Genomic DNA, 115,343 nt, shown 5'->3' on the forward strand with positions numbered 1-115,343 from the left:
TTGCTGACGGCGGCCGAAGCGGGCAAGTATCCGACGGATGCTCGCGTTTTTCATGCAACCGCCTCGCGAAACCCTGAGGTGTGCCGCTTCAGTTACGAAGGAATCAACACGGCGCTGACAAACGCCTCGCGAATGTCGAATCGTGTCCGCTCGCTGCTCGGCGACATCATGGACGAGGTCGAATGCTCGTTGTGCTACGGAAGTCGCCTGCGGGCGGATGCGGCCGCCGTACGCTTCCGCGGTCGCACGATCGACGGTTGGTGTCGCCTGCCGCTGCGGCGGCTGTTGGAAGAGGTTGAAAGCTGGCAACTCGACTCCCGCGAACAATCGATTGCCGGAGACGTCGTTCGCGAAATCCTCGATCGCACGCGGTTCTTGGTCGACGTGGGTCTCGATTATCTGACGCTCAATCGTCCGGCGCCGACGCTTTCCGGCGGCGAATCGCAGCGTATCCGGCTGGCGGCGCAAGTGGGCAGCGGGCTGTGCGGCGTGCTGTACGTTTTGGACGAACCGACGATCGGACTCCATCCCCGCGACAACCGCCGGTTGCTCAACGCCTTGAAGAAATTGCGGGACCTGGGCAATACCTTACTCCTGGTAGAACACGACCGAGAGGTCATCGCCGCGGCCGATCATGTGCTCGACTTCGGCCCCAAGGCCGGACATGCCGGAGGCGAAATCGTCGCGCACGGCACGCCTGAAGCGATCGCGAAGAAACGCAAGTCGGTCACCGGCCCCTACTTGGTCGGCAAGAAAGCAATTCCTATCCCCGAAAATCGCCGTATGCCGCACCTGACCGAAGCGGCCGCAACGGCGTCGAGTCAAAAGAAAAAGAAGACCACCTTCGGGCCCTTCGTGCACCGGGCCGACCGTTCGAAGATCGTGCCTCCCGGCGGCGGTTGGCTCGAGATTCGCGGCGCCGCCCATCACAATTTGAAGGGCATCGACACGGCTATCCCGCTGGGTACCCTTACCGCCGTCACCGGCGTCAGCGGCAGTGGAAAAAGCTCGCTGGTCGAAGACATCCTCTACCAGGCACTCGCCCGACAACTTCATCGGGCGGGAACGACGCCGGGAGCACACGATGCCGTCTTGGGAATCGAGCTGATCAACAAGGTGATTCGTGTCGACCAACAACCGCTCGGCCAAACACCGACGTCGAACCCGGCCACCTTCACCGGCGTGTTCGACTTGATCCGGCAACTTTTCGCCCAATTACCCGAAGCGAAGATGCGGGGTTTTTCGGCCCGGCGATTCAGCTTCAACGTTCCCGGCGGACGTTGCGAGAAGTGCGAAGGCGCCGGCTATCGTAAGATCGAAATGCACTTCTTGCCCGACGTGTGGGTCGAATGTGACGCCTGCAAGGGCAAACGGTACGATGCTGAAACCTTGGCCGTCAAATACCACGGCCAAAGTATCGCCGACGTACTGGAAATGCCGTGTGCCCAAGCGTTGCGGCTGTTTGAAAACATTCCCAAGATCCGCCGCATCCTCCAACTCTTGTGCGACGTCGGGTTGGGCTACGTCCGCCTCGGTCAACCGTCGAATACTCTTTCCGGCGGCGAGGCACAACGCGTCAAACTGGCCGCCGAGTTGGCGCGTCCCGACACCGGCAAGACGCTGTACCTTCTCGACGAACCCACCACCGGGCTGCACTTTGAAGACCTCTCACGGTTGCTCGAGGTGTTGGCACGCCTGGTCGACCTGGGCAACACAGTCGTCGTAATCGAGCACAACTTGGACGTCATCAAAACCGCCGATTGGGTCATCGACCTGGGACCTGAAGCGGGCACCGAGGGCGGATACGTCGTCGCCTGCGGCACCCCCGAGGACATCCGTCGCCATGCCGACCGCTTCCGCGAAATGCGAAACGCATTCGACGGGAAACAGCGACGGAAAGCATCATCCGTCCGTTTCTTGAACGATGCCGAAACGATCGCCGAAGTCCCCGAAGTCGGCACCGTCTTCTATTCGTACACCGGTGAAGCTCTCGCTCCGGTTCTCGACGCCGGACCTTACGTGGAACGCAAGAAATACGATCCCGAGACCGAAGCGAAACGCCGCGAAGGCGACCTCGACATCGAGGAAGTCGGTGCCGAAATTCCCATGCCTTGGGAAACGGACGGCCGCCGATGGCACACCGAGTTGCGAACGAGTCGCTCGGGCGAAGAAGTCCGCTGGGACGGTCGCGCGCTTGCTGCGGTCGTCGATTACATCGACGCCACCGACCGTTTCAGTCCCGTCGATTGGAATTCGCAGACGATCGTCGAGATTCGCGCCAAGAAAAAATCGGCCGGTTGGTTCTTCCACGCCATCACCGGCGAGCGCTGGCTGCTGAAGATGAAGTTCCGTACGGCGCGGAACACCTTCGACGCCAAAGAGTTGATCGAACAGCTCGACCTGAAACCGCTCAACGAAATGCCCGACTTGCCGTTGTACGGCCGCGAACCGCGCACGCACGTGACGAATCGGTCGCCGTGGCAAGAAATCGAATTGCGAGTCCACTCGTTCGCCGAAATCGATCGCCCCGAATTCTGGTCGTTCTTGGATCGCGCGATGGACGGATTCTTGCGCGTCGTCGAAAAGGCCGAAACGAATCCGCAAGACCTGCTCCCCTGGAAAGCACTCGGCAAGAAATGGCACACTCTCGATCGAGGGTTTCCCGCGGGCACGTCGCGGCGTTGGAAACCCGAACTCTTGGACCGGCTCTGCGAGTTGCTGTTGGAAGTCGTACCGAACAGCCGCGTTGGTTGGAAAAACAAAGTCACCGTACCGTTCATCCATCCCGAAACGGGGACCGCTTGGGCGATCTTGCACACGAAACGACCGAACGCCCTGCGGCTGGTCTTACCGGTCCCCAAGAATCGCATCACGCAAGGTCGCATCTTGTCGATCGGCCGATCGCCGTCGATCGACGGTTCACGAGCCGACCTCGATCACGTCCGTCTGCGATTCAAAACCCTTGCCGACGTGAACCCGACCGAACTGTCGGCATTGCTCAAGGAATGCGCCGAAGCCCAATTCGATCGTCCTGACCGGAAGAAGTGACCTCGCTTTGTGTTCGTATGAAATCCCACGCACGCGATGAGATTCCCGGAGAATGGTTCCGATGCTCGACGATTTGATTCCCGGCCGGTTGTTGTTTCGTTGGACGTTTCCCGTCCGCCGACACGACACCCTTTGGACCGAAACGGGAACACCTCTGCGCGACGAGGACATCTTGCCGAACACGTCGGCAATCGACGGTCGCCGCTCGTTTGCCGACGTTGCGGTCGGCTGGAACCCTTCGGGATTGGCCGTTCGATTGACGGTGACCGGCAAGAAACAGTCGCCTTGGTGTCGGCGCAGCCGTATCGAAGACAGCGACGGCTTACACCTTTGGATCGACACGCGCGGCGTGCGCGACGTCCACCGGGCCTCACGGTTTTGCCATCGGTTCGTCATCCTGCCGTTCGGCGGCGGTGCCGACGAAAAATCGCCTGTGCGGGCGGCCGTGCCGATCCCGCGTGCGCAGGGCACCCCGCATCCCCGACGTCCCGATGCCGTGCACTGTCGTTCCCGACTCCTGGATAAGGGGTATCGGCTCGACATCTACTTCGAAGCCGACGCACTCACCGGTTACGATCCCGAAGAGCATCCCCGGCTGGGATTCAACTACCTGGTCGTCGATCGTGAACTCGGTCACCAAACGCTATCGGTCGACTCGCCGTCATTACCGTTTGCTTCCGATCCCAGTTTATGGGCGGGACTCGAATTGGTCTCCTGAGCTGGACACGCATTCGGCAACACCCCTGTTGCATCGGGCCGCCTGAGCTCGGGCGAGATTCCCAGCAATTCCCATACGGGGCGTACCATCCGCCGAAATTCACGACGCGGCACGGCAACCGTTTGCCAACTGGGCGAAATCTCGACGGCTTTTTGCCGATAGACGGCCAGCTCGACCCCCACGAAGGCATACAACCGCTGCTGATGCTCGAACAATTGTTCGGCAGGCAAGGGGGAGCGATCTTTCACCAGGTGATACGCGAAGACGAACAACCCGGCAAAGCCGGGACCGAACAGCTTTTCCCAACGGTCGAGCGAAACGAGGTCCTCCTCGAACGCCCAATTTCGCCAATAGTCGGAACCGCGAGGCCCCGAAGGAAAACGGCGTCCTTTGACGTCGACCAGCCAGTTGACGCCTTTAGCCGTGACGACGAAATCGAGACTCTTGATCGACTGATCCGCTTCGCACAGGCTGCGTTTGGCCTCGTCGACGGCGATATAAGGCACGCGGTAGTGCCGTAAGAACGCCTCGAATGCCGCCTCGTAGTGATTGGCTCGATCCGCCATTGACATTGCCCCCGATCGGGCGATCCGCATCGCGCCGCTTGCGAATCGGCACCCATTCTTGCCGACCGTCCCGCCGCTTCCAAGGTGCAAGACGTCGGCCGCTCGCGCATCGCCGTCAACGAAATCGTCGCAAGCGCAGGCTGTTCGTCACCACGCTGACGCTGCTGGCCGCCATGGCGCCCGCCGCTGCGGCCGGCGGAATTCCGACGCCCCACAGCGGAATCAATACCCCGGCGGCACACGGAATCAAAATCACGTTGTACACCAGCGCCCAGGCAAGATTTTGCCGGATGATCCGCAACGTTCGCCTGCCCAAGCGCACGAACCGAACGACCGCTCGCAAATCGTTTTCGGCCAGCACCACGTCGGCCGATTCGACGGCCACGTCGGCGCCTGTGCCGATCGCAATGCCGACGCTCGCCTCGGCCAGTGCCGCGGCATCGTTGATTCCATCGCCGACCATCGCGACCGGTGTACCGGCTTCTTGCAGTTTTCGTACTACGGCGTGTTTTTGCTCGGGCGTGCGTTCAGCATCCCATTCGAGAATGCCCAATTCCTCGGCCACGCGTTCGGCGACGGGGCGTCTATCGCCGGTAACCATACGGACACGCAGCCCCTCTGCCCGCAATTGCGAGACGGCCTCGCGACTCGTTTCCGAAACGACATCTTCGAGAACGATCCGCCCCAAACGCCGCTCACCCAACGCCACGTGAACGACCAAACGGCCTTCGATCTCGGCGGTCGCCGTCTCGAACTCGCCGATTTCGCCGACGAGCAACTCGCGGGTACCGACCAGAAGTCGCTTTCCGCGCCACGTTCCGCAGACCCCCTTTCCCGGCTCGATGCGAAGGTCGCGGGCCGGCTCGACGGCAACGTTTTGCTCGCGGGCCGCCGCCAGAATTGCTGCGGCCGTCGGATGGCCGGAGCCCGCTTCGGCTGCGGCCGCCGCTGCCAACAATTCGGCTTCGGTCACTCCCGTCGCCAGCGACACTTCACAAACGACCGGTTTGCCCAACGTGAGCGTGCCGGTCTTGTCGAGCACGACGACTTCGACGCGGGTGATCGCCTCGAGCGCAGCCCCGTCTTTGACCAAGATCCCGAAACGGGCTGCCGTCCCGCTTGCCGCGACCACGGCCGTCGGCGTCGCCAATCCCAAGGCACACGGACACGCGATCACCAGCACGGCCACCAAGCTGCGCAGCGCCGTGGGCCAATCACCGGCAATTCCCCATGTCGCGAATGCCCCGAATGCAATCAACAAAACGACCGGCACGAACCATGCCGTCACCCGATCGGCGAGCCGAGCGATCGGCGGTTTCGAGGCCTGCGCCTGCTCGACCAGTTGCACGACGCGGGCCAGCATCGTCTCGTCGCTACGCCGCAACACACGACAAGTCAGCGCGGCATTGCCGTTGACCGTGCCCGCCAACACCAAGTCGCCGGGGCCTTTCGCCACGGGCATCGACTCGCCGGTAAGCCACGATTCATCGACTTCCGAGGTACCGTCGAGAACCACGGCATCCAACGGAATGCGCTCGCCCTGGCGGACGATTATCGTCTCGTCGATCCCGACCTCAACAAGCGGCACTTCCGCCGCTTGGCCGGCACGAACGACGACGGCCGTTTCCGGCGCGAGCTCGACCAGGGCTCGAATGGCATCCGTCGTTTTTCCGCGGGCGTAATGTTCGAGAAACTTGCCCAGCGTGACAAACGTGATAATCATCGACGCGTCGAGAAAATACATCCGACCGTGCCATTCGACGTGAAACGCCGGATCGATGATCGATCGGACGAGCACGACCACACCTGCCGAAAACGCCGTCAGGGTTCCCAACGCGATCAGCGTGTCCATGTTCAGGCCGCCGCGCACGAGCGATCGTGCCGCTCCGCGCAAGTACGGGTACCCGATGACGAACTGAATGATGCCGGCGAGTATGCATTGCGCCCCGAGCAGCCAGCGACCGTGCAAGATGCCGATGTAACTGCCTGCAATCAACAGGATCAAGAGCAACGCCGAAAGATAGAAACGCTGCTTCCAGGCGAGCGTCTCTTCTTCTTGACGGACGAACAACTCGTCGGGTGAATCACCGCCCGTTTCGATAATCGAAGCCTTGTACCCCGCCGACGCGATCGCGTCGATCAACGGTTGCGGATCGTCGATCTCGCCTTCCACGACCGCCTCGGAGGTAACCAGGTTCACCGAAGCCGCGCGCACGCCGGGCACGTGTTCGAGCGCTCGTTGCGCCCGGGCGACGCACCCCGCACAGTGCATTCCTTCGATGCGCAAACGGATCGATGCGCGGGCATCCGAAGCTACGGTCATCGGCAGGCATCCTCGCAGAAAGCAAACGGACCATCCGCGTCCATTCTATGCCGCGCCGAAGACGAGAGAAACCGCCGGTGCCTTCCCGCCGGTCGATTACCGCCCAAAGATCATGATCACCGATACGCAACAGGCCGATTGTTTGCGCAGGCGTTTCATCTCGCGGGCGAGTTCCCGCCGGCCGCAACAACCGCTTTCGCACCACGGAAAGACAAGGTCGGCCTGCGCTGCCAGCCGTGCCGCAATTCCGTCGGAAGGCGGCGGCAAGGTGATAAGCGTTACGTGAAATTTGTCGCGCCAACGGGCGTAGAGTTCCTCGGCGTCGACCCACTGCGGAAGCGAGAGATCGGCTCCGGGCAACGGTCCGCCGGGCAAAAAGGTAACGCCTTCGATCCCGCTGAACATCGCCGGATCGGACCACGGCATCGCGCCCAGCACGACATCGCCGAAGGCGTGCCACGACAGACAATCCAACCGCCGTGTGAGCGCGTTCTCCCGGTAATCACCGTCGACGAGCAGGACTTCGCCGTTCAGCCGGGCCTGCAATTCGACCGCAACGGCCGGAAGAATCTCCCTGCCGTCGCTCTGCCCCATTCGCGGCAACGCGACCACCGCCGGCCCGATCGACGCTGCGGCTCCGCAAACGGCGTCGGCGACGGAAATCGCCTCGTGACGATATCGCCGCGCCATCGTGTGGAATCGCATGCGAAAGAGACGTACTTCGTGCGCCACCGCCGGAGTGAACGTATCGGCCGCCAGTTGCAATCGAGCTTGCGGCTTGCGAGTCGATCGCTCTGTGATCGCAACCGACTCGGGTGCAGCGTCCGATTCCTCTTCCTCCGACGATTCAAAGGCGTTTTCGACGTGGAAAGGGGAATGGATCGGTTGCGGCCCGACATCGTCGCTACCCATTACCGCATCGGCCGCGGAAACGGCGGCAGCCAGATCGAACGGGCCGTTCGGAACGACTTCTTCCGCTTCATCAGTTCTGAGAGAAGAAACGTCTTGTTCCGCTTCCTCTTGCGAGTCGGAAGCCACGGTGCCGGTTCGTTCGGCATCTTGCTCGACGGAGCTGTTCTCTTGCGAAGCCGGCGACGCAACCTCGCCCGCCTCGGACGTCTGCCGCGTCTTCTTCTCCAATCGTTGCAGGGCATCGAGCATCTTGCTCATCGTGTTCACCTACACTACTTCCAGCGCGGCGCGGCTTGCGGTGCAAACGTCCTCACCGCACGTCAACTGATTCGCCTGAGCCTCGAAAACAAGCGACCGAACTCGCGACGTCGCACCGCACGCTTCCCGGCGGGAAAGCGATCATCGTCTTCGACATTCGCAACGATACGCAACACGCGGGCACGCTCCTCGGCGGCGTCCTCCGACCGCCGTTCCGATGCCTCTTTTTCGGAAGCGGCGTTCCGGTCCGATTCCTTTGTGTCGGCTCGTGCGACCGGAGCAACCTCTTGCGACACTTGGCCGATCTCCGGCACGTCCAACGACGTGAATTCGGCCAACGGTTCGACCGGCGCCAACGTGTCGAGCGACTCGCCGCCGACGGTGTCATCGCCATCGCCGAGCGTCGGTGTCGATGCCGACACGCACACAGCGTCCAACGGCAAATCGCCCGCTACCGGACCGACCGTCATCTCGACCGGCGCGAAGTCCGAAACCTCACTTGCCACGATCGACGGCTCAGCAGGCGTCTTTACAGTGGGCGGCGCCGGCGCGTGCTCTGCAAGCGGCATCGACTGTCCGTCGACCGCTTCAGACGGTGCCTTCGCACGCGTCTTCACGACAGGATTCGGCACATGTGAAACGGCGCCGGAATCTTCGGGCGTTCCTGCTGCGGTCCGATCCGTGCCGCGAACGGCGACGGGCACTTCTTCCTCGAACTGTTCCTCGAACGGGTTTCCCCAATCTTCGAAGATGACCTCCAACTCGCTGTGGCGTTCGTGGGATTCCGGCTCGTAATCCTCTTGGAGCGATTCGATCGCCGCTTCGGCCATCTCGAGCCGTTCAGTAGGTGTCGCCGCGACGAACTCCTCGTGGGCCGTGCGCGTCGGCGACACCGGCGGATCGACCTCCGCAAGATCGGTAGACGGCTCATCGGCGGACGCATGGGAGGCGTCGTCCTCGTCGTCGAGGCTCCCGAATTCGACGACCGCGGCCGATTCTTCTTCGATCACCTGTTCAACGCGTTCCGAGGCGGTCTCCAGCGTCTCGTCGAAGTCGTCCTGCAAGCTGCCGAACTCGATCGTCGAAGCGCTTCCGCCGGTCGATGCCGAAGAAGACGGCGCCGCTTCGTGAAACGGCGTAGGAAGCTGCTGGAGATCGGCCCATGCCCACTCGACCGCGTGGCGAGAAACGGATTCCATTCCTTCGGCGAACGCCGTCACCAGGGCGTGATCGGCAAGTTGATTGATAAGCCGCGGAACGCCGCCGGTCGCCTGATAGATCGCTTCGACAGCCTCGCCGGGAAACACACGTGCACCGTCGCCGCCGGCTGCGTCGACCTGGCCGCGAACGTACGCTTTCGTCTCGGCAAAACTCAGCGCGTCGAGGTAGCAGCGAGCGGTGATCCGCTGACTGAAGGCTTCCAAACGGGGCGACGCAAGCCTTTCTTCCAAGGCCGATCCCCCGGCCAACACCATGCGCACGCGAGGCTGGTCGTCGACCGTCAAGTTCAGCAACAAACGCAATTCTTCCAGCACACGTTGCGGGAGCGTGTGTGCCTCGTCGACGATCACCAGCACGGCCTCGTACTCGAACGGTCGGCGCGTCAAATACGCATCGAGCGCCAATCGCAACTCGCCGTCGTCCATCCCGCGATAAGGCTGCCCCAGTGCGAACAACAAGGCCTGTAACAGAAGCCGCGGTCGGCCCAAGCGTCCGCCTGCCAGATGACAAATTTCCATCCGATCGCGAAATTGCTCGATCAACAGGCGACACAACAGGCTTTTTCCGGTCCCCGTCGGGCCGACCACCAATCCGACGCCTTCGGCGCGGGCGATCGTCCGCGTCAATCGCTCGAGCGCCTCGTCGAACGGTTCGACCAGCACGTACAAATCGCAATCGCACGCCGCCGGAAAAGGTCGACGTTGAAAACCGAAATGTTCTTCGTACATCGGTACTCCGTTACCCCTGTCGGTTCCTTCCTTGGTTTCGTCGACGGGGAGGCATTCCCCCGGTCTCGACGCTTTCGGCTATCGGACGATTCGGATCGTCGTCCGCCGGTCGGCATCCTCGTCGCCTTGCGGCACGACATCGACGACCGGCAATCCGGAAGCCTGCTCGGCCTCACGCACGCTCGCTACCACGCGGTCCCGGGTAAGCAGCAGCCACATCATGGCCGCCCCGGCAGCACAGATGATCCCGATCAACAAGGCGGTCGTAATCCGGTGGACGGGTACGTCGGCGTCGGCGGTGGACTCGAAAACGACATGTGCCGTAGAAACCGGCACTAGTCGCAAGCCTTCGACGGCCCGCAACCGCAACCATGCTTCCGATTCGGCCAGTTTTGCTTCTCGCCATCGGGCTTCTTGCCCGGCTGATAGCTCACGAAATTGATCATAACGGCATGTGGCCGTCCAGAGCGAACGACCGTGTTCCCGCAGATCGTCGAAATTTGGGGCCTCGGCCTGGGAAACGATCTGTGATCGCATTTCGTCGGTTTGCGTACCGGGAGCCGGCGTCATGATGCGCGGCTTGTCGGACGACGCGTTCGCTTCGCCGATTTGTCGGAGGATCGCCGCACGTCGGACCTCCAATCCGGCGATGTCGTGGTCCAATCGGATGATATCCGGATGTTGCTCGGTAAAAGTCGCCGATTTTGCCGCACGTTCTTCGCGCAGGGCCATCAACCGGTTTTCGATTTCGTGAAGCTCACGTCTTGCGAGATCGCTTTGCGGATCGATTGTTCGCCGCGCGCGACCGAACAACGACGATCCCCACTGGGCCCCTACCGGCGGCGCCGGCTGTTGAGCGGTCAAATCGGAAGGATTCAGCAAGGCGAGACGCCGCCCCGATTCGCGAATCTCCTGGAAAAAGCCGTTCAAGAACCGATCGCACAAGGCCCGCGTCTGATACAATTGCCGTTCCGCCGCCAAGGCGTCCTCGTGGCGATTTGCGTAATCGTGATAACGATCCGACTGCATGCGTTGCAATTGGTCGCGGACGACCTGTTCGATTGCAAGAATCCGACCGGGCGCAAGCGATTGCCGCGCTCGGACGGTCAGGCATCCGTCGCTCGGCCCCAGCGAAAGCGTCACATCGGCGTCCAACCCCTGTTCGGCCAAAGCCGTCTCCAAGTCTACCGCGAGCTGCCGAAGAGCCTCGTGTGCCCGCTCGCGCAGTGCTTCATGAAGACGTGCCCCCTCGTCAGAAACCGCAACCGCCGGGTTGGCCGCCCGGTCGTCACCGCGCCATTCGATCCTCATCGCAGGAGACGTTTCCGCCCGCATCACCTCGCGAGTCGACGGCGCGGCGTCGTTCGCCGTCGGTCGGAGCAGCCACCCGCCGCAAGAGATCGCAAAGACGACGAGGGCGCTCACCAAGGCCCCCGGCCAATGGAGTCGATCAAGATTCCCTCGGATGCGCGACATAGTCGTCAATCTCTTATCGGCGGCTCACGGCTCGGCAGCTCCAGTGCCCCGCACGTCTGGGGGATCGACGCCCGGTTGGGCAGGAGTACAATAATGTTTCTCCGAACTTCGATTCGGAACCGTTCGTCCGTCGAACGCCCCATCGAAAGGTCGGGATTACCAAAACTTTGCGGGCTGTCGACACCCTACGATCGTGCAGTTCGACGCAAAAAATGAATTCGTGACGACCTCCACGAAAACACGCAACGTAAAATTAGTTAGGTAAGTGGAACTACAAACTGAGAGCTTTTTCTCCCGTCGATGAGGACCACCGCACAACGGTTTGACTCGCCCCCTTAATATGGGTGGTCCATCATGAGCTTCCGCAATGGTGCATCCTTAACTCTCGCGCCGTCGGCGCACGCGCGATCGCCCGGAAGCCAACACTCCGGAAGTCGACATCGGTTCGGGGAGATCGGAACCTTTAAACGGATCCCACAGGAAAAACGGATTTTGCAGCCGGGAAGCGCCTCTCGCGCCGGCGAGGGTACTCCGCCGCGCCATTCCGAGTCGTCCCCTAAACCGGAAATCATTCCACCCAACACCGATCGATTTCCAAACGAACAGTATCGACACTCAACGAGCCAACATAGGCAATCTAGACAAGATCCAAGGCAAAAATGTTTCAGATCAAGGTCTGCGGGATTACCTCAGTTCGTGACGCGATCGACGCGGTCGAGGCCGGAGTGGACGCCATCGGCCTGAACTTCTATCCCCCCAGCCCGCGCTACGTGTCGCCCGAAACGGCGAAAGCAATCGTCGATTCCATCCCGCGGGACGTGATCACCGTCGGCATCTTCGTAAACGAACATCCCCCGACGATTCGGAAGATCGTGGCCGAGGTCGGTCTCGACGCCGTCCAACTGCACGGGGACGAATCCCCGGAAGCGATCACGCTGCTTCCCAACGTTCCGTATATCAAGGCGTTTCGAGTCGACGGGCGGGGATTACTGCCGATCGAAGAACAGCTTGCCAAACTGCACGAACAGGCCCGGCGACCACAGATGGTCTTGTTCGACGCGCGGACTCCGAAGAACTACGGCGGCACGGGCCAAACCTTCGATTGGCGAATCGCCGTCGAATTCACGAAGTTGCCCGCGATGCCTCCGTTGATCCTTGCCGGTGGGTTGAGCCCCGACAACGTGGCTGAAGCGATCCGCCTGGTCCATCCGAGGGCCGTCGACGTGGCCAGCGGCGTCGAAGAATCTCCCGGCCGCAAGTCTCGCGAAAAACTGTTCCAGTTTGTCGAGAATGCCCGCTCGGCGTGGATGGAGCCCTAGCTGCCTGCGTTCAGCACCCATTCGAGGGCCGAGCGGCACGGCACGACACCCCACGCGAGGATGTCTCGTGCGAACACCGAGGGGTTGCCAAAGGGGGATCGGTCCCTCTATCATGAGCCGGATAGTAGATCCGTCGATTAGTCGATTCACAAGAAGGGCGACCAGGTTTCGGCTCCCTTACCGACCGATCGCACAGGAAAGATTTCATCGCCGCACGACGGCAAACGAACGGGCAAGCGTCCAAAGGTTTCTCCTCATTTATCGGTAGCCCGCATCCTTGGCATATCACCCGAAGATCGTAAAGCACCCAATCGCAAGCTAACGTAGAGTCTTTTTCACAAGGCGAGGTAAAACGCCCATGGCGAACGTCGAAACGAAATTGCCGTACAAGGTGGCCGACATTTCATTGGCGGACTGGGGCCGCAAAGAAATCGAACTGGCCGAAAAAGAAATGCCGGGGTTGATGGCCCTGCGGCGCAAGTACGGCCCGCAAAAGCCGCTCAAGGGCGCCCGCATCGCGGGATGTCTGCACATGACGATCCAAACGGCGGTTCTCATCGAGACCCTGACCGAGCTCGGGGCCGAGGTCCAGTGGAGCAGTTGCAACAAGTTCTCGACGCAGGACCACGCGGCCGCCGCTATTGCGGCGACGGGCGTTCCCGTCTACGCCTGGAAAGGCGAAACCGACGAAGAATACGACTGGTGCATCGAACAAACGTTGATCTTCCCCGATGGTGAACCGTTGAACCTGATCGTCGACGACGGCGGCGATTTGACCGCGATGGTCCATAGCGAAAAGTATGCCCACCTGTTGCCGGGCATCCGCGGCCTGTCGGAAGAAACCACCACCGGCGTGCATCGCCTGTACCAAATGCATGCCCGCGGCGAGCTGAAGGTTCCCGCGATCAACGTCAACGACTCGGTCACCAAGAGCAAATTCGACAATCTCTACGGCTGCCGGGAATCGCTGGCCGACGGCATCAAACGCGCGACCGACATCATGGTGGCCGGTAAAATCGTCGTCGTGGCCGGTTACGGCGACGTGGGCAAAGGTTGTGCCCAGTCGATGCGATCGTACGGTGCGCGGGTGCTGATCACCGAGATCGACCCGATCTGCGCTCTGCAAGCCGCCATGGAAGGCTACGAGGTGACGACCATGGAAGAGGCCGCCCCGATCGGCGACATCTTCGTCACCGCGACCGGTTGCTGCGACGTCATCCGCGGCGAGCACATGCAGCAAATGAAAGACGGCGCCATCGTGTGCAACATCGGTCACTTCGACACCGAGATCGACGTGGCCTGGCTGGAAAACCAATCGGGCGCCAAGCGTGTCAACATCAAACCGCTGGTCGATCGGTACGTGTTCCCCGACGGGCACTCGGTCATCCTCTTGGCCGAAGGGCGCCTGGTGAATCTGGGGTGTGCCACCGGCCATCCCTCGTTCGTGATGTCGAACTCGTTCACGAACCAGGTGCTGGCGCAGATCGCCCTGTGGACGGAACCCGAAAAGTATCCGGTCGGCGTCCATTGCCTGCCCAAGAAGCTCGACGAAGAAGTCGCCCGCTTGCACCTGGAACAGCTTGGTGTGAAGCTCACCAAACTGACCCCCAAGCAGGCCGAGTACCTGGGTGTGCCGGTCGAAGGTCCGTTCAAACCTGATTTCTACCGGTACTGATTCCGCCTCGATCGACCGGCGTTTTCGATCGTCGATGCGTTCGGTCGCTTGAATCCGCCGCCGTGCGGTACCGCACAACGCCGACACGGCCGGACAGGTGCGTCTGTCCGGTCGTGCCGGTTTTTGAATTGGGTCTCGTCATTCGAAAACGAATCGTTCCCGCTTTAGAAAGTCCACCGACGCTTCCATGCCCGAGATTCAAGCCTTTCGTGGGATTCGTTACAACCTGGGTCAAGTCGGCGCGTTGAGCGACGTGATCGCACCGCCTTACGACGTGATCGACGAACACCTTCAGGACGAACTGTACAAAAAGCATCCCTGCAACGTGGTGCGATTGATTCTCAACCGGCAGGAGCCGGCCGACGACGAGGCCGACAACCGCTACATTCGGGCGAAAAAGTTTCTCGACACTTGGCTCAAACAGGGCGTGCTGGTCACCGAAGCCGATCCGGCCATCTACGTCTATCACCAAGAATTCGAAGTCGAAGGCCGCCGATTCGTGCGGCGAGGCTTCATGGCCCGTTCGAAACTGGAGCCCTTCGGGACGGGTACCGTCTTCCCGCACGAAGAAACCCTTCCCGGTCCCAAGATGGACCGCCTGATGCTGATGACCGTCTGCAAGGCGAATCTCAGCCAAATCTTCGGTTTGTATCCCGATCCCCAAACCGAAGTACAAGCCGCGCTCGACGCCGCCGTCGCCGACAAGACACCGTTGGTCGCCCGTGATCACCTGGGGGTCGAGCACCGACTGTGGCCGGCTACCGATGTCGACGTCATCGCCGCCGTGACCTCGGCAATGAGCAATCGCCCCGTTTTCATCGCCGACGGTCATCACCGCTACGAAACGGCCCTTGAATACATGCGCCACGTCGCCGAGATGGGACTTTTGCACCCCGAACACCCGGCTCGCTACGTGCTGATGATGTGCGTGGCGATGGAGGATCCCGGCCTGACCGTACTCCCCACGCACCGGCTGTTCACGGGCGTGCCGGAACTCGACGCCGGGGAACTGGCGGCCAAGCTCGGCGACGCGTTCGAGACCGAGACGGTTGCGCAAGGTCCGCAGGCGGCCCATCAACTTTGGGAGCGAATCGAACAAGACGGCAACCAAGGCTCGCTTGCACTGTACACCCGCAAAGACGACACCTGGACCTTGGCCCGCATCACGCCCGCCGGGCAGGAACGCATGGAACAGGTGGCCGCCGATCATACCGAAGCATGGCGATCGCTCGGTGTAGCCATTCTCCACCGCCTGGTGATCGAGAATCTGTTGGGCGTCACCGAATTGCCCAAGCCCGCTTACGTCCACCTGGTACGTGAAGTCGTCGAAGGACTCGAATCGGGCGAATACCCGATGGCGGCGCTGGTGTTGCCCGCTTCGGTGGACGACATCCGCAACGTCAGCCTGTCGGGCGAACGAATGCCTGCCAAGAGCACGTACTTCTACCCCAAACTCGCCTCGGGATTGGTCATCAATCCGCTCGAATAAGCGCGCAAGTGCACGTGAGCAAGCGACGAATCGCGACCTCGCAAGAATGCCAAACGGGTCTCGGCCCCAAACAACCGAGACCCGTTTCTAGTTCTACTGGGCCACACAACACCACTCCACAGAGGCACGCCGTTCAATCTTCGTCTTTGGCGACTGCAGGCGAAGGAAGCGGAGGCAGGCCGACGGCGGCTTCGATCTGTTCGCCGATCATGGCCAGTCGCGCGTAGCATCGCCGCAGCAACTCGCCGGTACGATCCAACAGGGCGTTCCCGACCTTGTACGATTGAATCAGCGGTTCATTCTGCGATTCGGAATCGGGCGCGTACACGTAGGCCCCGAGCGTCATTCCCGCTTGCACGTGTTCCAGGGGAAAGGGAATGGCATTCCAACTGTCGAGCAACGATCGGGTCAACGATGCAATCTCGTTCCCCGTTCGACTCCACACGTTTTCCAACCGCGACATCACGGCTCGATTCGGTTTGACGTTTGTAGCAACCTCAGCGATGAACTGAAAGCGGTTGCACAGCATTCCCAACTGCTCCAAGGTGCCGAGGGCGTCGCCGATCGCCCGCGTCGCCGGCATCAGTCTCTCGGCCTCGCGGTAAAGAGCCTGCCCGTCGGGAATCCGCTTGAGGACTTCCGGCGATCCCAGCAATCGCAGCGAGTCAAACAATCGCCGAGCGAGCAGGTTTTCCCATTCGGTCAGCGATCGGCCGATCTGCGCAAGTTCGCCTCGAATTTCGGCTTCGACCGCGGCGGCTTGGGCCGACGTTCCGAATCCACGCGGCATTTTCGACGGATCCACCGACAACCCCACGTCGACCACGATCCGAAGCGTTTCGACGATTTTCAGTTCTTCATATCGTTCGTCCCACTTTTCGAGTAGGGCGCGGGTGGTATCCCCGCGTGCAAGAATCTCGCGCCGTCGCTCTTCCAACGCCGCCTTCAGTTGCGATACGGTGAGTTCTTCCTGCCCCCACAGCGGCTCGAATCTCAAGGGACGCGTCACGCGAATCGCCGCTTGGAAGAATCGCCGATAGGCCAATTCGGCCGCGCTCTCTTTCTTCAGCGCGTCCGCCAGCTCATTTACCGGGCGAATCAAGTCGGGCCGAAAACGATCGCCCAACACGTGCCGGTAGTGGTCGAGCGTGACCTGCCGGCACAATCCGTCGAAATCGCGAAACAAGGCGGCCGCCGGCAGATCGCAGTGAAGCACGCCGGGGGCCTCCAACGACAACGCCCTTCGAATCCGATCGGGCGTCGACGGATGTGTATCGCTCCAGCGGGTCTTCTGACGCCCCAGCGTGTGATACACGACCGACCGCAAGTCCTCCGGCGTCGTCTCCCACTCGCTCACCAAAAAATGCGGAAAGCTGTCGGGCAGCCTCCCACTGCGGTAGAACTCTTCCAGCCGATCCGAGATGCGGGATTCGGCAAAAGTCAACTCCATCAGGCGTGTTTGCGTGTGGCCGAACTTGCGGGAACCGTTCAGCCAAATCTCGAACTGGTCGGCGTCGTACTCCTGCTCCCGCATCATGAATCCCGCGACCGCCACCGCCGCATGGAATAAGCCCCAAAAGATCAATCGCACGCCCCGCATGACCAGGCCGGTAACAATGCCGAAGAACTCGAAACCCCCGCCTGCTCGCTTGCACCAACCAACGATGCGGTCATGCCATTCGCTTTCAAATACGACGTACCCCAGCCACGATATGATGCGGCCGTTCAACCGCAGTAAAGTCGACGCCCAACCTTGGGTAAAGTGGCCCAGTTCGTGCGCGATGACACCGGCAAGTTGATCGGTTTTCAACCCGGCAACGAGCGGAAGGCCGACGTGCAGTTCCAGTCCTCCAAGACCGTGCCGGATTGCCGTGGCATTGTTTTCCAAGTTGACCGACACCCGGCGAGGAGACGGCGAGCCGACCTCTTCGACGAGCTTGTCGATCAAGGCGAACAACGCCGGTTCGGCCTCGCGGGTCAATCGATAGAAGTTCGTGGCGTTCTTCCTCCGGATGAACAGCGGGACGATCAACGCAGCCACCACCGTGACGCCGGCGATCAGGCCGATCAAATACGCAAGGAATCCCCAGCCTCGGCCCGCCGCCATCCAGAAGGTGTCATTCACGGCGTGCCGATACGTGAAATAGGCGGCCCCGACGATCAATCCCAGATAGATCGCCGCCAGTAACAACAAGACGATCGTGCACACCAAAACGCCGAGTTGATAGCGGAACGAAATCCCGATCGGTGGCAACGTGCCGCGAAAACATCCCAACACGTGCCGGGCGACGGCACCCAGTTCGGCGTCCGACTTCGGCCCGGCTCGCCCCTCTCTCGGTTTCGTTGCGTCGAATGCCTGCCGGGGATCGCTACCTGCGGTAAACGACGTCTTGCAGCGTGCACACGCTACCTGCTTGCCCTGCATGTGCGGCTGGATCGCGTATCCCTGCCCGCATCGAGGACACCGGATTCGAATCGTCGACATGAGATTGCCCCGCATGTGCGGAAAAGAATGGATGGCGACGAAGCCGCATCATCATGGACGACACGCGAGTCAGCGATCGTCGTCGGCGCATCGCACCTCCGAGGGTTCCCGCAGTATATCCCCTTGCAACTTCGATCTCTACGTTGCGACTCAGGTTTCCCGACACCGGATCGGAAAAATCAGGCCGGTCAAACGCGGCAAGGTTTCACGTGAAACACGCCTCGGCTACTTACAGAAGTTTCGCAAAGTTTGCGTTCCACGTGAAACAACCCGCCTCGCACGCAGGAACCTCTCCGCCTCGAGGGCCGCCCGGCAGCGGCAGGCGCGGGCTCTCCCGCGGCAAACTGGCATTTTTCACCCCGCGGGCGTTTGCTAGAATCGCCGATGACGTTTGACGCGAAGACCACGCGTCTTCCGCGCGCAGCAGGATCCGACCGACATCGCGACCGGCACCATCGGGCAAGGAGGCTCTTCGTGCCGAAAGTCATTTGCGTGGCCAATCAGAAAGGCGGCGTGGGCAAGACGACCACCGCCGTAAATCTGGCCGCGTGTCTGGCCAAGGCCTCTTCGCGTGTCTTGCTGATCGACCTCGATCCGCAGTGCAATGCCACCTCAGGTTTGGGAGAAATGCCGACCACGGACCATCCGTTGGTCGCCGGTCGGCCGTTAAGGGAGGACATCCGCCGCACCCGGATCGACGGCCTGCACCTGCTGCCCGGCAGCCGCAGTTTCCGCGACGTCGACGCCCTGGCCCGCGACGACGGCACCTACTCGGCCCGCTTGCGCCGCCAATTACTGGCCGGACCGGCCGGATACGATTACGTATTGCTCGATTGTCCGCCGTCGCTGGGAAGCCTGACCCGAACCGCCTTGGCCGGGTCGCAAGAGATCCTGATGCCCATCCAGTGCGAATACTTCGCCATGGAGGGGCTTGCCCAAATGATCGAGGTCATCCGCCTCGTAATGACCGAATACCCCAACCAGCTCCAGTTCGGCGGCATCTTGCTGACGATGTACGATCCCGCCTTGGAGCTGACCCTCGAAGTCGAACAGGAAGTCCGCGAGTTCTTCGGAGAAATCGTCTTTCACACGGTGATCCCTCGCGACGTCGCCGTCAGCGAGGCGCCCAGTCACGGATTGCCCGTCATCGAGTATGCTCCCCGCAGTCGCGGCGCCCGAGCATACGTCGAATTGTGCATGGAGGTGCTCGAAAGTGAGTAAAGACAAACGATTGGGTCGTGGTTTAGAGGCCCTTCTGGGACGCGTGCCGGAAGCTCCCGGCGAATCGCCCGACGGTGTGCCCAAGCCGCATGTACCCGCCGCAGGCGAAGGCGAAGCCCCTTACGGGAACTCGGTCGAACAACTCTATGAGATCCCCGACCGGCCGGCCGGTACGAAGCCGGTGACGCGCAAGCTCCACGGCCCGGTCCATTCGACGGGCATTCCCGTCGCCGACCTGCCGAGGCCGGGCGATGAACTCGACGTCGACCGCATCGATCCGAACCCTTTCCAACCCCGGGAACAGTTCGACGACGATGAAATCCGCGCCCTGGCCGACAGCCTCAAATCACACGGCCTGCTGCAACCGTTGATCGTCCGAAAGGCCGGCGACCGCTACCAGTTGGTGGCCGGAGAACGGCGACTACGGGCCGCAAAGGAGGCCGGATGGAAACGGGTTCCCGTCCGCATCATCGAGGCCGACGAACGAGAAATGGCCGAACTGGCCATCGTCGAAAACTTGCAGCGCAAAGACTTGAACCCGCTCGAAAAGGCCGCTTCGTTCCGGCGATACCTCCAAGAATACGACGCAACCCAAGACGAGCTCGCCTCGCGACTGAACATCGACCGCTCTACCGTGGCCAACCTGATTCGTCTGCTCGATCTGCCCGAGCCGCTGCAAGAAGCCCTCCGGCAAAACCGGCTGACGCAAGGCCACGCCCGCGCTCTGCTGGGGCTGCCCACCGCCGAGGATCAAATCGAGGCGGGCAAGTACGTCGAGCAAGAAGGGCTCAGCGTTCGAAAGACCGAGGCCCTCGTCCAAGCGTGGCTACGAGGCGAACGCCCCGGGACGTCGCCGTCGAAATCGGCAGGCAAGAAATCCTCCGCCGTGGCCACCGTGCCCGGGGACCACCTAGCCGCACTCGAACAGGAATTCCGTCGGGCACTCGGTTCGAAGGTGAAACTGGTCCACAACGGAAACGGCCGCGGCAAAATCGTCATCTCCTTCCGATCGCATGAAGAGTTCGAGCGATTGCGCGACTACATCTGCGGGCCGCTCGATGAAGAAACGTGAGCGGACTCGGTCGCCGGGCGATCGGCCTGCCGATGCGAATTTTCGCCCGGCAACGTGCAGCGTCCTCCCATTGCCGCGGCAACGCGGCCGAGTTAGGATGCAAGGATCGCAATCGGCACACGCCGAGCCGCAAGGCTCGGTTGTCGACAATATGCAATTCATGGCCGGGTGCTCGCCCGTCTGATGCAGCTTGTGCGACGGATCGAACCGACCCGACAGCTCGGCGTCACCCGCAACACGATTCACAACCGCTTCGGGGCGTAGCGCAGCCTGGTTAGCGCGTCTGCTTTGGGAGCAGAAAGTCGCCGGTTCGAATCCGGCCGCCCCGATTCCTGACGGGTACACTTGGCACCCAATCGCAAAGCCCGGAAATCCCGGGCTTTCTCCGTTTCTTGGCAGGGAATCTTCCGTGTAAGGTAGGCCGTCCCGGCATCCCATCGATGCCCCGCTGCTTGCGCGCGCCGCTACCCGTATTTAGACGCCCAAACAGATGACCCCGCCTATTATGTGACTGTATCCCCCCCAGAAATCGGCCGCACCAGCCTCGCATTATGCTCGGGGTGCCGCAAGAAACAAAAAAACGCGACGCAATGCGCCGCGTGGAAAGCGAGGGTGACGGGACTCGAACCCGCAACCACTGGATCGACAGTCCAGTACTCTAACCAATTGAGCTACACCCCCGACCGGTCGATTCGACCGTCGCATGAGAGAGAACAATCCCTCACGCGGGAGATTTTCGATTATATAGGTCGCCGAAGACGACTTGCAAGGGGGATCGGGCCAAATTCATCTGCCGCTTGCCGCTCGTTCCGTCCGGATCGAATCGGCTCTTCCGATCCCGCCGATGAGTTCTATTTTGCCGACCCGCCCGCGTCTTCGACAAGGCCCCCTCCAGTGCGTTTTCCAATCCCGGCAGCGCTTCCGACAAGCCCCCATCCCGCTCGTTCCTGCCGTCGGATCACCGCAAAATAACCTAGACTTATGATGGGCAGAACACGATTTCCGTTCGCACAACCTTCGGCTGGGACGACCGATTCGGATTCGGTCGCGTAACGTGGAATGACAACCATGTTGTTAGCGTACCTGTACAAATACGGCAACAAGACGCTCCTCCAAATCGTCCTCTATTGGGCCGATCGCGGACTGAACAAGCTGTGCCATTTGAACGTGCGAGAATGGATGGTCCTGTTCGTGGTCGTCATTCTGATCGGGGCCGTCTGCATGCGCGGCTTCGGTTCGCGGAAGGAATACTAACGCCCGCCCGAAATCGCCTCGTCTCTTGTTTTCCTGCTCTACGCAAACATCCCCTTTTGTCATGCCGCTCGGAATGTCGGCGACGTCGAATTGTGCACGGCGGGACACGCTTGCGCGCTTTGGCGGCACGTTGACATGTCGCCGTAAGGCATTTAGAGTAGGGAAGTTGGTGCAAATTGGGAAGATTCCGGTTTCTGCCCACGGAAAGGATCGGCGGTGGCGGACAAACCTTGGTCTGGCGTATTTCAAGAGGCAACGGATCGCCGTGTCGAACGGTTCAGCGAAAGCATCAGCTTCGACCGCCGACTCTACGCCCATGACATCACCGGATCGATCGCACATGCCGAGATGCTCGCCCGCGTAGGCCTGTTGACCGAGCAAGAGTGCCGCGAAATCAAGCAGGGCCTGCTCGAGATCCGCGACGAAATCGAATCGGGGCGATTCACGTACCGGATCGAACTGGAAGACATCCACATGCATATCGAGCGGGCGCTGATCGAAAAGATCGGCGACACGGGGCGCAAGCTCCACACCGCCCGCAGCCGAAACGACCAAATCGCTACCGACACCCGTCTTTGGATACGCGACGCGATCGACCGGATCGACGGCTTGCTGTCGGAACTGCAAAAGGCGTTCGTCTCGCGTTGTGAGCGTGATTTCAACGTCATCTTGCCCGGCTACACACACTTGCAGAGGGCGCAACCCGTCTTGGCACCGCACTATTGGCTGGCCTACTGCGAGAAGTTCGCCCGCGACCGCGAACGACTGGCCGACTGCCGCAAGCGGGTAAACGTGTGTCCGCTGGGTTCGGCCGCCCTTGCCGGAACCACGCTGCCGATCGATCGGCACGCCACGGCCGAGGCGCTCGGGTTCGACCGCCCCAGCGACAACAGCCTCGACTCGGTAAGCGACCGCGACTACATCCTCGAGTTCGTGTTCGCCCTGACCCAAACGGCATTGCACCTGAGCACGCTGGCCGAAGAGTGGATCTTGTGGTCGACGGTCGAATACGGCTTTTTGAAGCTACCGCAGTCGTTTTGCACCGGCTCGTCGATCATGCCGCAAAAAGTGAACCCCGATGTACTCGAGCTGATTCGAGGAAAGACGGGGCGCGTCGTCGGCGACCTCCAGCAGTTGATCGTGTTGGTCAAAGGGCTGCCGACGGCCTACAACCGGGATTTGCAAGAAGACAAACCGTCGTTGTTCGATGCCTTCGATACCGTCGAGATTTGCCTCGAACTGGCGGCACCGCTGGTGGCGGGCGCCGAGCTGAATCGAGAAGCGATTGCCGCTCGACTCGAGCACGGTTATCTCGACGCAACGACGCTCATGGAGTACCTCATCCGCCGCGGCATTCCGCAGCGAACGGCACACGGGCTGGTGGGAAGACTCGTCCGCAAGGCCATGGAAAAAGGCTGTCCGCTGCGAGAACTGTCGCTCGACGAATTGCGGGAGGCGGAACCGAGCCTGGACGAAAGCGTTTACAACGTGCTGGGCGTCGAAAACACCGTAAAAGCCATGCAAAGCTACGGTTCGACGGCCCCGGACCAGGTTCGGCAGCAAATCCTCCGCTGGAAGGAGAGGTTGAATCTCGTCTCGGAAGACGACTGATCGCAGCCGCGGTGCGGAACACCGCTGTTGCTCGTCGGGGTCGCGGGACCGACCGGTTCGGCCCGTCCGGCCCGTCGAATCGACATAACCGGCATATGCCTCCTGATCCAGGCGTGCCGTTCCCGTCATTGGTTCGGCATGACAATGGGATAGTGGTGCGCCGGTGAAGCGACGTCCTAGATTATAGTGTGTTTCCCGACGTGAACGGTCGTACCGCACCATTGCCGCCTGCGACCGATGCCCTATTTTGTCGGAAACACCAACGACGTAGTGCGAGAAAGTCGCCGCCGTCGCGGCGGCCGGCAGAAACGAGCAACCGGATCGAACGAGAACGATATCATGCGTCGAGCGATACACATCCTGGTCGTCGTGTCGGTCGTTGCGACCGTTTCTCGCATGGGGCTTGCCCAAGAGAATCCGTTCGGGGTTCCGCAAGGCGAGCCCGCCGGCCCGAGGACCGAGGCAAGAGAAGAAGTCGAGCTTCCACCGCCGCCGGAACCGGAAGATCCTGCCGTAGCGGCCCTGCTGGCGACCAATCCGAGTACGCCTTTGGAGAAGCTCCGCGCGGCGATCGTGCTGGTCGATCTCGGCGCCGTCGACAAGGCCAAAACGTTCGTCGACGATCTGCTGGGAGCCGACCTGGACGACGCCACGTTGGTCTCGCTGGCCGACCAGATCGGCGCTTCGAAGTTGTACGCGTTGGCGGCCGATCGTGACTTGGCGCCGTCGGGGCGAGAATTGAGCTTGGCCATTTTCGCCGCCGTCGAGCGTCGTAATCGGGATCCGCAACGCATCGCCCGACTGATCGACGAGTTGAAAACCGCTGAAGGGGACGCACTTTGGTTCGCCGTCGACGGCTTGCGGCAGGCCGGTCAGGCGGCCGTCGGTCCGCTCGTCGAACAGCTCGTCGATCCGACCCAAGCAGCTCACACGGCCCGCATCCGCCAGGCGTTGGCCGCACTGGGCAGCAACGCCGCCGGTCCGCTGGGGGCCTTGTTGGACGCCGACGATCCGGAGATCCGCCGGCACGCGATTCTCGCCTTGGCCGCCCTCGGAGAACGCGAAACGATCTACGATCTGCTGTCGGTTCGGATGGATCCCGAGACCTCCCAAGAGATCCGCGAGTTGGCCGAGGCTGCCGTGCTCAAGCTGATGGGGCGTCTGCCCTCGCCGAACGAGTCGATACGCCTGTTGGCCGCTAAAGCAACAGCCGCGTTGCAACCGCCTACGGCCTTCGGCCCGGACGATCCGACGGAGGTCGACTACGCCCTCTGGAATGACCAGGCGAACAAACTTGAGATTTTGAAGATCGACCGGGAAGAGGCCCGACGCCGTCGAGCCGCTCGCTTTGCCGCGGCGGCACTTCGCGGGCAAGAGGACGATCCCGCGCTACGCTGCTTGTACGCCCAAGCCGCACTGGAAGACGAGGCGTTTCGATTCGGCATCGATCGGTTGATGTGGGAATGGGATCCGCAGCTTGCGGCCGTGGTAGAAGACTTCACGACAGGCGAGTTGTCGCTGGTCTTGGAGAGGTGTCTCGACGAAGAACTGGTCGCCGCATCGATGGGAGCGGTCCGCGTGCTGGAACACCGGGGCGACCTGTCGGTCCTCTACGAGCGGAAAGAAAGCGTCTCACCACTGGTCGACGCGATGCGGTTCGGCGACCGTCGCGTGCGCTTCGCGGCGATGCAGGCCGCATTGAAGCTCAACGCAGGTAGCCCCTTCCCCGGTGCGGGATACGTGTCGGACAGCCTCGTGTACTTCGCCTCGACGACGGGCAAACGACGCGCCATCGTCGCCGGCCCCTCCGTCGCCGACTCGATGCGGATCGCCGGACACTTGGAACGTGAAGGTTTCGACGTGGTTACCGTCGCCGCCGGTCGTGAGGTGTTACGGGCGGTTTCTTCTTCGCCCGACTTCGAGTTGATTTTCCTTTCGGCCTCGATCCAAGGGCCTTCGCTTTCGTTGATGCTGGATCCGCTACGACAAATCCAAGGGACGGCGCGGATACCCGTGGGGATCTTCGCTACCGCCGATCAACTCGATCGCGCCCGCAAGTTGGCCGAGCGGGATCGTTGGGTCTTGGCCTTCGCGCGACCGCACGACCAGGAAAGCGTCCAGGAACAGACATCGCGTCTCTTGGCACTGCCCGATCGGGATTATCTATCGCGAGACGAACGCATCCGCCAGGCCCAAACGGCTTTGGACTGGATTCGCGCGTTGTACGAGCGTCCGAGTCCGGCGTATCCGTCGCTGGACGTCGAGGGCGTCGGCCTGCACGCTCTGACGGTCGCCGAGCTTCAAGATCGCGGTACGGCGATTCTGGCGCTGGTCGGCACACATCGGGCGCAAAAGGCGCTGGTCGATTTCGCGGGCCGCGTCAGCCTTCCCTTACCGCTGCGGGTGGCGGCCGTCGACGCCTTCCGGCGGAACGTCGAGCAGCACGGCGTGATGCTCACCACCGACGAAATCATGCTCCAGTACGATCGCTACAACGCCAGCGAAACGATGGACCCCGGTACGCAGAAGGTGTTCAGTTTGATCCTCGACATCATCGAAGCGCCGATGAAGATTCGGCAAATGCAAACCGCCACCGGTCGCCCCGAGACGTGAGCCTACCCTGGTCGGTTCGGCGGTCGACTCGCACCGCCCTCCGACCGCGAACTTCCCCCTAATTGCGTTGCGAGAACAGGAACGGAAACGGACGAGGCCCGGTAATGCGTACCGACGACAAGGCGGCGAGCCCTCCGATTCCCGAGTTGATCGGTTCGTCGCGGGCGATGCGCGAAGTCTATCACCTGACGCGTCGCGTCGCGGACTCCGACGCGTCCGTCCTATTGCTCGGGGAAACCGGTACCGGCAAAGAACTGATTGCCAAGGCGATCCACCGTCTTTCGCATCGCGGCAGCGGTCCGTTCGTGCGGGTCAATTGCGGAGCATTGGTCGAAAGTCTGCTGGAAAGCGAATTGTTCGGCCATGTCCGCGGCGCTTTCACCGGGGCCGTCGACAACCGTACCGGGCGATTCGAGGCCGCTCACACCGGTACGATCTTCCTCGACGAAATCAATTCGACCAGCCCCACATTGCAAGTCAAACTTCTGCGGGTGTTGCAGGAACACGAATTCGAACGCGTCGGCGATACGAAAACGATTCGGGTCGATGTCCGCGTCGTGGCCGCCAGCAACCGGGACCTGGTCCAAGAAGTCGAAGAAGAACGGTTTCGCGAAGACCTTTACTACCGGCTGAACGTGGTGACGATCTACGTTCCGCCGCTTCGAGAACGGCGGGAAGACATTCCCGAACTGGTCGGCCATTTCCTTCGCATCTACAATGAGCGAAACAACCGTCACGTGCCCCACGTCGATCGCAAGGCGATGCAGGCGTTACAAGACTACGACTGGCCGGGCAACGTGCGCGAACTACAGAACTACATCGAGCGGGCGGTGGTGTTGGCCCCGGGCGATGAAATCACCTGCGACCTGCTGCCCGACGTCGTCCTCGGTCGGCAAACGCCGCGGATCGGAAAACGGCGCACCGCCGACCTCGATTCGCTCGTCGGCGAACTGGTTCGTGTCGGCCTGGCGACCGCCGGTCCGGACGAAGACGCCCTGCACGCCAAGATCGTCAGCCGCGTCGAGCGAGAGTTGTTGGCCCAAGTGCTCGCCGCTTGCGACAACGTGCAAATCAAGGCAGCGGCCAAGTTGGGTATCAATCGCAATACGTTGCACAAGAAGATCAAGGAATACGGACTCCAAGAAACCGACGATCATGACGATTGACGCGCGGCCGCCGCGTTTTATCTTCCGGCGGCCGGTCGACCGGCCGCTCGCTCGGAAGCCATCGGAAGGGGAGCCTCGATCATGACCACGGCGATCATTGTTTGTCTGGCGATCGCCTACGCCGCGGCGCTGGTCATCGAATTTGCCGGTCTGCGACACAACTGGTCGTTCCGACGGCCGTTCAGCTTGGGATGCGTCACCGCCGGTTGGCTCGTCCACACCATCTACCTGATGTACCGACTAGCGGTCGTCTATCAAACTTCACCCGGTCTTTCCCTGTTCGGGATCAAGCAAGATTGGTATTTCGGAGCAGCTTGGGGGCTGGTGTTGATCTACCTGCTGTGGAGCCGATTCGACACGCGGCGGGCTTTTGCCGTTTGTCTCTTGCCGTTGGCTCTGGCGTTGCTGGCGGTAGGCTATTTTTTGGCCGACGCGCAACCGTTCGCCCGCGGTCCGGCATCCCAGGTTCTCGGTGCCGTTCACGGCATCTCGCTGTTGGTTGCCAGCTTGTCGGTGCTGGTGGCTTTCTCGGCGGGCGTGATGTACTTGGGGCAAAGCTTTCGCCTGAAGCACAAACGCTTCGGGCGATTGCCGCTGCCGAGTCTGGAATGGCTTCGGCGGACGAACATCCGCGCGATCGGCGTGGCCATCGCGGCGCTGGCCGTCGGCATTTTTTCGGGGGTCGTGTTGAACGTGATTTCGGTGGAAGCCGGTGAGCCTCGTTTGCCCTGGTACGATCCGGTCGTGCTGGCGACCGCCGGAATGTTCGGATGGCTCGTGCTGATGGTCGGACTGGGCACGTTCTATCGTCCGGCTCGCGAAGGCCGCAAGGTCGCCTATTTGACGCTGGTCAGTTTCGTGTTCCTCGTGCTGGCGTTGGGCACGGTCCTTTCGCGCGTGACGCAACACGGCGGACGTCGCGACGACACCGCACCACCGGCAAGCAACCCCCAAAACGTATCCGCTGCAAAATCCTCCACGGCCGCGGTCTCGGCCATGATTCCGTCGCCCGATCACCTCTGCCGACGAGGTGATGCGTAATGAACGTGCAAGTCATCGGCTGCAATCACCGCACCGCTTCCGTCGAGATGCGCCAACGGCTGGCATTGGCGGCCGATGAGCTTCCGCGCGTACTCGAGGCTTTCGTCGATCGTTTTCCGGGCACCGAGGTCGTCATCGTCTCGACTTGCAACCGCGTCGAAATCTATACGGCCGCCGAAGAACGGTTGCCCTCGTTCGACGACGTCGTTCGCTTTCTCGTCTCGCATCGTCCCGCAGCAGATCAGGTGCCGTCCGATGCGTTCTACCACTACCGACACGCCGAGGCCGTGCGACATCTCTTCCGCGTGGCCGCCAGCCTCGACAGCATGGTCGTCGGTGAGGCCCAAATCCTGTCCCAAGTGAAAGAGGCTTATCGCATCGCCGTCGAAACCGAAACCACCGGCCCGATCACGCATGCGTGGTTCCAATCGGCGTTGAAAACCGCTCGTCGGGTCGCGTCGGAAACGGCCTTACAACAGCGACGGGTGAGCATTCCCAGCGTCGCCGTCGGCGACTTCGGACGCCGTATTTTCGAACGGTTCGACGACAAGATGGTACTCGTCATCGGGGCGGGCGAAATGGCCGACGAAACACTTCGCTACCTCCGCGAAGAAGGGGCCGTAATGGTCTCGGTCGTCAATCGCAGCCCCGACAAGGCCAAGGAACTCGCCGGCAAATGGAAGGGGACCGCTCTTCCCTGGGACCAGCGATTCGCCGCCCTGGATGCCGCCGACATCGTCGTAAGCACGACCGGCGCCGGCGAACCGATCGTGCGGGCGGACGACTTTCGCAAGACCGTTTCCCCTCGCTACGAACGTCCGTTGTTCATCCTCGATTTGGCCGTGCCGATGGACTTCGAGCGGGCGGTCGGTGATCTGCCCGGCGTCTACCTCTACTGCATCGACGACCTCGAAGAAGCCTGCGCCCGCAACCGCCGAGAACGCGATCGCGAGATCCCCATCGCCGAAAAGATCGTCGATCAAGAAACGCAAAACTTTCTCACGACGCTGCAACAACGGGTCAGCGGCCCGCTCATTCGCCGCCTGCGGGAAGATTGGCACGAAGTCAAAGAAGCCGAGCTGGCGCGCCTGTTCAACAAGCTTCCCGACCTGGACGACAGATCGAAACGCGAAATCCGGATCGCCTTCGATCGGCTGGTCAACAAGCTGTTGCATCCGCCCTTGGAATCGCTACGGGAACCGACCGCCGGAACCCTGTTGGAAGCGGTCAAGAAACTCTTCCGCTTGAGCGATCCGAACGAGTGATCCGAGGGCGGTTCAGGCCACAACGGGCAATCGCCTGCGCGCATACGAACAGGCCGCCGGGATCATCCAGGCGGCCTTGCTATATGCCGCGAAATTTTCGTCGTGCGGGCACTGGTCGGAGGACATTCAACACGACGGCAAGACGTGGGCGACGCCCTCACTCATCATCTTCGTCGTCCCATTCGTCATCCCAGTCTTCGTCTTCTTCGTCGTCGTCCCAGTCTTCGTCTTCTTCCCACTCGTCTTCGTCGTCTTCCCAATCCTCCTCGTCTTCTTCGTCAAGATCTTCGTCTTCAACTTCCTCCCATTCTTCTTCCCATTCGTCTTCTTCGTCCTCCTCCCAGTCCTCGTCCTCGTCGTCCCATTCCTCGTCGTCCCAATCGTCGTCGTCATCCATGCCATAGGCCAGGGGCAGCGACTCTCGCTCGTCTTGCTCCCACCACGCCCGTTCTTCTACACCCCACGACCGATTGCCGACGAATTCCACAGTGCCTGCAATCTTCACGGCTCAATCCCCTTGTTTCCAAAAAGGATGTTGGGTGGCAAACAACCGTTCATCGTCCGAGGAACCGGGGACCTCCCCTTCCCGGAAACGACACGTGTATCCGATTATCGGCAGTCCGTGCGCCGAATCCACGCTATTTTGCGAATAGATCGACGCGCCGTCGCAGCTGACGATTCGTCCTCGGCAACGCCAACCCATCCTATGCCTCTCCGAGTCGTGAGGGAAGTGTTTAGGCGCCTTCGGATGCCGATGGGTCACCGAGACCGGAATCTTCGTTCTCCTCCGCCTCCTCTACGGAAGCAGCGGTCGACACGTTTGCTTCGATCGGCTTACGGTACTCGGGAAATGGAAGTTCGTCCAGATCCCGTAACCCAAAAACTTCCAGAAAATACGAAGTCGTCCCGTATAGATACGGCCGTCCCAACTCGTCGCTTCGGCCGACGACCTTGACCAACCCTCGCTCGATCAATTGTCGTAGGATTTCCCCGCATTGAACGCCGCGGATCGCTTCGATTTCCGTCCGCAAAATGGGCTGTCGGTAGGCGACCACGGCAAGCGTTTCCAGTGCGGGTGACGAAAGACGCACTTCCAAGGGAAGGCGTCGTAATCGCCGCAGCCAAGACGCGAATTCCGGTCGCGTCCTCAATTGATATCCTTTTGCCACGGAAACCACGCGAAAAGCGCACCCACGTCGATCGTACAGTTCATTCAACCGTCGAACGAGGACATCGGTACGTGTGCGGGGCGGCAAGTCGGCCAACTGCGACAATTTTCCACCCGAAAGGGGGGCTTTAGCAAGAAAGAGGGCCGCTTCCAGCCTCGCCAATTCCGGCTCCCGTACAGCGGCATCTTCCTCGGTTTCGGGGCGCGAGCCGCCCGCCGGTTGCGGCGCGATCCCGCTGGTCGCTTGCCGGCCTCGACGAAACGGCATGCCCCATCGGACCTGCTCCGCCGCGCGTCCGCGCAAACCTTCCGCATGCTTTTTCTTCATGCGGCCAAGCCACGGAACGGCATACGGATTGCCAAATCTCATTGGGTCTCCCGACGGCATGAGACACGAGTAGCTTTGCGGCGACGCCCACCACCGTGTGAGCCTAGCGACTCCTTCACACCGAGAAAAGTCGGGTCAGCGCTGCCACGTGCCGGCGCGCCGCACTTGGGCCGTCCACGATTCCACGCGCGAAAGGACGTCCTGCATGGCCCGCACGGGATCCCGATCGATCGATTCCCAGTGCTGCAAACGCTCGGCTGAACCGTCGATCGAAACGTCGCAGGTAAACCGATAGAACTGCCCTGCATTTCCCCATGGTTCCAATCGGTACCGCATGGCCCCCAGCGACTGCAATCGCTGTTGAATGGCGGCCACGGCAGCTTGGGCCTGTTCGGGAGAAAGCGGCGGTCGTTCGATGGCCGGCAAACCGCCCGTCGGCGCGGGTCCGACCGAGCCGCTCATGCCGGGCGACGCCGGAAACGGCATGCCCGGGCTCAGTGACGGCGTGCCGCCGGCAAGTGTACCGGTCGGCTCGTTCATAGCCGTGTTCGGCGCGGCCGATGGTCGAATCGTGTTCGAAGGCTGAACCGAATTCGAAGGCATCTCGCCGAAAGCAGGCACCGCGACCGGCTGCGAATCGACGGCGGCCGTTTCGATCGGACGGGGATTTCCTGAATCGGCGGGCCATTGCGCGTAAGGGGCATACTGCGGCGGCGAACTGCCTGTGTTCTCCGCTGGAAGGGAACCCGCCGGGAAAACGTCGGACGTCGACTGCGCGACGACTCGCGAAGGTTCGGCAAGTTCGGAGGCGAACGGGTTTCCTGTTGCCTCATCCTTCGGAGCGGACGGCGATTCGATCGCCAAGAGCGGCTCGTTCGGCAAGGTTGCCACGGGCGATTCGTCGTGACCGGCCACGGGCGCAAAGACGAATTGCCGGACGGTCGGCCAGGTAGCCGCCAGCACGGGCAACACGACAAAGATGCCCAGCATCAAGATTGCCCGCAGTTTCTCGGAAGCTTGCCGCGGATCATCCAAGGTCGCACTCCTTGCGTCGAGTTTCGCCGACTCGGTACGATCGGCATCCATGCCGTATCCTTGCCGACAGGCCGTCGGAAACTTCGGCGCGCAATCGCAACCGGCGGCCTCGCCGTTCGGAGCGTATGATAGTCGCAAATCGTGCAAAACCGCAACGGCAAATCGCCCCACTCCGGCGGGGACGGCCCAAACCAAGGCGAATCTTCCAGCTACCGCGGCTAAAATAACAAGGGGGCAATACGTCCCCCGGTTGCGGCTCTTATCCGGAAACCGCAATCTGTACCGTCGACTCCGGACTTTCAAACAGGAAAAGCCATGTCCCGCATCATCGCAACGGCGCTCTTCCGCATTCGCTGTTTGCGCCCGAAAGAACGGTTCGGCACGCGTGTTCTGCTGTCGATCGTTTTCGCGTGGGCGGTCTTCGGGGATCCGATCGCCGAATCGACCATTCGGGCCCAGGCGCCCGCCGATTCACCGCCCAAGGCGGCCCGGGCCGACGACGAGGCCGCTCTTCGGGTGCGGGTGTTGCTCCGGCGACTCGACTCGAACGTGCTGGTCGAGCGGGAACAAGCCGAACAGGACCTGATCGCACTGGGACCGGCAATCCTGCCGTTGCTTCCCAAGCCCGACGAGACGACTTCGGCCGAACTGCAAACCCGGCTGGCACGCATACGCACGGCGTTGTTCGAGGCCCAAACCAAGTCGCTCGCGGCCGTGCGGCGCGTGTCGCTTTCCTTCGACGACCGGCCGTTGCACGAGGCTTTGAAAGAAATCGCCCGCGCGACGAAAAACGACGTCGTCGTGGAAGGCGTCGGCTCGATTCTCGACCACCCCGTATCGCTCGACTTGCAAAACGTCACGTTTTGGGAGGGCGTCGATCGAGTCCTCGACGAAGCCATGGCCGACTTGTATCCGTACGCCCCCGCAGGCACTCTTCAGGTCGTCGAGAGGCAGCCGGGCCAGATCGCCCGCTCGCGTCGCGCGGTGTACGTCGAATCGTTCCGCTTGGAGCCGACGCAAGTAATCGCCGCCCGCAGTCTCGCGAATCCGGGCAACAACAGTTTGCGGCTCGATTTGCAGGTTAGTTGGGAACCGCGTCTTCGACCGGTCAACATCTGGCTGCCCGGCGAGTCGATCGAAGCTTACGATGAGCACGGGGGCCCCTTCCCCAAGCCGGCCGTGCCGATTCGACCGGAAATTCCCGTGGCCGCAGGTGTCGCCGCCGTGGAATTGACCGTCCCCTTGAGTCTGCCGCCGCGGCGAACGCAGCAAATCGCAAGACTGAAAGGCGAACTGGGCATCCTGCTGTCGGGCAACTATGAAGATGTCCGTCTGTCCCTGCGTTCCATCGGCAAGACGACGCAGCACGGCGATGTGCAGCTGACGTTGCAAGACGTTCGCGAGGCCGACGAGGACGTGTACGAAGTCGGTCTCTTGATCCGCATGAAGGACGCCCAAGGCGGCATGGAATCGCATTTCGATTGGGTGTCCGACTTCCAAGCCCACCTCGAGGCCGGTGAACGACGTGTAGAACTCGCCGGCCTGGAAAGTACGCTGCCCGAGCCGAACACGATCGCCGCGACCGCCGTGTTCGTCCTCGAACCGAACGAATCGATCGACGATTACGACTTCGTGATCCGGCTGCCGACGGGCTTGTTGAAGACGACGCTCCCCTTCGAACTTCGGGCAATCGATCTGCCGTAAATCGGCAGAAACGATCAGCGCGGAAGCGATCCGGCGGGATGTTCTCCGTGCGGCAACCGTACTCTCCGCCGTGCGCGTCGCGTCACATGTCGATCCGCAAGACGGTCATCGACTCGTCGAATTTCGACGGGCCGATGTGGACGGTGAATTTCTCGTCCGCCGATTGCCCTACCGTGTGACCGTCTTCGATGACCGGCCCGTTTTCGAGCAAATAGGCGGCGATGTTATACACGCGATCGAGGATGAATTGCGGATCCCGTCGGCTTTGATGGACCTCGATTTCCTTGTGTCCGAATTGATCCATCCCCAACGTGAGCAGCGAAACGGTGTCGTTGTCGTCGCCGCTGAGGCGGAAATTGACCCACAGCTCGATCGGCGGCGATTCCCGATCCATTTCGCGGGCGCGGGCCACGAACTGATCGCGAGGATGCAGCAAGTTCGACGCCCCCCAATAAATGCCGGTAGCCTCGTCGAGTGATGCGGCCGCCGTCGCCGTGAGTTCGGTCAACTTCATCGCACGCTCGATCGGATCGGTCGGACCGCCCAGTAAGATCACGACCCAATGGGCTCGATGTTGCGCAAGTGTCTCGGGGGCCTCGGGCCAGTACCAACGGGCCAGTTCGGCGGCGCCGCCGATATCTTCGGACGGAATCGGAGCCGGCATCAAAGAAAACGCCGCCGTTGCATCGTCCCATTGAAAGATGACGCTGGTCGGCTCGTCGAATCCCGGCGCTTCGTCGTGGGCGCCCGCCGAATCAAAAACGAGCCGCTCGCTGCCGGGCCACAATCGTTCGTGCATACCGGCAAGCACCTCGGCATTCGGAAGGACCGGCTCCGAAAGTGTCACCATCGCCAATGCGACTTCTCGACTCATCGCTGCACCTCAAGTAAGGCCCCGCTTCGAAGAAATCAGAATCCAACCGTCCTCTTCACCATCCGACACAGCCGAATACCGTCGCATTCGACGGGCACTTCCAGCCGCTTCGCTTCTACCGTCTGCCCGTCCATTCGATCGACACAACCGACAAGGTCGGCGACGCGTACGGCCCGGTGCATGCGGGCACGGCGATCATGCCGATAGAAACGAGGGGCGGTTTTATGTGCGATCTCGCTTCGTGTCGCAATCGCCGCTTCCCCTACTAGCGAAGGAATTGTAGAGTTCCCTGATCGGGGGTGCAATGTCTCACGGATGCCCATTCGCCGATTATCGCCCCCCAAAGAGAACCAGATAGCTCCGCCCATCCGCACCGAGCGAGGACCTCCACGTGAAGATTCAATTCTTGGGCGCCGCGCGCCAAGTCACCGGTTCGCAGTACTATCTTCAGGCCGGACGCAGCCGCATCCTCGTCGATTGCGGCATGTTTCAGGAACGCCAATTTCAAGGCCGGAACTGGGAACCCAGCCCCATTCCACCGCGTGAAATCGATGGGGTCGTGCTCACGCATGCGCACCTGGACCATTGCGGCTTGATCCCGAAATTGGTCAAAGAAGGTTTTCACGGCAAGATCTACTGCACGGCGGCCACGGCCGATCTGACCGAGATCATCCTCCGCGACTCGGCACACATCCAGATGGAAGATGCCGCGTACAAGAAAAAGCGGCACCGCAAAGAAGGCCGTAAGGGCAAATACCCGGAAGTCCCGTTGTACACGACCGACGACGTCGAACTGGCGTTGCCCGCCCTGCGCGGTATCGAATATGAACAGCCGGTCGAAATCAGCGACAGCATCACCGTTCGTTTCTTCGACGCAGGGCATATCCTGGGCTCGGCGCTTCTGTGCATTGCCGTCAAAGAAAACGGAGCGGCTCGACGGATCGTCTTCTCGGGCGATCTAGGACAACACGATCGACCGATCATTCGCGATCCGACCGAGCTGCACAAGGCCGACTATATCGTCACCGAATCGACGTACGGCGACCGCGACCACAATCCGACCGCCCCGATCCAAGATCAGCTTGCCACGGTCGTCAACGAGACCCTGGCCCGCGGGGGCAACGTGGTCATCCCCGTTTTCGCGGTCGAACGCGCCCAGGAACTGTTGTATTACTTCAGCCGCCTGTACCACGAAAATCGCATGCCGGCGGTTCCGGTGTATCTCGACAGCCCGATGGCCGTGCGGGTGACCGATGTCTTTCGTCGGCACAAAGAGTGCTACGACGAAGAGATGCGGCGCCTGATCGATTCCGACGAGTCGCCGCTCAATTTCCCCACACTCAAACTCGTTTCGTCGGTCGAAGAATCGAAACGCATCAACGAACAGCGGGTACCGTCGATCATCATGGCGACCTCGGGCATGTGTACGGCCGGTCGCATCAAACACCATCTCAAGCACAACATCGTGCGTCCCGAATCGACGTTGCTTTTCGTGGGATATCAAGGTCGCGGCACCCTGGGGCGACAAATCCTGGACAAGAACCGCGAAATCCGTATCCACGGCAAGATGTGGCCGCTCCGGGCCCGGGTCGAGCAGATCAGCGGAATTTCGGGCCATGCCGACCGCACCAGCCTGCTCGCATGGTTGCGAAAGTTCGGCAATACGCCGCGTCAAGTGTTCGTCACCCACGGCGAAGAATCTTCTGCCTTGGCCTTTGCCGAACAGGTACGTGACGAATTCGGATGGCAGGTCTCGGTCCCGGAATACTTGGACGAGGTCGTTCTCGACTGATCCGGAAACCGCCGAGTACCCCAGGCCGGCAGGAAATGAACGGCCGCGTCCCTCGTCGCGGCAGGGCGCGGTGAGTATAATCCCATCCACGTCCTCGGCCGGCCGGCGTGTGCTTTCGACCGTGCGGCCGAAGGTCGGCGTCCGCTCGTGCTTTCCCTCCGAAAGGGCTGAATTACGATGAAGTATCGCACGTTTCAGGCCGGAAACGTTCCCGTCTCCGAAATCGGTATCGGCACCTGGCAGCTCGGCGGCACGGAATGGGGGGACGTTCCCGAGGATGCAGCACTCGATACGTTGCGAGCCGCGGCCGACGCGGGAATCACCTTCATCGACACCGCCGATATCTACGGCATGGGGCGCAGCGAAACCCTGATCGGTCGATTCCTCAAGGAACGCTCCGACCGCGATCGGTTCTTCGTCGCCACGAAGCTCGGACTTCGGCCCGATCCCGGCAGGCCGCACAACTTCGAGCGCAAATGGGTGTTTCAGCACACCGAAGATTCGCTTCGTCGCTTGGGCGTCGATGCCCTCGACCTGACCCAAACGCACAGCCTGCCGCTGGAAGTCATGCGAGACACGGGGCTGTTCGATCATCTGCGTGAGCTGAAAGCACAGGGAAAGATCAAAAACTTCGGCGCCAGCGTCGAGAGCATGGACGAAGCCCTGTTCTGCCTCGACGTCGAGGGGCTCGCTTCCCTCCAGATCATTTTCAACATCTTCCGGCAGAAGCCCATCGACGTGTTGTTCGAGAAGGCGAAGGCCAAAGGTGTGGGACTGATTGTACGCTTGCCGCTGGCCAGCGGGCTGTTGGCAGGCAAGTTCACGCGCGACACGCAGTTTGCCCCCAACGACCACCGCAACTTCAATCGCAACGGCGAAAAGTTCAACGTCGGCGAGACGTTCGCCGGCTTGCCGTTCGAAAAGGGGCTGGAACTCGTCGAAGAAATTCGACCGCTGGTTCCGCCGAACATGACGATGGCCCAATTCGCCCTGCGATGGTGCCTCGATTTCGACGCCGTGTTGACGGTCATCCCCGGCGCACGGCGTCCCGATCAGGCACGCGACAACGCGGCGGCGAGTGATTTGCCGCCCCTTTCCCCCGAAATCCACGACGCGCTGCGGCGCCTGTATACGGAAAAGACGGCCGCCTTCATTCGCGGAAAATATTGATCCGTCGGACGGCAATCCCAGAAGCGGATCATCCGGAGCAGGGCACGTCGGAGCGATCCTTCGCCATCACGATGCGACGTCCACCCTCCTCGAAGGCGACGTGATTCATGAAGCACCGAATGAGGTGCAGGCCGCGGCCGCGAGGATGCCCGATGCGGTCGGGATGCGTCGGATCGGGAACTTCTTCCGGGAGAAAGCCGCTGCCTTCATCCTCGATCGCAATACGAATGCGCTTTGCGGTCAAATCGACGGCGATACGCAGGGACTTGCGAGGATCTTTGCGATTCCCATGCTCAACGGCGTTGGAAATCGCCTCGGTCAATGCCAGATGAACGGCGAACACGTCACGATCCGCCCATCCCAGCTCCCGCAGGCGGGCGAGAATTCGGTCGACGATCGGCATGGCGGCGGCAAGGGTACCGGGTATTGTCCACCGCCGGCACCATGCTGCCGATTCGCCCTTCATTTCGAGTGCATCCTCGATGTTGCAGCAAAAAGCGATCGCCGAACCGCCCGTTTAGAACGCGGCCAACGCGTCGGCCTCGGTCGGATAGATGTCGAACACCGCATCCAATTGCGTGATCGTGAACACCTCCATGATCGCCGGTTGAATGCAGCAGAGCTTCAACACACCGTCGTGGGCTTTCACCTTCTTCTCCAGCGACATCAACTGTCCCAACATGCCGCTCGAGAGAAAATCGACATTGGCAAAGTTCAGCAACAGCTTCTTCCGGTTTTCTTGCTCGACCAGCCGGAACAATTCGTAAGCCAGCTCTTGGATGCTCAAGTCTTCGATGATCTTGCGATCTTTGAAGTGGACGACCGTCACGTCGCCGGAATCGTGCAGCTCGATGTGACGCAAATCTGTCATGGATCGAAACTCCGTAGAATCGGGGTAACGGCTGACGCCGTACGAGTGGCTTACGATGTCGGCCGTGCGCGACGGCCCTCATGCGGCCGTTTGCAGAAACACCCCACGATGACGGCTTGCCGCGCACCGAACGTGCTTCCTCGATCGGGTGGATCGCTGCCGACCGCAGATCTTGATTATCCTCGCAGCGGGGGTGCCTGGTCAACGGCGCGCCGAGGTTTCGCGCACCGGATAAGGCAACCGACCGATGAGATCTTCAGCGAACAGCATGCGTCCAGCGGCTGCCGGTCGAGACGTTTCACCCGCGAACCGACACGTCTTCATCTTAGAACCGTTCCAACGGGCGTCAATAGACCGGCCGCAAGAGCCCCCCAATACGCCGCCCGCGTTTGAGCATGTATCGCAAAACTCAAGTCACGGCGTCGGCTCGGCGGGCAAAGGGACGTCCGCAATCGAATTGCTGATCACCGCCCGCTGAATCAGCAGGTAATTCGTCCCTTGAAACTCGGTGATGGTGCCGGTCACCGTCCAATGCCCGACGGTAGGGTTGTCTTGCAGCGTGCGGGCAATGCGATCGAGGTTCAGATTTTCCAAGACGACGAAGCGTCCGCCGTTTTCTTCGGCAAAGAAGGTGTAGCGCTCGCCGGTCTTGCGGAAGACGCCCGGCGCGTCGCGAAGCACGGTTCCTTCACGGAACTGCGCCTGCGGCGTCTCGACGACGCCTTCAGGCTCTTCAAGCTTGGTGTACGACGGTCGGATTTGCCAATACGGCGACTTGGCTTCTTCCGACCAGGCGACCAGCCCTGCTCCGAAGACGAGACAGAAAACGACCGTCCGCAACAGAACACGCTGCCCCCTGCGCATGGTCCTCCTCCTTTCGGAAATCGGCAAAACGTTCGTTCGTGTGGCCGGCATGATCGGTTTCTCGGTTTCGGTTCGGGCGCACCATCTCCCTTGAAACCCTAGAACACGGTTTCGCACAAAGCTCGAACCGTGGGCCGATTCCAAGGCCCTCTGTTGCCCGCAAACGACAGCCGCTTCCAAGAATGTTGCCGAAAGGCGACGATTCGGCGCACCACACAATCGCCACCGATCGACGCAACTTCCTGCACATCAATCACTTACACCGCATAGCAATCATTCGCCCGACGTGCGGCGCCCCGATTGCGACTCTTCCAGAAGGCGAACCCGGCGACCGCATCGCAATCGAGAATCGGACGGTCGCCGTCTCTTCTCACCTCATCATCGGGCTGGACTTCCATGCATTCCGACCGGAACGAATTGCTGCGCATCTTGGTCGTCGGAGGCTTCATCCTGCTGGGGCTGGGGGTCGCGGCATGGATCGGCAGCATGCTGGCCCACGGAGAGATGACCTTCACGAAGCCCGCCCACGGCGCCGAACTCGCCGCACCGCCTGCCGACTCGCGCACGATCGTCCACACAAAAGACGGTCGCGTGCTTGCGGGCATGATCGATGCCGCCACCGACGCGGAACGTCTGGCAGTGCGCAGCCGCGAGGGCTCGATCACGTTGGTGCGCTACGTCGCCTGGGACGATATCGTCTCGGTCACCTCGCCGATGTTCGAAAGCGCCCCCGTCACCGGGACCGCGTTCCGCGAAACACTGGCTCGACACGACGGGTGGATGGTTCGGGATACCGCGCCGCGTTCCGCCTCGATCACCGTGCGGCGTCATCTGCCGGACGAAACCGGGGTAACGGCGAGTTTCGTCTCGGCGTCCCGTTCGACCAACCGGGAAATCGCAAAGTCGCACTTGCCGCGTGTCGAATCCATCGAAGCCACGGCCGATCTGGGGCGATATGATCCGCAGACCGATCAAGACGAACTAGCGGTCGTCCTCTACGCTTACGACGCCGAGAACCGCCCCTGCGCCGCCGAAGGAACCCTCACCGCCGAACTGACGGTCTACCGAGCCGATCGAGGATCGTTGCGATCACGGCAACGCGAAACGCTGCGGTGGACCGTACCGTTGGCGAGCGACGACTTTCGGTTCGGCCGCGCGACCGTGCATCTGCCGTTTCCGTCGCATTTCGAACCGCGCGAACACGGCACCTATGGCCGTTTGTCGCTGTCGTTGACCGTACCCGGTTCCGGCGTCTACCGTACCGTCGTCACCGGCGTTCGCATTCAACGCTTCGATCCCGTCGCCGATTACGACGAGCTGCGCCGATTCTAGAGAAATGGCCGATCGCCGGAGACCACGCGTCTACCCCGTGCGCGGCAGCAACCAACTATACAAGAGCAGGACCGAGGCGACCGACAGCGCACAATGTGCCAGCCAGTCGGGCGGCTGGAATTTGAACGGCGGCGTCGGCAGCGGACTGCCCGTGGCCGCCGATACGGCCTCACTCGTCGCCGCCACGGGGTGGCCCGTCTTTTCGGCCAGGATCTTCGTGGCCTCGGGAGTAAGCACGACCGAATCGAGAAATTTCACTTCCAATCCGAAAAACAGAAGCAACACTCCGGCGACGAAATAGTGATGACGCGAAAGTTGCATGGTCGTTTCTCCTTTCACCCACCGGACATCCGATCCGACAATACCGATCGGCAGGGTGTTTCTTATCGTGACGCTGAAACGAGATGCTCGCATTTTGCGGGCAGGGCCGCATAACGTGTGAGGCATCCTCATCCCATACATCGGACGAATCGCGTCCGACCGATCGATCGATTGGGACATTGAAACCGGAGAAGCCGCATCACCCGATACGGTTTCGCAAGCAATGTCGTTTTTGCCGGAAATGCGCCACCGCATTCCTCCGATCCGGGTCGCAGGAAGCTGTTCTCGGTTCCCTCGATTCGGGAAAGGGGGAACAAAAAACGACGCGATTCCGCCGACTGCCCGAAAAGGGATTCTATATTTGCTCAGACAGACACGAGGCGATCCGCACGACGCCTTGGTAGCCGAGACGTAAGCCCCCTCGGCGTCGGTGCGTTCGACATGCACCCCCTCGAAGTGACGCCACCGGTTTGACGCAGGCCTCGTCGTCCATGGAATTCAGGAGTGCCTTGCCCTTGCACGGGGCAGACGTGCAAACGGGTGCAAGGCGTCACGCACTCGAACGATCCAGGAACTTGCCGAACGAATTGGAGGCCGGCAATGGCAAAGCGCGTACTTGTTGTCGACGACTCGATGCTCATGCGACGCATGGTTTCCGAGACGCTCACCGAAGCGGGGTGGGAAGTCGTCGGACACGCTTGTAACGGCGAAGAAGCTATCGAAAAGTACAAAGAGTTGCACCCCGATCTGGTGACGCTCGATATCGTCATGCCCGGCACGGACGGCATCCATGCCCTCAAGGGAATCATGGAATACGATCCCGCTGCGAAAGTGATCGTGGTCAGCGCCTTGAATCAAACGAAGCTGATTTCCGAGGCCATTCGGCAAGGTGCACAGGACTTCATTGCCAAGCCCTTCTTGCCCGAACAGCTCCAAGAAACCGCGATCAACTGCGTCCCCGACGCCGTCGGCGCTGCGTAAGTCCGCCGACAATACAAGTGTTGCAGGCACGCCCCGTGTAGGCCGCCGCTTGTGTCCGGGTCCGGACCATCGACCGATTCCATGTTCGCCCAAGACGCCGGTTTCCGGGGAACCGGCGTTTTCTGCGCGCGGTCGCGACCGGAAACGCGAAAGGTTTGCGTTCCTCCGGCGCCCCGACTACACTTGCACCACAGAATTCGATGAATGATCCGCCGAGACGGCCGCCGTCGCGCGGCGTCTTGGATGTTTACGCAAGAGGTTCGTCTCATCCACGCGAGGGAAAACACCATGAAACGTCGCGAATTCGTTGCCGCTTCGGTCGCGGCCGGTTTGGGTGCGTTGGCCGCCGGACAGTCGGTCGATGCCGCCGAAGGAGACAATCGCCAGGTGTTGGAGCTTCAATACTACACCGTTGCCTCGCAAGAAAAGTTGGCGGCATTGGAAGACGTCCTTGCCAAAGCGTTCGTGCCCGCCTGGAACCGTTTGGGTATCGAGCCGGTCGGGGTGTTCCTGCCTACCGACGAAACCCTGGGTCTGTACGTGCTCCTACCGCACCCGAACGTGCAATCGGTCCTCGACACGCCCGCGGCACTTCTCGCCGATGCAACATTCGTGGAAGCAGCGAAACCGGCGTTGACCGATCCGCAAAAAGATCCCCTGTACGAGCGTATCGAAAGCTCGCTACTGTTGTCGTTCAAGGGCTGTCCGAAGGTGGAATGCCCCACCGACGTCGAAGGCCGGGTGTTCCAGTTGCGGATCTACGAAAGCCACAATCTGCAAAAGCATTTCAAGAAGGTTGAAATGTTCAACGACGGCGGCGAGCTGCGCATCTTCCGGGCGTGCGGCATGAACCCCGTGTTCTTCGGTCAGGCGATCATCGGCGGCAAGCTGCCGAACTTGACCTACATGCTCGGCTTTGAGAATGAAGCCGCCCAAAAAGAGGCATGGGGCAAGTTTCTCGCGCACCCCGACTGGCAATCGCTGAAAAACGATCCGCAATACGCCGAGACCGTTTCGAACATCACGAACATCATCTTGAAGCCGTCGAAGGCCTCGCAGATCTAAGCGGCTGCGGTTTCGAGAAGCGCCGACCATGTACCTCACGCCCGCGTGTTTCGCGCGGGCGTTTTCATTTGCTTCGCCGCTTGAAAAACGCCGGTCAGGCGTGCATCGGCGGTCACCACATGTAGCTGCGGCCGGGCACCCACGGCCAATAGGTGCGCCGCGACCCGCCGAAACGATATTCCAAACCGGCATTCAGCGACCAATGATGTGTCGTGTTGAGATCGTTCGGGAAGACGATGTTGTCGACGAATTCGAGCCGGAACGCCAGCCATCGCTGACGCCGGAATTTCACGCCCACGCCGATCGGCATGGCGAAATACGTGCCGCTGTAGTCCTCGTCGAGCCGGTCGGTGACCTTCATTCCGGCCAGCCCCACACCCCACAACAGGTACGGTCGCCACGGATCGACGTCGCGCTGGTAATACAAGAGCACCAAATCCCACTGCCACAACCAGCTATCGCGCTTGTCGTACGCGGTGGAGGTCTGTTCGGCCTTGGCCGCGGCACTGTCCCACACTCGCACGCTCCCCAAACCCAATCGCGTTTCGGCGCCCCAATGGGCGTCGTAGTCCCAACCGAGACGGTATCCGCCCCAAAAACCTGCACCCTCGGCCAACCAGTCGTCGACCAAAGGCGTCCCGTGTACGAAACCGGCGTACCACCCGAAGCTGAACGGGCGATGCAACCAGGTCTCGTAGTCGTCGGGCCGAACGGGCATGATCCAGGTGTGCAATCGTTGAAGCAGGGGGCGCGAGGCAGGCGGCGGCCCGAACCACAACCCCGGTCCCAATTGCCCCGCCGGCGCAAGCGGATCAGGCTGCCCCGGTGCGTGGGAAAATACCGTCCCCGTCGCCGACGGCTCGGCCGGAGAGACCAACGCAGTTCCGGCAAACGCATCGTCCTGCGCACCGATCAACGGTGGAGGCGAAACGACGTGTAAATCCTCTCCCGGGGCACCGTCAAGCCGGACCTGCGATTGCGAGACTCCGGCAACGAGCGCACCGTCCGCCGGCAGGTCCGGCGACACAGCCCCCGACACGACATCCAACGTCTGCGCCTGCCCGTTCCACGCGAAGGCCGTTCCGACGGCGAACACGATCAGCATCGGCACGAGCCGTGGGCGCTCGCGCGCGCATTGCGGTCGCCGACCGTCCACATGGGAAGCCGCCGAGGAGCAACAAGTCGAATGCCGATGCCCGAAAGCCACGCCTTCGTCGTCCGTCGAGAATTCGGAACCCATTGCGCGCGGACCGTCCGCGCCGGGGCGGGATCATCCCAAATTCCCATCGTCGCTGTCAACGGGACTCCCAGGCAAAACAGGCAATCTAGAAAACAAACACAAGACATTCACCGGCGATCAGAGCCCGACGCAGCTTCTTTCGGATCGTCGATCCGGATCATGAGGTCCTTGAACTGGACCTTCATGGGCGGGCCGGGATGCATTTGCAGGGCGATGATGCCTTTGCGAGCGGCCTGGCCTTCCTGGTCGTCGTATACCTCGGCGGTAACGTGACCATTGATCGACAAAACGATGTGGTTTCCCTTGGCCACGATGCGGTACTCGTTCCAACCGTCGGTATGCACGTACTTCAGCAGTTCGGCCGGATCCGCGAATTGCGTTTCGTGCCGCGTACCGTCAGGATCGATGACCACCCGTTGTCCCCGAAGGGCGACACCCCCGCGGGCGTGTTCGAACAAAGCACCGGTCCACTTTCCGGCAGCATCGATGTCGGCCTGGTATCCCCGCGTGTCGAAATCGGGTATCTCGCGACTGCGGAACTGTACACCGGAATTGCCGCCTTGAATGCGGTACTTCAGCCGCAACTCGAAATCGCCCGGTGTGCCGCCGCGCCAAATGAGGTAATTGTGTTTCGTGCACGGATGCTCCGGCGTGCTTTCGCAGGTGATCGCGCCGTCTTCAACATGCCACCAACCGGGTTTTCCCTCCCAGCCGGTCAGGTCGCGTCCGTTGAACATCGACACGAACCCCTCGGGCAACGGCTCGTCGCCGCGGACGCCGATCGACCATCCGCACACGATTCCGGCAGCCAATACAAGATACGCAGCACAACGAAAGAAGCGATCGATCACGGCAAATCTCCCATTTCGTAGACGCGAATCGGCTCTCCTCGATGGATGTCGAACCCCGATGCCGCTAGCGTAGTCACCGGCGCAGGCCGATCGCAAGAAATTCGTCCAAAGCTCGTTGCGGCCTGCGACGGCAACACGCAAGCCGCCGCTTGACAGTCCTTCCCTCGGATTTCACGATCAACGGCAATCCGCGGACTCTTTGTGCATTCGCTTGCTCAAACCTCAAGAGAATGAATCGCGATGACGCCCGACACCGAAACGAAGCGTGCCGCGTTGCTGAAATGCCTAGGCGGTCCGTGGCCCGAATGCGGTCCGCTGGAGCTGACCGTCGATTCCACGTCGCAGGAAGAAGGCTTTCGGCGACTGTCGGTAAGCTACCAGGTCGAGCCGGAAGAACGTGTTTCGGCGTGGCTTCTCGTGCCCGATGAGGCATCGAGCGAAAACCCTCGTCCGGCCGTCGCCGTGTGGCATCAGCACAACAACCAATGGGAGCTGGGAAAGAGCGAACCGGCCGGTCTGGCGGGCGATCCGGCGCAGCATGTCGGTCCGCGGTTGGCTCGCGAAGGATACGTGGTCCTGTGCCCGGATGCCGCCGCCTTCGAAGATCGTCGCGATGATCGCCTGATCGGCGACGCGTACGAGCGTTTTCTCTTTTTGCGGTACGTCGTCGAAGGAAAATGCCTGGCCTGGAAAAATATTCTCGACATGCGCCGGGCGATCGACATCCTTGAAAGTTTGCCCGAAGTCGACGGGACACGCATCGGTTGCTTCGGCCATTCGATGGGGGCTACGTTCACGTGGTTGGTGGGAGCCTTCGAAGAACGACTCAAGGCATTGGTCGCAAACTGCTGTCTGCCCACCTACTACGGCATTCACCGCGAGCATATCATTCATTGCTTCAGCAATTTCGTCCCCGGCTGGCTGGCCTACGGCGACACGCCCGACATCGTCGCCTCGTGTGCACCGAAACCGCTGTGGATGAATTTTGGGGAAAAAGACGCCGGAAGTCCGATCGACGAAGTTCGCAAGGGCTTGACGACGATTCGGCGGGCGTATGCGGCGGCCGGGACTCCCGAAGCGTTCGGCAGTTTCATCGAACCCGGTGCCGGCCACGCTTTGACCGAAACGATGTGGCGACATACGCTTCGCTGGTTTGAGCGTCACTTGTGACGACGATATCCTTTGCCTGTTTGTGAATCCATGAGTGACTCCGAGTATCCGCATCGAGACACCCCTGCCGCACGGAAGGTGAAGAACTTTCCGCATGCGCCCGGTGTGTACCTGATGAAGGATGCGGCGGGCGTCGTCATTTACGTAGGCAAGGCGAAAGATCTGCGGAATCGTGCCGGGTCGTATTTCCTCAAGGCAGCCGCCGAAGATCCCCGTACCGCGCGGTTGGTTCAAGAAATCTGCGACATCGACTATCTTGAAGCCGACAGCGAGGTCGATGCCCTGTTGATGGAAGCCCGGCTGATCAAGGACATCCAGCCGAAGTACAACAAAGAACTCAAGGACGACAAGACTTTCCCCTACCTCGAAATCGTGATGCGGGAAGACTTTCCCCGCGTGCGATTCACCCGCGAGCCGCAAAGCTCGGGAACACGGTTGTTCGGTCCGTTCGCCAGCCCGCGGGCGCTGCGCGGGGCGATCCAGGTGATGCAGAAGATCTTTCGCTTTCGCACGTGCAACCTGGACATCGAGGAAGGCGACGAACGTTGGCGATGGTTCCGTCCGTGCCTATTGGCGTCGATCAACCAGTGCACCGCCCCCTGTAACCTGCGGATTTCGAAAGAGGACTACCGCCGCGACATCCGGCGATTGATTCGCTTTCTCGAAGGGGGCAAAACGCAACTGTTGAGCGAGTTGCGACGAGAGATGAAACAGGCGGCCGCCGAACTTCGGTTCGAAGATGCCGCACGCATCCGCGACGAAATCACGCTTCTGGAAAAGCTGGATGAACGCGGCAAGCTGGACGAGCACGTGCAGCCGGAGGTCTTTCACGTCGATCCCAAGAAAGGCCTGGAAGGCCTACGCCGTGTTCTGAAACTCGCCGAAACGCCGCGTACGATCGAGGGCGTCGATATCGCACACCTGGCGGGCACCGAAACGGTCGCGTCTCTCGTCCGTTTCATCGACGGCTTGCCCTTCAAGCCGGGCTACCGCCGATATCGGATCCGCTCGGTTCAGGGCGTGGACGACTACGCGAGCATCCGCGAAGTGATCGCCCGCCGATTTCGCGTGCACGAAGACGCCGATCCCCCGCCGGACATTCTCCTGATCGACGGAGGCAAGGGGCAGCTTCACGCCGCCTTGGAAGCGCTCGGCCGCCGTGATTTTCGCCCGAAGGTCGTTCTCTCGTTGGCCAAGAAGAACGAAGAGATCTATCTCCCCGGCATCGAGAAACCGCTGCGATTGAGTCGGCACGCGTTCGCGCTGCGGCTTCTTCAGTACGTGCGGGACGAAGCGCATCGATTCGCCCAGCATTATCACCATCTGCTGCGGAAGCGCCGCCAGATCGGCGACGCCTGATCTGCCCGGCGTCCTACGCTGATCGGGCAAGTCGAATCTTGTCCCCCGCCGCCCTCGCCAAGCGTCCTCGGCTCGGTACGCGGGAAAAGTGCGCGCCGAAGACTTGCCCTCGCCAGAAAATCCGTTACATTAGGCGAAGTGGTTGGGAAACACATCCCAAATTACGAGCATTTATCGTTGGTTTTGTGGGAAACCAGCCCATATAATCAAAAAGGATCCATTTGTTACGGAGGATGTCCGCACACTCCCAGCAGCCAGTCGCCGTACGTCGATGCCCAACGACGCCCCAATGATCATCGGTGAATTCCAGCGAACGCTGGACGAGCGATATCGCTTGTCGATCCCGGCCGAATTGCTCGCGGCCTGGTCGGGCACCGGCGACGAAAACGTGGATTTCGTACTGGTCAAGGAACGGCGCGGGTGTCTCAGCCTGTGGGACGCCCCCGGCTGGCGGGAACGCTGGGAAGCCGGTGTCGAGCTGATCCGTCAAAAGATTCGTCTCGGCCGCCTCGAAGGGGAACTGTCGGCCGTCCAACGGTTCGGCAGGCTTTTGTCCAGCCGCTATCGACCGGTGAGCATCACCCAGCGAGGGCGGTTGTTGATTCCCGAGGGATTTCGAGAGTTTTTGGGTGTCGAAGCCGGCGGTAACGTGATGGTCGTCGGTGCCGCCGTATGCATCGAGATTTGGCACCCCGACCGATGGCGACACTACCTGGAACGGCAGATGCCGAAGTTCTCGGCCCTGTTCCAGCACCTGTCGCAGTGAAAAAGTGCGTTCGTCACGAGTCCGTTCACACGCGACGAATTCCCGATACACCGAGCCCGAGTTGGTTTCTTTCGTGCTCACGCATCCCGGTTCTGTGTCACCCGATCAACCCAGGGTTGCGAATCATCACGGATTGGGCTTTCGGGGCACGGATCGCCCCGCTTGAAACAGCCTCACCAACTCGGGCACGGTTTTTTCTTGTCTCGGCTGCGCAGCTTGTCGACTTGCCTTTGCCCTTCCCGATCTAACGGTTCTTTCGACTGCGCGTTCCGATTGCGCGGATAGCAACGATTACAGCGACGCACTCCGGAACGTGTTTGGGTGCGAAACCGTTACCGCGGAACGCGACAAACGCCCCCGATCACCAGCCCCAGGAAGACTCGAGTGCCTGGTGCAGCACGAGGAGCAAGACGTTCGGATCGTACGGCTTGGCGACGAAGTAACACCCACCGGCCGCGCGAATCTTGCGTATGACCTCCGGTTCGTCCGATCCACTGAGGATGATCACCGGAATACTTGCCGTGTCGGGATTCTCGGCCAACACGCGGCACACGTCCAATCCGTGCGTGTCGGGCAGGTGCAAATCGAGGATGACGGCGTCGGGCTTCTCTTCCCTGGCCGCCCGCAAGGCCGATCGGCCGTCGTAGACACCGATCGTCTTGAATCCCTGCCCCTCCAGCCGCATGCACAACACTTCAACCAATACCGGCTCGTCGTCGACGATCAAGACCTTGAGCCGATCGTCGGCCTGGTCGGGACATTCGACGGGAAACGGAATCAGTTCCGTGCTCATGGTTTATACCGATTTTGCCGAGGAACGATCGAGCCGTCGGGAATGTAAACAAACGGTCACGTGAAAATCTGCGCAACAAAACGCAAGCAGGCAAGCAAGAAAGACAGACGCCGCGTACGAAGACGCGGCAAGACCTTTGCATTACACCGAAGATATGAATTACAGCGATCTGCGCGAGCAATGTCCCGCGCGAAGCACACGTCCGGCCGCGAGCGGTGCCCCACCGCCCGACCTCACGCCTCGGTGACCTGTCGCTCCGCCTTGTCGAGGGTTTCCGGCGGAACCTCGACCCCCCAGCCCGGTCCTTCAGGCACGGACACCTCGCCGTCGACGACCTGGAACTGCGGACGGTAGAGTTCGCCCGTCCATCCGTTCGGCTCGATCGAGAACTCCATGAACGGGCCGGCGTTCGGAATCGCTCGCAGCAGATGCGCGGTGAACAAGGTCACCATCGACAGGTTCGCCGAGTGCGGCACGCAACTCATTTGAGCGGCTTCGGCCATCTTAGCGACTTGTCGGGCGCGGGAAATGCCGCCGATGTAGCACACATCGGGCTGGGCGATATCGACCGCCCGCATCGCAATCATCCGCCGCCAGCCGGGCAGAAAGCAATCTTGCTCGCCGCCGGCGACGGGCACGTCGAGAGCACGGGTGACTTCGGCCGTCCATTCGTATTCCCAGTAGGGACACGGCTCTTCGAAGTGACACACGTCGTTGTCGGCCAGCAATTTTCCGACCTCGATCGCCTTCTTCGGCGTGTAGCAACTGTTCGCATCGACCAGCAGCGCCGTTTCGTCGCCGATCGCCTTGCGGACGGTCGGGACGATCTCTTCGGTTCGCCCCGGCCACTGATCTTGGTCGTGTCCGTTCACCCTGCCGATGCGAATCTTGAACGCGTCGAAGCCGAACTCCTCTTTGAGCCGCTTGAGCCGATCGGCCTCGTCTTGCGGTTTGATGTCGCGTCGCATGCTCGAACCGTAGACGGCCACTTTTCCCACGGTGCCGCCCAGCAGCTCACACACGCTCTTGCCTTCGACCTTCCCTCGCAAATCCCACATGGCCGTTTCGACGCCGGTAAGCGCCCGCCGCACGTACGATCCGGGGAACTTGTACGTCGCTTCGACGACCCACTGCGAGAAGGCCTCCGGCTCGTAGATATTCGCCTGCAAGGCCAAGCGAGCCACTTGACGGTGCAGGACGGTAGCGGTGATGTCGGCGTTGTAGGGTGCCGTCTGTCCGAAACCGGTCAAGCCGCTCTTGGTCGTCAATCGCACCAGCGTGACTTGCGGCAAGGTGAAGGTTTCGACGCGAACGATCTCGAGTCCTTCCGGCGGCTTGCGTGTGGCGATCACATTGGGCGGATCGGCCGCGGCGTCCTGGGCACACGCGGGGCGAAACCCGCACATCGCGCCCAAGCCGAATGCCGAAAGCCCCGCCAAGCACTCACGTCTCGATAACCGAAAGTTATGGCGCATCACCGAACTCTCCTCGAAACAATGTCGTCGGCTTCCGCGCAGGAACGGTGCCGTTGCCGCGATCGACGATTACAGTGAGCGAACGAACTCACACAAGTCGTGCAACTCTTGATCGGTGAGCGACTCGATATCGCCACCGCGGGCGCCGTGTTTTCCCTCGCGAATCAGTTCTTCGACGGTCAGGTAGTGTCCGTCGTGCATGTAGGGGGCCGTCCGCCACACCTCGATCAGCGTCGGCGTGTCGAACTCGACGGCCCGATCGTACTTACCTTGCGAGCCGACGTTGTGCATCCGTTGATCGGTGTAATACGGTCCATGATGGCAGTGATAGCAGCCCACGCGTTCGCTGAAAAACAGGGCTTTTCCCCTCTCGGCAGCCTCGCTGAGTTTCCCGTTCACCAGGTACGGACTGGGCACCGGTCGAAGCGAGCGCAGATACGCATCGATCGCTTGGGCGTCTTCTTCCGGCCGGACGGCGAACTGAATGTGCTTGATTCCCGACCGGACAGCTTCTTCCGCAGTCGCCCGCACGCCTTCCCACATCGAAGGCGGCGTCTCGTGTGCAAAAAGCAAACTCTTGTTGTTCTTCGGCGTGCCGATGCCGTCGTTGAGCAAATCCCAATTCAGCCCGTCGACCCGGGCGTCGGGATGACAGCTCGCACAACTTTGCCAATGCTGGAAGCAAAGCGCCGCATCATTGAAATACACTTCGCCGCGTCGCTCGATCGTCCACTCGGGTGTGGGCCCCAATGCGATGTGCGAAAACCGCTCATACGGCGAAGCCGCAAGATCGACCACCGCCAGCACGTCGCTGTAATACACGGCGACGAACACGCGGTTGCCCACGATCGCCAGTCCGCGGGCGCCCTTGATCGGCGGCTTGTCGCCCGATTCCAACGTGTACGCGTACAGCGGTCCGCCGCTTAAGGCCATCCGCTGTTTGAGCCCCACCAAGAACGACAAGTCGTTGGGAACGTCCGAGGCGACGAACGATGCCCGCGTGCCGTCGTACTCGATCGTGGCCGCCGCGGGGTCCGTCGGTAAAGCGGCGAGCTTTTCCATCATGCCCGGCACGTCGACGACGATCAGTTCGTCGGTCGACGCCGTGGTGATGCACACCTTGCTTCCGTCGGCCGTGCAGGCAACTGCATGCGGAACCGCCGCCCCCAGATCGACATCGTCGAGCAACACCGTGTTGATCGGCTTGCGCGAGGCAGTGTCGATGATCGTCATGGCGTTCGTGTTCATCCAGCCGCGTTCCAACTGCGTGGTCGGCATTTGATACCGCGCCAAGATATGTACGGCGAACACATACTTGCCGTCCGGCGATACCGTGATCCCCCGCAGACCGGTCGTTCCGTTGAGCAATCGGATGTTTCCCGACTCGCCCGATCCAGCATCGATCCAAGTGATCTCGGCCGATACGTCGTAGCTGTCGGCACGATCCAACGGAAGCAGATTCGTCACGTAGACGGTACTTCCATCGGGCGACACCGCCGCCTCGATCGGCTCGCGCACGGCTTTCACGCGCCGGATCGTCGTGCCGCTGTTCAGGTCGATGACGCTCACATCGTTGTCGAAGCGGTTGCACACGAACAGTTTCGTTCCGTCGGGCGTGACCACCAACCCGCCGGGCGTGTGTCCCACGTCGAATCGTCGCAGCACCTTGCCTGTGGCCGCATCGATTTCCACCACGCTTCCATCAGACACGCCGGCCGACACAAATAGTCGTTGCCCCTTCGGCCCCAACGTCATGTCGTTGGGTTGCTCGGGAACCGGAATCTGCTGCACGACCTTCATTTCAGCCGTTGCCAGCACGTCGATCCGGCCGGCATCGGCTTCGAGAATGTACACTCGCATTCCATCGGGTGAGGCGACCACCTCGGTCGGCCCGAGATAATCGGCCGCTTCGACCGCTCCCAACGCAAACGCGGTCCAAACACCACAAAGCGTCCAGCAGACGCACGAGAACAACCGCATCGAACTTCTCCAATCGAGGGTACGAGACGGGCTGGGCAGGCAACCTGATGTGTGAGTGCAGATGGTTTTCAGCCGGTCCTACGGCAATTGAAAGGACATCTGCACCCTTCGGCGGGCAGGACACCAAACGACCTCACCACCCCAATGGCGGGGAATCTGCGTGCCAGTATAAATCGCCCGTGCATCGCTGACAACGAAAAACGCCCAACGACGACACCACCTATTCCCTCTACTTATCCCAGTCCCCCGTTTGCATGGATCGCCCTGGGGCGTTCGCGCTGAATCGGTCGGTCTTTGTCATCGCTCGCAAATGTGATACAACGGCAATCCGATCGGACAAACCAGATCGCCGTCGGATACACCCTCAGGGTGCTCGGCGTGCATACCAAGGACGGATTCTTCGGGTTCTTCAGGGATGAAGCAATTCGCACGCGTGCTGAGACTTGTCTTTCGCCGTCGCCTCGCGCTGGCTTGCGCCATCCTTTCGGCATTGGCGGTCGGCGTGCTGTGGGGCGGCAATATCGGCACCCTGTATCCGGTCGTCGAAGTCGCGTTTCGCGGTACGTCGTTGCATGGATGGATCGATCTGAAGATCGACGAGTGCCGACAGGCGATCGCCGAAGAACGCGCTGCATTGCAAGCATCCGAAAACGCCTCGGCCGATCGGCAATTTCACGAGGCCGAAATCGAACGTCAAACGGCCCTCCTGACGCGGTACGAAACACTGGCCCCCTGGATCAAATCGTACACGCCCGACGATCCATTCTGGGATCTGGTGTTGATCGTCGGACTACTCTTGTTGGGTACCGCCGTGAAGAGCGCGGCGGTGGTCGCGAATTCGGTCATCGTCGCGTGGTTGGCCTATCGGGCTACCTTCGAGCTGCGCCAACGGTTCTTCCGCCGCACGCTTCGATTGGATGTCAACCTACTCGACTCCGACGGCACCGCCGACCTGATGAGTCGATTCACGCACGACATGGAACAGGTTCGCGCAGGCATCATGCTTTTGTTCGGCAAACTGGTGCGCGAACCGATGAAAATGGCCGTGTGCCTCACCGGTGCGGCAATCATCTCGTGGCGGTTGTTGCTTGTGGCGCTGTTGGTCGTTCCGCCTGCCGCATTCGCCATACGGTGGCTCAGCCGCATGCTCAAGCGATCGAACCGGCACGCCATGGAAGAAATGGCTCAACTGTACGGCGTGCTGGAAGAAACACTGCGTTCGATCCGTGTCGTGCAGGCATTCACGACCGAACGACGCGAGTCCCGCCGCTTTTTCGAAACCGGCCGCCGCTACCTGCGAATGGGCATGAAGATCGCGCGATACAACGCGCTTTCGCACCCCCTCACCGAAATGCTCGGGATGACGATCATCAGCCTTGCGATCCTCGGCGGCGCGTACATGGTCATGGGACCTTCGGCATCGCGGGCGAGCCTCTCGATGCCCTCGTTGGTGCTGTTCTTCGCCCTGTTGGCCGGTGCCGCCGACCCGATTCGCAAATTGTCCGACGTGTTCGTCGGCTTGCAGCGAGCCGCGGCGGCGGCGGAACGCATCTACGCCATGTACGATCGCAAACCGCGTATTCGCGACGACCGCCGGGCCGTCGAGATTCCTCGCCACCATCGCGACCTGACGTTCGAAAACGTGACGTTCTCCTACCACCCGGGCCGGCCGGTCTTGCACGACGTGTCCCTTCGCATTCCTTACGGGCGCACGGTCGTTATCGTAGGACCGAGCGGCTGCGGAAAAAGCACGCTGGCGTCGCTCGTTCCGCGATTCGCCGATCCCGATTCGGGCAGCGTACTGCTCGACGGCATTCCGCTCCCCAAAATCCGCCTCAAGAGTCTCCGCCGACAGATCGGCCTCGTCACGCAGGAACCGACCCTGTTCGACGACACGGTGTTCAACAACATCCGCTACGGATCGCCCAATGCCGGCGAAGCCGAAGTGGTCGCCGCCGCCAAGAAAGCACATGCCCACGACTTCATCGTGAACGAGCTGGCCGACGGCTATGCCACGCGGGTCGGGCCGATGGGGAGCAACTTGTCGGGGGGGCAACGCCAACGCATCGCCCTTGCGCGGGCAATCTTGCGGGATCCCGCGATTCTCATCCTCGACGAGGCAACCAGCCAAATCGATATGGAAAGCGAACAGCTCATCCAAGACGCGCTGGAAGAATTCGTGCAAGGGCGAACGACGATCATCATCACCCATCGCTTGGCGGCCGTTTCTCTGGCGGACGTCATCGTCGTCATGCACGACGGCCGCATCCTCGATATGGGCAGTCACGCCGAACTATTGAGTCGGTGCGGCTTCTACCGCCGTCTGCACGCAACCGGACCGGAAGATCTTCGCGCGAGCGCCTGAACGCGCCCCTTCTTCGCTTTGTCGACAATACATCTTCCATGCAAGTTGGGGGACCTGTCCGTGACCTGATCGCGCTCTTTTGGCGTCGAAACCGTATTCCCGCGGTTTTGGCACGGGCTTTGCAATGCTACTAACAACGGATTCAGGCAATGGGCCGAAGACACACCTCCGAGCTTTCCGCCCGACTCCCCATCGGGCGGTCCAGGAACAGAGAAGAGGCTTTTTTCGGAATCCTCGGAGAAGAGGCAAATTTCGGAACATTGGCTGGAGAAGAGGTTAGGGGAACAACTGCGGGAAGGTCCGCTTCTTTCAAGAGTACGCACCACGGTTTTAGGGCCGGAACGCAGTTTGCTCCTAGTGGGGCCGGCACGAAGAGGCCTTTCGGTGATCGAAGAGGCACCGTCGGGACCCCCCAACAACGATGCTCTCCTCTTTACGGACGAGGAACCCTCCCGACGGGTCGGAAGTACCGGCTTCCGAGCAACGACGGCGAGCCAGGATTCGAAGCCCGAACGAATGCTGGCTCGCCTGTTTTATTTTGCTACAGCAAAATCGAACACATGCAGCACAATAACACACCCCCTCAAGGGAGACACAATTTTCATTCGATTGTCGAGGCGAAATTTTTTCAGGGCTTTTTCTCACTCTTCCGACTGTCGGCTTCGACCAACGTAACAGCGGAATCCCCCTAAAAGATGGGGTCGCAAGCCGGCAGGCTTCTCTACGCACGGCAGGCCGGTTCCGAGTATACTTCAATCTTTCACGGATTGCCGTACGCGACTCGAATTGGACGCTTCTTCCGCATTCACCGCCACCTCGATCGCTTTCAACCGGCCGGGTTCTCCCCGACCGCTCCCCCACCGATGGCCGACAGCGCGATTCCGCTTTCCAACACGATTTCCAACGATTGGATCGACGAACCCGGCGTCGTCCGTCCCTTGTTGCGCCTGGCGGCACCGGTGTTGGCCGAGCAGTTCTTGGCGATGTTGGTCGGCTTCTCCGACACGATTCTCACCGGCCACTATCTCGCCAAAGAACAATTGGCGGCCATCACGTTGATGGCCTACGTGCTTTGGATGGTCTACGGACTGTTCAGCATCGTGGCTCTCGGGGCGACGGCGCTCGTCGCCCGCTACTTTGGGGCAGGCAAACCCGGCCTCGCCCGCATGGTCGTTCATCAGTCGTTTCTCGTCGGGACGGTCATCGCCTTATTGGGTTTTGCCGTCGCCGTTCCGTTCGGCGATCATTTCATTGCGCTATTGCAGCTCAAAGGTGAGTCTGCCGCTTCGGCTGTGCGATACTTTCACATCATCTTGCCCGTATTGCCGTGCGTAATGATCAACAGCGTCGTCATCGCTTCGTTGCGTGGGGCGGGCGACATGGTTCGCGGCCTGATCGTGATGGGGATCGTAAACGTCGTCAATATCGCGGTAAGCTGGGTACTCTGCCTTGGCCTTTTCGGACTTCCGACGCTGGGATGGCGAGGCATTGCGCTGGGCACGGCATGCGGCTACGCAACAGGCAGCGTCGTTTCGCTGGGGATCCTCGTTTTCGGCAAGACCGGCTTGTACCTGCGGCTGCGCGACTTTCGCCCCGATATTCGATTGATCCGCAAACTGCTTTGGGTGGGGATTCCCGGCGGCGCCGAAATGGCCACGGTGATCGCTTGCCAGTTGTGGTTTCTTTCGGTGATTAACTCGCTAGGCGACACGGCGGCGGCCGCGCACGGCGTCGCCATCCGAGTCGAATCGCTGGCGTTTCTGCCGGGTGCCGCTTTTCAACTGGCGGCAGCCACGATGGCCGGACAATACCTGGGCGCGAAGATGTTCGACAAAGCCAACCGCAGCGTTTTGGCAGCTTGCGGAATCGGCGGCGGCATCATGCTGATAGGGGCAGCCGTGTTCTTCACGGCGGCGCCGCAACTTGCCACCCTGATCGCCGGCGGAAAAAACGCCGAGGTCGTCCAGACCGCCGCCCCTCTGTTGAGAACAGTCGCCTTGGGCATTCCGGCCTTGGCCTCGGTGATGATCCTAAGCGGCGCCCTGCGAGGTGCCGGTGATACGCGCTGGCCGTTGCTGGTATCGATGTTGGGACTGCTGGGCATTCGCATTCCCCTGGCCTACTGGTTGGCCCTCCCCGAGTTCACGATTCCCTGGCTGGGGCTGACGGTGGCGGCAAAAGGGATGGGCGTGTTGGGCGCTTGGTGCGCAATGGTGATCGACTTGTGGGTGCGAGCGGTCTTGATTTTTCGACGTTTCCAACACGGCGGCTGGAAGCACATCGACTTGTAATCGCCCCCTTTCGGGGCCGCGGACAATCCACTGTTTTCGACAACCTTGCCCCTTTTCACACCCTCGCCGGCGTGTAATATTCGATTGTTTCTCGGCGGGTAGTTCGCACCGTCCGCCGACTCGTGTTCGCCCGGCCACCCTGTTGCCATCGCTCTCTTGCCCATCGATTTTTCATTGCGAATTCGCGCGATTTCCGAGAGCGGTCTACCCCACGTCGGAGCCCCGATACAATGAGCCGCATCGATTCCGATACCAAGCGTTGGACCGTCGCCGACGCGGCCGATCTGTACGAAGTCGCCGCCTGGGGGCAAGGCTACTTCTCGGTCGCTGAAAACGGCCACATCCTGATCCATCCCGATCGACGCTCCGACCGATCGATCGACCTGAAGCACCTGGTCGATCGCCTCCGGAACCGCGGCATCGAACCCCCCGTTCTGTTTCGTTTCAAGGGCATTCTCCGCGACCGCATTCAGCAAATCCATGATTCCTTCGAAAGCGCAATCACGGAACACGGCTACCAAGGCGAGTATCGCCTGATTTATCCCATCAAGGTCAACCAAGAGAGGCAGGTCGTCGAAGAAATCTTGGAATTCGGCTCACAGTACCATTACGGGCTCGAGGCCGGCAGCAAACCCGAACTCTTGGCCGTGATCGCCTTGGCATCCGACGACACGCCCATCGTGTGCAACGGTTTCAAAGACGCCCGCTTCATCGAGACCGCTTTGTTGGCCCAGAAGATGGGCCGACACATTTTCTTGGTCGTCGAAAAATACACCGACCTCTCGTACATCTTGGAGCGATCGAAGCAGCTCGATGTCCGCCCTCAGATCGGCTTTCGCATCAAATTGGCCGCGGTCGGCTCCGGACGATGGCAATCTTCCGGCGGACACCGCTCGAAATTCGGGCTGACGATCAACGAGGCCTTGCGCGGCGCGAAGGAGCTCCAGGAAGCCGGTATGTCCGATTGCCTGAAGTTGCTTCATTTCCACCTCGGCAGCCAGATCACAAACATTCGCTTCATCAAGGCAGGGCTGATCGAGGCCGCCCACGTGTACGCCGAATTGAAGCGGTTGGGAACCGGTCTCGAAATCATGGATGTCGGCGGCGGGTTGGGAGTCGACTACGACGGTTCCCAAACGACGTTCGATTCGAGCATCAATTACACGCTGCAAGAATACGCGAACGACGTCGTCTTCCACATTCAAAACGTGTGCGACGAAGCCGAAGTACCGCATCCGATGATCTTCTCCGAAAGTGGTCGCGCCGTGGTTGCTTACAACAGTGTTTTGGTCTTCAATGTTTTGGGCGTTGCCGAGCGGGGCGAAAATCATCTCCCCAAATCACTTCCCGAAGACGTCGAACAGCCGGTGTTCGACCTGATGGAAACGTACCAGGGCATCCACGACCGGAACCTGTTGGAAAGTTTTCATGACGCCCAGGAAGCGCTCGATCGTGCAATTCACCTTTTCAACAGCGGTTACATGCCGATCGAACAGCGGGCCATGTCCGAGAGCCTGTTCTGGGCGATCTGCCGCAAGATTCGCGCCCGCATGAAACAGCTGGGCCGCATTCCCGAAGAACTTCAGGTTCTTGACTCGTTGCTGAGCGAAATCTATTACTGCAACTTTTCACTCTTTCAATCGTTGCCCGACGCTTGGGCAATCGAGCAACTGTTTCCGATCATGCCCATTCATCGGTTGCACGAGCGTCCCACGCGGTATGCGATATTGGGCGACATCACTTGCGATTCCGACGGCAAGATCGACCGGTTTGTCGATCGTCGCGAGGTGAAGCGTGCCTTGCCGTTGCATGAGTTTCGCGGCGAACCGTATTACTTGGGCGTGTTCCTGATCGGGGCCTACCAAGAGATCCTGGGCGACCTGCACAACTTGTTCGGCGATACACATGCCGTGCACGTCTCGCTCGATGAAGAAGACGGCTCACCCGTCGTCGAAGCACTGATCACCGGCGATACGGTTCGTGACGTGCTCTCGTACGTCGAATTCGATTGTGCCTCGCTTTTGGTGCGTATACGGACGGACGTCGAAAAAGCCATCCGGCAAGGACGCATCGACGATCGCCAAGCAGGGCGCCTGCTGCGGTTTTACCAGTCCGCTCTCGACAGCTACACCTACCTGGAAGACACTATCGACTAACCGGGACGGTCCATTCGGTTCCGGCCCAAGCTTTCCGCCCGACCGGCTTTCGTTCGTCTTTGAGAGTACGGAATCATGCCGCACGTCGCTTCCGAGGGCGTCTCGATCTACTACGAAGCACACGGTCACGGCTCACCGTTTTTGTTTCAGCACGGCTGCGGCGGAGACCATACGCGCGCGCTCGACTTGGCCGAGGGCTTGCCGGGGCTTCGCGTGATCGCGGCCGATGCCCGCGGACACGGTCGATCGGAACTCGGCCCCATCGACGATTTCACATTTCGCACGCTTGCCCGCGACATGCTCGCCGTACTCGATGCCGAGGGGATTTCTCGGGCGACGGTCGGCGGTATTTCGATGGGAGCGGCGATCGCGGTGAGCCTTGCGCTTCTTGCCCCGGAGCGAGTCGCAGGATTGGTGCTATGCCGTCCGTGCTGGCTCCACGAACCGGATCCGCCGCATGCCCGCGTCTTTGCCGAGATCGGACGTCTCATCGAGTCGCACGGCGGTATCGAGGCGGCGAGGTGCTTTCGTGAAAGCCCGACGTATCAAGACATTGCCCGCGAAGCTCCCGATTTGGCCGAATCACTTGCAGGTTTGTGCCTGCAAGAGGGAATCGAACGCACGGCGAAGAAGTTCATCCGCATCGCCCCGCAAACGGTCGTCGACGACCTTGCGACGCTGCGACAGATCGACGTGCCGACACTGGTCCTCGCCACCGAACGCGATCCGGTCCATCCGATTCGCTACGGCGAGCTGCTAGCCCGCGAGATTCCCAATGCGCGGTTGGAAATCATCACACCCAAGCCCGTCGCCCCGGAAAGATACCGCGACGAAGCCCGCGAGGCCATCGGGCGTTTTATCGCCGAATGCATCCGTTTCTAAGTCTTGGGCCTGTTCGACCAGACGCCCACAGAGAAGCCGGGCCGAAGCCCACGATCGGCCGAAATAGAAATCAATCGAAGCAAAAGCAATCGGTGGTCGGGCAATGGTGCATACCGCATTCGCCTTCGGGCGTTCTTTCCACCGGCGGTACGGCTGTTGCCCCACCCGTACCCTCGGGCGACGGGGCGGTTGCCTGCTTTCCCCGCTTTTTCTTGGCGCGTTTGCGGCGAGGCGTCGGCGGTTCTTCTGCGGGCTTTACCGAGCTTTCCCCAGCAACCGAGGCGGTTTGCGAGGTGTTTGCCCCGATTTTCGGCGGCACGTCGACCGCCATCGTCAAACGCACTCGCTCCGTCGTCGCCAGAGGCACACGATGTTCCACGACCCATGCCGTAGGGTCGGCAGCAGCCGCTCGATGCAACCATTCACCGGCCGAAGCGCCGAGGCGTCGGGCCGGTACCGCCCACAAGGCTACGTTGCTTCCGCAAGTGCGAAGCTGTGTTCGCAACCGACTCAACGAAGGCGCTTCGTCGCGATGACCGAAGGGCAGGAACGTAAGACTCTCCAACGGTAACGTGAACAAGGCCTTCCAGCGTTCCAATCCGATCTGATCGAAGGGATCTTCGAACACGATCGTCGGTCCGATGCCGTGCGACCACAGGACTAAAGCATCGAGAAATCGTTCGACGGCGAGCCATCCTTTCCTGCCCGCCGCTCGCGCGTGATCAATCCCCCAAGCCGGTACGAGGTCTCGCCACGGATCGCGGACGAGCATTCGCGGCTGTTGCGGTATCGGATCGCGGGCGTACAGCGTGACCAAATTGCCCGCGGCATCGACCACCGGCCATACCAACATGCCGACCAACCGATCATCTCCGGCCAGGCGTGCACGTTCGACGATCTCACGGCGAATTCCCTGCGCTCGCCACCGGCGAACCAGTTCGTCGCGTAGGGGATACAACCCCAGCGGCAAACGACGCAGCCCCTCGAGGCGACATCCGATGCCGGCAAGAAATTGTCGTGCCTGCGCGGCCGCCGGTGTGTCGGAATGGAGATGATGGTAGCACACGTCGAGAAAGACGGCCTCGGCCGCGCGAATCAAATGGGCCGTGATATGATCGGCATCCAATACGCGTGCAGTCTCTTCAGCGGGAGCGGCAACGACACTGACGGCCACCGAGTGCATCGTCGGCTGCGTCGGCTTTGCAACGTGTTTCGGCGTTTGATCGGGTCGGGACATGATCGGGCCTCCCAGCCGGCACCCGCTCCAGGCCGATCCGCCTGCCAATCGACATGCGGGCCGCCACCACGGACATTCGACGCACGGTTCACGATCTATCTTGTTTGCTCGAGCCATTCCCTGCTGCCCCGCACGACTTCCTCGCAGAACGAGGCGGGTGCCGTCCTGTGTTCCCCGGCTTTCGTAGGAAAAACGCCGCCCGAACCACCATGTTCGGCAGCGCAACCGGAGAAGAGTACCGACTTTTCGCGGCCAAGACCAGAGCGTTTATGCGGCCCAAGACGGCAATGCTGTCGGCGCCTGCATGCCGCAACGATCAGCCGTCTCCTGGACCAATGCGGTACGGAATCGCCGGCAAGACACCGATGGGCGCGACCGTCACGCGAACCGGTGCGCCGTTACCCGGATCACGTTTTCGTGACAGCGAAATCGCGACGATCAAGTTTCCGGCCTGTCCTTGAGCCACCTTTTCCTCATCGGCGTACAGCGTCAATACGGCGTTGGCGTCGGTCATCCGCACGTTTTCGACGGCGATCCCCTCGGGCGGATTCTTCAGCTCAAACTTCAACTCTCCCCCCTGAGGGATGTAGCGAGGCAGCCGCACGATCACTTCCGCCGAACCTCCGCGGGGGATCTCGACCGATCGCGTCACCAGCAGGTTCGGTACCGGTCCTTTCAAGAATCGCCCGGTCGCGTAAACCATCCAGTTTTCGGCAGGCACCAAATGTTGATAGATGAACGCCTGCATCATGTCTTCGGCGGGAACGGCGATGCGGCTGATTTCCTTGCCCGCGATGGTCGCCGTCCCTTCGATTTGCGGGAGATACGGGCGAGGTCGCGGTGAGGGCACCGTCAACGTGACGGGGACCTTGTCGGCACCGGCCGGAATTCTCCCCCCCGCCAGCACGAATCCTTCTCCCCGATGCCGCAAACGCAAATCGATCGGCCCGTCGAAACCATCGCGCCGTACGGCGTAGACCATCACCGGCGCCGGCACTCCGCTGCGGACCGTCAAGCTCGCCGGAGCCAGACGTAGCTCGAAGTCCGGTCGCGGCTTGCTGATCCGCAGCCGGTAAGCGTACTCGGAACCGCCGTGTTGCTGGGTTTCACCGAGTTGCACGTAGTAACGCCCGTCCTCCGGCAGCTCGCACATCACATACGAGTCGGCATGGTGGGTAATCAATCCGAATGCCGGGTCTTTGTAGTCGTCGTTCGCCGCGATCAAGTTGCCTTTCGCGTCGGCAATCCGCACCAGGGAATCGACCGGCGACTCGAGCCGTCGCGCCGTCACCTCGACGACGACCTTTTGTCCTTTCTTTCCATCAAAAGCGAACACGTCCCAATCGCCGGGCACATCGATGCGACCGTTGACGATCTGCCCCAATGGAACAAACTGTGCCTTGTTGTTGGTATTGTTGTTCTCCTGTTCGAATTGTTCGGGCAGCTCGCTCACCAGGAAGGGCACCCGATTCGACGGCACTTTGCCCGCCTTGACTTGCAGGTAGTGAATCCCCGGTTCCATGTCGGCCGTGTCGACCGTCAACGAGTCGACGGGGAGGTTCCAGCCGGTCACGTGCACCTCCAGCTTGCGCCCCTTCGGAGCACCGAGCGGGAAGATATTTGTCACGAACGGCAACTCGCCGACCGAAACGCGGTACACGAAGTCTTCGCGTCCGCGAAAGATCGAATCGCGGATCTCCAGTTCGTATTCGCCGTCCTCGGGCACCTCGAAGAATAGCACGGGATCGGGATGAAAGCGGAAGTCGTCGTCGAATTCGAGCTTGTTGCCGTCGGCATCGTACAGGGTGAGAACCGCCTGGAACCAGCCGGGCACGGCATCGGCCAGATAGGGAATCAACGTGCGGGCTTCAGTGACGACGACCAGCTTTTGCCCTTTTTTCGCCGAAAAGCGATAGCGATCCTTGTCGCCGGGCAGCGTTTGTCCGTTGATGACCACCGGCGTTTCGACTTCGATCGCCCCTTGGTCCATGTTCTTCCCGGGATTGCGGAAATCGTACTCCTCGTGCTCGACGTATTCGGGCAAGACGCCGACCTCGAACACGACGGGATTCGACACCCCTGCCGGCGTAAGGACGCGGAACTCGTGCCTTCCCAACGGCGCATCGGGAGCGGCCGTGATCTCGACGACCAGCGATTCGGCCAACGCCGGATTCTGGTTGCGATTGAAAGTCATCAACTTCTTGCGGATTTCCGCCAGCTCTGCCAGCACCTCGGGCGTTTTCTTTTGATTCTGAAGCTCCTGTGCCCGCATCCGCAGGTCGTTGAACTCTTTTTGCGTCAGGGGGCGTTTGTATTCCACCACCTGGGCTGTCAAACCTTCGCCCGAAAATAGCAGGGTGGCCCCTTCTCTGAAGCGCTGTCCGCCGACGACCACACGGGCCGTTTCTCCACGGCGGACCCCGGCGGGGTACACGTAGGCGATGTGCGGCAAGTTCTGCGGCTGCTGGGCCGCGGCGTCCACGACGCACAATGCCGACACGATCACAGCCGATACGATTCGCCGGACGTTCATTTCCACGCTCCCGCAACTGTCGAACATGTCGTCGAAATCGGTTTTTGCCTGCAACACCGGTGTTGCCGCGGGCGATTCGGGCCGCTGCCGCCCGAAGGAACCGAATCGTCGCGTCCCCAAAATGTCAGGTGATTTCGGTCAGCTTGCCGGCGGTTTTGACGCCTTCGGCGGCCGAGGGAACCAGGGTGATCTTTTCGCCTTCGGGGTTCGGCAAGACGGTGTCCGCCGGAATCCCCAGCAGGTCGTAAATGGTGCCGATGAGGTCGGCCGGATAGACGGGCCGATCCTTGACCTGCATGCCTTTCTCGTCGGATGCCCCAACCACCTGCCCGCCGCGGAAGCCGCCGCCTGCGACCAGCACCGAGAACACATGCCCCCAGTGGCCGCGACCACCGTTCCACGGCGGATCCCACAGAACCTTCGGCGTGCGGCCGAACTCGCCGCAGCACCACACGATCGTGTTGTCCAACAACCCGCGACCGGAAAGATCCTCCAGCAACGTTGCCAGGCCTTGATCCAGTTCGGGCAGCTTGCGCCGCATCGTTTGGAAGTGCTGCTTGTGGGTGTCCCAGCCTTTATAGTTGATGGTGATGTACGGCACGCCTTGTTCCACGAGACGGCGAGCCAGCAAGCACGATTGGCCGAACGTGTTGCGTCCGTAGCGGGTGCGCAAGTCTTCGTCTTCGGTGCTCAGATCGAACACCTTGCCGCTTTCGCCGAGAATCAAGTCGTAGGCCTGTTCTTCGGCCTTGTGCAAGGCTTCCACATGCTCGATGCTGGCGGGCGCCGCGACGTTTCCGAAACTGTTCAGATCGTGTAACAAGTCGCGTCGCGCGCGTTGGCGCTGGGGCGTGATACCTTCGGCCACGACGCCCTCGACGACGAACGGCGTTTTCGCCGGATCGCCGCCGGTCGCAAACGGCTTGTATTTCGGTCCCAGAAAACCGGCTTCCGAGAAACGTCCTTGCGGTTGGGTGACGACGATGTAGGGCGGTATCAACCCGGTATAGCCGTAGTCGTAGCCGCGAAACATGCCGACGACCGCGCCCACGCACGGAAACACACGGCGTCCTCCGGCCTCCCGCCCCGTTTGGACCAGGTACGACGCCGTCTCGTGCGCGTTGACGCCGTGGGTCATACTGCGGATGAGGCTGAACTTATCGGCCTGCTTGGCCAACTGCGGCAAGAGTTCGCCGATGATGATGCCGTCGACGTTCGTCTTGATCGGCGAGGCCAATGCCCCGCAGTAGTCGTAGCCCGCGTCGGGCTTGGGATCGAACGTGTCGAGATGAGATGCCCCTCCCCAAAGCCAAATCTGGATGACCGACTTGGCTTTACCGGCATCGGTGGGGCGCGCCCAGGCGGGGATCCCCCAGCATCCGCCGATGAACATCCCGGCCGAGGCCAACAGGCTTCGCCGGAATAACTCACGCCGACTCAAATGATCCCGATCGCCGGGCATTCCGTTTTCGGGCATCATGATGGAGACCTCCCCTCTTTCAAGACAGGACGACGCCTACTCGCGCGGCCGTCGTGCGGCACCTCGTTCTCTGTCGATCTCGACCGGCCCCGCTGTCGATTATTTTGTATACAGCATACACAGAATACAAGTTGACACCGAACCGAGACGTGCCGCCTGCGCATCGGCTCAGTGGCGACACAAAAACTCGTCCGTGTTGATCAACGCCCAAATCAAATCCTGCGATGCTCGCCAAGCCGCCACCCTGGCAGCCTGGCTGAGCTTGCCGTTTCTCGCCTGGGTTCGAAGGGCAGCCGGCACGTTCTTCTGCGCGTAGTCTCGAATCGCCGCCATCTCTTGCAGCGTGGGATACCGCGACAAAATCGTGAGGTAAATTCGCGTCAAGCGTTCCCGCGGATCTTTCGCGGCGGTCAGCAGTTCGCGAATCTTCGGACCGTTCGTCAACTTTCGCTGAATGTGGCTGGAGTTGAGCCAGTACAGTCGCTGCGAGGCGGTCGGCAGGTTTTTCCGTTCCGATTCCAACCCCGTGTCGCGTGACGGTCGACCGAACATCTCCAGGTAAGAACTGGTAATCGAACCATCGAAAAGCTGGACCGTCCGTAGGTCCTCGGGGATGTACGTGAACGGTTCCGGGATCGGGCTGACGTATTCCTCGCTCGTGCCGGTGATGCTGCAAATCGCGTCGATCAACACCTCGGCGTCCAAGCGCCGCGTGATGTAGTACGCAAAGTTCGCTTCGGCCGTCGGATCGGCCTTCCCCGACGCCGGTATCGACGACTGCTGATACGTTCGCGAGTTCAAGATGAGGCGATACAACTCGACCAGATCGTACCCCGATTCGATGAACTGTTTTTCGAGGTACGCCAACAGGGCGGGATTGCTCGGCGGGTTGTCGTCCCGAATGTCGTCCGGCTCGTGGATGATGCCTCGGCCCAGCAACCGATACCACACGCGGTTGACGATGTTTCGTGCGAACCACGGATTGTCGGGGCGGATGAGCCAATCGGCGAATACCGATCGAGGATCGGTGCCCGGCGGAATCGTCGCCTTCGTCCCGTCGGGGAATCGGGCCTCTTTCAGTCGCGCGGCAATCTCGGGCTCCAGCGACTTCTCGATGTCGAACGAAACGATTTCTTCCTTCCACTCGTCGGTCGATTTGTACTCGATACACGAGAAGAAGACCGACATCGCCTCCCATTGCGCATCGGTCCAAGCCTCGGGCCGCACGCCCATGAACGTCAACGCTACGGCCTGGGCGATCGACTTCGGATCGCGACTCTGCACCGAGCGATAGAAGTTGACCGGCGGTTCACGGAAATTGCTCCCCGAGGCGGTCAGCAACCGGCGGACGAAGTAATCGTACGAGACATTGTCCTCCAACGCCGCATGCACCCATTGCGAATAGGCTTGAACTGCATTCGGCCACAACTTGATGGGAAACTCCGACTTGATCCGCAGCAGGTCGCCCCATTTGAGCGCCCGATAGTCGTCGAACTCGGGACGCTCAAGCAACGCGTCGATCAACTTCGCTCGCTTTTTCGGCGAGGGATCGTCGATGAACCGCTTTGCTTCTTCGGCGGTGGGCAACGTCCCCAACACGTCGAGGTACACCCGTCGCACGAACACGGCATCGGAACACAACGGTGCAGGCTCGATGCCGAGCTCTTTCAGTCGCGTCGAAACGAGCCGGTCGATAGGCGTCGCCGGCACGTCGACATCGATCGCTTCGAAGGGCTCAATCGGTGCCCGGCCGTAGACCGCCCGATCGCTCACATTTCCCAGAACCGCCGCCAGACACGTGAGGGCAAGAAAACCGAATCGCTTCATCGGCTCACACATCCGCAAGAGTTAGGAGGGAAAACAGGAATCGGCCCGGGGAAAACGACCTCTGGGCGGAACACCCCCACCCGAACACACGAATCGGCCGAACCAAGGGAGGGAGCTTCTGCCCAATCCCCCACTCCCTAGTACATCATATTGTCGACAAGGTCGTGGTCGCACGTCGAAAACGCCCCACGCTTCGACAGCGACGGGGGAAAGGACCGCCTCTGCCCTGATCCGCCCGCACAATATTGAACTCCACCGACGACCGCGCGGTCTCGTATCACCCAATCTTTTTTGACTGCTTGTCTAGACAAAAAACAAACCGTTAATTGTCGAGCCGAAACACAAAACCGCGGGCCCCGAATTCGGGACTCGCGGCTTGTGATTCTTCGCTTTCCCCTCGTGGGGGCTCAGCGTCATTCGAGGTTGATATCGAAGGTGTTTTCCTTCGCCTCGACGGTGAAAGTCAATCCCGAGGTGGCTTCGTTGGCATACTTTTCCGGGAGGACGTTTTGGGGTACGGCCCCCGTATCACCCGATTCCTCGGGTGGTACGTACTCTTCCCCCTCGTCACCACCACCGGAACCGGTCGTTGCAACCGGGTTATCGAACTTCGTGACCTTCACTCGGTATCGGCCGGGCATGGCGCCGTCGGTATCGGCGAAGGCCTTGAGACGATAGACGCCCTGATCGTCCGTCTGTCCGACGGCCGGTTTCAGCGCGTTTTCGCCTGTCCCGGGTTCCTCGGGCACGAAGACGACCGTCGCCCCGGGCACCGGCTGCCCTTGGTAAGTCACTTTGCCGGTCACCGGGTAGGTCTTCGGTCGATCGGTACCTTTCGAACATCCCAGAGTGAACGTCAGCATTCCGACAGCACACAGGCCCAATGCCGTGGCAAAGGCGCGATGCGATTTCATCAGCACGTTTTTCCCCTTTCTTTCAGATCGATCACGGGATTTGGACGACCTCGCCGCCGTCCTTGGAACCAAGAGCCCCCCAAACCCCGTAGGGACTCTGCCCGTAACTGGGCTGCGGGGCCGCCAAGTTTCCGGTGTCGATCGTCTCGCGAATAAAGTGGACCGAGCCGTCGGCCATCAAGGCATTCACACCTCCCGGATGGCGGCTGGCAGGCGGAATCACTAGATGATTCTGGTCGCCGTGGTTACTGGCGTCTTCGCTACAAGCCGGGGCATTCGGAGGAAGAACCGTGTTGAAGGCGATTTTCGACGGTTGGCCGTCGGTCCAACGCGTCCCGAAATGTGATTGAACACCGACGCCGGCAGTGAAATACTTGCCGTCGGTCACCGTCAAGCACACGTTCGGCGAGCTGCGCAGCCCCCCAATGCCGATCGCCACGCCCTGAACATGTTCGATTTGTCCGGCGGATACAGTCGTCGGCGATTGGCCCCGCGGGCCGTTTTCCTGGCAAAGCCGTTCGCTCATCGCGATCGTGTTGCTCGAGCCGTCGGTGATATCGGCCATACCATAGTGGTTTTTGTTGGGGAACAAGCCGCGAACGTTTTTCCCGTCGCGAATCGAATCCATGTCGTCGCCCACGCTGAACGCGTAGGAGTTATTCGGACCGCTGCGATCGGGGTATCCGTTATCCGACGGGCACAGGAGCGTATCCGGCGAGTCGTTCCACACCGACCAGCCTTGCCACCCTGCCGGCCCGCCCGGCGGCACGACGTGACCGGTCACGGAACCGTCGGGATCGCCCGCCTGGATCCGATCGTACATGGCTCGCTGCTCGAAGTACGGCAGCAGGGAAACGAATCCGCTGCGCCGCCCGCGGTTGGAACACCAACTGTTCGACGAGCAACCGTTGGTGCCGCCTTTGCGATACGGGAAGACCTTGTTGGAGTCATGGTAGTTATGCAAGGCCAACCCGAGCTGTTTCAGGTTGTTCGTGCACTGACTGCGCCGTGCGGCTTCGCGAGCCGCCTGAACGGCAGGCAACAACAAGGCGATCAAAATGCCGATGATCGCGATCACCACGAGAAGCTCCACCAACGTGAAGCCGCGACGAGAGCCGAACCGAAGGTGAGACATAGCTAGACCTCGCAATCAAGAATTATGAAAATACCTGTGTCTTGAATAATATATCCGCCGCCAGAAGAGCCGCACCACAGAAAGTATAGCGCTCGCTTCCGAGGTCAAGATAAGGTCGCTTCGACGCGTGCGAACACTCGCACCCCGCGTCTTCACCGGGAGTTCTGATCGCAAAAGAAAGTTTTTTAAAATCTTTTTTGCCAGAGACTCCGTTTGCGCACTCGGCACGCGGTTAAGAATCGGTGCGTGGCCTTCGGCGCGGGCATTCCCGGTCCGCTCCGGACCTACTTACCGCGACGGAAGCGATGCGAACGGTCTTTTCGCAGACGACCGCCGCCTTTCCCGGAAAGCGGCGAGGGCACGACCGTCTCGTCTTCCAGCGGTTCGGGCTTCAGATAGTCGTCGGAATAGATCGCACAGCCGATCCCCGTCTCAGCCGGGAGCGGTAATTCGTCCTCCTCCGTTTCCACCTCGGCCGATTCCTGTTCGTGTTGACGTGCGGCCTTGGCTTTTTGGCGGGCGACGACCTTGTCGGCCCCTTTCCAGAAGAAGTGCCCCAACGGACTCGCCAGCAGCGCCGGCAACAGGACCAGATTTCCAAAGGACGAAGCCGTCAGCATCACAAACATCAGCACGCCGAAACGTTGCGTCGGCGAAAACGAGCTGAGGGCGAATGCCGAAAGCCCCAAGCCGATGACGCCCCAGCTCTGGTAGATCGCCCGGGCGCAATCTTCGTAGGCGAACATGATCGAGCCGTAACGGCTCATCCCGCGCTCGCGACCGTGACGGCACCAAATCATGAAGTGGATGGCGTCGTCGACCGTCACCCCCAAGGCGACCGCAGGCGTCATCACCGTACCCACGTCGACGACGATCCCCAGCAAACCCATCGCGCCGAACACGACCGTGATGGGAAACAGGCTCGCCAGCCCCAACAACACCCCCGACGACCAATCGCGCATGAAGAAGATCATCGCCACGCCGATCAAGAGCAGGTCGCCGGCGAATCCCAGAATCAACCCGTCCAGCAGCGAGTGTTGGGCCTTGTAGATCAACGGCACCAATCCCGTGTACGTCGCCGAGATCCCCTCGACGCCCGCCGCACGATATTTCGCCAAGATCGGCTCGACCGCCTGCCGGATGTCGGTCACGTAATCCTCGTAATCCAAGTCGGTCAGTGCGCGGACGCGAGTGCTCACCCGCCACAGTTCGTCGCCGTTCTCCTGCGCCCAATAGTCTGCCAAATCGTCGCGGTGCCGTTGCAGCTGCACGATCCACGTTCGCCGCTCCATGACGCCGGGACGGTTCGGCAGATCACGTGCGAAAGTCGGCGCGGCCAGCACGCTGCCGACATCATCCAATTGGTCGATCGAACGTTGCACCGCCGCCACCAATCGCATCTGTTCGAGCAGGTCGAGCTTGCTCTTTTCGGGATCGATGCGGATGACGACTTCCATCGGCACGAGCGGACCGAGCTTTTCTTCGAGCCAGGCGTAATCGCGAATGATGGTCGATTCGGGCGAAAAGAACCGCATCAGCTTGACCGAAGTCTTCACCTGTCGCGCCCCGTATACGCCCACGGCCATCATCAACAGGCAGGCGGCAATCACCCACCCCGGCCGCCGCAGGACGAAATCGCCGACTTTCCGCCAACCGGCCCATCGCCCCGGGTCGATCGCGCTCGCCCCGCGGGGTTCGGCAATGCGCCGCACCGGCCACAGTTCGAGCATCGAAGGCAAGTAGGTGAGTATGAACACGAAACTGACGACCACCCCCGCCGCTGAAAAAATCCCGAACTGCTTGATGGGCACCAGCTCGGAAATCGACAACGACGCCAAGCCGAAGGCCGTCGTGCCGGTGGCCAAAAACAACGGCAACCACGCCTTCGACGCCGCCTGGTCGGCAGCCCCGACGGTCGGATCGAGTAACCCCTTTTGGGTGTTCGCCCGGACGGCATCCCGATAGTAGTTTGCCAGGTGAATCGCGCCGGAAATGGCCGCCACGTAGACCAGGGCAGGCATCGTCAAAAGAATGGCGTTCATGTGGACGCCCGACAGCCAGACAACAACCAAGCTCAATCCGGCGCTGTACAGCCCGCTGGTGAAGACCATGAAGGTCAACTTCCAGCTTCGCAGGCACCACCAGGCCATCACCAGGCCGATGAAGCCGCACACGCCCGCCAAGCGAAACAACGAACGCTGGCCTTCGATGTCGATGGCCACGTTGTCGACCGGCGGCCCGCCCATGTGGACTTCTTCGCGGGGTATCCCGCTCGACTCGGCCGCGGCGTAAACCGCGTCGATCACGACGTGGAGGAATTTCTGCCGGGCATGCGGATGCGCCCGGTTCCAGCGGGCTTCGGCCTCGGGATCGACGGAAAGCACCAGACAGGTTTGTTTGCCGTCGGCACCGACCATGAACCCCTGAAGCCGTTTGATCGCTTCGTCGCGGGTGAGCCCTTCACGTGCGACCAGCCGATCGACCAGTTGCGTACCGGTGATGGCTTCTTTGAAAAATGTTTCGGACGAGAGCGGTTCCCCCTCGGCGGGAACAAGCCGTGCCGCGATTTCTTCGAGCCGAGAGTCGCCCAACACGCAACCTTCCCAACTGACGAGGATGAACATGTCGCTTTCGAAGTGGCTTCGATACCACTCGAAAATCGACGTCTCCTCGTAACGGTCGGGCAACCAGTTTTTGACGTCGTTCTTGTTGCTGGACAGACTCCGCTCCGTCCCCACCCACATGATCGGGATGAGGAACGAGACGATCGTCAAGATCGTGACGCCGTATCGAGAAAAGAACGTCCGGCGGACGCCGTTTTTCATTTGCCGAGACATAAACTTCCGCTTTTCGATCGACTCTCGGTCGCTGACTCACAACCCCGCACTTAGCGAAGCAGCCGCTGCGTCGCTCCGGCCCCTCGCCGGACCACCCATCGGCGACTATCGCCCCATCCGTGCAAATTGTATACCGCCATCCTTCGACAGACCGTAAAGCCGAGCCGATCGCAGGCGAGCATCATCAATTCGGACAAAGATTATGGCAATCTGCGCTCTCTGGGAAAAACAGAGAGCGCACGTCGCCTTTAATTGGTTCGGCAGGGAACTAGGGACACTCGACCCGGAAGGGCTGCCGCCCGCAAAAGCGTACGGGGCCGAGCCGTACAAAGCGCGTATCCCAACTACCTTAAACCGAAGCACTTCCGGCGACAACCCGCCGTGTGGACGAGCCACCGGCGAGTACACGTGAATCACCCGCCGGAAGGGGCCGTCAGAACGGTTTTTCGCCCCACTCGAAGCCGACGCGACAGAAAGAGAAGGATTCCCGCGATCGCGCCCATCACAAGCATCCACGGCACCCACGCCCAGTTCGCAGGAAGCAGGGGAAAACCGGCTTCTGTTCTGGTCGTACGCGGCCGGATCTCGAGAATGGCCACCGGCAAGGAGGCGCGACCCGATTTCAGGCCGGACATCGCCAAAGCCCCGTTTTCCGGCACGTCGATCCTCACCCGGAGCATATACTGCCCCGGCTCGATCGCCCCGCCATGTGCCTCGTAAAAGCTGCTCAAGTCGATCCGGCTCATGGTTGCCGATCGGGCGGGAAGCAACGTCAGCCGGGTTTTCTCCGCCGGGGCACCCGGGGGAACACGACGGCGATAGACTTGTCCCGTCCGCAAGGAAACAAGTTCCGGAAACCAACCGACCGAATACATGTTCTCGGACCAGTCGGCCCAGTAGACACGAGGTTTCTCCCTCAAATTGGCCACGCAAATCGGTACAGCGAGTGTCTCATCCGGCGACACCCGCAAGACGGGGAGAACGGCAACGCCTTCCGCGGTCTCGGCCGATTCGGTCTCGGGCCAGGGCACGGTGGGCAACGGGTCGGAAACCGTATCGAAGCCGAGTACCGGCGCCGCCCAATGGATGAGGAGAAATCCGAACGAACCGAGTACCGGAACCAGAGGACTCCCCGAAAGAGGACCGAAACGGCGACGAACAGACTTCGTTTCGGCGACGCGCAAACGGTTTCGGATCATCGGCTTTCCTTTCCCGCGAAACGGGAAAACGAGAAAAGCATGCCCCACTTGAGTCGGTTTCACCATGCGCCGGCCGCAAGAGAATCCCTTGCCCGCGATCACGATGAACCGAACTCACTCTTCTCCGATGTTCCAGCGGTGCCTATTGTATGCCCCGATCGCATCTCCGCCAAACATTTTGCGCCATGACACGAAAATTTACCCAAAACACAAAATAGACAGGATCTATCGGGGAGTCTTGATGCACCCCGATCGTACCGCTACCCTTTGAGACACCCGACGGTGATCGACGATTCGAATACGAGATCGATTGCCCGGCCGTGACATTCCCGCTGCGCGAAAGGTTTGCCATGCCGAAACCGACCGATATCGCCCTGAAGAGCGTCGAAACGAACACGGAACGATACGCCTACCGGACGCCCATGAAATTCGGCGGGCGCGTGGTCACCGACGTGGTTCTGCGGAACGTCATCGTCGAAGTCGAAACCCGCGACGGACGCCGCGGGCGCGGCTACGGCTCGATGCCGGTCGGCAATGTGTGGGCCTGGCCGAGCCGCACGGTCGCCGGGGAGCAGACCCTCGCCGCCATGGTTCGCTTCGGAGAACGAATCGTCGAAAAGGCGAACGCATACGCCGGCTCCGGACATCCGCTCGACGTTTGCCTCGAGCTGGCCGCCGAGTACGCCCCCACGGCCGCCGAAATCGAGAGTGAAATGAACCTGGGCGAGACGATGCCCAAGCTCGCCCAACTGGTTGCCGCCAGCCCGTTGGAAGCGGCGATCCACGATGCCTTCGGACGCGCCTTGGATGCGAACGCGTACAATCTTCTGGGGCCTGAATTCGTCGAACGGGACCTCGCGGCGTATCTTTCCGCCGAATTTGCCGGAGAGTATCTCGACCGCTACACGCTTCGGGAACCCAAGCCGCGGATGCCCCTTTATCACCTGGTGGGCGCGTTGGACCCGCTCACCGATGCCGACATTCCTGATCGACTCGACGACGGTCTTCCCGAAACGTTGCCCGAGTGGATCGAAGCGAACGGTTTGACGCACCTGAAGATCAAGCTCAATGGTGACGATCTCGATTGGGACGTCGATCGCGTCTTGGCCATCGACCGCATCACCGCCGAAACGCAGGCCAAGCGAGGCTGCACCGAGTGGTACTACTCGGCCGACTTCAACGAGCGGTGCGAAAACGTCGAGTACGTGCTGGAGTTCTTGCGCCGCATCGAGGCGGCTTCTCCGGCCGCGATGCAACGCCTGCAATACATCGAACAACCGACACACCGCGACCTGAAAGCCAATCCCGAAAACCGGATGCACGAAGCGGCGAAGATCAAGCCGGTGGTGATCGACGAATCGTTGGTCGACTTCGAAAGCCTGTTGCTCAGTCGCGAGCTGGGTTATTCGGGCGTGGCGCTGAAGGCGTGCAAGGGCCACACCGAGGCCCTGCTGATGGGTGCGGCCGCCCAAAAGTTCGGGTTGTTCTTGTGCGTGCAAGATTTGACTTGCCCCGGCTACTCGTTCCTGCATTCGGCGTCGCTCTCCGCCCGCATTCCGGGCGTCGCGGCCATCGAAGGAAACGGCCGTCAATACTGCCCCGCCGCCAACGCCGGTTGGGAAGAGCGCTATCCCGAGATGTTCCGCGTAACCGACGGGACCTTGGGCACGGCCATCCTGAACGGTCCCGGTCTGGGATTCGAACCCATTCGATGGAAATAGAAATCCGACATCGTGCAGTGCACACCGACGAACGGCGATATCATCGCCGTTCTTTTTTTCTCTAATTGAGTGTCGATCGTTGACAACACGCCGGCTTGTGCCTAACATGCCCCTTGTCTTGCGTGGGGCTCATTTCGCGCAAGGCCTACCGAACGGGGATCGCACCCTTTTGTCGTCCAATGTGTCGGCACGCGTTCCTGCGCCGTCATTGGGTGATCGTCCCAGCAGTTCGGAGGTCCTTGCGATGCCGTCTTCCCCCTCTCGAAAAGGCAGCCGCCGTCGATTCTTGAAGCTGTCGGCAGGCACGACCGCGGGCGTGATGCTCGCATCTTCCATTCCGGCCGTTCATGCCGCCGAAGACAACACCATTCGCTTGGGCATCGTCGGTTGCGGCGGGCGCGGCACCGGGGCCGTCGGTAACGCCCTGTCGACCGAAGGCGGCCCCGTCAAGCTGTACGCGATGGGCGACCTGTTCGAAGATCGTCTTGAAGGCAGCCGCACGCGATTGGAAAAACAGTTCGGCGACAAGATCGACGTTCCGCCCGAACGACGGTTCCTGGGCTTCGACGCCTACAAGAAGGTCATCGACTCGTTGCGGCCCGGCGATGTCGTCATCCTCACGACACACTCGGTGTTTCGGCCGCTGCATTTCGAATACGCGGTCGAACGCGGTGTGAACGTGTTCATGGAGAAGTCGTTCGCGGTCGATGCGCCCGCCAATCATCGCCTCGAGGCGGCCGCGAACAAGTCGGTCGAAAAAGGCCTCAAGGTGGGCGTCGGGTTCATGTGGCGACACTCGAAGGCTCGACAAGAGGTCATCAACCGCATTCACGACGGCGCCATCGGCGATCTGCACACGTTGCGAATTTATCGCATGCACGGACCGGTCTTCTGTCCGACGCGGCCGGCCGATATGAACCAGATCGAGTTCCAACTGCGCAACGGTGCACGATTCAACTGGGTGTGCAGTGGATTCTTCATCGATTGGCATTGCCACAACATCGATGTCGCCTGCTGGGCCAAGGGCGATTGGCCCGTCGAAGCACACGGGCTGGCCGGTCGTACCGACGCCCGGGCGGGCAACTTGCTCGACCACTATGCCGTCGAGTACACCTTCGCCGACGGGGCCAAGCTGTACTGTTACTCGCGGCACATGGTCGGATGCTGGTCCACGTATTCCGACTACGCACATGGCACCAAAGGCGCGGCCGTCTTGATGACGAACCTGTCGCAGCCGAAAACGCGCATCTACAACAACCTGCGGATGACCGACGATGCGCTCGTGTGGCGGTACGAAGACCGGGAACCGAATCCGTACGTCGTCGAATGGCAAGAGTTGCTCGATGCCATCCGCCAAGACAAGCCGCACAACGAATCGCAACGCGCGGCGAAGGCGAACATGGTCGCCTTGATGGGCCGCATGGCCGCCCACACGGGGCAATTCGTGACCATCGAGCAGGCCGAACAGTCGACCTTCCAGTACGTGGCCGACATCGACCATCTCACCTTCGACAGCGAACCGCCGATCGTCGAAGGACCGGACGGTATCTATCCCTGCCCCGTCCCTGGGGTGACGAAAGAAATCTAATTGATCCGGAATCGGCGGGCGCATTCGCGGAATGCCCCGGCCGGAATGATTCCCGGGTTGCAATCAAAGGAAGGCAAGCAGCGGACGTGGGTCGCGGAAATGTCCTGCCGAGGATGGGGTTGGCCCACGTCCGCGTTTTTTCTGGCACTCACACTCTTCCGGGTTCCCGACGGCATTGTCTCGCATCCTTGCTTCACGCGCCGTCTCTCCGGGCCGTGATCTGATAGCGTCCCGGGACAACCTCGATTCGGAGGGCGCCGTTTTTGAACGAAGCGGGCACGAGAATGCGGGCCTCGCCCTCGATTCTGTGCACCGTGCACGGAGCGTTCACCCCCGGCAGGCGGAGCGTCATCGGCACGGCCGTCGTTTCGTCGATTTCCACACCCGGCGGAATCGGCTCGCCCCACGGCGGTTTCTCGGCGGGCGGCTCGATGTCGGTGAATTCGGCGTGCGGCATCACCTCCAAATTCCATGTCCGCGGCCCCGTGCGCACGAGAAAATACAGGCCCTTGCCCGCATACTCGACGAACGGCGAGCTCCCGTAACCGATGATCCGTCCCGGATTCTCAGGAATCGGAACGAAGTCGCCTCCGATGTCGCCGGTGTGAACGAAGACGTCGTCGTCTGCCCAGGCCGACAAATCACGCGGCAACGACAATGCCGCGTGGCCGAATCGATCGGCGTCGGCCGCGGTCGTCGAATACGGAATGAACCGCGGCGTCTTCCGAAAGATTTCTCCGGCCACGATGAAGCTCGCCGCCTTGCGGGGCGTGGTGATCAGGCTCAGGTTGTGCGAGCGACTCTTTCCCATGTAGCGGCCTTCGCCGTGCATGTTGTACGTCCACATGCAGGCGATCTGGGCCCCTTGCGAACGAAAGTACTTGGCCAGCGCCGGGTACAGGTAGGTCGACTGGTTGTGCCATGTTTCGTATTCGTACACGATGCGGGCCTTGCGGCCCAAGAATCGAGGGTCGCGCAGCCACCCTTGCCAATCGGCGTTGTCGTACGACTGCTGAATGTACGGTAACAGGTTGCGCTGATGCTGATTCTGGTCGACTTTGCTCAGGTCCTGGCCGGGATACGTAGAAAACGAGACGACCGGCACGGTCGAATCGGCGGCTGCCTGGTAGCCCTCCCAACCTTGGTGAATCGGCCCTTTCGACCAATACAAATTCCAACAAGGCACCGCCGGCACTTTTTGTTCGTACAAGAGCCGATCCATCCGATCGATATACGCCCTCATGGCCGCATAACGAAAACGATTCCAGGTCGTCACCTCACCGGGCGGCAACTGCTGTTCTGCACACCAATCACGGTAAACGGCCGTCGCTTCGGGGTGCGTTCCCGGCAAGGGCGGCTCCTTGGGAAACATCGGCTCGTTGATCAACTCGGCGATAATCCAAGCCGGATTGTGTTTGTACGGCCGGTCGCCGTCGTACGGATTGCGGCGATTGACGAACTGCCGCACGAAGTTCTCGCCCGCCGCAAGATAGTCGGGGCGAACGATCCATTCCCATTTGGTTTCCTGCGCAACCTTCCCGTGGAAGGGTGACTCTTCGACGACGCCGCCCCAATGATTGAACAACGTGAAGTAGATGTAGATTCCGCGTCTGCGGCATTCGGCCATCACGTAGTCGACCATGTCGAGCCATTCATTTTCGACGAGATTGCCCTCGGCGTCGGAGAAGTCAGCGGGGCACAAGTGCGTGCGGATGACGTCGCACCCCATTCGTTCGATTTCGTCGAAGGTGGCGTCGGTGACGGCCTTCCAGTGCTGCGGATCGAACTCGGACCACTTGTTCACGATGCGCATGTACCGTTGATATTCGGCCGACATGCACGCCTGCATGTTCACGCCCCACAAGGCCACCTCGCGCCCGTCCTCGTGGTACAACGTCGCCTTATCGACGTAGAGGCGACGAAACCGCTCATCACCGGGCCGATCGGGAATATCGCCGTACCAATGCGGTCCGCGCGGCAGGATGCGGTCGGCTTCCGCCGCAGCGACGGCGGGCACCACGGCCGCAGCCGAAGCCCACACAACGATGCCCCATAGAACCAGAACCATCCCTCTCATCGAACTGATTTCCTCACCTTCCCGCTCGCGCTTTCGCAAACCGGTGCGAATCGGCGTCGGTCATTTCGCCGCTTGCGATTCGGCCACCCAAAGTCCGCGACTGGTGGCCACGAACAGGGTTCTGTTTGCCGCAACAGCGGTACTGTAGATGGGAGCACCCAGGCGAGTCTTCGCCAGCAGCTCCGTTTCTTTACCCGCTTTGAGTGTGAACAGATAACGGACGTTTCCCAGGTACAACCGACCGTCGGCGACCAGCACGCTGCCCCACGTTTCCGCGCCGGTGTCGTACACCCAATAGACCTCACCGGTGTCGGCGTCGAGACAATGGACCTTGCCCGACAGATCGGGAATGTACACCAGGCCGTCGGCGACGGCGGCGGTGGCCAGGGTGCGTTCGATGCCGTCGTAGCGCCACACGCAAGCGGTCTTCGTCACATCGCCCGATTGCGTTGCGTCGATGCAGTGGAGCATTCCTTTTCCGCGGCCGTGGGCGGGATCCTGGCCGATCGCAATGTAAACGCGGTTGTCGTAGAACACCGGTGTCGCGATGACCTGGCTGGGACCGACGTACTGCCCGTCGTTCTTGTTCGTGCTGTATTTTTGTCGCTTGTCGCCCTTGTAGTATTCGACCGGTTCGCCGCCGGGAAAACGATACTCGGGCGGATTGCAGTCGTACTTCCACGCCAACTTGAGCGGCACCGGCTCGTCGGGAATGTTTGTGAGGGCTTCGAACGCATAGCAAAAGCCGTCACCGCCGCCTAGAAACACGAGCTTCCTGCCGTTCACCACGCCCAATGAGGGCGACGACCACTCGGAATGCCAAATCCGCTGCGAAATGCCTTCGTTTTCGTAAGCCAGCAATTTGCCGGTACGCTTGTCGAGGGCAATAAATTCGGGCGCCTTCGGGTTGACGGGATACGAGTGCTTTTCCGGCCACGGGGCACCCGGCGGCCCGCCCACCCCGTTCGACGTGTTGGTGTACAACACATCGCCGTCGATCAAAACCGAGCAACTGACCGCATCGTGGGGACAGACACCCAACTCTTCGATCAACGGATAACACCAGATGATGTCGGCATCGTGCTCCTTCAATTCGACGGGCGGTTCACCATGACCGGCCATATACTGCGCCTCGTCGCGAAAGGGGCCGTCATTGCCGTCGGCCAACCCGTTTACGTCGAGACACAAGATTTCGGCCGCACTGCTGACGATATACACGCGATCGCCGTCGACCGTGGGCGAGGAACACACGCCGCAGTTTTGAAGCACGAAATGATGTTCGGCCGGTAAATCGTGGATTCGCTTGGGAATTGCAAGTTGCCAAAGCAGCGAACCGTCCTTTTCGTCGAGACACATCAACACGCCCACGTGACGCGACGAGAACCGATCGTCGTCGAGCGCCTGGCCGTTCGTCCCCACGTACACCCGTCCGTCACACACGGTCGGGTTACCGTATACGTTCGTGCCCAGCTTGGCCGTCCAACGGACGTTTCCCGGTGCGTCGGAGGTTCCCCGGTCGATCGTGATCGGCAATCCGGTTTCGCCGCCGACCATATTGCGTATGGGGTTTCCACCCCATTGCGGCCAATCAGCGGCCGCGGCATAGGATACGGCAACCACAGAAGCGAACCATACAGCGCACGACGCAAGGGCTCTTTGGAAGACGCACATCGGCGGGACTCCATGCGGAAGGGCGAACGAATGAACGGTTGCAGGCGTCTCGGCGCAACGATCTTCGCGCCGGGGGCCGGTTGTCGAGTCGCGGGTATTATAGTCTGCCGCGACGGCCGTCACACGTTTTCGATCGCTTCGATGCGCGCACTGCGTGCCCGATCACCTTGCCGGCACAGGTCGCCGGGCGCTTTGTTTCTAAGAAGCGTCAGAATTCGGCGTTCCCCGGTGTACGGGGGAAGGGAATTACGTCGCGGATGTTTCCCATGCCGGTGATGAACTGTACGGCCCGCTCGAGCCCCAGGCCGAACCCCGAATGCGGCACCGTGCCGAACCGCCGCAAATCGAGATACCACCAGTAATCGTCACGCTTCAGCCCTTGTTCTTCCATGCGACTTTCGAGAACGTCCAGGCGTTCTTCGCGCTGGCTGCCGCCGATGATTTCACCCACTTGCGGCACGAGCACGTCCATCGCACGCACGGTCTTCTCGTCGTCGTTCAACCGCATGTAAAACGGTTTGATCGTCCGCGGATAATCGAACAGGATGACGGGCTTGCGGAAGTGCTTCTCGGTCAGATACCGTTCATGTTCCGATTGCAGATCGTTTCCCCAAGCAACGGGAAACTCGAACGATTCGCCCGACTTCTCGAGGATCGCGATCGCCTCGGTGTACGGCAGCCTGACGAACTCGCTTTCGACGACGCCTTGCAATGTTTCGACGATGCCCTTGGCGATCCAACGGTCGAAGAACTGCATATCCTCTTCGCATTGGGCGAGGACATCGCCGAGGATGCGTTTGAGGAACCGCTCGGCCAGGTCCATGTTGTCGGCCAACTCGAAGAAGGCCGCCTCGGGCTCGACCATCCAAAACTCGGCGAGATGCCGCGTCGTGTTCGAGTTCTCGGCTCGAAAGGTCGGCCCGAAGGTGTAGACCTTACCCAAAGCGCAGGCGTACGTTTCGGCTTCGAGTTGCCCGCTGACGGTCAAGTACGTGGGCTTGCCGAAGAAGTCCTCCTCGCCTTCGGGAATCGGTTTTCCCGGTTCCAGCGTCGTGACGCGGAACATCGCTCCGGCACCTTCGCAGTCGCTGGCGGTGATGATCGGCGTGTGGACGTAGTAGAATCCTTCCTCTTGAAAGAACTGGTGGATGCTGCGGCACACGGTGTTCCGCACGCGGCAGACGGCGCCGAACGTGTTCGTCCGCGGACGCAGATGCGCGATCGTCCGCAAGAACTCGAACGAGTGTCGCTTCTTCTGGAGCGGAAATTTCTCGGGATCGGCCGTGCCGTAAACATGCACGCGAGAGGCCAGAACCTCGGTCTCCTGGCCCTTGCCGGGCGATTCGCGGACGGTCCCTTCGACGGCCAAACTCGCCCCGGTCGTCAAGTGTTTGATTTCCGATTCGTAGTTTTCGAGCGAGGCTTCGGCGATGATCTGGATATTGCCCAAGCAACTACCGTCGTTCAGCTCCAAGAAGCTGAACCCGCCCTTCGAGTCGCGGCGTGTCCGCAGCCATCCTTGAAGCAATACCTCGCGACCGATCGACTCTTTCTTCCTGGCCTGGGCCACCGAGATCTTTTCCATCGACGCATCTCCCGGATCACGCGGACGGAGCGTTTTCCTGATCACCCCCGAGCCGTCACGGGTGCCTCACTCCCCTTGCGCGGCAAGCCAACGCTCGGCATCGAGCGCGGCCATGCAACCGCTGCCTGCGGCCGTGACCGCCTGGCGGTAGTAGTCGTCGGCCACGTCGCCGGCTGCAAACACGCCTTCGACGCTGGTATTCGAGCGAAAAGGCACAGGGCGGACGATGTAGCCCTTCTCGTCCAGCTCGAGCTTTCCTTTGAGAAAATCGGTATTCGGAGTGTGGCCGATCGCCAAGAAGAACCCGCTGATCTCGACCGTCAAGTCCTCTTCACCGACGGTACTCTTCAGCCGCACACCGGTGACGCCGTTTTCGTCGTCGCCGAGCACCTCGTCGACGATGCGGTTCCAAAGGATCTCGATCTTGGGATGGTCGATCGCCCGCTGGGCCATGATTTTCGACGCCCGCAACTGATCCCGGCGATGGATCATATAGACCTTCGAAGCAAATTTGGCCAGATAGTCGGCTTCTTCGACGGCCGAATCGCCGCCGCCGACCACGGCAACAGGCTTGTTGCGGAACCGCGGCAAGGCCCCGTCACACACGGCACACGCACTGACACCTTTGTTCTTGAAACGTTCTTCGGAGGGCAACCCCAAGTAATTCGCCCGGGCGCCGGTGGCGACGATGACCGCCTTGGCCTCGTAGGTATTGCCGTCGGAAGCCTTCAGTTTGAACGGCCGATTCTCGAAATCGACCTCGACGATGTCTTCGGTAATCACCCGCGTCCCGAAGTTGATCGCCTGCTGCCGCATGAGTTCCATCAATTCGGGGCCGCTGACACCTTCTTTTTGGTGAGGCGGCATTACCATGCGGCGATTTTCGTCGATCGCGTCGTCCAGATAGGCCTCGAGATTCCCTTTCGGAAAACCGGGAAAGTTCTCTACCTCGGTCGTCAATGCAAGCTGTCCCAACGGCAGCGTGCCTTTTTGCTGATTTTCGGGGGTTACGGCCCCCTCGAACACGAGGGGTTCAAGTGCCGCGCGAGCACAATAGATTGCCGCAGTCCAACCGGCCGGTCCGCTGCCGATGATGATCACGTTTTCCGCCACGATGACGTGCTCCTTGTATGTCTTCCACCTGGGGATAGGCAAAGTCGATCCCGGAAAGAGTCATTATAGGGCGAGGACGGGGGCCGTCCACCGATCGGTTGCCGCCGACAACGAATCGGGCTATCGTAAAGGCGCGACGGTCGTTACGATCTTTTTCAAGGTCGCCGAAACCGACCGCCGGAATGCGTTTCGTGTGCGATCCGCTCTGCGACGGGCAACTCCTCACAAAGGGCACTTCTATGACCGAGAACGTGGCACTGGTCGTCGTCGTCGCCATCGCGTGCTTAGGACTGGCTTACCTGACTTACGGACGTTTTCTCGCCCGACGACTGTTCCGATTCGATCCGAATCGTCCCACACCCGCGCACACAATGCAGGACGGCATCGATTACGTACCGACTCGACTGCCCGTCTTGTTCGGCCATCACTTTGCCAGCATCGCCGGACTGGGACCGATTTTGGGTCCGGCGATCGCCGTCATTTGGGGCTGGGTGCCCGCCGTGATTTGGGTCGTGCTCGGATGCATCTTCATCGGCGCCTTGCACGACTTGGGCGCGTTGGCGGTCAGCATGCGTCACGAGGGACGCTCGGTGGGCGAAGTCGCCTGTCACGTCATCAACGGTCGGGCAAGAATCCTCTCGCTGTTGATCATCTTCTTCCTCATGGCGTTGGCCATGGGCGCGTTTTGCAATGCCATCGCAAGCCTGTTCGTCAACTTCAACCCCGACGCGATCATTCCCTCGTTCGGGCTGATCGTGGTGGCGATCGTAGTCGGGGTACTCGTCTATCGATTCAAGGCACCGCTGGGACTCACGACCGGCGTGGCACTACTCGTGTTTGCCGGGCTGATCCTGTGGGGCGTCGAACAACCCGTACCCTCGTACGAATGGTTCTGTTCGCCCGAAACGCGGCAAGCACTGGAAACCGCGAAACACGCTCCGGCCGAAGAAGGCGGCCCGACCTTCGAGAAACCCTACGGTGCCGCGGCCGCGATCGAGTATCTGTCGGCAACGGGCAATACGAAAGCCGTCGACGAGCTGGGCTCGCCGAAAGATGCTCACACGGCGTTGGGAAAAGCCAATCTCGCTTGGATCGTCGGCTTGTTGGTGTACGCCTTCTTTGCCTCGGTCCTGCCGGTGTGGCTGCTGTTGCAACCGCGCGATTACATCAACAGCTTTCAGTTGTACTTCGCGTTGTTGACCCTGTCGGTCGGGTTGGTGATCGCCGCGTTCTTGGGCGCCCCTGAAGTACACATCAACGCCCCGGCGTTTCGTCCGAACGTCACGAACGCCCCGCCGATGTTCCCGATCCTGTTTGTGACGATCGCCTGCGGCGCGGTGAGCGGGTTTCATGCCCTGGTTTCCAGCGGCACGACCGTCAAACAACTCAACCGCGAAACCGACGCCTTACCCATCGGCTACGGCGCGATGCTCGTGGAAGGCGTGCTGGCGATCTTGGTGATTGCCGCGTGCATCGCGGGGCTGGGCGCGACCGCCTGGGGTGAAGGAGGATTGTACGCCGACTGGAAAGCCATCGGCGGCGGCCTGGGCGTCAAGCTGAGTGCGGTCGTGCAAGGCGGTGCCGCGTTCCTTTCGCACGTGGGCATCCCCGTGCGGATCGGAACGACCGTACTCGCCGTCACGATTACCGCGTTTGCCATGACCACACTCGACTCGGCAACACGCCTGTTGCGTTTCAACGTCGAAGAGTTGTGTCGGTCGCTAAAGCTGAACTTCCTGGCCAACCGTTACTTCGGTTCGCTCGCGGCCGTGCTGGCAATCGCCTTTTTCGCTCTCACGCCCAACGGGGCGACTTTGTGGACACTATTCGGCTCGACGAATCAACTCCTCGCCGGATTGACACTGCTTACCGTCAGCTTGTACCTGTACCAGCGCAACCGGCCCGTCATCTACACGATCGCACCGATGGTTTTGATGCTGGTGATGGCCGTTTGGGCGATGAGCCTGAAGCTGGTCGAATTCATCAAGAACGGCGATACGCCGATGATCGTCGTCACCGTAACGGTGATGTTCATCGCCGCATGGTTGGTGATCGAGGCCGTCTTGGCGTTCGGCCGAGGCCGGAACCGCCCGGAACCGGAAGAAGCGGGCTCCGCCGTCGAGCCGGAAGCTGTCGGCACCGACGTGTAGACGCCCGCAGCCCAAATCGCATTTATTGCGGACACGCCGTTGCCCGACTCTTCTTCGGCTTCGATCGACCGATGAGCCGAAGGCGGTGGGCATGATCAAGCGATTATGCGTCGCTTCTCTTCGCGCCGGGAAACTTCTACCGACGCAGCGCCCGTTGCATGGCGGCGCCCATGTCGGCAGGGCTTTCGGCAACCTCGATCCCCGCAGCCTGAAGCGCGGCAATCTTGTCGGCAGCGGTGCCTTTGCCGCCGGTGATGACGGCACCGGCATGCCCCATCCGCTTCCCCGGCGGTGCGGTCCGCCCGGCAATGAAGGCCGCTACCGGCTTGGAAAAGTTTTCCTTGATGAATGCGGCGGCTTCTTCTTCGGCCGTCCCCCCGATTTCGCCGATCATCAGCACGCCTTCGGTTTGCGGATCGTCGGCAAACAACTTCAACAAATCGATGAACGTAGATCCGACGATCGGGTCGCCGCCCAACCCGACGCACGTCGATTGTCCCAGCCCCAAGTTGCTTAGTTGCCACACGGCCTCGTAGGTCAACGTTCCCGATCGGCTGATGACGCCGATGGAACCTTTCTTGTGAATATAGCCCGGCATGATGCCGATTTTGCATTCTTCTGGAGTGATGATGCCCGGACAGTTCGGGCCGATCAAGCGGGCTCCCGCATGTTTCACCTTGCTGATCGCCCTCGCCATATCGAGGACGGGAATCCCTTCGGTAATGGCGACGATCACGCGGATCCCGGCGTCGGCGGCCTCCTCGATCGCATCCGCGGCGAACGGGGGCGGCACGAAGATCATCGTGGCGTCGGCCCCGGTCTTCTCGACGGCCTCGGCCACCGTGTCGAAGACGGGAATACCTTCCATGTCGGTTCCGCCCTTGCCGGGAGTCACGCCGCCGACGATGTTCGTGCCGTATTCTCGGCAATGGCGTGTATGGAACCAACCGGCCTTCCCGGTAATCCCTTGGCAAATGACCTTCGTATTCGCGTCGACAAGAATACTCATGTTCGCCTTCCAAGTCGCTTCGAAGATGGATGGATCGCCCCACCGGCGGCAATGCGTCGAAGTTTCGATCAGCCGGCTGCGGCCACGACCTTTTTCGCGGCGTCGGTGAGGTCGTCGGCGGTGATGATTTCGAGTCCGCTTTTCGCAAGGATTTCCTTACCCTGTTCGACCTCGGTTCCTTCCAGGCGAACGACCAGCGGCACGTGGAAGCCCACCGACTTGTACGCCGCAGTGATCGCCTCGGCAATCGTCGTACAACGCATGATGCCGCCGAAGATGTTCACCAACACGGCCTTGACGTTTTCATCTTCCAACAAGATGCGGAACGCCTCGGTGACCTGGTCGACGTCGGCGCCGCCCCCCACGTCGAGAAAGTTGGCCGGCTCGCCGCCGTGCAACTTGATCAGGTCCATCGTGCTCATGGCCAAACCGGCCCCGTTGACCAGACACCCGATGCTGCCGTCGAGTTTCACGTAGCTGAGACCGGCTTTCTGCGCCCGCACCTCGGCAGGTTCTTCCTCCGCCAAGTCACGCAGTTCCTGCAACTCCGGATGTCGGAACAGCGCGTTGTCGTCAAAATTGATCTTCGCGTCGAGCGCCGACAACTTGCCGTCGGTGGTGACTACCGCCGGATTGATCTCGACCAGGCTGCAATCCTTCTCCAAGAAAAGCCTCGCCAGGGCGGTCATAAACCTCACAGCCGACTTAGCGGCGTCGCCGGTCAGCCCGAGCTTCCAAGCCAGCTTGCGGGCTTGATAAGGCCGCAAACCGACGAAGACGCTGAACGGTTCTTGGATGATCGCCCGGGGATTCTCGGCGGCGACCTTTTCGATCTCCATGCCGCCTTCTTGCGAGGCGATGAACACGGGGCAACCGCGCGACCGATCAACGACGATCCCCAAGTACAATTCGCGTTCGATCCGACAGCCTTCTTCGATCAACAGGCGATTGACGACACGTCCGGCTTCGCCGGTTTGGATCGTCACCAACGTGTTCCCCAGCATGCGGGAAGCGGCCTCTTCCGCCTCGGCGTCGTTCCGAACCAACTGGACACCGTGTTGTTCGGGAATTTCGCGGAAGGTTCCCTTGCCGCGTCCTCCGGCATGGATCTGCGCCTTGACGACGGCGAGTTCGCCGCCCAACTCGACGAAGGCCTCGGCCGCAGCAGTCGGCGAATCGACGACTTTTCCTTGCGGCACGGCGACACCATATTGCCGAAACAATTCCTTCGCTTGGTATTCGTGGATCTTCATGCAAACTCCACCGGCGCAAAATAAAAAACGTGTCGATCGAACGGGGGCAACGCGTTGCAACCGTCCCTCGCGTTGCAATACTCGGCGGTGATTCGCCCCCCAGCCAAGCGACGTCGGCTGCGAATCGTCACCGAGGGTACTTCGGCAACAGCTTCTTGAACTCCCGCCACGACCGCGTGTTGGCGACGTCGTCTTTGGTCAACCCGGCCCGCCGGGCTTGCCGAATTCCGCAGATCATGTGATCCAGCCGATTTATGTTATGTGCGTCTGTCGAAATTGCAATAGGAATGCCGTATTGTTTCGCCGCCGCTAAATGAACATCGTTCAAATCAAGACGTCGCGGATGAGCGTTCAGCTCGAGCAGTTTCTTGTGCTCGGCCGCCGCCGCAAAGACGGCGTCCATATCAATCGCGTACGGATCGCGTTCCAGCAGCAATCGACCGGTCGGATGGGCGATCGCGCAGACTGCCGGATGCGCCAAGGCGTCGACGACCCGCTTCGTGATGCGGTCTCGCGACTGCGATTGCCCGAAATGGACGCTCGCGACCACCCAATCGGCCTGGGCCAACACGTCGTCGGGCAGATCCAACGGGCCGTCTTCCAAGATGTCGACTTCGACACCTTTGAGAACACGAATTCCCTTCACCTTGGCGTTGATTCGGTCGATCTCTTCCCACTGTTTCAGCAGGCGGTCGGCGTCGAGACCGCCCGCGATCGTAACCCGTTTCGAGTGATCGGTAATGGCGATGTACTCGTATCCGTGCGACTTGGCCGCATCGACCATGGCTTCGATCGAATCGGCGCCGTCGCTCCAGTCGGTGTGCATGTGGAGATCGCCGCGAATATCGTCCAGCTCGATGAGTTCCGGCAACGTGCCTTCGGCGGCCCACTCGAATTCGCGGCGTCCTTCCCGCAATTCCGGCGGAATCCACGGCAGATCGAGCGCGGCGTACACGTCGGCCTCCTCGGCCCCGGCGATCCGCTTTTCACCGCGGAACACGCCGTATTCGTTGATCTTCAAGCCGCGATCTTTCGCCATGCCGCGCAAAATGACATTGTGCTCTTTCGAGCCGGTGAAATACTGCAAGGCTGCGCCGAACGACTCGGCGGGTACGACGCGCAAGTCCACTTGAATGCCGTCCACCAGCCGCACGGACATTTTCGTATCACCGCGCAGCAAGACTTCGTCGATGCGCGCATACTCGGCAAAGCGATCCATGACCGCCGCGGGATCGGAGGAATCGACGAGAAAATCGAGGTCGCCGACCGTCTCCCGACAGCGACGATAGCTGCCGGCCGGCTCCAAACGCTCGACGGCCGGACACGATTCCAAATGCGTCAGGATTTCCTGCACGTATTTGTCGGCAAAATACCAAAGCGTGCGTTCATCGGCCGAGGCGGCGATCGCAATGCCTTTGAGGATCGATTCCTCGGTCTTCGCTCCAAACCCTTTGAGCTTGCGAATCTGCCGGCTCCGGCACGCTTCGGCCAATTCGTCGAGCGACGTAATGTTCAATTCTCGAAACAAGACGGCCGCCCGCTTCGGTCCCAATCCCGGCACGCGGAGCATGGCCAGCACGCTTTCGGGGATCTCGGCTTTCAGCTCTTCCAACTGCGGGAGGGAGCCGGTTTCGAGCAGCGTGTGAATCTTTTCGGCAAGATCTTTTCCAATACCGGGCAAATCGGTCAGCGCGCGAACGGGGTCGGCTGCGATGGCTCCGATTTCTTCGGGCAATTCGGCGATCGTGCGAGCGGCATTACGATAGGCCCGCACGCGGAAAGGGTTCTCGCCTCGAAACTCGAGCAAATCGGCAAGTTCCTCGAAGACGGCGGCGATATCGGTGTTCGTCACGTTCGTCGATCCTCATGAGCTTCCGGAGCGTGCCGGTCTCCCACTCCTGCCCAGGCCGCCGGCACGATGTCGCGTGAATTGTATTCGAGCCGAAAAGATCACGCGTGCAGCTCGACGATGTCCTTGTCGTGCAACACGTAGTCGCCCTTGACGATCGTACCGTCGTGCACGGCCTCCCCCCAAACCCGCGCGTATTTCAGGTTCTTGGCGATGTCCTTGTGGACCTGTTCGGCCATGTCGAGCACCGTGCTTCCTCGCGGCAGCGTAAACGGCCGGTCCATGTCGGGCTCTTTGGCCTTGGGCTCTTTCGAATACACGCGGACGACATCGAGCGATTCGTAGATGGCCTTACGTAACGGTTCGAGCCCCGTACCTTCCTTTGCCGAGATGACGAACTCGGGAAACTCGAAATCGGCGACCTCGTGCAACAACTCGAGCCGATCGGCAGCCTCGTCCCCGTCGATCTTGTTGGGCACCAAGAATGTCTTGGTGTACGACAGGCCGACGTCCTCCTCGCTCAGCGACGACGAGGCCGCCAGACGCGTTTTCGTCGTGTTCAATTTCTCGACCACCTCGAGACATTGCTCGATGCCTTCATCGGCCCCCAAATCGACCATCAGCAAGGCCAGGTCGGCACCGCGAATGATGCCGTGCATGAACGATTCCATGAAGTCGCGCGTGATCGGGGGCGTATCGACCAATTGGACGAACACGTCTTCCCAAGGCATCATGCCCGGGGTGGGTAATTTGGTCGTGAACGGATAGGGAGCGACCTCGGGAGTCGCCCGCGTCAACGTCGTGAGCAGCTGACTCTTGCCGGCATTCGGTCCCCCCAGTAAAACGACCGTGCCCGCCCCTTGTCGAGGAATGCGAATCCCGCGGCTGCGCCGTCCCGAGCTCTTTTCGACCTGAAGCGCCTTCTTCGTTTCACTGATCTTGCGTTTCAGGTCGGCTTGAAGATGGTCGGTTCCCTTGTGCTTGGGAATCTCTTGGAGCATGATCTGGAGCCACTTGAGCTCCTCTTCCAGGGTCGCCGCACGACGATACTCCTGTTCGGCCTTGAGATATTGCGCTGTCAGGTTTGCTGGCATGGCGTTCGAATCGCGTCGTCCGTCATCCTAACCCCGGATTAGTCGTGCTCGTGCAAGCCGCCGCTGCTCCCGGCGGGGCTGCTTTCCCGTCTTCATGCAGTCTAGCCGACGCAGGGCGAATCGACTAGTCGCGCGCCCCTGCCCGACGACGTGCGTACACGACAAGAAACGGCAAGCGGCAAGGCCGCTGCAACCTTGCCGCTTCGAGATATCGGTAGAGTCGCACGCGATCGGTGGCGGATCACGGACGGCGAATCTGCACGACCGGCGGTTCGTAGATCTCGGGGGTCTGCTCCGACGGGCCGAAGTAAGGAATCGGGGCTTCGTACGAGGCCTGGCGGAACTGCGGGCCGACCAGCTCCACGCCGGTCTCTTCGGCCTTGGTTCCCTCTTCCTTTTTCGGTTCGGCAGGCTCCTCGACGGAAGGTTTCAGCCGCATGTCGACGTCGCCTGTGCCCTCATACGTCGAAGGGGCGGGAGACGGCGTTCCCGAGGGCAATGCGTTCATCGGCAACGTGGGAACGGTCGATGCCGGATCGCTCACACCGCTCGCGCACGAAGAACACCCCGAACTCGCCGCGAACGAACTTCCGACCACGCCGGCCGTTCCACACGACGTGCACGCGGCCGTGTCGCACGGCGAAGGACAAGCGACGGGACAGCTCGTCGCCACCGGTACGGTCACGACCGGCCGCCGGAAGACATTCCGAATCCGCTCGAACAAGCCGGGACGTTGCTCGACGACGATCGTCGGTGCGCACGTACTACAACTGCTCGTCGAACCGTAGTAGCTGGTGTACGGCGTATAGTAGGTCGTAACCAGCGTCCGCGATCGCCAGAAAGGACGCCACGACCACCGCGACTGCGGACGGTATGCCACGATCTGCACCGGCTGAACCGGAGTATACGTAACCGGGCGATATGCCGTGTAGCTTGTCGCGGGCACGTAGGCCGCCGTATACGGCGTGTAGGCAGCCGTGTACGTCGTACCGGCGACCGGCATGTACGTCGCATACGATGCCGAATAGGTGGTCGCCGAATCCCCGCCGAACAAACGGCTCAAGCACCCTTGCGCCCACGCGTCGCGGCTCTGCCCGATACACGCCGCGAGCACAAGCACCGCGAATCCGCTTCGCACAACCGCGTTCCGCATCATTCCACTCCTCGTCAGGTCGAGTTTCATCGGCACGTCACCGTCGTCGAAAGAAAGGGGTTCGTGGCACTCCGGGGAGCGCACCACGATACATCCCTCGAAAAAGTATAGCCCACCGCCGGGCGACTGTAGCCAAAATTCAACAGATTCCGTCGTTCCGTTTGGGGCAACTTTTCCGGCAAGGCCGACTCTTCCGTCAAATTTGTCCGGTTAGGTCGTCCCGGCAAAATCCGCGAGCAAGTCGCCGCCGCGTCGGCAAGTGTTCGTACGCCCAAACATATTCATTTGTTCACATACCTTTTTTGAGCCGGACGGCACAACGGCGACCGATAACCGGCGTTGAAGCACGCAAACGCGGCGGAAAAGCGATCCGACGCAAGATCATTCGAGCGCGTTTTGCCCCAAACGATGGCGTCGAACTTCGTACAGGTCGTAGAGATCGAACATGATTTCCCGCAGATTGCCGCCGTGACGATCGAACGCGGCATCGACGTCGGCCGGTTCGATCAGATTCGGGGCTTCGTGCGACTGTTGCAGATGCGCGACGATCCGGCGTGCTTGTTCCCGGTCGGGGCGGGTTCGATACAGCACGGGCAATCCCAAAGGGCGGTGGCCGGTCACGAACAAGCCGCACCGCCGCATTCGGGTCCACACTCGAAGCGATCGACGCAGGACGGCCGAAAGCTGCTCGAAACCGTCGACGACCATGACCGCTCCCGGTACGGCCTTCGCAAACGTGCGGCGCGGCAACCGATTCGCAGCCTGATGCAATTCGATGAACACGACCGACTTGTGGCGTTCGGTCAAACGGCGAGCGAACTCGCCGGTAAAGGCCGATTTCCCCGTGCCGTGCGGTCCGACGATCGAACCTCGGCATCGTAGCGCGAAAAAACGCTCGATCAGGCAGTCCAGGTCGACATCCGGCGGCGGTAGATACTCGATCGCGCCCGGACGCACCAACCGGGCAACGAACGGATTCTCGATCGGACCGACTGAATCGGGCATCAACGAACCTTCACTCGCGCCCGGGCCACGCCGCCCAGCCGAAACGGTATCTCGACGAGTTCGTCGCGCCCGTCGGTCAAGAATACTCGAACACGCACGCACCATTGCACGCGCACGATGAGCCCTTCGTAACTCAGCGGACTGGCAGGCAACTCGGTTTCAAACCGCACGGGACGACGCGGATCGATCCAGTCCCCCTGCTCGCTCGACCAGCGTCGAAAATGATGGACGTGCAGGTCCTGGTCTCCCTTGCCGTCGGTGTACCACAACACCGAAAGCTCGACGGCGCGAATTTCGCTGCGGCGTACATCGCGGAGGACGAACTCACCCGAGAGCACATCCCCGGGTTCGTATCGCACCTTGCGACCGTCCAAGCGGATATCGATCGACACGGAACTCATGGCCGCACCTGTGGCGAAACGTCGAGCGAAGCCGAATTGTGAATCTCGTTTGCCGCAGGAAAGGCCGCCTCGCGTCGTACGGCCTGCCGGGTCAACTGCACGCGCACCGGACGCACGATCAGCGGTGCCGCCCGCTCGATCGGCGGCCAGCCGTCCGCCTCGATCCGCACCACCAGCCGCCATCGCACCTCGTTGTGTTCCGATTTGAACGAGTGCATCGCCCGCTCGGGGATTTCGATTTCACACTCGCACTCGTAAGGAACCGCGTTGAGAATCGCGAACTTCTCGTGACGGGCAATCGTCTCACGAAACACGCGCCGCGACTCCCGCCGGGTGTTCGTGCCGTGCTCGAAGGTCGCCTCTTCTTCGCATTCCAGAAACACCTCGAAGCGTTTGACTTGCAGGGCGCCCGCTTGCTTGACGAACACGCGATAGCGTTCACCGGGAAGCAACGGATAGTCCGAGGTTTCCACGATCGTCGGCCCGATACCGACCGTCGAAAAAGCCTGGCGCAGCATCTGCATGATCAGGTACACGCCGACACACAACGCCAGCAGCCAGAACAGCGTCGTTCCCCAACTCCACGTCGCGGTATACCCGAACTGCCAATTGATCAAAAAGGCAACCAGTACGATGCCGTTCCAGAATCCCGCGGCCGCAAGCCAGGGAAGCACGCGCCGCACCGGTGACGCGTTCGTCGGCAGTCGATATGCCAAGCGTTCACCGGGCGTCTCGACTTGGGCGGGGATAGGCGGCACGCCGGGCCAATCGCGGGCATCGCGTCGGCCCTCTCGTTTGCCGATCGGCAAGGGGGTCGGGCGTTCGACGGCCAGCCTTTCAGTCGACTTACCCCAGGTCCACCACATGTAGATCAGGCCGCCGCTGCCGATCAAGAACAGCGAAACCGGCACCAATAACACGGCCCAAAACCACCAGCGATACCCGCGAACGAGAATCACCTCTTCGGGGTTTTCCGGATTGTACCAGCACGGAACGGCACGGCTCTCGTCGATGGGAAACTGAGCCAGCACTTCTTTGATCGCGTCGCGGTCGGTCGTATAACCGTTTCCGCGCACGGTGTGAATGTCGTACGTCCAGCGTTGGAGCACCCGATCGCCCGCGTCGTATTCGATCAGGATTTCGGGCCGATAAAGCAGCATCCCGTCGCGTCGAGTTTGTCCGATCCGTCGATCGAGGACGTGCGCTTCGCCGCGTTCGAAGCGGTTGTTGGCCCGAAACTCGGGCAAGATGAGCATCGACAAGACAGCCCACGAGCCGGCGATTCCCACGACCGTCAGCAACGCGAACAAACCGCCTTCCCAGGCGGCAGCCAACTGTTTCGACGTCGAGCGCCGGTGTCCGCGTTTCTTGGCAAACAGTCGCAGCCTGGGCGCCAAGGCGACACCCTCCGTATCCGGAAAACACGATTGATTTCGAGGCCTTACCGTCGCCGGGCGAACGTGTCACCCGTCGGTAAACTTCTTCGGTCGCAACCGGCGAGCGTGACTGAACTCTTCACGAGTCGGCCGAAAAACGACCCGCATACCGTTTTCGGTCACACCTTTACTGGCGCGGTAGAAACCGATTTTCTCCAGCGCCTCGTACACCTCCTCCAACGTCTTCTGCCCGAAGTTCGCAATACTCAGCAAATCTTTCGGCTCGCGTTGAAGTAACTGCCCGACGGTAACGATCCCTTTTTCTTCCAAACAATTCGTCGTGCGGACGGACAAGTCCATCTCGGCGGTGCTCATGGCGAGCTTCTCTTCGAGTTCTCGCTGATACAACGCCGCCTGACTGACGGGGATACGCGAACCCATCGGTACCCTCCTTGGCAAGACTGGAGACAACACGATACAGCGCAAGACCGGGCGGACGGCCGACCTCGGCTCGCCCCATTGCCCCCGACGCGTTGCCGAACTCACGCCGCAATCCCGTACTTCAAAAGGACATACAGCAATGATCGCAAAAGGATTGCGCCCGCGCACGGCAACCGGCAATATCCCAGCAATATACCAGAAACGCCGGAAAACGGGTAGTAAATTCCGGGCCACCCCCACAACAGGGGACGGAACAGTCGGCGTCTTGCCCGGAAAACATCACCCCCCCAACTTGGCGGCGATCTTGGCCGCTTCCAGCGTGTTCCGCATCAGCATGGTGATCGTCATGGGACCGACGCCGCCGGGAACCGGGGTGATCTTCCCGGCCACCTCGCACGCGGGTTCGAAATCGACATCACCGACCAGCTTCGCCTTGCCGGAAGCCGTCGTCCCCACCCGATTCACCCCGACGTCGATGACGGTGGCGCCCGGCTTGATCATGTCGGCTGTGACGGCCTTCGGCTTGCCGGCCGCTACGATGAGAATGTCGGCACGTCGCGTATGGGCGGCGATATCTTTCGTGCGCGTGTGGCAGACGGTCACCGTCGCATTGCCCCGTTCGCGCTTCTGCATGAGCATGACCGCGACCGGCTTTCCGACGATGTTGCTGCGCCCGACGACGACCACCTCGGCACCCTCCAGAGGCGTTCCCGAGCGAGCGATCAATTCGACGACGCCCGCAGGTGTGCACGGCGGAAACAATTCCTCGCCGATCAACAACCGCCCGACATTCACCGGATGAAACCCGTCGACATCCTTGTTCGGATCGATCGCGTTGAGCACCTTCGATTCGGAAATGTGTTTGGGCAATGGAAGTTGCACCAAGATCCCGTGCACCGCCGGATCGCCGTTCAACCGGTCGATCAGTTCGAGCAATTCGTCTTCGCCGGTGTCGGCGGCCAAATGGTGATGAAACGACGTCATCCCCAACTCGGCGCACGTGCGATTCTTGGCAGTCACATAAGACACGGAGGCCGGATCGTCCCCCACGAGCACGGTCGCCAGGCCGGGGGTGATACCGACTTCGTCTTTGAGCCGGGACACGGCCTCGGCCAGTTCGCTCCGGATTGCCTTGGCAACTTCTTTCCCGCTGATGATTTCAGCCGCCATCGTGTTCCCTTTTTGTTTCCCGAATCCCGAATTTGCGTGCAACGGCAAACCGTCGAAAAGGCGGGGGGACGCGTCGCTCACTCGTTTGTGCGGTCGACGACTCGGACCGCCGGCGAGAGCATACGATCGACCGCTCATTGTAACCGGCCCATTGCAAGCGCGAACACCGCGCGCCGGGCAGTTCCTCAAGATACGATGCGTTTTCGAGGAGAAACCACAGCCCCGCGAGAAACAGCGAAACGCGACTTGCCGCTTTCACGCATACTGCGAAGGCGACGACTCCGACTCGGGGGTGCGATCCGTCTCGCGCAGCGGCAATACGGCGCGAACAATCGTACCGCGCCCCGGTGCGGAGTCGATCTCGGCGTGTCCGCCGAACGAGGCCGCCCGATCGTAGATTCCGACCACGCCGAAATGACCGACGGGCACGTTTCGCGGATCGAAGCCGCGTCCGTCGTCTCTCACTTCGATCACCAGGTCGTCGTTCACCTGCTCCAATCGCACGACGATTTTCGATGCCCGGGCATGCCGAACCGCGTTATTGACGGCCTCTTGCACAATGCGAAAAACGGCGGTCTCCAACGGCAGCGGCAAACGGTGGAAGCGAGTTTCATTCTCAAACTCGAAGGCGATATCCGGATGACGGGCTGCCGTTTCTTGCAAGAAGTTCTCGATCGCAGGCACCGGACCGCCTTCATCCAAAAGCGCCGGTCGCAATCCACGCACCAAACGACGGGCATCGCCGATCGCCTCGCGCAACAACCGTTCGGCTTGGTCGATCAGTTCGATTCCATCCTCACCGTTCTGGACGGACCGGGCTTGCCACGCCTGAAGATTCATCAACGCCGCAGCCGCCTCTTGCACGAAACCGTCGTGGATCTCGTAGGCCAACATCTGCTGTTCTTGTTCGTGCCGATGAATCAACTCGCGGGCCTCACGTCGCGTTGCCACGGACACCGGCTCTTCGTACTTGCCTTCAAGTTCCCTCGGCGCCACGGCCGACGTCTGCGACTGCCCGCCCGACCAATCGCCGACCAGGTACACGACAGGCACCAAGAGAACCATCGCTTCGAGCGACCACGACGCCTGGAAACGACCGGTCCACGTTCCCCAGAAAAGAATCGACTGGCGGACGGCCAAAACGAAGAACGCAAGGGCAGGCGCCCAGTGCACGCCGCCCTGTCTGCTTCGGCGAACGGCTTTGATCGCCGCCCACATCGCGGCAACACAGCCGGCAAAGATCACCGCCGACTCGGGATTCACCGTGTCCGCCTTTCCCCGGCGTGGATCGCCGGACTTGGGGTCAACCTCCTATCCTCCCCTCGTTGCGGCAACGTCAACGGTGCTGTTCGTCGTGAAGCTTTCCGTCTTGAACGGCACGTCGCCTGGTTCCTCTCCGCGGCCGACGCGCCATCCTTATCGTCATTCAAACATGCCACAGAGAAACTCGGTCGCCGACTTTTCACCAGCCGCCCAAAAAATGAGCAAAAACAGCATACAATCGATCGTATTTGCTGCATGTAGCGACTGATAGGCATTCCCTTCTGTCGGCTAGGCATTTTACCCCACTTCAGACAAAAAGCCAATACCACTAAAGTGGCACATGTCTGCTCGGTGGAAAATGGGAAACCGGTCGATTGCCGAATTCTTGGCCGCTTCGACCGGATGCCCCGTGTTCCTATTCGTGTGGTATGTTTCCAAGACGCAGCAGACATCCCCTCCCAAAAGGTGGGGGCAGCTTTTGAAGCCACAAATTCGCCCAGGGGCAAGGAGTTCGGACCGTGAAAATCACGATGGTTGGGACCGGCTACGTGGGGCTGGTGACCGGAACCTGCTTTGCCGAGACGGGAAACGACGTCGTTTGTGTCGATTGCAATGAAGAAAAGATCGACGCGTTGAATCGCGGCGAGGTTCCCATCTACGAACCGGGACTGGAAGAACTCATTCGGCGAAATGCCGAAGAAGGACGCCTGCGATTCACGACCGACTTGGCCGAGGCGGCCGCTTGGGCCGAACTCGTCTTCTTGGCCGTCGGCACGCCGCCGCAAGACGACGGTTCGGTCGACCTCTCCTATCTCCACGCCGCGGTCGATCAAATCGCACCGCATTTGCGAGAAGATGCCGTCGTGGTCGTCAAAAGCACCGTCCCGGTCGGCACGAATGCCGCGGTGACGGCCCGCTTGCGCGAGTTGACGGGGCGTCAGGTCGATGTCGCCAGTAACCCCGAATTTCTCAAAGAAGGCGCCGCCGTCGACGACTTCATGAAGCCCGATCGGGTCGTCATCGGTGCCCGCCGTGATGCCGTGTTCGAGCGTCTGTGGGAGCTTTACCAACCGTACCTGCGGACGGACAAGCCGATCCTGCACATGACGCCCGAAAGCGCCGAGATGACCAAGTACGCCGCCAATGCCATGCTGGCGACGAAGATCAGCTTCATCAACGAGATCGCCGCGATTTGCGAGCGCACCGGTGCCGACATCAACGACGTTCGGCGCGGCATCGGCCACGACAGCCGCATCGGGTTCGCGTTTCTGTTCCCGGGGGCGGGGTACGGCGGAAGTTGCTTCCCGAAAGACGTTCGCGCCTTGGCGGCCGTCGCCCGCTCGCACGATGTGTCGCCGCGCATCCTCGATTCCGTCCACGAGGTCAACGAATACCAAAAGGGAACGCTCTTACGGAAGATTCGAGAACACTTCGGCGGTGCGCTTTCGGACAAGACGATCGCCGTGTGGGGGCTTTCATTCAAGCCCGCCACCGACGATATCCGCGAGGCGCCCTCGCTGGTGTTGATCGACGGATTGCTGAAACACGGCGCGCAGGTCCGCGTGTATGACCCCGAGGCGATGGACAACGTCCGCAAGCTGTACGGCGAGCGGTTGATCTATTGCGACAGCCGCGACGATGCTCTCGAGGGTGCCGACGCCTTGGCCGTGGTCACCGAGTGGAAGCAATTCGTGCAACCCGACTTCGACGTCATCCGCGAGAAAATGAACAGCCCCGTCATCTTCGACGGCCGCAACTTGTACAATCCCAACCGCATGCGATTGCTGGGATTCACGTACTACAGCATCGGCCGGCCGCCGGTGCGACCGTAGCCGACGAATACCGCCTACCACGAAGCAACAACGCCGCGGGGAACGGTTTCCTCGCGGCGTTTCTTTTCGACTCCGAAAGCAATTTCGAACTCGACGTCACTTTTTGGCAATGTCGTAGACGTACAAATAGTTACCGTGGCGAATGTACAAACGCTTGCCGCAAACGACCGGGTGCGCCCACGACTTGCCGCTTCCTCCCGAAGGAATCTCGAACTGGCTGATCACCGCGTGGCCTTCGGGCGTGGCCTTCACGATACCCAGCTTTCGGTTCTCACTGAACGTGTAGAGCAAGCCTTCGGCCAACGTGGCGGAACCCTTGCCGACGCCGCGTTCCTTGTACTTCGTTTCGCCGGTTTCCCAATCGAGGCACATCCATTCCTGCTTGAAGTTCGCCCCATACAGGTAACCTTCGTACAGGATCACGCCGCCGTGGTGATTGTCGAGTTCTTTGTTTTCCCATACTTGCTCGACGGTCACGTTCTTTCCGTCGACGGTGAGCTTGATCAACTGCGAACCGGCTCCGTACCCGGTACTCACGAACACCTTCCCGTCGTGGAAGATCGGCATCGCCGCATTGACATCGTATTTCGTTTCGTGCGGATGCCGGAACAAGAGATGCCCGGTATCGGCGTCGACGCCCACCACCGCCTTGGCGGTCATCGTGATGACCATCCGCAGACCTTGGTATTCGGCCAGCACGGGCGTCGCGTAACTGGCTTCGTCGCCGTCGGCCGATTCCGACTGCCACACGACCTCGCCGGTCATTTTGTCGAGCGCAACCACGCACGTGTTCGGCCCGCCGGGCGTGCAGATGACCTTGTTCCCGTCGATGAGAACGGATTCGGCCAATGCCCACTTGGGAACCTTTCCTCCGAATTTATCGAGGATGTTCACACTCCAAATCGTTTCGCCGTTCTCCAACTTCAGACACGCCAGGTATCCCGAGGGTCCTTCGAAGTAGACGCGATCGCCGTCGATCACGGGCGTGCCGCGCGAGCCGGGAAAGTTGACCGTCCAGGCTTCGCCGGCCTTCGTCTGCCAAACGATGTTGCCCTCGAGATCGAGGCAGGTGACGACCATATCTTCCTCGATGTTTCCCGCCGTCAAAATGCGGCCTTGGTCGATCGCCACGGTTGCGAAGCCTTCACCGATCCCCTCGGCCGTCCAGAGCAACGGCGGCCCCTCTTCGGGCCATTGGTCGAGCAATCCGGTCTCGGTCGAAATATTGTCCTGATTCGGCCCATGGAAGCGAGGCCAATAACCGTTCGCGGCGGAAGCAGGCGTCCCTTCGCCGGCAGACATCGCCTCGGCAACAGGCGGCTCGGCCGGCGCCGGTTCGGCCTCTTCGTTCGTCTCGGATGCCGGTTGTTGAACCGGTGCCGACGGCTGTGACGGCGCGGCTTCCGACGGGTTGATTTCGTCGGTCGCCTGCGGCTGTTCGGTCGGCTCTGCCGGGCTCTCAGCGGATGCCCCCGAGCTCTCTGCACCTTGATCTTCCGCAGCCGGTTGCGGAACACTTTCGTCGGCCGCCGTCGTTTCGTCTACGGCGGTCGTCGCGGTGTCCCCCTCAGCCCGCGTTTCCGCCGGTTCGGAACCCGACGGTTTCGCGCAACCGATCGCGACCAGTCCGACGGTACACGTCAACACGAACATCCAGGCACGTACGTGTTTCCAAGACATCCATCTTTCCCCCATGAGGTTTCACAATCATTTTCCCCACCGATCGCCGAGGCTCTCGGTATTTCCGTTTCGCAAATTTCGATCCTGCGTCATGCGTCCCTTTCCGCGACGTCTTGTTTGTGGCCGTATTATGATCGGGCCTAGTACCGGATGGAAGCGGCTGACTGTGCTGAAAACCGGCAATCGACGCAGCCGGTTCCGCAATGCGGGTGCAGCCCCCCCGCACGAGCCCACTCGGAATCCCTTACCGGTTTCTCGGCCTTCCCGTACAATCGGTTAGTGAAAAGACATCCCCAAACGGGGACACGGTCCACGAATCAAACTTGTCCTCTATTTGCGGGGCGAAGCGATACCGACGGTCTCGATCGCTCCGGTCAACTCGCCGACACCTCAGCACGCAAAATGACCGAGAGGATCATTCCGGTGCCGCGATCCCGTATCCGCATGTTGATCTGCTTGCTCGTACCGTTGGCAGCCGTTCTCTCCGGCTGTCGGTTCGGTCACGACACGGCGCGCCGCGACGGTCTGCTCCGGGTTGCCGTCAGCGTGCCGCCGCAGGCGTGGTTGGTCAAGAAAATCGGCGGCGATCGCGTCGAGGTCTTTTGCCTGGTCGACTCGGGCGTCAACCCGCACGCATTTCATCCGACCGACGCCCAGATCACCCGCCTGATGCAGGCCGACGTGTTCCTGCCGATCGGCATGCCGTTCGAGCAGGCGCCGTGGTGTCGCTCGTTGCTCGAATCGAACGCGATTCGCGTCGCCGGAGCCCCTGAATGCACTCACGATTCTGAAGAAGCATCCGGCGACCACTCACATGACCACGACCACGGCCCGCATGTGTGGCTCAGCATCGCGTGGTTGAAGGCCGAAGCCGAGCGTCTGGCAGCGCTTTTCGGCGAACTGTCTCCCGCACACGCCGCAGAATTCCGCGCCGCCGCCGAACGAACGATCCGCGAGTTGGACGCCTTGGACGCCGAGTTGCGCGAAAAGCTCGCGCCGCTTCGGGGAGAACGCTTCTTCGTCTATCACCCGGCCTACGGCGCCTTTGCCGAGGAATACGGGCTGATCGAAACGGCCGTCGAGCAAGACGGCAAACCGCCCGACGATCGCACCTTGAGCCGGTTGCAGGAAGAAGCCGCCCAAGCGACACTGAAGGTATTGATCGTGCAACCGCAAATCACGTCGCCCGCGGTCGAGGCGGTAGCGCAATCGGCCCGATTGAAGACGGTTTCGTGCGATCCGTTGGCCGAAGACGTGCCGACGGTATTGCGCACCTTGGCCGACACACTTTCTGCTGCGCGGTCGTCCGGCGGCAGGTGATCGGCCCTTCGTCCGAGAAAACGATTCTTTCGCCCCTTGTCGATCGGCAAACGACGGTGAACGCATCGCAGGCGGTACAATCCGGCGAGCCACGGCCTTCCGAGATCGTGTTGGCCGTCGAAGGGGTGTGGTTTTCGTACATGCAGCGGGGTGAACGGCGCCCGGTGCTGGAGGACGTCTCGTTCACGCTGTCGGCCGACGACTTTCTGGGCGTGATCGGCCCGAACGGGGGCGGGAAAACGACCCTGTTGAAATTGATTCTCGGTCTACTCGTTCCTGACCGCGGCCGCATCACCGTCCTCGGCGGTTCCCCCGCCGAAAACCGGCACCGCGTCGGCTACGTCCCCCAGCACGCGAAAATCGACGACCACGTGCCCGCGACCGTGCTCGACGTCGTGCTCACCGGTCGCGTCGGGCGTTCCCGATGGGGTTTTCGCTACGCCAAGCGGGATCGTGAGATCGCCATGGCCGTGTTGGAACAGACGGGCACGGCCGACCTGGCCGGCCGCCGCCTCGATACGCTGTCGGGCGGACAGCGGCAACGCGTCCTCATCGCCAGGGCGCTCGCCGCCGAGGCCGAAATCCTCCTCCTCGACGAACCGACCGCCGGCATCGACCCCTACGTCGAAGAGAACCTCAACGACCTGCTCCATCAACTAAACCGACGCCTGCCGATCGTCATCGTCAGCCACGACGTCTCGTTCATCTCGACGCACTTGAAACGCGTCGCGTGCCTGAATCGTCGCCTTACCGTCCACCGTGCCGACGAAATCAGCCTCGAGACGTACTCGCACCTCTACCACGATCACGTGCGGGTGGTGGCCCACGATTCCTCGTGTCCGCTGGCCGATCCCGGTTGCGGACACGGTTGCGAGCCCGACACGCACACATCGACCGACCGCCCCGAACCGTCGCCAGGAGAGTCGCCGTGATCGACTTCTTTGCCGACATGACGGTGAACCCGTTCTTGCTGACGGGGCTGCTCGCGGGCATCCTGGCCGCGGTCGCCTGCGGATGCGTCGGTCCGTACGTCGTCACCCGGCGAATTACCTTTCTCAGCGGAGCGATCGCCCATATCGCCGTGGGCGGCGTGGGGGCGGCCTTGTTCCTTTCCCATCGCTTTCCGCAATACTTCGCCTGGTGCGATCCGCTCTACGGAGCCACCGCGGCAGCCCTGATCGCGGCCGTTCTCATCGCCTGGTTGCGGCATCACATGCACGAAGGGACCGATACCCTCATCGGCGCCATGTGGGCGGTGGGCATGGCCGTCGGCGTCCTGCTGAGCAAGTTCACGCCCGGCTATCAAGGCGAGCTGATCGGCTACCTGTTCGGCAGCCTATCGTTCGTTCATTGGCGTCAAATCGTTTGGATCGGATGTTTGGACCTGATCGTGCTGGTCACCGTCCTCTCGTGCCACAAGCGATTGATGGCGGTATGTCTCGATCCGGAACAGGCCGAATTGCAGGGCATCTCGGTGCTGGGAACCAACATGCTCTTGCTGTGCCTGGTCGCGTTGACGGTCATCTGCCTGACGCAGGTGGTGGGTCTGATCTTGGTCATCGCGTTGCTGACGCTTCCGGCGGCGACCGCCGGCCACTATGTGCAAAGCATGAAGCGGCTTATGCTGCTCTCAACCGTCCTGTCACTGGTTCTGACGACGTTGCCTCGCATCGCCGTGTACGGAACGGCCGTCAGTCCCGAAGCGGCGATCGTTCTTTCGGCCGCGGGCGTCTATGTCGTCGGCACGCTGTGGTCGCGCAGGTGAACCGCATCGCGGAATCGCGGCGATCGGAGAACCCTTTAGCTTCACCGACGAAATCGCTTTTTCCGGCACTTTGCATGCTGGAAATCCTGAAAAAATCCCGATTCCTCGACGTGGGTATCCGAACGTAGCGACTGTGCCGCTTGCCGCGAATACCACGCATACACCCGGCTGATCGGGGGAGATGCCGGGGTTTCCTCTCGGCGTATCTCAAGTCCGACCATCCTTACGACCCCACTTTTTCGAAGCCGACGCGCGAAAACTACCCTCTTTCGCCTCTGACACGACCTTTCCTTCCCAAAAAAGGGCCTAGACTATCGCCCGCTATTTTTCCGTCAGGCGCACGAATTGCGATCTATCGTTTCGAGGAAACACGATTCGCGCGATTTCTTTGTGTTCGTGCAATTCGCCCCCCAATCACTCACTCACCTACCCTTTCCAGGAGGTTGACGGATGAGAATCACAGTCGGGAAGAAACTCTACACGCTTTCGGGCGTGCTCGTTGCGGCGTTGGTCGTCGTCGGCGCGCTGGGTTATTGGGCCGTGAGTTCCCCACTCTCTCGACCCAAGAGACGATCATGGTCGAAAAGGTTCCCCTGCTCGATATGGCGATGGAAGCCCGAATCGCCGCCCAAGACCTGGACGCGGCCACCGAGGCCCTGCGATCGGCCCGTGATCCTGCCGAAATCGATACCCTGATGTCGGAAATCGACGATGCCGCCGCGGCCTTCGAGATGTTCTGCACAGCAATCACCGAAGGGACGGACGTCTTCGCGTCGAAGACGGTCGAACGCGGGGAATATGCCGGAAAATCGATGCTCGAGCTGTGGAATACGGAACGAGCGGGAGAGACGATCTATCCTGCGGGCGAGAAAACGGCCGCTGCGGTCCAACGTGCTCAAGAGGCGTTCGCCCAATTGCTCGGTCTTGCCGACCAGATGGCTGTCCTGCAAAAGCAGTACGTCGAACTCGTGGCCAATCCTGCCAAAGAAATGGAAGCCGTCGATCCCTTGACAGACGCGACCTGCGATCAACTGACGGAATTTGCCGAGTCGCACAAGGGTAAGGAAGCGGACGCCGCCCGCCGGACCGCGGAGGCCGTCGACGCCGCCTACGAAACCCTCCAATGGATGGTCATGAAACGCGGAAGCGACGAAGTTTCCACGCTCGCCGGCCAGTTCGATGAAGTCAAGAAAACGGCGACCGAGGCGGCGGCAACTCTGCCCGCCGATCTCCGCAAGGCCGTGAACGAGTATTTCGCTCGCGGGCAAAAGGTGCGGGACGACTCCGTCCAGCTGCTTACGATCGCCTCGCAACAAGACAAACTGAACGAACAATTCGACGTCGTCCGCGCGCAAATCTGCGAAAACCTGGGCGAAGGCCCCGAAGGCTTGGAAACGCTCGTCGGCGAGGTCGTCGCCGAAGCGCAAGACTCGGCACGTTCGTTCGCCGCCGGTTGCCAGTGGGCGGTCGCCATGGTGGCTTTGGCGGCGGCGATCGGCGGACTCGGCTTGGCGTGGTGGATCGCCGGATCGGTCACCGGTGCGGTGCGCGAGGTCGTCAAGGTCCTCACCGGCGTCGCCGAGGGAGACTACACGCAGGAAACGCACGTGTCGTCGAACGACGAACTGGGCGACATGGCCGAGGCCCTAAACCGGGCGATTCGATCGGTGCGGGCGGCGATCCGCGAAATCACCGAAAGCGCCATGCAGTTCGCCGAAGGTTCCCGCGTGGTCGCCGAAAGCTCGCAAAGCTTGGCCGGCGGCGCGCAACAACAATCGGCCGCGGTCGAAGAGATGAATGCTTCGATCGAGCAATTGACCCGTTCGATCGAGGCGGTCAAAGAAAACGCCCAAGAGGCCGACCGCATCGCCCGGCAGACGAATCATCTGGCCGAGCAAGGGGGCGAGGCCGTCCGCAAGTCGACCGAGGCGATGGATCTCATCCGCAACAGCTCGCAACAAATCGCCGAGATCATCCAGGTCATTTCGGAGATCGCGAGCCAGACGAACTTGTTGGCCTTGAACGCGGCAATCGAAGCAGCCCGGGCGGGCGAACACGGCATGGGCTTCGCCGTCGTCGCCGACGAGGTCCGCAAGCTGGCCGAACGGTCGAACCAGGCTGCCGACGAAATCACTCGCTTGATCAAGGATTCGACCGAGCGTGTGGAAGAAGGCGTCGTCCTCAGCCAGCAAACCGCCGAAGCCCTCCAACAGATCATCGAGGGCGTCACGCAGACGGCCGGCAAGATCGGCGAGATTGCCACCGCCACCGTCGAACAGGCGACCGGTGCCGAAGAAATCTCGCGGGCGGTCTCGAACATCATGGAAGTCACCGAGCAATCGGCGGCCGGCAGTGAGGAATTGGCCTCCAGCAGCGAAGAACTAGGGGCTCAGGCAACGGCGTTGCAAGAGCTCGTCAGCCAGTTCCGGACGGGTACGGATGTCGAACCGGCAGCGGTCGAAACGGAAGCCTGATCGGCCGCGACGATTTCCCGACAATCGAAAAACGCCCTCGGAAGCCGCTGCTGCCGGGGGCGTTTTCATGTTCGCACCGAAATACCGAATGACGTTCGCCGACAAACGACGGTCAGATGTAGTACATCTGCGTGTCGTGTTGCCGCGCATCTTCCAGCAACTGGGCGAAGGTGATCTGGTCGAGCATTTCCTTTTCCTTCTGCCGCACGCGATTCCACGCGGCGGCCAGGGCTTTGACGGCAGGCGAGTCGGGCGACGAACTGGCCACGAAGCCGTTTCCCTCGGCGCCTTTGCCCTCGATCACGTCCATCACCTGCCCGAGCGTGACCTTGTCGGGCGGCACGACGAGGTGGTATCCCCCGGCCGCCCCCCGCGTGCTGGTAACCAATCCCGCACCCTTGAGTTGCAGCAGGATTTGAACCAGAAAACGCGGCGGTACGGCGTGCCGCTCGGCGATCTTGCGGATACGGATCGGCTCCCCCGACCCGTATCGCGACGCCAACTCGAGCATCGCCACACACGCATATTCGGTTTTCGCTGAAATCTTCATGGAGACCATCCGTCGCTTGGATCAGTGGACTGTCGTTCGGTTGTCCGCGTTACCGGCGATCGATACCGGTCCATCCGATTGTGCTTGCCGTCTCGATCGTGCCGGGCTGTTCGACGCCGCACCGCGGGAACCACTCGCCCGACGGATCACAAGGTGGAGTATTTCTCCGGGGGTTGTGCGTCGGCCGGCGGTTCGTCGGCCAGGTGCAACCCGCACTCGGTCTTGCCGCGTCCGCTCCAACGTCCGGCCCGCTCATCCTCGCCGGGCAGCACCGGTCGCGTGCACGGCTTACATCCCACGCTGGGATACCCGCGATCGTGCAGCGGATTGTACGGCACTCCCTCGTCGAGGATGCGTTTCCACACCTGGGCTTTCGTCCAATCGGCAAGGGGATTCAGCTTGACCAAGCCGAATTTCTTGTCCCAACCGACGATCGGTGCATTGGCCCGGTGCGGGCTTTGATCCCGACGAATCCCGCTGATCCACGCCTCGTACCCGACGATTTCCCGACGCAACACGACGATCTTTCGCAAGAAGCAGCACCGGTCGGGGTCCGTCTCGTACAACGGCCCGCCGTGCGCCGCTTCGAATTCTTCGACCGTTTGATCGGGTTGCGCCAACTCGACCTCGATCCCGTATTTTTCGGCGATGCGATTGCGGGTATCGATCGTTTCCTGGAACTGATAACCGGTATCCAGGTTGAACACCCGCACGCGCGGCTCGATCTTCGCCAACAACGACAAGATCAAGCAGCCCTCGGGACCGAAGGCCGTGGCCATCGTCAATCGAGGAAAGTAGTGCTCCACCGCCCAGGCCAAACGCTCTTCGGCGGTCAACGGCTCAAGCCGCCGGTCGGCCTCGGCGAGAAACGCCAACTCTTCCTCGGTGGGGACGCGGACCTGCGGAGTCGCCCGGGCCGCCGTCTCGCGATGCCGGTCCTCGGAGCAACCGCCGCAAGCGGTCTTTTGGACCGCAGGCGCAGCGTCATTAGTAATTTTATCACGATTGTTGTCCATTTGGGCTCCCGTCGCCTCCAAGATGACGTTGGCCATGACCTTTCTCCTCGGCGAAACCGCTCTTCATCCCTCGCTCGATCCAATCATACAATTGTTGATAAACAAACGCAAGATACCGCCTGCCGATTGTATCGGTCGAACCGGTCGATTCGCCTTAACCCGTCTTTTCGCTTATCTACCGCATCAAAGAAGCCGGACCACGTAGCGGAACAGAGGTGCCGCAACTGCCGCATTTCCCCTAATTTGGGGGATAACACCTTAGAACTGTGTCGCCCGACGATGCTGTAAATCGCCTGATTGCTACGGCCCGACCGGCCCGACGGGGAACCGGAGGACGCTTTCCCCTGCCGAGAAGACACTTTGGCAAACCGCCATAACGGAATTCAGACCGCCTGCGCCGCGCCGACCGGAATTCGCACCCGGTTCCCGGAACGAACCTCACTATTTGCGACAAGGTCCGGGGCTTGACGCCCTTTGTCGCACCGTTCACGATGACGCGGTACGAACCGGGGCGGACGGCTTTTGCCCCAGCCGACCGGTCCTCGTCGTCTCCGCCGGTAGAGGCTGGGATTCCGGCGGACGAACCTGTCTCGTTCTTACATCCGGCAATAGGCATACCGAGGAGGAACGTACACGATGGCCGAAAAGGCGTTCTTGGCGATCGATATGGGAGCTTCGAGCGGCCGCCACGTGGTCGGCCGTTTCGACGGACGCAAGCTCATTCTCGAAGAGGTCTACCGGTTCCCCAACGGGCCGGTCGAAGTGCTCGACAAGCTCTATTGGGACGTCCTCGGCCAGTGGCAACACGTTCGCAACGGTCTCACCGCCGCCGGAACGAAGTACGGTGAGAAGATCGTCTCGGTAGGCGTCGACACCTGGGGGGTCGACTATGGACTGCTCGATGCGGCCGGAGAATTGTTGGGCAATCCCCGGCACTATCGGGATCCGCGAACCGACGGCATGCTCGAAAAGGCCTTCTCGATCGTGCCCAAGGAAGAAATCTTCCGTCACACGGGCATTCAATTCTTGCAGTTGAACACGCTGTACCAATTGTTGGCAATGAAGGTCGAAAATTCGCCGCAATTGGCCGCCGCCGACAAGCTGTTGATGATCCCCGACGTGTTCCATTGGATGCTCACCGGCAACGCGTGCAACGAATACACCGAGGCCACCACGTCGCAATTCTTCAATCCGGTCGAAAACCGCTGGGCCACCGAGCTGCTCGAGAAATTCGGTTTACCCACGTCGATTCTCGGCGAAGTCGTTCCTCCCGGTACGAACCTGGGCAAACTGCGGCCGTCGGTCGCCGAAGCGACGCATCTTTCGGCCGCCGAGGTCGTCCTGCCCGGCTCGCACGACACGGCCAGCGCCGTGGCCGCCGTTCCGGCCGACAGCAAGCCCGGCGAAATCCCCGACTGGTGTTACATCAGCCTGGGAACATGGGCCTTGATGGGGGTTGAGTCGCCTCGGCCGGTCGTGAACGACAAGGCGCTGGAACTCAACTTCACGAACGAAGGCGGTGTAGGAAACACCATCCGCCTGCTCAAGAACATCACCGGATTGTGGCTGGTGCAGGAGTGCCGTCGCGTGTGGAACGAGGCGGGCAACGACTGGGATTGGGAAGACCTGAACCGGATGACTGCGTCGGCCCCGTCGCTGGTATCGTTCATCAACCCCGACGCCCGCGACTTCCTCACACCGTCGAACATGCCGGAAACGATCCGCGAATTCACGAAGCGGACGGGTCAGCAAATCCCCGACACCGAAGGTGCCGTGTTGCGCTGCGCACTGGACAGCATCGCCTTCCGGTTCCGCGAGGTGTTGGAAATGTGCGAAACGCTCATCGGCAAGCGGATCGAGCGGATTCATATCGTCGGCGGCGGAACGAAGAACAAGCTGCTGTGCCAAGCCGCGGCGGACGCGTGCGGCCGTCCCGTCGCCGCAGGACCGGTCGAGGCGACCGCCATCGGCAACCTGATGGTTCAAGCCCTGGCGGCCGGTGAAGTTTCGACGATCGCCGAGGCCCGACAGGTCATCCGCGACAGCTTCCCGCTGGACGAGTACGAACCGCAGAATACCGCCGCCTGGGATGACGCCTACGAGCGCTACCTGACCGTGTGCCGGCAGGCGTAAGGTTCGCACCGCCGTTCGATTGATTGCGACGAACCGATAGGCCACAATAAACGCCGCTCGGAATGCAAACCGGGCGGCGTTTCTTTTGTTTCGAACATGCGGGCGACGGTGCATCGTGGTGTGGCGCCCGCCGACCGACTTCAAGACTACAGGAGGTTTCGTCATGGTCCGCGTGGGTATCGTCGGCATCGGATTCATGGGCATGATCCACTACCTGGCGTACCAGCGGGTGCGGGGCGTGAAGGTCGTGGCGATCTGTGAAAAGATCCGCAAGCGACTGGAAGGCGATTGGCGCGACATCAAGGGGAACTTCGGCCCCAAGGGCCGCAAGATGAACCTGTCGGGGATCGCAACTTATGAAAACCTGGAAGATATCGTCGCCGATCCGAACGTCGATGTGATCGACGTGTGCCTGCCGCCGTCGCTGCATCCGCAGGCGACCATCACGGCGCTCGAGGCGGGCAAACACGTGTTTTGCGAAAAGCCGATCGCCCTGACCGTTCCCGAGGCCCAAAGCATGGTCAAGGCCGCCCGGAAGGCGGGCAAACAACTTCTCATCGGTCACGTGCTGCCCTTCTTCGCGGCGTACAACTTCGCATACAAGGCGGTGGTGTCGGGCAAGTACGGTAAACTGCTCGGCGGCCACTTCACCCGCGTGATTTCGGATCCCCTGTGGCTGCCCCACTTCTACGATCCCAAGGTTTGCGGCGGCCCAGCGATCGACTTGCACATCCACGATGCGCATTTCATCCGATTGTTGTTCGGCATGCCCAAGCGCGTGCAAAGCGTCGGTCGAATGCGCGGCGAGGTCGCCGAGTACTTCAGCTCGCAGTTCCTGTACGACGACCCGAACCTGGTCGTCACGGCCACCAGCGGCGTCATCAACCAGCAGGGGCGTCCGTTCACGAACGCCTACGAAATCCACCTCGAAAAAGCAACGCTGGTGTTCGATTCGTGGGCCGAGCTGCCGGTCACCGTCCTTACCGAAGACGGACGCGTGCGGCGTCCCAAGCTCAAAGGCGGCGATCCGGTCGACGACTTCGCCGCCGAGATGAAAGAGGTCGCCCGCTGCATCGCCAAGGGGGAAACCTCGGCCTTCCTCGACGGTTCGCTCGCCTTGGACGCCCTGAAATTGGCGCACAAACAGACGGAGTCGGTCGTCAAGCGCAAGGCGGTTCGCGTATAATTTGGAGAGCTTGCCGCGTGCGTCGCGGCCGTGACGATTCCCTTGATCTCCAAATTTGTGACAACGATGAGTCGAGAATCTTCCGCCCGCGGTACGAAACTCCCCGTCGCCGAGTCCCTGGTTTACGAAGCCTGGCCGTCGATCGGCATGTGGCCTTCGGGCCGCTGGGTCGGCAAGCTGTGGGAAACGCACCCCTTGCTTTCGATCGCAGGCATTCCGGTTGCGTTGGCATTGTATTTCCGACGCCTGATCCCCTGGGTGGCGAGGCGTTACCGCATAACGACGTCGCGGGTGGTGGTCGTTGCCGGCTTTCCCGCCCGCGAGGTCGCTGCGTTGGACTTCGACGCATTCGATTCGGTCGAAATCGAACGACTGCCGGGTCAGGCGGGCTTGCGGTGCGGTGATGTCGTCTTCCGGCAAGCGGGCCGCGAAGTGTTTCGACTACCGGCGGTGTGGATTCCCGAAACGTTTCTCGCCAATTGCGAGCGAACGAAGAAAGCCGTCGAGTCGATCTCCAGCGTGCTGAATCGACCCTCGGCCGAGTCGGAAACCGTGGAGACGGCCGACCAGGCCAAAGCGTGATCGGCGCTCGCGGGTTCGAGAAATCTGCGAACGCCGGTCATGTTCAACGGCCGGTAGCCGGATAGTATGGAATCGGCGCATCGGCCGACAGGCCCGCATCGTAGGCATACGGCGACGGTGCGACGGCGTCGAGCGGCGGCAACCGCCGTACCAATGTGATCGCGGTATCTTCTTCGCGCGCCGTCGGCGGCAACGCCTCGTGATCCTCGGCGAGAGGCGTATCGGCTTCACGCGCCCGACGATCAAGACTCAATACCGGCGAACCGTCCCGAACAGAATCGGACGGACTGTCGGCCGCCAACATCGTGCCCAGGGGGGCGGCCCGTTCTTTCGCCGGACGCGCGATCGGCACGAGCGGGCCGACGTCCTCGATGCTTGCCTGGCGGTCGTACGTCGTCTGCCCGTTTGCGTACGGACTGCCGGTTCGAGTCGGCGATCGCACTGCGTCTTCCGGCCACGTGTCGGAAACCGGCTCCAGGGGAACGATCGCATTCGGTGCACCGCTTTCACGACTCGACGGCGAAGTTTCGGGGGGCGCCGCTTCACGCTGCGGGGCGTTGTAGCTGAGAATCCCCCGATCGACCGTATTTTGGGGCGTCAACTGATGATCGACGGCCCGACGATATGCCTCGATCCAAGTACCGGCAGACGCCGTTTCGGCCGACGATCGCGTGGCCGTTTCGTAATCGGAACCGTAGTGTGCGCCCGTCTGCGCGGCATACGGTTCGTCGGCGTAGTCGGCATCGCGAGGCGATTGCGGTTGCGATGCATACGAGTAACCGTCGTCCACCGTGTCGTCGATGCCGCTGTATTCCGACGTCGCCTCGGGATCCGTAGCATCCCCATTACCTGCCGATTCTGCGTCCGATTCGTCGGCAGCCACGGTTTCCCGAACCCCATCGGCCTGACGGTTTTTCTTTCGGTTCGACGGCCCGTTTTTCGACCGGGGTTTCTGCGTTGTGAGATCCGGCTCGTCGCATTCTTCAGTGGACGTTGCCGATTCGGTCTCCGCCCGGTAGCGGTCCCCGACGAAACCGGCGTTTTCCGCGGTCTCGAGGGCGTTTTGTTCTTGTGTGAGCGAGTCCGATTCGGGCGATTCGTCGTTCCAGGCGGTCGTCGCCGGATCGGTGACCGAGCAATCGGGCTCTTGCGCTTCTACCCGCTGCACTTCGACGGAACGTGAACTCCCCTTCGAACGATCGTCGTCCGAAGGTCCCCACGTGTACGAGACCAGCGGCCTCTCGGTAGTGTCGTCGGTCTCCGAATTCGATTGATCGAGTCGCACCGTTCGGCGACTGTTCGATTCGCGGCGAGGCGTATCGGCGATACCTTTCTCCGAATCGAGTTCGGCCGGTTCGTCGGTCGAAGCGACTTCGCTACGGGGTGCGGCATCGGCCAGCTTCGCCGCCGTATCGCGCACGGCGGGATAGCGGACGATGTTGAAACCGATCGAGAACGCCGTCAGCCCCAATACGGCTACAACGGCTGCCATACGCGGCATGGTCTCATCCCCGTGTGAAGGTCGGATGTCCTTTCCGCAACGGCAACAGGGGGGTTGCCGGGTAGGTTGTGAACGTGGTGGGGACGCCGGCGGGAAGACCGTCTTTCCACCGGCATCGTGTTCGCCCAAGCAACCATACACCATCTTCACGTGATGCAAGGCGATTTCTGCCGAACGAACGCCTGTTCGGCGCCGAAGATAAACCGGTCCCTTCGATCACGAAAACTTTGACGAGACCACTGGAGAGGGGAAGGTCGCCCCTTGCCGACAAGCGAAACTTTACCGCCGAGGTTGGCCTTGTCGCCGGTGAGGGCTACGATGAATGAACTCGGCGGCGACGGGCGCAAGCCGCGGGAGGACGGCCCCGCACCGACCGTCTCCGCCGAGACAAGCTCACCGTTCGAACCGCAGACACAAACACACGAGCATGTCGATGGATCGTCCTCAATCCCCAATGGAGCCCGATACGCCGTTTCCGCCGGACGGCCCGACCGATACACCGCCGCCGTTGCCGCGACCGATGATTCTCGGTTCCGACTTCCGGCTGAAACCGCTCGACGAAGACGACGAGATCGTCACCGCCGAAATCGTCGAACCAAGGCCTCCCGTACGGCCTCGGCAACGGCGCTTGACGCTGCCGGTGATCTTGTTCTTGGCCACCTGTTTGAGCACGTTCATCGCCGGTTCGGGCCTCACCTTCGGTGGATTCGATCCCTACTACGGTGCCATCTATTCGGCGGCGGTGATGTTCATTTTGCTGTGCCACGAAATGGGGCATTTTCTCCAGACGCGGCGATACGGCGTCTATTCGAGTTACCCGATCTTCCTGCCGATGCCGTTCACGCCGATCGGCACGTTGGGCGCGGTAATCGGGATGGACTCTCGCATCCCCGACCGCAAAGCGCTGTTCGACATCGGCATTTCCGGGCCGTTAGCCGGCCTGGTCCCCACGCTGATCTTCACCGTGATCGGTATTTTCAACGCGAAAGTCGACGTGTTCCGGGGCACCGGCTTCGAACTCGGCGAACCGCTGTTGTTCAAAATTCTGGCCCGACTGATCCACGGCCCGATCCCCGAAGGCTACGAACTATTCATCGGTCCGTTGGGATTCGCCGGTTGGGTGGGCCTGTTGATCACCGCGCTGAACCTGTTTCCGATCGGTCAACTCGACGGAGGCCACATCCTATACGCACTGCTGCGCCGCCGTGCGCATGGCGTGGCGATGGCCATTTTGTGGGGTGCCACGGCGGCGGTCGTCTTGTTCGGGCTGTGGGGCTGGTTGTTGATGCTCTTTTTGCTGATGTGGATGGGACCGGCCCATCCGCCCACGTGTAACGACCATGTTCCGCTCGGATGGGGGCGCACGATCCTGGGTTGGGCGACGTTGGCCTTTTTGATCGTAGGGTTCACTCCGAACCCCCTGAGCATTCCCGAGCCGCCGGAAGAACAGCCCAAAGAGTGGTACGTGCAAGTACCCGCCGCCGATGCAGACGTACCGGTTCTCGCACAAGCGGCACCGTCAATTCTTGAGCGATTGCAAGGGGGCGGGGATGCGACCGCCGAAGCGGACGAAGGCGTCGCCCGCACCATTGTTGCGAAGCTCGATGACCGGCGCACGACCGAACAGCCCGCCGAAATCGACGATCTCGCCCGCCTTCGCACCGGGAACGGGGATCAAACGGCAGGCGGTCGTCTTGTCGTTGATGACGCCGATGGCCATCTCGTCGGCAATGATCGCGGCAACGGTCTCCGCCGACGTATCGCCGGGGATGAGGACCATATCCAAGCCGACGGAACAGACCGACGTCATCGCTTCGAGCTTTTCGAGTGACAAGTGGTGCTGCGCCACGGCATCGGCAAGTGTCGAATCTTCACTTACGGGAATGAACGCGCCGCTGAGGCCTCCCACCGAACTCGAGGCGAACAGCC

General features: G+C 61.1%; 84 protein-coding genes, 2 tRNA genes and 1 pseudogene (2 of these 87 running past the window's edge). 39 read left to right on the forward strand and 48 right to left on the reverse strand.

The genetic code is table 11. From position 1 onward, the window contains the following. Both uvrA and ACYQ2I_RS16265 read left to right on the forward strand, forming a co-directional pair. On the forward strand, positions 1-3,048 hold the end of the coding sequence (gene uvrA, locus ACYQ2I_RS16260) for an excinuclease ABC subunit UvrA (RefSeq protein ID WP_460168086.1). Its footprint begins 4,077 nt before the window's first position; 3,048 of the gene's 7,125 nt are visible here — the last part of the coding sequence; the start codon falls outside the window, past its left edge; its stop codon occupies positions 3,046-3,048. Between the two features lie 61 nt (positions 3,049-3,109). After that, entirely contained in the window at positions 3,110-3,766 is a 657-nt protein-coding gene (locus ACYQ2I_RS16265; RefSeq protein WP_460168087.1) for a DOMON domain-containing protein, read from the forward strand. Here ACYQ2I_RS16265 and ACYQ2I_RS16270 read toward each other — a convergent pair. The 5 genes from ACYQ2I_RS16270 to ACYQ2I_RS16290 all read right to left on the reverse strand — a co-directional run bounded on the left by ACYQ2I_RS16270 (position 3,682) and on the right by ACYQ2I_RS16290 (position 11,250). Next, on the reverse strand, positions 3,682-4,332 hold the full coding sequence (locus tag ACYQ2I_RS16270; protein WP_460168088.1) for an HYExAFE family protein: 651 nt from the start codon (positions 4,330-4,332) through the stop codon (positions 3,682-3,684). The genes ACYQ2I_RS16265 and ACYQ2I_RS16270 overlap by 85 nt on opposite strands. Before the next feature lie 115 nt (positions 4,333-4,447). Beyond that, positions 4,448-6,655 (reverse strand): heavy metal translocating P-type ATPase, encoded by a 2,208-nt coding sequence (locus ACYQ2I_RS16275; RefSeq protein ID WP_460168089.1) that lies wholly within the window; start codon positions 6,653-6,655, stop codon positions 4,448-4,450. 96 nt (positions 6,656-6,751) lie between these two features. Further along, positions 6,752-7,825 carry a P-loop NTPase family protein gene (locus tag ACYQ2I_RS16280; protein WP_460168090.1) on the reverse strand — a complete coding sequence of 358 codons (1,074 nt, stop codon included), beginning with the start codon at positions 7,823-7,825 and terminating at the stop codon, positions 6,752-6,754. A gap of 62 nt (positions 7,826-7,887) precedes the next feature. After that, positions 7,888-9,774, reverse strand: coding sequence for an ExeA family protein (locus tag ACYQ2I_RS16285; protein WP_460168091.1), 1,887 nt, complete (start codon positions 9,772-9,774; stop codon positions 7,888-7,890). 78 nt (positions 9,775-9,852) lie between these two features. Next, positions 9,853-11,250, reverse strand: coding sequence for a hypothetical protein (locus ACYQ2I_RS16290; protein WP_460168092.1), 1,398 nt, complete (start codon positions 11,248-11,250; stop codon positions 9,853-9,855). 659 nt (positions 11,251-11,909) lie between these two features. Between ACYQ2I_RS16290 and ACYQ2I_RS16295 the strand changes: the two genes are divergently transcribed. From ACYQ2I_RS16295 to ACYQ2I_RS16305, 3 genes are all read left to right on the forward strand, one after another. Beyond that, a complete protein-coding gene (locus ACYQ2I_RS16295) occupies positions 11,910-12,569 on the forward strand; it encodes a phosphoribosylanthranilate isomerase (protein ID WP_460168093.1) in 660 nt (219 codons plus the stop codon). A 358-nt stretch (positions 12,570-12,927) separates the two neighbouring features. Then, positions 12,928-14,244 (forward strand): adenosylhomocysteinase, encoded by a 1,317-nt coding sequence (gene ahcY / locus ACYQ2I_RS16300; RefSeq protein WP_460168094.1) that lies wholly within the window; start codon positions 12,928-12,930, stop codon positions 14,242-14,244. 187 nt (positions 14,245-14,431) lie between these two features. Further along, a complete protein-coding gene (locus tag ACYQ2I_RS16305) occupies positions 14,432-15,733 on the forward strand; it encodes a DUF1015 domain-containing protein (protein WP_460168095.1) in 1,302 nt (433 codons plus the stop codon). 133 nt (positions 15,734-15,866) lie between these two features. Here ACYQ2I_RS16305 and ACYQ2I_RS16310 read toward each other — a convergent pair whose 3' ends face one another. Further along, positions 15,867-18,218, reverse strand: a complete 2,352-nt coding sequence (locus tag ACYQ2I_RS16310; RefSeq protein ID WP_460168096.1) for a M48 family metalloprotease — start codon at positions 18,216-18,218, stop codon at positions 15,867-15,869. Positions 18,219-18,692: 474 nt separating this feature from the next. On the opposite strand from ACYQ2I_RS16310, the gene ACYQ2I_RS16315 reads away from it, so the two are divergent. From ACYQ2I_RS16315 to ACYQ2I_RS16325, 3 genes are all read left to right on the forward strand, one after another. Continuing rightward, positions 18,693-19,439 (forward strand): ParA family protein, encoded by a 747-nt coding sequence (locus tag ACYQ2I_RS16315; RefSeq protein ID WP_460168097.1) that lies wholly within the window; start codon positions 18,693-18,695, stop codon positions 19,437-19,439. Then, positions 19,432-20,511, forward strand: coding sequence for a ParB/RepB/Spo0J family partition protein (locus ACYQ2I_RS16320; protein ID WP_460168098.1), 1,080 nt, complete (start codon positions 19,432-19,434; stop codon positions 20,509-20,511). The genes ACYQ2I_RS16315 and ACYQ2I_RS16320 overlap by 8 nt, the downstream gene beginning before the upstream one ends. Before the next feature lie 254 nt (positions 20,512-20,765). Beyond that, positions 20,766-20,840 (forward strand) — tRNA-Pro (locus ACYQ2I_RS16325). A gap of 278 nt (positions 20,841-21,118) precedes the next feature. Here ACYQ2I_RS16325 and ACYQ2I_RS16330 read toward each other — a convergent pair. Beyond that, a tRNA-Asp gene (locus tag ACYQ2I_RS16330) sits at positions 21,119-21,192 on the reverse strand. Between the two features lie 387 nt (positions 21,193-21,579). Between ACYQ2I_RS16330 and ACYQ2I_RS16335 the strand changes: the two genes are divergently transcribed. The 6 genes from ACYQ2I_RS16335 to hemA all read left to right on the forward strand — a co-directional run bounded on the left by ACYQ2I_RS16335 (position 21,580) and on the right by hemA (position 29,461). Next, positions 21,580-21,765, forward strand: coding sequence for a hypothetical protein (locus ACYQ2I_RS16335; protein ID WP_460168099.1), 186 nt, complete (start codon positions 21,580-21,582; stop codon positions 21,763-21,765). 216 nt (positions 21,766-21,981) lie between these two features. Next, complete coding sequence (argH, locus tag ACYQ2I_RS16340) at positions 21,982-23,376, forward strand: argininosuccinate lyase (protein ID WP_460168100.1); 1,395 nt, start codon at positions 21,982-21,984, stop codon at positions 23,374-23,376. Between the two features lie 339 nt (positions 23,377-23,715). Next, on the forward strand, positions 23,716-25,989 hold the full coding sequence (locus ACYQ2I_RS16345; RefSeq protein ID WP_460168101.1) for a hypothetical protein: 2,274 nt from the start codon (positions 23,716-23,718) through the stop codon (positions 25,987-25,989). Positions 25,990-26,093: 104 nt separating this feature from the next. Further along, positions 26,094-27,155 carry a sigma-54 interaction domain-containing protein gene (locus ACYQ2I_RS16350; RefSeq protein ID WP_460168102.1) on the forward strand — a complete coding sequence of 354 codons (1,062 nt, stop codon included), beginning with the start codon at positions 26,094-26,096 and terminating at the stop codon, positions 27,153-27,155. Positions 27,156-27,236: 81 nt separating this feature from the next. Beyond that, the gene (gene ccsA, locus ACYQ2I_RS16355; RefSeq protein ID WP_460168103.1) at positions 27,237-28,196 is read left to right on the forward strand and encodes a cytochrome c biogenesis protein CcsA; all 960 of its coding nucleotides are present in this window, start codon (positions 27,237-27,239) and stop codon (positions 28,194-28,196) included. Beyond that, positions 28,196-29,461, forward strand: coding sequence for a glutamyl-tRNA reductase (hemA, locus tag ACYQ2I_RS16360; RefSeq protein WP_460168104.1), 1,266 nt, complete (start codon positions 28,196-28,198; stop codon positions 29,459-29,461). The genes ccsA and hemA overlap by 1 nt, the downstream gene beginning before the upstream one ends. Before the next feature lie 157 nt (positions 29,462-29,618). On the opposite strand, the gene ACYQ2I_RS16365 is transcribed toward hemA, so the two are convergent. From ACYQ2I_RS16365 to ACYQ2I_RS16375, 3 genes are all read right to left on the reverse strand, one after another. After that, the gene (locus tag ACYQ2I_RS16365; protein ID WP_460168105.1) at positions 29,619-29,966 is read right to left on the reverse strand and encodes a hypothetical protein; all 348 of its coding nucleotides are present in this window, start codon (positions 29,964-29,966) and stop codon (positions 29,619-29,621) included. A 229-nt stretch (positions 29,967-30,195) separates the two neighbouring features. Next, on the reverse strand, positions 30,196-30,999 hold the full coding sequence (gene scpB / locus ACYQ2I_RS16370) for an SMC-Scp complex subunit ScpB (protein ID WP_460168106.1): 804 nt from the start codon (positions 30,997-30,999) through the stop codon (positions 30,196-30,198). A gap of 93 nt (positions 31,000-31,092) precedes the next feature. After that, complete coding sequence (locus ACYQ2I_RS16375) at positions 31,093-32,043, reverse strand: hypothetical protein (RefSeq protein ID WP_460168107.1); 951 nt, start codon at positions 32,041-32,043, stop codon at positions 31,093-31,095. A 264-nt stretch (positions 32,044-32,307) separates the two neighbouring features. Between ACYQ2I_RS16375 and ACYQ2I_RS16380 the strand changes: the two genes are divergently transcribed. Next, positions 32,308-33,696, forward strand: a complete 1,389-nt coding sequence (locus tag ACYQ2I_RS16380) for a hypothetical protein (protein WP_460168108.1) — start codon at positions 32,308-32,310, stop codon at positions 33,694-33,696. Positions 33,697-33,778: 82 nt separating this feature from the next. On the opposite strand, the gene ACYQ2I_RS16385 is transcribed toward ACYQ2I_RS16380, so the two are convergent. Further along, the gene (locus ACYQ2I_RS16385) at positions 33,779-34,570 is read right to left on the reverse strand and encodes a DUF4261 domain-containing protein (RefSeq protein WP_460168109.1); all 792 of its coding nucleotides are present in this window, start codon (positions 34,568-34,570) and stop codon (positions 33,779-33,781) included. Between the two features lie 391 nt (positions 34,571-34,961). Here ACYQ2I_RS16385 and ACYQ2I_RS16390 point away from each other — a divergent pair, with 391 nt between their 5' ends. Both ACYQ2I_RS16390 and ACYQ2I_RS16395 read left to right on the forward strand, forming a co-directional pair. Then, positions 34,962-36,362, forward strand: a complete 1,401-nt coding sequence (locus ACYQ2I_RS16390) for an MBL fold metallo-hydrolase RNA specificity domain-containing protein (protein ID WP_460168110.1) — start codon at positions 34,962-34,964, stop codon at positions 36,360-36,362. Between the two features lie 177 nt (positions 36,363-36,539). Next, positions 36,540-37,532, forward strand: a complete 993-nt coding sequence (locus tag ACYQ2I_RS16395) for an aldo/keto reductase (protein WP_460168111.1) — start codon at positions 36,540-36,542, stop codon at positions 37,530-37,532. 28 nt (positions 37,533-37,560) lie between these two features. On the opposite strand, the gene ACYQ2I_RS16400 is transcribed toward ACYQ2I_RS16395, so the two are convergent. The 3 genes from ACYQ2I_RS16400 to ACYQ2I_RS16410 all read right to left on the reverse strand — a co-directional run bounded on the left by ACYQ2I_RS16400 (position 37,561) and on the right by ACYQ2I_RS16410 (position 39,267). Beyond that, complete coding sequence (locus tag ACYQ2I_RS16400; RefSeq protein ID WP_460168112.1) at positions 37,561-37,998, reverse strand: ATP-binding protein; 438 nt, start codon at positions 37,996-37,998, stop codon at positions 37,561-37,563. A 51-nt stretch (positions 37,999-38,049) separates the two neighbouring features. Then, positions 38,050-38,403: an STAS domain-containing protein gene (locus ACYQ2I_RS16405; protein ID WP_460168113.1), complete on the reverse strand. Its 354-nt coding sequence runs from the start codon at positions 38,401-38,403 to the stop codon at positions 38,050-38,052. Between the two features lie 414 nt (positions 38,404-38,817). Next, positions 38,818-39,267 (reverse strand): hypothetical protein, encoded by a 450-nt coding sequence (locus tag ACYQ2I_RS16410; RefSeq protein ID WP_460168114.1) that lies wholly within the window; start codon positions 39,265-39,267, stop codon positions 38,818-38,820. A gap of 396 nt (positions 39,268-39,663) precedes the next feature. On the opposite strand from ACYQ2I_RS16410, the gene ACYQ2I_RS16415 reads away from it, so the two are divergent. Further along, positions 39,664-40,599, forward strand: coding sequence for a hypothetical protein (locus tag ACYQ2I_RS16415; RefSeq protein ID WP_460168115.1), 936 nt, complete (start codon positions 39,664-39,666; stop codon positions 40,597-40,599). 30 nt (positions 40,600-40,629) lie between these two features. On the opposite strand, the gene ACYQ2I_RS16420 is transcribed toward ACYQ2I_RS16415, so the two are convergent. Further along, on the reverse strand, positions 40,630-40,920 hold the full coding sequence (locus tag ACYQ2I_RS16420) for a hypothetical protein (protein ID WP_460168116.1): 291 nt from the start codon (positions 40,918-40,920) through the stop codon (positions 40,630-40,632). Between the two features lie 600 nt (positions 40,921-41,520). On the opposite strand from ACYQ2I_RS16420, the gene ACYQ2I_RS16425 reads away from it, so the two are divergent. Further along, positions 41,521-41,901, forward strand: coding sequence for a response regulator (locus tag ACYQ2I_RS16425; RefSeq protein ID WP_460168117.1), 381 nt, complete (start codon positions 41,521-41,523; stop codon positions 41,899-41,901). Positions 41,902-42,189: 288 nt separating this feature from the next. Further along, entirely contained in the window at positions 42,190-42,966 is a 777-nt protein-coding gene (locus ACYQ2I_RS16430; protein WP_460168118.1) for an NIPSNAP family protein, read from the forward strand. Between the two features lie 112 nt (positions 42,967-43,078). Here the strand turns inward: ACYQ2I_RS16430 and ACYQ2I_RS16435 are convergent, their stop codons facing one another. Both ACYQ2I_RS16435 and ACYQ2I_RS16440 read right to left on the reverse strand, forming a co-directional pair. Then, positions 43,079-44,071, reverse strand: coding sequence for an outer membrane beta-barrel protein (locus tag ACYQ2I_RS16435; protein ID WP_460168422.1), 993 nt, complete (start codon positions 44,069-44,071; stop codon positions 43,079-43,081). Positions 44,072-44,313: 242 nt separating this feature from the next. Next, a complete protein-coding gene (locus ACYQ2I_RS16440) occupies positions 44,314-45,057 on the reverse strand; it encodes a 3-keto-disaccharide hydrolase (RefSeq protein WP_460168119.1) in 744 nt (247 codons plus the stop codon). A gap of 240 nt (positions 45,058-45,297) precedes the next feature. Here ACYQ2I_RS16440 and ACYQ2I_RS16445 point away from each other — a divergent pair, with 240 nt between their 5' ends. The 3 genes from ACYQ2I_RS16445 (at position 45,298) to ACYQ2I_RS16455 (ending at position 48,352) form a co-directional block, all read left to right on the forward strand. Beyond that, positions 45,298-46,227 (forward strand): dienelactone hydrolase family protein, encoded by a 930-nt coding sequence (locus ACYQ2I_RS16445; protein ID WP_460168120.1) that lies wholly within the window; start codon positions 45,298-45,300, stop codon positions 46,225-46,227. A gap of 30 nt (positions 46,228-46,257) precedes the next feature. Next, positions 46,258-47,586 carry a UvrB/UvrC motif-containing protein gene (locus ACYQ2I_RS16450; RefSeq protein WP_460168121.1) on the forward strand — a complete coding sequence of 443 codons (1,329 nt, stop codon included), beginning with the start codon at positions 46,258-46,260 and terminating at the stop codon, positions 47,584-47,586. A gap of 289 nt (positions 47,587-47,875) precedes the next feature. Continuing rightward, positions 47,876-48,352, forward strand: coding sequence for a division/cell wall cluster transcriptional repressor MraZ (locus ACYQ2I_RS16455; RefSeq protein ID WP_460168122.1), 477 nt, complete (start codon positions 47,876-47,878; stop codon positions 48,350-48,352). Positions 48,353-48,713: 361 nt separating this feature from the next. Here ACYQ2I_RS16455 and ACYQ2I_RS16460 read toward each other — a convergent pair whose 3' ends face one another. From ACYQ2I_RS16460 to ACYQ2I_RS16470, 3 genes are all read right to left on the reverse strand, one after another. After that, complete coding sequence (locus ACYQ2I_RS16460; RefSeq protein ID WP_460168123.1) at positions 48,714-49,145, reverse strand: response regulator; 432 nt, start codon at positions 49,143-49,145, stop codon at positions 48,714-48,716. Between the two features lie 233 nt (positions 49,146-49,378). Continuing rightward, positions 49,379-50,620, reverse strand: a complete 1,242-nt coding sequence (locus ACYQ2I_RS16465; RefSeq protein ID WP_460168124.1) for a mandelate racemase/muconate lactonizing enzyme family protein — start codon at positions 50,618-50,620, stop codon at positions 49,379-49,381. Positions 50,621-50,689: 69 nt separating this feature from the next. Then, positions 50,690-52,600 (reverse strand): hypothetical protein, encoded by a 1,911-nt coding sequence (locus ACYQ2I_RS16470; RefSeq protein WP_460168125.1) that lies wholly within the window; start codon positions 52,598-52,600, stop codon positions 50,690-50,692. Between the two features lie 415 nt (positions 52,601-53,015). Here ACYQ2I_RS16470 and ACYQ2I_RS16475 point away from each other — a divergent pair, with 415 nt between their 5' ends. The 4 genes from ACYQ2I_RS16475 (at position 53,016) to ACYQ2I_RS16490 (ending at position 60,294) form a co-directional block, all read left to right on the forward strand. Further along, a complete protein-coding gene (locus ACYQ2I_RS16475) occupies positions 53,016-54,965 on the forward strand; it encodes an ABC transporter ATP-binding protein (RefSeq protein ID WP_460168126.1) in 1,950 nt (649 codons plus the stop codon). A gap of 695 nt (positions 54,966-55,660) precedes the next feature. Further along, a complete protein-coding gene (locus tag ACYQ2I_RS16480) occupies positions 55,661-57,256 on the forward strand; it encodes an MATE family efflux transporter (RefSeq protein ID WP_460168127.1) in 1,596 nt (531 codons plus the stop codon). 230 nt (positions 57,257-57,486) lie between these two features. Next, on the forward strand, positions 57,487-59,412 hold the full coding sequence (gene speA / locus ACYQ2I_RS16485) for a biosynthetic arginine decarboxylase (protein WP_460168128.1): 1,926 nt from the start codon (positions 57,487-57,489) through the stop codon (positions 59,410-59,412). A gap of 75 nt (positions 59,413-59,487) precedes the next feature. Continuing rightward, the gene (locus ACYQ2I_RS16490; RefSeq protein WP_460168129.1) at positions 59,488-60,294 is read left to right on the forward strand and encodes an alpha/beta fold hydrolase; all 807 of its coding nucleotides are present in this window, start codon (positions 59,488-59,490) and stop codon (positions 60,292-60,294) included. A gap of 70 nt (positions 60,295-60,364) precedes the next feature. Here the strand turns inward: ACYQ2I_RS16490 and ACYQ2I_RS16495 are convergent, their stop codons facing one another. The 8 genes from ACYQ2I_RS16495 to ACYQ2I_RS16530 all read right to left on the reverse strand — a co-directional run bounded on the left by ACYQ2I_RS16495 (position 60,365) and on the right by ACYQ2I_RS16530 (position 73,456). Beyond that, positions 60,365-61,531, reverse strand: coding sequence for a hypothetical protein (locus ACYQ2I_RS16495; protein ID WP_460168130.1), 1,167 nt, complete (start codon positions 61,529-61,531; stop codon positions 60,365-60,367). A 316-nt stretch (positions 61,532-61,847) separates the two neighbouring features. Beyond that, positions 61,848-64,064: a PPC domain-containing protein gene (locus tag ACYQ2I_RS16500; RefSeq protein WP_460168131.1), complete on the reverse strand. Its 2,217-nt coding sequence runs from the start codon at positions 64,062-64,064 to the stop codon at positions 61,848-61,850. 124 nt (positions 64,065-64,188) lie between these two features. Then, positions 64,189-65,544 carry a DUF1501 domain-containing protein gene (locus tag ACYQ2I_RS16505; RefSeq protein ID WP_460168132.1) on the reverse strand — a complete coding sequence of 452 codons (1,356 nt, stop codon included), beginning with the start codon at positions 65,542-65,544 and terminating at the stop codon, positions 64,189-64,191. A 168-nt stretch (positions 65,545-65,712) separates the two neighbouring features. Further along, positions 65,713-67,371 (reverse strand): DUF1553 domain-containing protein, encoded by a 1,659-nt coding sequence (locus ACYQ2I_RS16510; RefSeq protein WP_460168133.1) that lies wholly within the window; start codon positions 67,369-67,371, stop codon positions 65,713-65,715. Positions 67,372-67,784: 413 nt separating this feature from the next. Beyond that, on the reverse strand, positions 67,785-68,285 hold the full coding sequence (locus ACYQ2I_RS16515) for a carboxypeptidase-like regulatory domain-containing protein (protein ID WP_460168134.1): 501 nt from the start codon (positions 68,283-68,285) through the stop codon (positions 67,785-67,787). A 31-nt stretch (positions 68,286-68,316) separates the two neighbouring features. Next, positions 68,317-69,420: a DUF1559 domain-containing protein gene (locus ACYQ2I_RS16520; protein WP_460168135.1), complete on the reverse strand. Its 1,104-nt coding sequence runs from the start codon at positions 69,418-69,420 to the stop codon at positions 68,317-68,319. A gap of 284 nt (positions 69,421-69,704) precedes the next feature. Beyond that, positions 69,705-72,257, reverse strand: a complete 2,553-nt coding sequence (locus ACYQ2I_RS16525; protein ID WP_460168136.1) for an efflux RND transporter permease subunit — start codon at positions 72,255-72,257, stop codon at positions 69,705-69,707. A 413-nt stretch (positions 72,258-72,670) separates the two neighbouring features. Next, the gene (locus ACYQ2I_RS16530; RefSeq protein WP_460168137.1) at positions 72,671-73,456 is read right to left on the reverse strand and encodes a hypothetical protein; all 786 of its coding nucleotides are present in this window, start codon (positions 73,454-73,456) and stop codon (positions 72,671-72,673) included. 350 nt (positions 73,457-73,806) lie between these two features. Between ACYQ2I_RS16530 and ACYQ2I_RS16535 the strand changes: the two genes are divergently transcribed. Together ACYQ2I_RS16535 and ACYQ2I_RS16540 are read left to right on the forward strand one after the other, a co-directional pair. Continuing rightward, entirely contained in the window at positions 73,807-75,177 is a 1,371-nt protein-coding gene (locus ACYQ2I_RS16535; RefSeq protein ID WP_460168138.1) for an enolase C-terminal domain-like protein, read from the forward strand. 244 nt (positions 75,178-75,421) lie between these two features. Further along, the gene (locus tag ACYQ2I_RS16540) at positions 75,422-76,765 is read left to right on the forward strand and encodes a Gfo/Idh/MocA family oxidoreductase (RefSeq protein ID WP_460168139.1); all 1,344 of its coding nucleotides are present in this window, start codon (positions 75,422-75,424) and stop codon (positions 76,763-76,765) included. A 193-nt stretch (positions 76,766-76,958) separates the two neighbouring features. Here the strand turns inward: ACYQ2I_RS16540 and ACYQ2I_RS16545 are convergent, their stop codons facing one another. The 4 genes from ACYQ2I_RS16545 to ACYQ2I_RS16560 all read right to left on the reverse strand — a co-directional run bounded on the left by ACYQ2I_RS16545 (position 76,959) and on the right by ACYQ2I_RS16560 (position 83,211). Next, positions 76,959-78,842: a glycoside hydrolase family 5 protein gene (locus ACYQ2I_RS16545; protein ID WP_460168140.1), complete on the reverse strand. Its 1,884-nt coding sequence runs from the start codon at positions 78,840-78,842 to the stop codon at positions 76,959-76,961. Between the two features lie 60 nt (positions 78,843-78,902). Continuing rightward, positions 78,903-80,462 (reverse strand): outer membrane protein assembly factor BamB family protein, encoded by a 1,560-nt coding sequence (locus ACYQ2I_RS16550; RefSeq protein WP_460168141.1) that lies wholly within the window; start codon positions 80,460-80,462, stop codon positions 78,903-78,905. A 259-nt stretch (positions 80,463-80,721) separates the two neighbouring features. Beyond that, positions 80,722-82,098: an asparagine--tRNA ligase gene (gene asnS / locus ACYQ2I_RS16555; RefSeq protein WP_460168142.1), complete on the reverse strand. Its 1,377-nt coding sequence runs from the start codon at positions 82,096-82,098 to the stop codon at positions 80,722-80,724. Between the two features lie 66 nt (positions 82,099-82,164). Next, on the reverse strand, positions 82,165-83,211 hold the full coding sequence (locus ACYQ2I_RS16560; RefSeq protein ID WP_460168143.1) for a thioredoxin-disulfide reductase: 1,047 nt from the start codon (positions 83,209-83,211) through the stop codon (positions 82,165-82,167). Positions 83,212-83,450: 239 nt separating this feature from the next. Here ACYQ2I_RS16560 and ACYQ2I_RS16565 point away from each other — a divergent pair, with 239 nt between their 5' ends. Next, positions 83,451-85,361 carry a carbon starvation CstA family protein gene (locus ACYQ2I_RS16565; protein ID WP_460168144.1) on the forward strand — a complete coding sequence of 637 codons (1,911 nt, stop codon included), beginning with the start codon at positions 83,451-83,453 and terminating at the stop codon, positions 85,359-85,361. Between the two features lie 136 nt (positions 85,362-85,497). Here the strand turns inward: ACYQ2I_RS16565 and sucD are convergent, their stop codons facing one another. From sucD to ACYQ2I_RS16620, 11 genes are all read right to left on the reverse strand, one after another. Beyond that, positions 85,498-86,370: a succinate--CoA ligase subunit alpha gene (gene sucD, locus ACYQ2I_RS16570; RefSeq protein WP_460168145.1), complete on the reverse strand. Its 873-nt coding sequence runs from the start codon at positions 86,368-86,370 to the stop codon at positions 85,498-85,500. Between the two features lie 68 nt (positions 86,371-86,438). Further along, positions 86,439-87,623 carry an ADP-forming succinate--CoA ligase subunit beta gene (sucC, locus tag ACYQ2I_RS16575; RefSeq protein WP_460168146.1) on the reverse strand — a complete coding sequence of 395 codons (1,185 nt, stop codon included), beginning with the start codon at positions 87,621-87,623 and terminating at the stop codon, positions 86,439-86,441. 127 nt (positions 87,624-87,750) lie between these two features. Then, positions 87,751-89,475 carry a DNA polymerase/3'-5' exonuclease PolX gene (gene polX / locus ACYQ2I_RS16580; protein ID WP_460168147.1) on the reverse strand — a complete coding sequence of 575 codons (1,725 nt, stop codon included), beginning with the start codon at positions 89,473-89,475 and terminating at the stop codon, positions 87,751-87,753. Between the two features lie 98 nt (positions 89,476-89,573). Beyond that, positions 89,574-90,566, reverse strand: a complete 993-nt coding sequence (locus ACYQ2I_RS16585) for a GTPase (protein WP_460168148.1) — start codon at positions 90,564-90,566, stop codon at positions 89,574-89,576. Positions 90,567-90,807: 241 nt separating this feature from the next. Further along, a complete protein-coding gene (locus ACYQ2I_RS16590) occupies positions 90,808-91,722 on the reverse strand; it encodes a hypothetical protein (RefSeq protein WP_460168149.1) in 915 nt (304 codons plus the stop codon). 378 nt (positions 91,723-92,100) lie between these two features. Continuing rightward, complete coding sequence (locus tag ACYQ2I_RS16595) at positions 92,101-92,724, reverse strand: hypothetical protein (RefSeq protein ID WP_460168150.1); 624 nt, start codon at positions 92,722-92,724, stop codon at positions 92,101-92,103. Further along, complete coding sequence (locus ACYQ2I_RS16600) at positions 92,724-93,125, reverse strand: hypothetical protein (protein ID WP_460168151.1); 402 nt, start codon at positions 93,123-93,125, stop codon at positions 92,724-92,726. The genes ACYQ2I_RS16595 and ACYQ2I_RS16600 overlap by 1 nt, the downstream gene beginning before the upstream one ends. Then, complete coding sequence (locus ACYQ2I_RS16605; protein ID WP_460168152.1) at positions 93,122-94,522, reverse strand: DUF3592 domain-containing protein; 1,401 nt, start codon at positions 94,520-94,522, stop codon at positions 93,122-93,124. Before ACYQ2I_RS16605 ends, ACYQ2I_RS16600 begins: the two co-directional genes overlap by 4 nt. Positions 94,523-94,588: 66 nt before the next feature. Continuing rightward, entirely contained in the window at positions 94,589-94,942 is a 354-nt protein-coding gene (locus ACYQ2I_RS16610; protein WP_460168153.1) for a DNA-directed RNA polymerase subunit alpha C-terminal domain-containing protein, read from the reverse strand. Positions 94,943-95,221: 279 nt separating this feature from the next. Further along, positions 95,222-96,112 (reverse strand): bifunctional methylenetetrahydrofolate dehydrogenase/methenyltetrahydrofolate cyclohydrolase FolD, encoded by an 891-nt coding sequence (folD, locus tag ACYQ2I_RS16615; protein ID WP_460168154.1) that lies wholly within the window; start codon positions 96,110-96,112, stop codon positions 95,222-95,224. 255 nt (positions 96,113-96,367) lie between these two features. After that, positions 96,368-97,375 (reverse strand): sensor histidine kinase, encoded by a 1,008-nt coding sequence (locus ACYQ2I_RS16620; RefSeq protein WP_460168155.1) that lies wholly within the window; start codon positions 97,373-97,375, stop codon positions 96,368-96,370. A gap of 518 nt (positions 97,376-97,893) precedes the next feature. Here ACYQ2I_RS16620 and ACYQ2I_RS16625 point away from each other — a divergent pair. Next, a complete protein-coding gene (locus ACYQ2I_RS16625; protein WP_460168156.1) occupies positions 97,894-99,207 on the forward strand; it encodes a UDP-glucose dehydrogenase family protein in 1,314 nt (437 codons plus the stop codon). A 96-nt stretch (positions 99,208-99,303) separates the two neighbouring features. On the opposite strand, the gene ACYQ2I_RS16630 is transcribed toward ACYQ2I_RS16625, so the two are convergent. Beyond that, positions 99,304-100,887: an outer membrane protein assembly factor BamB family protein gene (locus ACYQ2I_RS16630; RefSeq protein ID WP_460168157.1), complete on the reverse strand. Its 1,584-nt coding sequence runs from the start codon at positions 100,885-100,887 to the stop codon at positions 99,304-99,306. Between the two features lie 423 nt (positions 100,888-101,310). Between ACYQ2I_RS16630 and ACYQ2I_RS16635 the strand changes: the two genes are divergently transcribed. From ACYQ2I_RS16635 to ACYQ2I_RS16650, 4 genes are all read left to right on the forward strand, one after another. Next, positions 101,311-102,207 carry a metal ABC transporter solute-binding protein, Zn/Mn family gene (locus tag ACYQ2I_RS16635; protein WP_460168158.1) on the forward strand — a complete coding sequence of 299 codons (897 nt, stop codon included), beginning with the start codon at positions 101,311-101,313 and terminating at the stop codon, positions 102,205-102,207. A 56-nt stretch (positions 102,208-102,263) separates the two neighbouring features. Beyond that, positions 102,264-103,139 (forward strand): metal ABC transporter ATP-binding protein, encoded by an 876-nt coding sequence (locus ACYQ2I_RS16640; RefSeq protein ID WP_460168159.1) that lies wholly within the window; start codon positions 102,264-102,266, stop codon positions 103,137-103,139. Then, positions 103,136-103,972: a metal ABC transporter permease gene (locus ACYQ2I_RS16645; RefSeq protein WP_460168160.1), complete on the forward strand. Its 837-nt coding sequence runs from the start codon at positions 103,136-103,138 to the stop codon at positions 103,970-103,972. The genes ACYQ2I_RS16640 and ACYQ2I_RS16645 overlap by 4 nt, the downstream gene beginning before the upstream one ends. A 575-nt stretch (positions 103,973-104,547) precedes the next feature. Further along, positions 104,548-106,446 carry a methyl-accepting chemotaxis protein gene (locus ACYQ2I_RS16650; RefSeq protein WP_460168161.1) on the forward strand — a complete coding sequence of 633 codons (1,899 nt, stop codon included), beginning with the start codon at positions 104,548-104,550 and terminating at the stop codon, positions 106,444-106,446. Positions 106,447-106,558: 112 nt separating this feature from the next. On the opposite strand, the gene ACYQ2I_RS16655 is transcribed toward ACYQ2I_RS16650, so the two are convergent. After that, positions 106,559-106,996, reverse strand: coding sequence for an RrF2 family transcriptional regulator (locus ACYQ2I_RS16655; protein WP_460168162.1), 438 nt, complete (start codon positions 106,994-106,996; stop codon positions 106,559-106,561). Between the two features lie 146 nt (positions 106,997-107,142). Next, positions 107,143-108,048 carry a phosphoadenylyl-sulfate reductase gene (locus tag ACYQ2I_RS16660; protein ID WP_460168163.1) on the reverse strand — a complete coding sequence of 302 codons (906 nt, stop codon included), beginning with the start codon at positions 108,046-108,048 and terminating at the stop codon, positions 107,143-107,145. Positions 108,049-108,648: 600 nt separating this feature from the next. Between ACYQ2I_RS16660 and ACYQ2I_RS16665 the strand changes: the two genes are divergently transcribed. The 3 genes from ACYQ2I_RS16665 to ACYQ2I_RS16675 all read left to right on the forward strand — a co-directional run bounded on the left by ACYQ2I_RS16665 (position 108,649) and on the right by ACYQ2I_RS16675 (position 111,913). Beyond that, positions 108,649-110,145 (forward strand): rhamnulokinase, encoded by a 1,497-nt coding sequence (locus ACYQ2I_RS16665; RefSeq protein WP_460168164.1) that lies wholly within the window; start codon positions 108,649-108,651, stop codon positions 110,143-110,145. 163 nt (positions 110,146-110,308) lie between these two features. Next, on the forward strand, positions 110,309-111,331 hold the full coding sequence (locus ACYQ2I_RS16670) for a Gfo/Idh/MocA family protein (RefSeq protein ID WP_460168165.1): 1,023 nt from the start codon (positions 110,309-110,311) through the stop codon (positions 111,329-111,331). Between the two features lie 66 nt (positions 111,332-111,397). Then, positions 111,398-111,913: a PH domain-containing protein gene (locus ACYQ2I_RS16675; protein WP_460168166.1), complete on the forward strand. Its 516-nt coding sequence runs from the start codon at positions 111,398-111,400 to the stop codon at positions 111,911-111,913. Between the two features lie 43 nt (positions 111,914-111,956). On the opposite strand, the gene ACYQ2I_RS16680 is transcribed toward ACYQ2I_RS16675, so the two are convergent. After that, positions 111,957-113,414: a hypothetical protein gene (locus ACYQ2I_RS16680; protein WP_460168167.1), complete on the reverse strand. Its 1,458-nt coding sequence runs from the start codon at positions 113,412-113,414 to the stop codon at positions 111,957-111,959. A gap of 745 nt (positions 113,415-114,159) precedes the next feature. On the opposite strand from ACYQ2I_RS16680, the pseudogene ACYQ2I_RS16685 reads away from it, so the two are divergent. After that, positions 114,160-114,612 (forward strand): annotated as a pseudogene (locus ACYQ2I_RS16685) (site-2 protease family protein); the annotation flags it as partial. A gap of 321 nt (positions 114,613-114,933) precedes the next feature. On the opposite strand, the gene ACYQ2I_RS16690 reads toward ACYQ2I_RS16685, so the two are convergent. Continuing rightward, positions 114,934-115,343 carry the final stretch of a PFL family protein gene (locus ACYQ2I_RS16690; RefSeq protein WP_460168168.1) on the reverse strand. It continues 964 nt past the right edge of the window, so only the last 410 of its 1,374 coding nucleotides appear in the window; its start codon lies beyond the right edge, outside the window; it ends in the stop codon at positions 114,934-114,936.

The organism is Thermostilla marina (assembly GCF_054657455.1).

Coding starts and splice junctions, on each gene's coding strand:
- ACYQ2I_RS16265 (WP_460168087.1), top strand. CDS start 3,110: ATGCTCGACGATTTGATTCCCGGCCGGTTGTTGTTTCGTTGGACGTTT.
- ACYQ2I_RS16270 (WP_460168088.1), bottom strand. CDS start 4,332: ATGGCGGATCGAGCCAATCACTACGAGGCGGCATTCGAGGCGTTCTTA.
- ACYQ2I_RS16275 (WP_460168089.1), bottom strand. CDS start 6,655: ATGACCGTAGCTTCGGATGCCCGCGCATCGATCCGTTTGCGCATCGAA.
- ACYQ2I_RS16280 (WP_460168090.1), bottom strand. CDS start 7,825: ATGAGCAAGATGCTCGATGCCCTGCAACGATTGGAGAAGAAGACGCGG.
- ACYQ2I_RS16285 (WP_460168091.1), bottom strand. CDS start 9,774: ATGTACGAAGAACATTTCGGTTTTCAACGTCGACCTTTTCCGGCGGCG.
- ACYQ2I_RS16290 (WP_460168092.1), bottom strand. CDS start 11,250: ATGTCGCGCATCCGAGGGAATCTTGATCGACTCCATTGGCCGGGGGCC.
- ACYQ2I_RS16295 (WP_460168093.1), top strand. CDS start 11,910: ATGTTTCAGATCAAGGTCTGCGGGATTACCTCAGTTCGTGACGCGATC.
- ahcY (WP_460168094.1), top strand. CDS start 12,928: ATGGCGAACGTCGAAACGAAATTGCCGTACAAGGTGGCCGACATTTCA.
- ACYQ2I_RS16305 (WP_460168095.1), top strand. CDS start 14,432: ATGCCCGAGATTCAAGCCTTTCGTGGGATTCGTTACAACCTGGGTCAA.
- ACYQ2I_RS16310 (WP_460168096.1), bottom strand. CDS start 18,218: ATGTCGACGATTCGAATCCGGTGTCCTCGATGCGGGCAGGGATACGCG.
- ACYQ2I_RS16335 (WP_460168099.1), top strand. CDS start 21,580: ATGTTGTTAGCGTACCTGTACAAATACGGCAACAAGACGCTCCTCCAA.
- ACYQ2I_RS16345 (WP_460168101.1), top strand. CDS start 23,716: ATGCGTCGAGCGATACACATCCTGGTCGTCGTGTCGGTCGTTGCGACC.
- ACYQ2I_RS16350 (WP_460168102.1), top strand. CDS start 26,094: ATGCGTACCGACGACAAGGCGGCGAGCCCTCCGATTCCCGAGTTGATC.
- ccsA (WP_460168103.1), top strand. CDS start 27,237: ATGACCACGGCGATCATTGTTTGTCTGGCGATCGCCTACGCCGCGGCG.
- hemA (WP_460168104.1), top strand. CDS start 28,196: ATGAACGTGCAAGTCATCGGCTGCAATCACCGCACCGCTTCCGTCGAG.
- scpB (WP_460168106.1), bottom strand. CDS start 30,999: ATGAGATTTGGCAATCCGTATGCCGTTCCGTGGCTTGGCCGCATGAAG.
- ACYQ2I_RS16375 (WP_460168107.1), bottom strand. CDS start 32,043: ATGGATGCCGATCGTACCGAGTCGGCGAAACTCGACGCAAGGAGTGCG.
- ACYQ2I_RS16380 (WP_460168108.1), top strand. CDS start 32,308: ATGTCCCGCATCATCGCAACGGCGCTCTTCCGCATTCGCTGTTTGCGC.
- ACYQ2I_RS16385 (WP_460168109.1), bottom strand. CDS start 34,570: ATGAGTCGAGAAGTCGCATTGGCGATGGTGACACTTTCGGAGCCGGTC.
- ACYQ2I_RS16395 (WP_460168111.1), top strand. CDS start 36,540: ATGAAGTATCGCACGTTTCAGGCCGGAAACGTTCCCGTCTCCGAAATC.
- ACYQ2I_RS16400 (WP_460168112.1), bottom strand. CDS start 37,998: ATGAAGGGCGAATCGGCAGCATGGTGCCGGCGGTGGACAATACCCGGT.
- ACYQ2I_RS16405 (WP_460168113.1), bottom strand. CDS start 38,403: ATGACAGATTTGCGTCACATCGAGCTGCACGATTCCGGCGACGTGACG.
- ACYQ2I_RS16410 (WP_460168114.1), bottom strand. CDS start 39,267: ATGCGCAGGGGGCAGCGTGTTCTGTTGCGGACGGTCGTTTTCTGTCTC.
- ACYQ2I_RS16415 (WP_460168115.1), top strand. CDS start 39,664: ATGCATTCCGACCGGAACGAATTGCTGCGCATCTTGGTCGTCGGAGGC.
- ACYQ2I_RS16420 (WP_460168116.1), bottom strand. CDS start 40,920: ATGCAACTTTCGCGTCATCACTATTTCGTCGCCGGAGTGTTGCTTCTG.
- ACYQ2I_RS16425 (WP_460168117.1), top strand. CDS start 41,521: ATGGCAAAGCGCGTACTTGTTGTCGACGACTCGATGCTCATGCGACGC.
- ACYQ2I_RS16430 (WP_460168118.1), top strand. CDS start 42,190: ATGAAACGTCGCGAATTCGTTGCCGCTTCGGTCGCGGCCGGTTTGGGT.
- ACYQ2I_RS16435 (WP_460168422.1), bottom strand. CDS start 44,071: ATGCTGATCGTGTTCGCCGTCGGAACGGCCTTCGCGTGGAACGGGCAG.
- ACYQ2I_RS16445 (WP_460168120.1), top strand. CDS start 45,298: ATGACGCCCGACACCGAAACGAAGCGTGCCGCGTTGCTGAAATGCCTA.
- ACYQ2I_RS16450 (WP_460168121.1), top strand. CDS start 46,258: ATGAGTGACTCCGAGTATCCGCATCGAGACACCCCTGCCGCACGGAAG.
- ACYQ2I_RS16455 (WP_460168122.1), top strand. CDS start 47,876: ATGATCATCGGTGAATTCCAGCGAACGCTGGACGAGCGATATCGCTTG.
- ACYQ2I_RS16460 (WP_460168123.1), bottom strand. CDS start 49,145: ATGAGCACGGAACTGATTCCGTTTCCCGTCGAATGTCCCGACCAGGCC.
- ACYQ2I_RS16465 (WP_460168124.1), bottom strand. CDS start 50,620: ATGCGCCATAACTTTCGGTTATCGAGACGTGAGTGCTTGGCGGGGCTT.
- ACYQ2I_RS16470 (WP_460168125.1), bottom strand. CDS start 52,600: ATGCGGTTGTTCTCGTGCGTCTGCTGGACGCTTTGTGGTGTTTGGACC.
- ACYQ2I_RS16475 (WP_460168126.1), top strand. CDS start 53,016: ATGAAGCAATTCGCACGCGTGCTGAGACTTGTCTTTCGCCGTCGCCTC.
- ACYQ2I_RS16480 (WP_460168127.1), top strand. CDS start 55,661: ATGGGGTCGCAAGCCGGCAGGCTTCTCTACGCACGGCAGGCCGGTTCC.
- speA (WP_460168128.1), top strand. CDS start 57,487: ATGAGCCGCATCGATTCCGATACCAAGCGTTGGACCGTCGCCGACGCG.
- ACYQ2I_RS16490 (WP_460168129.1), top strand. CDS start 59,488: ATGCCGCACGTCGCTTCCGAGGGCGTCTCGATCTACTACGAAGCACAC.
- ACYQ2I_RS16495 (WP_460168130.1), bottom strand. CDS start 61,531: ATGTCCCGACCCGATCAAACGCCGAAACACGTTGCAAAGCCGACGCAG.
- ACYQ2I_RS16500 (WP_460168131.1), bottom strand. CDS start 64,064: ATGAACGTCCGGCGAATCGTATCGGCTGTGATCGTGTCGGCATTGTGC.
- ACYQ2I_RS16505 (WP_460168132.1), bottom strand. CDS start 65,544: ATGATGCCCGAAAACGGAATGCCCGGCGATCGGGATCATTTGAGTCGG.
- ACYQ2I_RS16510 (WP_460168133.1), bottom strand. CDS start 67,371: ATGAAGCGATTCGGTTTTCTTGCCCTCACGTGTCTGGCGGCGGTTCTG.
- ACYQ2I_RS16515 (WP_460168134.1), bottom strand. CDS start 68,285: ATGAAATCGCATCGCGCCTTTGCCACGGCATTGGGCCTGTGTGCTGTC.
- ACYQ2I_RS16520 (WP_460168135.1), bottom strand. CDS start 69,420: ATGTCTCACCTTCGGTTCGGCTCTCGTCGCGGCTTCACGTTGGTGGAG.
- ACYQ2I_RS16525 (WP_460168136.1), bottom strand. CDS start 72,257: ATGTCTCGGCAAATGAAAAACGGCGTCCGCCGGACGTTCTTTTCTCGA.
- ACYQ2I_RS16530 (WP_460168137.1), bottom strand. CDS start 73,456: ATGATCCGAAACCGTTTGCGCGTCGCCGAAACGAAGTCTGTTCGTCGC.
- ACYQ2I_RS16535 (WP_460168138.1), top strand. CDS start 73,807: ATGCCGAAACCGACCGATATCGCCCTGAAGAGCGTCGAAACGAACACG.
- ACYQ2I_RS16540 (WP_460168139.1), top strand. CDS start 75,422: ATGCCGTCTTCCCCCTCTCGAAAAGGCAGCCGCCGTCGATTCTTGAAG.
- ACYQ2I_RS16545 (WP_460168140.1), bottom strand. CDS start 78,842: ATGAGAGGGATGGTTCTGGTTCTATGGGGCATCGTTGTGTGGGCTTCG.
- asnS (WP_460168142.1), bottom strand. CDS start 82,098: ATGGAAAAGATCTCGGTGGCCCAGGCCAGGAAGAAAGAGTCGATCGGT.
- ACYQ2I_RS16565 (WP_460168144.1), top strand. CDS start 83,451: ATGACCGAGAACGTGGCACTGGTCGTCGTCGTCGCCATCGCGTGCTTA.
- sucD (WP_460168145.1), bottom strand. CDS start 86,370: ATGAGTATTCTTGTCGACGCGAATACGAAGGTCATTTGCCAAGGGATT.
- sucC (WP_460168146.1), bottom strand. CDS start 87,623: ATGAAGATCCACGAATACCAAGCGAAGGAATTGTTTCGGCAATATGGT.
- ACYQ2I_RS16585 (WP_460168148.1), bottom strand. CDS start 90,566: ATGCCAGCAAACCTGACAGCGCAATATCTCAAGGCCGAACAGGAGTAT.
- ACYQ2I_RS16590 (WP_460168149.1), bottom strand. CDS start 91,722: ATGATGCGGAACGCGGTTGTGCGAAGCGGATTCGCGGTGCTTGTGCTC.
- ACYQ2I_RS16595 (WP_460168150.1), bottom strand. CDS start 92,724: ATGCCCGATTCAGTCGGTCCGATCGAGAATCCGTTCGTTGCCCGGTTG.
- ACYQ2I_RS16600 (WP_460168151.1), bottom strand. CDS start 93,125: ATGAGTTCCGTGTCGATCGATATCCGCTTGGACGGTCGCAAGGTGCGA.
- ACYQ2I_RS16610 (WP_460168153.1), bottom strand. CDS start 94,942: ATGGGTTCGCGTATCCCCGTCAGTCAGGCGGCGTTGTATCAGCGAGAA.
- folD (WP_460168154.1), bottom strand. CDS start 96,112: ATGGCGGCTGAAATCATCAGCGGGAAAGAAGTTGCCAAGGCAATCCGG.
- ACYQ2I_RS16630 (WP_460168157.1), bottom strand. CDS start 100,887: ATGTCTTGGAAACACGTACGTGCCTGGATGTTCGTGTTGACGTGTACC.
- ACYQ2I_RS16650 (WP_460168161.1), top strand. CDS start 104,548: ATGGTCGAAAAGGTTCCCCTGCTCGATATGGCGATGGAAGCCCGAATC.
- ACYQ2I_RS16655 (WP_460168162.1), bottom strand. CDS start 106,996: ATGAAGATTTCAGCGAAAACCGAATATGCGTGTGTGGCGATGCTCGAG.
- ACYQ2I_RS16660 (WP_460168163.1), bottom strand. CDS start 108,048: ATGGCCAACGTCATCTTGGAGGCGACGGGAGCCCAAATGGACAACAAT.
- ACYQ2I_RS16665 (WP_460168164.1), top strand. CDS start 108,649: ATGGCCGAAAAGGCGTTCTTGGCGATCGATATGGGAGCTTCGAGCGGC.
- ACYQ2I_RS16670 (WP_460168165.1), top strand. CDS start 110,309: ATGGTCCGCGTGGGTATCGTCGGCATCGGATTCATGGGCATGATCCAC.
- ACYQ2I_RS16675 (WP_460168166.1), top strand. CDS start 111,398: ATGAGTCGAGAATCTTCCGCCCGCGGTACGAAACTCCCCGTCGCCGAG.
- ACYQ2I_RS16680 (WP_460168167.1), bottom strand. CDS start 113,414: ATGCCGCGTATGGCAGCCGTTGTAGCCGTATTGGGGCTGACGGCGTTC.